76 protein-coding genes (1 of these 76 only partly in view) are annotated in these 93,134 nt (G+C 47.8%); 43 read left to right on the forward strand and 33 right to left on the reverse strand.

Annotated features, from left to right (window positions below):
* Both KXJ70_RS16460 and KXJ70_RS16465 read right to left on the reverse strand, forming a co-directional pair.
* A protein-coding gene (locus tag KXJ70_RS16460) for a coniferyl aldehyde dehydrogenase (protein WP_219044634.1) crosses the window boundary here: on the reverse strand, positions 1–793 show its 5' portion. It extends 653 nt beyond the left edge of the window; only the first 793 of its 1,446 coding nucleotides appear in the window; its start codon is at positions 791–793; its stop codon lies off the left edge, out of view.
* Between the two features lie 39 nt (positions 794–832).
* The gene (locus KXJ70_RS16465) at positions 833–1,321 is read right to left on the reverse strand and encodes a styrene oxide isomerase (RefSeq protein ID WP_219044635.1); all 489 of its coding nucleotides are present in this window, start codon (positions 1,319–1,321) and stop codon (positions 833–835) included.
* A 257-nt stretch (positions 1,322–1,578) separates the two neighbouring features.
* Here KXJ70_RS16465 and KXJ70_RS16470 point away from each other — a divergent pair, with 257 nt between their 5' ends.
* A complete protein-coding gene (locus KXJ70_RS16470; RefSeq protein ID WP_219044636.1) occupies positions 1,579–4,335 on the forward strand; it encodes a helix-turn-helix transcriptional regulator in 2,757 nt (918 codons plus the stop codon).
* Positions 4,336–4,656: 321 nt separating this feature from the next.
* Positions 4,657–6,834, forward strand: coding sequence for an FdhF/YdeP family oxidoreductase (locus tag KXJ70_RS16475; RefSeq protein WP_219044637.1), 2,178 nt, complete (start codon positions 4,657–4,659; stop codon positions 6,832–6,834).
* A 41-nt stretch (positions 6,835–6,875) separates the two neighbouring features.
* Here the strand turns inward: KXJ70_RS16475 and KXJ70_RS16480 are convergent, their stop codons facing one another.
* Both KXJ70_RS16480 and KXJ70_RS16485 read right to left on the reverse strand, forming a co-directional pair.
* Positions 6,876–8,753: an amidohydrolase family protein gene (locus tag KXJ70_RS16480; protein WP_219044638.1), complete on the reverse strand. Its 1,878-nt coding sequence runs from the start codon at positions 8,751–8,753 to the stop codon at positions 6,876–6,878.
* A gap of 17 nt (positions 8,754–8,770) precedes the next feature.
* On the reverse strand, positions 8,771–9,367 hold the full coding sequence (locus KXJ70_RS16485; RefSeq protein ID WP_219044639.1) for a TetR/AcrR family transcriptional regulator: 597 nt from the start codon (positions 9,365–9,367) through the stop codon (positions 8,771–8,773).
* A 148-nt stretch (positions 9,368–9,515) separates the two neighbouring features.
* Between KXJ70_RS16485 and KXJ70_RS16490 the strand changes: the two genes are divergently transcribed.
* Together KXJ70_RS16490 and KXJ70_RS16495 are read left to right on the forward strand one after the other, a co-directional pair.
* A complete protein-coding gene (locus KXJ70_RS16490; RefSeq protein ID WP_219044640.1) occupies positions 9,516–10,430 on the forward strand; it encodes an alpha/beta fold hydrolase in 915 nt (304 codons plus the stop codon).
* A gap of 290 nt (positions 10,431–10,720) precedes the next feature.
* Positions 10,721–11,200, forward strand: a complete 480-nt coding sequence (locus KXJ70_RS16495; protein ID WP_219044641.1) for a DUF411 domain-containing protein — start codon at positions 10,721–10,723, stop codon at positions 11,198–11,200.
* 287 nt (positions 11,201–11,487) lie between these two features.
* Here the strand turns inward: KXJ70_RS16495 and KXJ70_RS16500 are convergent, their stop codons facing one another.
* The 5 genes from KXJ70_RS16500 to KXJ70_RS16520 form a co-directional block, all read right to left on the reverse strand.
* On the reverse strand, positions 11,488–12,837 hold the full coding sequence (locus KXJ70_RS16500; protein WP_219044642.1) for an aromatic ring-hydroxylating oxygenase subunit alpha: 1,350 nt from the start codon (positions 12,835–12,837) through the stop codon (positions 11,488–11,490).
* Between the two features lie 219 nt (positions 12,838–13,056).
* Positions 13,057–13,470, reverse strand: coding sequence for a nuclear transport factor 2 family protein (locus KXJ70_RS16505; RefSeq protein ID WP_219044643.1), 414 nt, complete (start codon positions 13,468–13,470; stop codon positions 13,057–13,059).
* 94 nt (positions 13,471–13,564) lie between these two features.
* Positions 13,565–14,926, reverse strand: a complete 1,362-nt coding sequence (locus KXJ70_RS16510) for an NAD(P)(+) transhydrogenase (Re/Si-specific) subunit beta (protein WP_219044644.1) — start codon at positions 14,924–14,926, stop codon at positions 13,565–13,567.
* Complete coding sequence (locus KXJ70_RS16515; RefSeq protein ID WP_219044645.1) at positions 14,926–15,219, reverse strand: NAD(P) transhydrogenase subunit alpha part 2; 294 nt, start codon at positions 15,217–15,219, stop codon at positions 14,926–14,928. Before KXJ70_RS16515 ends, KXJ70_RS16510 begins: the two co-directional genes overlap by 1 nt.
* Position 15,220: 1 nt before the next feature.
* Positions 15,221–16,363 (reverse strand): NAD(P) transhydrogenase subunit alpha, encoded by a 1,143-nt coding sequence (locus tag KXJ70_RS16520; RefSeq protein WP_219044646.1) that lies wholly within the window; start codon positions 16,361–16,363, stop codon positions 15,221–15,223.
* A gap of 251 nt (positions 16,364–16,614) precedes the next feature.
* On the opposite strand from KXJ70_RS16520, the gene KXJ70_RS16525 reads away from it, so the two are divergent.
* On the forward strand, positions 16,615–17,619 hold the full coding sequence (locus KXJ70_RS16525; RefSeq protein ID WP_219044647.1) for an NADP-dependent oxidoreductase: 1,005 nt from the start codon (positions 16,615–16,617) through the stop codon (positions 17,617–17,619).
* A 49-nt stretch (positions 17,620–17,668) separates the two neighbouring features.
* Here the strand turns inward: KXJ70_RS16525 and KXJ70_RS16530 are convergent, their stop codons facing one another.
* The 8 genes from KXJ70_RS16530 to KXJ70_RS16565 form a co-directional block, all read right to left on the reverse strand.
* Positions 17,669–17,980 carry a Rieske (2Fe-2S) protein gene (locus tag KXJ70_RS16530; protein ID WP_219044648.1) on the reverse strand — a complete coding sequence of 104 codons (312 nt, stop codon included), beginning with the start codon at positions 17,978–17,980 and terminating at the stop codon, positions 17,669–17,671.
* 122 nt (positions 17,981–18,102) lie between these two features.
* Positions 18,103–19,488 (reverse strand): aromatic ring-hydroxylating oxygenase subunit alpha, encoded by a 1,386-nt coding sequence (locus KXJ70_RS16535; protein WP_219044649.1) that lies wholly within the window; start codon positions 19,486–19,488, stop codon positions 18,103–18,105.
* 34 nt (positions 19,489–19,522) lie between these two features.
* Positions 19,523–20,665: a thiolase family protein gene (locus KXJ70_RS16540; RefSeq protein ID WP_219044650.1), complete on the reverse strand. Its 1,143-nt coding sequence runs from the start codon at positions 20,663–20,665 to the stop codon at positions 19,523–19,525.
* Positions 20,666–20,669: 4 nt separating this feature from the next.
* On the reverse strand, positions 20,670–21,098 hold the full coding sequence (locus KXJ70_RS16545; protein ID WP_219044651.1) for a Zn-ribbon domain-containing OB-fold protein: 429 nt from the start codon (positions 21,096–21,098) through the stop codon (positions 20,670–20,672).
* Positions 21,099–21,106: 8 nt separating this feature from the next.
* Positions 21,107–22,498 (reverse strand): dihydrolipoyl dehydrogenase, encoded by a 1,392-nt coding sequence (gene lpdA, locus KXJ70_RS16550; RefSeq protein ID WP_219044652.1) that lies wholly within the window; start codon positions 22,496–22,498, stop codon positions 21,107–21,109.
* A 9-nt stretch (positions 22,499–22,507) separates the two neighbouring features.
* The gene (locus tag KXJ70_RS16555; RefSeq protein WP_219044653.1) at positions 22,508–23,989 is read right to left on the reverse strand and encodes a dihydrolipoamide acetyltransferase family protein; all 1,482 of its coding nucleotides are present in this window, start codon (positions 23,987–23,989) and stop codon (positions 22,508–22,510) included.
* Positions 23,990–23,991: 2 nt separating this feature from the next.
* Entirely contained in the window at positions 23,992–25,023 is a 1,032-nt protein-coding gene (locus KXJ70_RS16560; protein ID WP_219044654.1) for an alpha-ketoacid dehydrogenase subunit beta, read from the reverse strand.
* 22 nt (positions 25,024–25,045) lie between these two features.
* Complete coding sequence (locus KXJ70_RS16565) at positions 25,046–26,017, reverse strand: thiamine pyrophosphate-dependent dehydrogenase E1 component subunit alpha (RefSeq protein WP_219044655.1); 972 nt, start codon at positions 26,015–26,017, stop codon at positions 25,046–25,048.
* 190 nt (positions 26,018–26,207) lie between these two features.
* Between KXJ70_RS16565 and KXJ70_RS16570 the strand changes: the two genes are divergently transcribed.
* Positions 26,208–26,897 (forward strand): TetR/AcrR family transcriptional regulator, encoded by a 690-nt coding sequence (locus KXJ70_RS16570; RefSeq protein ID WP_255558546.1) that lies wholly within the window; start codon positions 26,208–26,210, stop codon positions 26,895–26,897.
* 62 nt (positions 26,898–26,959) lie between these two features.
* Here the strand turns inward: KXJ70_RS16570 and KXJ70_RS16575 are convergent, their stop codons facing one another.
* Positions 26,960–27,391 carry a nuclear transport factor 2 family protein gene (locus KXJ70_RS16575; protein WP_219044656.1) on the reverse strand — a complete coding sequence of 144 codons (432 nt, stop codon included), beginning with the start codon at positions 27,389–27,391 and terminating at the stop codon, positions 26,960–26,962.
* Positions 27,392–27,475: 84 nt separating this feature from the next.
* The gene (locus KXJ70_RS16580; protein ID WP_219044657.1) at positions 27,476–28,237 is read right to left on the reverse strand and encodes an SDR family NAD(P)-dependent oxidoreductase; all 762 of its coding nucleotides are present in this window, start codon (positions 28,235–28,237) and stop codon (positions 27,476–27,478) included.
* Between the two features lie 230 nt (positions 28,238–28,467).
* Between KXJ70_RS16580 and KXJ70_RS16585 the strand changes: the two genes are divergently transcribed.
* The 6 genes from KXJ70_RS16585 to KXJ70_RS16610 all read left to right on the forward strand — a co-directional run bounded on the left by KXJ70_RS16585 (position 28,468) and on the right by KXJ70_RS16610 (position 35,444).
* Positions 28,468–29,481 carry an NADP-dependent oxidoreductase gene (locus KXJ70_RS16585; protein WP_219044658.1) on the forward strand — a complete coding sequence of 338 codons (1,014 nt, stop codon included), beginning with the start codon at positions 28,468–28,470 and terminating at the stop codon, positions 29,479–29,481.
* A gap of 174 nt (positions 29,482–29,655) precedes the next feature.
* Positions 29,656–32,076 (forward strand): TonB-dependent receptor, encoded by a 2,421-nt coding sequence (locus KXJ70_RS16590; protein WP_219044659.1) that lies wholly within the window; start codon positions 29,656–29,658, stop codon positions 32,074–32,076.
* 213 nt (positions 32,077–32,289) lie between these two features.
* The gene (locus KXJ70_RS16595) at positions 32,290–33,081 is read left to right on the forward strand and encodes an SDR family NAD(P)-dependent oxidoreductase (protein WP_219044660.1); all 792 of its coding nucleotides are present in this window, start codon (positions 32,290–32,292) and stop codon (positions 33,079–33,081) included.
* Between the two features lie 59 nt (positions 33,082–33,140).
* A complete protein-coding gene (locus tag KXJ70_RS16600) occupies positions 33,141–33,896 on the forward strand; it encodes an SDR family NAD(P)-dependent oxidoreductase (protein WP_219044661.1) in 756 nt (251 codons plus the stop codon).
* An 11-nt stretch (positions 33,897–33,907) separates the two neighbouring features.
* Positions 33,908–34,654, forward strand: coding sequence for an SDR family NAD(P)-dependent oxidoreductase (locus tag KXJ70_RS16605; protein ID WP_219044662.1), 747 nt, complete (start codon positions 33,908–33,910; stop codon positions 34,652–34,654).
* A 10-nt stretch (positions 34,655–34,664) separates the two neighbouring features.
* Positions 34,665–35,444: an SDR family oxidoreductase gene (locus tag KXJ70_RS16610; RefSeq protein ID WP_219044663.1), complete on the forward strand. Its 780-nt coding sequence runs from the start codon at positions 34,665–34,667 to the stop codon at positions 35,442–35,444.
* Between the two features lie 54 nt (positions 35,445–35,498).
* On the opposite strand, the gene KXJ70_RS16615 is transcribed toward KXJ70_RS16610, so the two are convergent.
* Positions 35,499–35,960, reverse strand: coding sequence for a VOC family protein (locus KXJ70_RS16615; protein ID WP_219044664.1), 462 nt, complete (start codon positions 35,958–35,960; stop codon positions 35,499–35,501).
* A complete protein-coding gene (locus KXJ70_RS16620; RefSeq protein WP_219044665.1) occupies positions 35,957–37,375 on the reverse strand; it encodes an aromatic ring-hydroxylating oxygenase subunit alpha in 1,419 nt (472 codons plus the stop codon). The genes KXJ70_RS16615 and KXJ70_RS16620 overlap by 4 nt, the downstream gene beginning before the upstream one ends.
* Before the next feature lie 173 nt (positions 37,376–37,548).
* Between KXJ70_RS16620 and KXJ70_RS16625 the strand changes: the two genes are divergently transcribed.
* The 8 genes from KXJ70_RS16625 to KXJ70_RS16660 all read left to right on the forward strand — a co-directional run bounded on the left by KXJ70_RS16625 (position 37,549) and on the right by KXJ70_RS16660 (position 47,438).
* The gene (locus tag KXJ70_RS16625; protein ID WP_219044666.1) at positions 37,549–39,765 is read left to right on the forward strand and encodes a TonB-dependent receptor; all 2,217 of its coding nucleotides are present in this window, start codon (positions 37,549–37,551) and stop codon (positions 39,763–39,765) included.
* Between the two features lie 132 nt (positions 39,766–39,897).
* Positions 39,898–40,902, forward strand: a complete 1,005-nt coding sequence (locus KXJ70_RS16630; protein ID WP_219044667.1) for an NADP-dependent oxidoreductase — start codon at positions 39,898–39,900, stop codon at positions 40,900–40,902.
* A 26-nt stretch (positions 40,903–40,928) separates the two neighbouring features.
* Positions 40,929–42,545 carry an AMP-binding protein gene (locus KXJ70_RS16635; RefSeq protein ID WP_219044668.1) on the forward strand — a complete coding sequence of 539 codons (1,617 nt, stop codon included), beginning with the start codon at positions 40,929–40,931 and terminating at the stop codon, positions 42,543–42,545.
* A 31-nt stretch (positions 42,546–42,576) separates the two neighbouring features.
* Positions 42,577–43,404 carry a ThuA domain-containing protein gene (locus KXJ70_RS16640; protein ID WP_219044669.1) on the forward strand — a complete coding sequence of 276 codons (828 nt, stop codon included), beginning with the start codon at positions 42,577–42,579 and terminating at the stop codon, positions 43,402–43,404.
* Positions 43,405–43,527: 123 nt separating this feature from the next.
* A complete protein-coding gene (locus KXJ70_RS16645) occupies positions 43,528–44,715 on the forward strand; it encodes an acyl-CoA dehydrogenase family protein (RefSeq protein ID WP_255558547.1) in 1,188 nt (395 codons plus the stop codon).
* Positions 44,716–44,727: 12 nt separating this feature from the next.
* Positions 44,728–45,864, forward strand: coding sequence for an acyl-CoA dehydrogenase family protein (locus KXJ70_RS16650; RefSeq protein WP_219044671.1), 1,137 nt, complete (start codon positions 44,728–44,730; stop codon positions 45,862–45,864).
* Positions 45,865–45,883: 19 nt separating this feature from the next.
* A complete protein-coding gene (locus tag KXJ70_RS16655; RefSeq protein WP_219044672.1) occupies positions 45,884–46,645 on the forward strand; it encodes an SDR family NAD(P)-dependent oxidoreductase in 762 nt (253 codons plus the stop codon).
* 22 nt (positions 46,646–46,667) lie between these two features.
* Complete coding sequence (locus tag KXJ70_RS16660; RefSeq protein ID WP_219044673.1) at positions 46,668–47,438, forward strand: SDR family NAD(P)-dependent oxidoreductase; 771 nt, start codon at positions 46,668–46,670, stop codon at positions 47,436–47,438.
* Positions 47,439–47,768: 330 nt separating this feature from the next.
* Here KXJ70_RS16660 and KXJ70_RS16665 read toward each other — a convergent pair whose 3' ends face one another.
* Genes KXJ70_RS16665 through KXJ70_RS16685 form a run of 5 tightly spaced genes read right to left on the reverse strand, consistent with a single transcriptional unit; the run spans position 47,769 to position 51,357 of the window.
* Positions 47,769–48,539 carry an SDR family oxidoreductase gene (locus KXJ70_RS16665; RefSeq protein ID WP_219044674.1) on the reverse strand — a complete coding sequence of 257 codons (771 nt, stop codon included), beginning with the start codon at positions 48,537–48,539 and terminating at the stop codon, positions 47,769–47,771.
* 12 nt (positions 48,540–48,551) lie between these two features.
* Entirely contained in the window at positions 48,552–49,361 is an 810-nt protein-coding gene (locus tag KXJ70_RS16670) for a ThuA domain-containing protein (RefSeq protein ID WP_219044675.1), read from the reverse strand.
* A 16-nt stretch (positions 49,362–49,377) separates the two neighbouring features.
* On the reverse strand, positions 49,378–50,553 hold the full coding sequence (locus KXJ70_RS16675) for an aromatic ring-hydroxylating oxygenase subunit alpha (RefSeq protein ID WP_219044676.1): 1,176 nt from the start codon (positions 50,551–50,553) through the stop codon (positions 49,378–49,380).
* Between the two features lie 24 nt (positions 50,554–50,577).
* Positions 50,578–50,889 carry a putative quinol monooxygenase gene (locus KXJ70_RS16680; protein WP_219044677.1) on the reverse strand — a complete coding sequence of 104 codons (312 nt, stop codon included), beginning with the start codon at positions 50,887–50,889 and terminating at the stop codon, positions 50,578–50,580.
* Between the two features lie 30 nt (positions 50,890–50,919).
* Positions 50,920–51,357, reverse strand: coding sequence for an SRPBCC family protein (locus KXJ70_RS16685; protein WP_219044678.1), 438 nt, complete (start codon positions 51,355–51,357; stop codon positions 50,920–50,922).
* A gap of 192 nt (positions 51,358–51,549) precedes the next feature.
* On the opposite strand from KXJ70_RS16685, the gene KXJ70_RS16690 reads away from it, so the two are divergent.
* The 5 genes from KXJ70_RS16690 (at position 51,550) to KXJ70_RS16710 (ending at position 59,404) form a co-directional block, all read left to right on the forward strand.
* Positions 51,550–52,587 carry an NADP-dependent oxidoreductase gene (locus tag KXJ70_RS16690; protein WP_219044679.1) on the forward strand — a complete coding sequence of 346 codons (1,038 nt, stop codon included), beginning with the start codon at positions 51,550–51,552 and terminating at the stop codon, positions 52,585–52,587.
* A 259-nt stretch (positions 52,588–52,846) separates the two neighbouring features.
* Positions 52,847–55,114: a TonB-dependent receptor gene (locus KXJ70_RS16695; RefSeq protein WP_219044680.1), complete on the forward strand. Its 2,268-nt coding sequence runs from the start codon at positions 52,847–52,849 to the stop codon at positions 55,112–55,114.
* Between the two features lie 323 nt (positions 55,115–55,437).
* Complete coding sequence (locus tag KXJ70_RS16700; protein WP_219044681.1) at positions 55,438–56,370, forward strand: peptidylprolyl isomerase; 933 nt, start codon at positions 55,438–55,440, stop codon at positions 56,368–56,370.
* Positions 56,367–57,374: a HupE/UreJ family protein gene (locus KXJ70_RS19615; RefSeq protein ID WP_219044682.1), complete on the forward strand. Its 1,008-nt coding sequence runs from the start codon at positions 56,367–56,369 to the stop codon at positions 57,372–57,374. The genes KXJ70_RS16700 and KXJ70_RS19615 overlap by 4 nt, the downstream gene beginning before the upstream one ends.
* A gap of 131 nt (positions 57,375–57,505) precedes the next feature.
* Positions 57,506–59,404 (forward strand): DUF3604 domain-containing protein, encoded by a 1,899-nt coding sequence (locus KXJ70_RS16710; RefSeq protein ID WP_255558548.1) that lies wholly within the window; start codon positions 57,506–57,508, stop codon positions 59,402–59,404.
* 164 nt (positions 59,405–59,568) lie between these two features.
* Here the strand turns inward: KXJ70_RS16710 and KXJ70_RS16715 are convergent, their stop codons facing one another.
* Together KXJ70_RS16715 and KXJ70_RS16720 are read right to left on the reverse strand one after the other, a co-directional pair.
* Positions 59,569–60,240 carry an RluA family pseudouridine synthase gene (locus KXJ70_RS16715; protein ID WP_219044683.1) on the reverse strand — a complete coding sequence of 224 codons (672 nt, stop codon included), beginning with the start codon at positions 60,238–60,240 and terminating at the stop codon, positions 59,569–59,571.
* 24 nt (positions 60,241–60,264) lie between these two features.
* Positions 60,265–60,780 carry a winged helix DNA-binding protein gene (locus KXJ70_RS16720; protein WP_219044684.1) on the reverse strand — a complete coding sequence of 172 codons (516 nt, stop codon included), beginning with the start codon at positions 60,778–60,780 and terminating at the stop codon, positions 60,265–60,267.
* A gap of 170 nt (positions 60,781–60,950) precedes the next feature.
* Between KXJ70_RS16720 and KXJ70_RS16725 the strand changes: the two genes are divergently transcribed.
* The 7 genes from KXJ70_RS16725 (at position 60,951) to KXJ70_RS16755 (ending at position 67,710) form a co-directional block, all read left to right on the forward strand.
* Entirely contained in the window at positions 60,951–62,345 is a 1,395-nt protein-coding gene (locus KXJ70_RS16725; protein ID WP_219044685.1) for an aldehyde dehydrogenase family protein, read from the forward strand.
* On the forward strand, positions 62,342–63,604 hold the full coding sequence (locus KXJ70_RS16730) for a cytochrome P450 (RefSeq protein WP_219044686.1): 1,263 nt from the start codon (positions 62,342–62,344) through the stop codon (positions 63,602–63,604). Before KXJ70_RS16725 ends, KXJ70_RS16730 begins: the two co-directional genes overlap by 4 nt.
* A 33-nt stretch (positions 63,605–63,637) precedes the next feature.
* Positions 63,638–63,946, forward strand: coding sequence for a 2Fe-2S iron-sulfur cluster-binding family protein (locus KXJ70_RS16735; RefSeq protein WP_219044687.1), 309 nt, complete (start codon positions 63,638–63,640; stop codon positions 63,944–63,946).
* A 10-nt stretch (positions 63,947–63,956) separates the two neighbouring features.
* A complete protein-coding gene (locus KXJ70_RS16740) occupies positions 63,957–64,388 on the forward strand; it encodes a nuclear transport factor 2 family protein (protein WP_219044688.1) in 432 nt (143 codons plus the stop codon).
* Complete coding sequence (locus tag KXJ70_RS16745) at positions 64,378–64,755, forward strand: hypothetical protein (RefSeq protein WP_219044689.1); 378 nt, start codon at positions 64,378–64,380, stop codon at positions 64,753–64,755. Before KXJ70_RS16740 ends, KXJ70_RS16745 begins: the two co-directional genes overlap by 11 nt.
* Before the next feature lie 94 nt (positions 64,756–64,849).
* On the forward strand, positions 64,850–67,201 hold the full coding sequence (locus KXJ70_RS16750) for a TonB-dependent receptor (RefSeq protein WP_219044690.1): 2,352 nt from the start codon (positions 64,850–64,852) through the stop codon (positions 67,199–67,201).
* 80 nt (positions 67,202–67,281) lie between these two features.
* Positions 67,282–67,710, forward strand: a complete 429-nt coding sequence (locus KXJ70_RS16755; RefSeq protein ID WP_219044691.1) for a hypothetical protein — start codon at positions 67,282–67,284, stop codon at positions 67,708–67,710.
* Positions 67,711–67,721: 11 nt separating this feature from the next.
* Here KXJ70_RS16755 and KXJ70_RS16760 read toward each other — a convergent pair whose 3' ends face one another.
* From KXJ70_RS16760 to KXJ70_RS16775, 4 genes are all read right to left on the reverse strand, one after another.
* Positions 67,722–67,943, reverse strand: a complete 222-nt coding sequence (locus KXJ70_RS16760) for a DUF3820 family protein (protein ID WP_219044692.1) — start codon at positions 67,941–67,943, stop codon at positions 67,722–67,724.
* Positions 67,933–68,589: a TetR family transcriptional regulator gene (locus tag KXJ70_RS16765; protein WP_219044693.1), complete on the reverse strand. Its 657-nt coding sequence runs from the start codon at positions 68,587–68,589 to the stop codon at positions 67,933–67,935. Before KXJ70_RS16765 ends, KXJ70_RS16760 begins: the two co-directional genes overlap by 11 nt.
* 155 nt (positions 68,590–68,744) lie before the next feature.
* Positions 68,745–69,869, reverse strand: coding sequence for a fatty acid desaturase family protein (locus tag KXJ70_RS16770; protein WP_219044694.1), 1,125 nt, complete (start codon positions 69,867–69,869; stop codon positions 68,745–68,747).
* Positions 69,870–69,911: 42 nt separating this feature from the next.
* Complete coding sequence (locus KXJ70_RS16775; RefSeq protein WP_219044695.1) at positions 69,912–71,054, reverse strand: ferredoxin reductase; 1,143 nt, start codon at positions 71,052–71,054, stop codon at positions 69,912–69,914.
* A 363-nt stretch (positions 71,055–71,417) separates the two neighbouring features.
* Between KXJ70_RS16775 and nadA the strand changes: the two genes are divergently transcribed.
* Positions 71,418–72,464, forward strand: coding sequence for a quinolinate synthase NadA (gene nadA, locus KXJ70_RS16780; RefSeq protein ID WP_219044696.1), 1,047 nt, complete (start codon positions 71,418–71,420; stop codon positions 72,462–72,464).
* Positions 72,465–72,544: 80 nt separating this feature from the next.
* Here nadA and KXJ70_RS16785 read toward each other — a convergent pair whose 3' ends face one another.
* A complete protein-coding gene (locus KXJ70_RS16785) occupies positions 72,545–73,978 on the reverse strand; it encodes a M48 family metalloprotease (protein ID WP_369409805.1) in 1,434 nt (477 codons plus the stop codon).
* A 156-nt stretch (positions 73,979–74,134) separates the two neighbouring features.
* On the opposite strand from KXJ70_RS16785, the gene KXJ70_RS16790 reads away from it, so the two are divergent.
* The 10 genes from KXJ70_RS16790 to KXJ70_RS16835 all read left to right on the forward strand — a co-directional run bounded on the left by KXJ70_RS16790 (position 74,135) and on the right by KXJ70_RS16835 (position 92,927).
* Positions 74,135–74,365: a sulfurtransferase TusA family protein gene (locus tag KXJ70_RS16790; protein WP_219044698.1), complete on the forward strand. Its 231-nt coding sequence runs from the start codon at positions 74,135–74,137 to the stop codon at positions 74,363–74,365.
* 42 nt (positions 74,366–74,407) lie between these two features.
* A complete protein-coding gene (locus KXJ70_RS16795; protein ID WP_219044699.1) occupies positions 74,408–75,493 on the forward strand; it encodes an AI-2E family transporter in 1,086 nt (361 codons plus the stop codon).
* 67 nt (positions 75,494–75,560) lie between these two features.
* A complete protein-coding gene (locus tag KXJ70_RS16800) occupies positions 75,561–78,410 on the forward strand; it encodes an insulinase family protein (protein ID WP_219044700.1) in 2,850 nt (949 codons plus the stop codon).
* A 385-nt stretch (positions 78,411–78,795) separates the two neighbouring features.
* Entirely contained in the window at positions 78,796–81,441 is a 2,646-nt protein-coding gene (aceE, locus tag KXJ70_RS16805) for a pyruvate dehydrogenase (acetyl-transferring), homodimeric type (RefSeq protein WP_219044714.1), read from the forward strand.
* A 20-nt stretch (positions 81,442–81,461) separates the two neighbouring features.
* Complete coding sequence (aceF, locus tag KXJ70_RS16810; RefSeq protein ID WP_219044701.1) at positions 81,462–83,138, forward strand: dihydrolipoyllysine-residue acetyltransferase; 1,677 nt, start codon at positions 81,462–81,464, stop codon at positions 83,136–83,138.
* Between the two features lie 278 nt (positions 83,139–83,416).
* Complete coding sequence (locus KXJ70_RS16815; RefSeq protein WP_219044702.1) at positions 83,417–84,880, forward strand: hypothetical protein; 1,464 nt, start codon at positions 83,417–83,419, stop codon at positions 84,878–84,880.
* A 349-nt stretch (positions 84,881–85,229) separates the two neighbouring features.
* Positions 85,230–86,357, forward strand: coding sequence for a hypothetical protein (locus KXJ70_RS16820; RefSeq protein ID WP_219044703.1), 1,128 nt, complete (start codon positions 85,230–85,232; stop codon positions 86,355–86,357).
* A gap of 5 nt (positions 86,358–86,362) precedes the next feature.
* Entirely contained in the window at positions 86,363–88,045 is a 1,683-nt protein-coding gene (locus tag KXJ70_RS16825) for a lipoprotein N-acyltransferase Lnb domain-containing protein (RefSeq protein ID WP_219044704.1), read from the forward strand.
* 3 nt (positions 88,046–88,048) lie between these two features.
* Positions 88,049–89,224, forward strand: a complete 1,176-nt coding sequence (locus tag KXJ70_RS16830) for a coiled-coil domain-containing protein (RefSeq protein ID WP_219044705.1) — start codon at positions 88,049–88,051, stop codon at positions 89,222–89,224.
* 430 nt (positions 89,225–89,654) lie between these two features.
* The gene (locus KXJ70_RS16835) at positions 89,655–92,927 is read left to right on the forward strand and encodes a hypothetical protein (protein WP_219044706.1); all 3,273 of its coding nucleotides are present in this window, start codon (positions 89,655–89,657) and stop codon (positions 92,925–92,927) included.
* The last annotated feature ends 207 nt before the right edge of the window (positions 92,928–93,134 follow it).

The raw sequence follows: 93,134 nt of genomic DNA on the forward strand, positions 1-93,134 counted from the left end.
AGACGTAGTCGGGTGCGACACAGGTTTGCCCTGCGTTAAGTAATTTACCAAAGCTTATCCGACTGGCAGCGACTTCCATTGGGTAGTCGGCAGCGATAATCACGGGGCTTTTGCCACCTAGCTCAAGAGTTAAAGGAGTTAAGTTCGGCGCAGCTGCGGCCATGACCTTGCGCCCGACATTGCTTGAGCCGGTGAACAGTAGATGGTCAAAAGGTAGTTCGGCAAATTGCGAAGCCGCTTCGGCAGCACCGCCGACGACGGCAACTTCGGATTCGTCAAAGGCCTTGGCGAGAATTGCTTTAAGCACCTTTGTGGACTCAGGGGTGTATTCCGACATTTTGATCATGACGCGATTACCCGCAGCCAAGGCGGAGGCAAGTGGCACTACGGCAAGATTTATTGGGTAATTCCACGGCGCCATAATGCCTACAACCCCAACGGGTTGGGCTTGAATTCGATTGCTGCCAGGCAAAAACCAAATCGAGGTAGCGCGACGTTTGGCTAACATCCACTTGGCGAGATGCTTCCGAGCATAGCGAATATGGATAACGCTGCCCCCAATTTCGGCGAGGCGTGTTTCCTCGGTGCAGCGATGCCCGAAGTCCGCTTTTAAGGCCGCAATAATATCTTCGCGATGACTTAATAGCAGATCTTCAAGGGACTTCAATTTGTACTGCCGATCCTGATACTCAGGGTAGCGGCAGTTTGCATAGGCGGCTTTTTGCGCCTCAAAAATGGACTCAAAGTCGGTTGCCGCCACAGTGTTGGCAGCTTCTTGTTGTGCGCTATTCATAGTACCCCTGCTCATATCGGCGTAATGTTGCTTATGCGATTATTTTTCGGAAGGCTCGTATGCGGGTTCAGCGAGCAATAAAACAGCGGTTGCCCAAATCGAGGTGACAGCCGCAAAGATGGCTGGAAGATAAGCTATGGCACCGGCCAAACTTGCGGCACCTAAACGATTTGCTTCAATACTTAAGCCGTGGTTTGGCGCGAACATACCAAAAAGGTAGAAACAGAAATTGCCCCAAATCGCGATGGCAATGCCGAGGAATACACGGCGCGCGCGAGCATCAGATAAATAGACAGTGCGCATCACCAAGCCAATAGCTAGGGCCATTATCCCGTTCATCAGCGTACCAATATGTAAGATTCGCCAGCCCGAGCTTGTACCAGGCAGTTCGAATTGGAAGAATACTGGAACAGGGCTTAAAGACATGCCACCTACCATGGAAAAACCCAATAAAAAGCCGCCAAAAAGCCCAACTAGCATCGCTGCTAAGCCGTGTTTGATTAATCGATTGGAGTAGTAAGCTCGCATTGCGTATTCCTCTGTTATTATTCTGGCCTAAGTTTAGTGAGGCCTATAAGTAGTCAGTACTAGGCATTCACCAAATACCTTCAATTTGAATATTCAGCATAGTTGAGTGACTAAGCTTGTGAGCCGACCTTTAGGATGGTTGTGAGGCGGGAGTCGCAATTACGTGTGCTCTGGACAAGGAGCTAAGCAAATGAATAAACTGGTCTGTTAGTATTTGGCACAGGGGCCTGAAGGGGTTGTAGTGAGTAGAGGTTGAATTGACCGACATTATCGAGACCAAGCTAAATCCGCCTTATATCCGGCAAAAGCGGATGAGTCGGAGTGCTATTGCAAGGCGAACGGCACAAGAAGTGGATTCGATGCATTTTGTGAGCGTCGTGGCGCCAGCGGGGTCAGGTAAGTCTACGTTATTAGTAGAGCTGCATGAGAATTATCGACTACAAGGTTACACTTGTAGCTGGCTGAACCTTGAACCTGGTGATGACGATCCAGTGCGTTTTGCTCGTTATATTGTCTCGGCACTGCGGGTGGTAGACAGGTCTTTTGCAGAGCGGAGTTTAGAGTACTTAAAGTCGAATACCTCGGCGGATTTACGAGCTTTTTTTGATTCAATTATTCAGTTTGTTGCGGCCATCGACGTGCGCTTGGCCTTATTTATCGACGATTTCCATGTATTGAAAAACTCCGAAATACTGCAATTTTGGACGCAATTTATCAGTTATGCCCCCGAAAATCTGCGCATTGTTATCGCCTCGCGCGCTAAATTGCCGCTGGATTTAAGTCGTCTCAGAATTGCCGGCGGTATTTTTGAAGTAAGTCAGAGTGACCTGAATCTCAGCGTGCAAGAAACCATGCAGTTTATGAAGGAGCAGCACAATGTTGAGCTGCCGATGCATGCGGTGCAGCTGCTGCATGACCGAACTGAAGGTTGGATGGTAGGGCTTCAACTGGCGGGGATGACGATCAGTAAATCAGATCGCAATAAAGAGGACATTATTCGGGGGTTTTCAGCGCGGGATCGTGATCTACAAGAATACTTGTTCGAGGCAGTATACGGTTTACAAGATGACGCGACGCGGTATTTCCTACTGCGCACCGCGCCACTGAACCGCTTTTCCGCCGCATTATGCAATGTGGTTACCGGGGGGAGTGACGGTCAAGAACGCTTGGCGCAATTAGAAGCCGCCAATCTGTTTATTATTCCCCTTGATCGCGAGGGGCATTGGTATCGCTACCATCACCTTTTTTCTGAATATCTGCTTACGCAATTACAACGCAACGAGCCGGTACAAAAGCAGGAAATATGCGAGCGTGCGGCGGACTGGTGTATTGGCGAGGGCTTGGTACTTGAGGCCATACAGTATTGTTTGGATGCGGCGTATTTTGAAAAAGCCACTGACTTGATTGCCGAACACGCTAAGAGTGTGGCCATTGGTGAGGGAAATCATTCGATTATCTTTGAGTGGATGAAAAAGCTGCCAAAGGAGTACCAATACCGTCGGCCAGAGATCTTATTGCATCACGCGTGGTCCCGGGCCTTCACCCGCGATGGTGTTGGTATTGCTGTGGCAATTTGCGAGGAATTTGAATCCCTCTTGGCAGATGCCAGCGCAAGTGCTTGGGACTTAAATGCCGAGGAGATGCAATCTTTTGTGCATCTTTGTAATGTAATCCGCTGTATTACCTTGGCTTGTTTTGAAGATGTTGACGCATGTGTTTCTGCGTCTATCGCTGTGTTGAAAGCGCTACCTCGGAATGAGTTCATGTTAGTTGCCTCAGCGTCGGTTGCGAGTGCTTATTGTCACTATCTCCAACAGAACTTTGATCTAGCGCTTAGCGCAGCAAGCGATGCCTACGTTTTTGGTCGTAAAGGCGAAAGTGCTTATGCCGCCGTATGGGGTGATTTTGTTGCGAGTTTGAGCAATGTTGAGCTTGGCCGGGTGCAGGCGGCAGAGGCGAGTGCAAGCCGTGCCGAACAGACGGTAAGCGAGGTTTTGGGGGGCGGTCAGGCTGCTGCACTTGCCGCGCTGGCTCAGGCGGAAGTCGACTGTCAGCGCTGCAATTTTGAACAATTAGAACAGGCGCTGATTGACGGTCGAGTAATTTCGACCATCTCAAATTCACCGGAACCCCTTTTAATTGCGCGTCGCTGTGAAGCCCGTTATCGGCTGTGGCTTGGGGAGTACGCTGCGGCCTGCCGCGTGCTGCAAGAGGGGCAGGACATCGCACTTACCCTAGATATGCCGCGGTTGTATTTTGCGTTTATTGCCGAGGAAGTTGAACTGCAATTACATTGTGGTGATGTTGCCGGGGCGCGGGGCACCGCGCGACGGACGGATATATTAAATCGCGAAAATGCGCTTATTGACACTCGGCAGCAATCCGCCGTTGTTGAGTGTATTGATCTGACTGAGGTGCGAATCCATTTAGCAGAAAAGCGCGCTGAAGAAGCGCTAAAGCTCATTAATCATCTTTTGGGCAAGGCGCAGCGCGACGGTCGTCTCGCTTTAGTACAGCAATTACGCACAATGAAATCATTAGCGTTGTGGATGTTGCTTAGGGAGGCTGAGGCAGTACGTGAACTTGATCAAGTCGTTAGTGCCGCAACCACGGAGGTGCAAATGTATCCCTTGTACCGAGTCGGCCCTAGACTGTTGCCAATTCTTAAGCAGCTGCAAAGCAAGCAAATTGGGGTTGCCGCCGATACTGCGAAACATGCTAAACATCAGTTTGTCCGGCGCTTAACGTCACTGTTAGGCGGCGCGGAGGATGAGTCTGCTGAGGCTGCACTGCAAAGTAGTGTATCGCCATTGGGGCTTGTCGAACCTTTAACTGGTCGACAATTGGAAATTTTACGGTTAATCGGTACTGGCTTAGGAAATAAGGAGCTCGCTGAAACATTGCACATCAGTCTGTCGACGGTCAAATGGCATGTGCATAATATTATCGAAAAATTAGGTGTTAAAAATAGAACTGCTGCAGTCTCATATGCGCGTATCAACAACCTCATTTAATTGCTTTCCAATTGTTGAATCCACCACTAAGACTGGCCTGCGTCTGCACGCTCGACAAGATCCTATACCGAAAAGTGGCCAGCCTCAGTTTTTACCCTAAATAGACCAACAAGCTCATTCTATGGGTGAATCGGTAAGTTTCGCTCTTGTCATGCTTAATCGCTACGCTATGAATTATGTGATTCACTGATTGGGATTGAAAAGTATTTTAGCCGTGCCCCTCCTGCAGTATCCTTGGTTAATTGAAGTCGTATTTATTGTGATTGTCATGCAATAGACCCTAGGACCTTATAGTGCGGTATCGGCTAGCTGGAGACAGAAATGAAATCGATTGTGGGCGGAGGGCCTAAGAAGCTTCTCTATACCTTGAAGACCGCGAATAAGATCGGTCTACTTAGTTCGGCTAAAGCCTTAAATTCGAGCAATGCCTGCAAGGCGTGTGGCTTGGGTATGGGTGGTCAGCGCGGAGGTATGATTAATGAGCTGGACGAATTCCCCTCGGTTTGTAATAAAAGTGTTCAAGCGCAATCCACCGATATTCAAAAACCCATTCCCCCTGAAATATTTGCACATAGCCTAGATGAGTTTCGGGCTCTGTCGGCATTCCAACTTGAACATTTGGGGCGCTTGGGTAAGCCAATTTACAAGGCGGCGGGCGAGCAACACTATCGCGAAGTGGACTGGGATTGGGCGCTGGATCGCGCCGCCGCGGGCATGGCAAAGGTAGATCCCGATCGCAGTTTTTTCTATAGCTCAGGCCGCTCTTCAAATGAGGCGGGTTTTGTTCTGCAGCTGATGGCGCGGCTTTACGGCACCAATAATATTAGCAACTGCTCTTATTACTGCCATCAAGCGACCGGCGAAGCCTTGGGTAATACCGTTGGCACCGGTACTGCCACTGTTGAGCTTGATGATATCGCCCACTGTGATTTGTTTTTCTTGATCGGCGCAAACCCTGCCTCTAATCACCCGCGACTACTCCATAAACTGATCGGTTTACGCCGTCGCGGTGGTGCGGTAGTCGTGATCAATCCGCTGCGAGAGGCGGGCTTGGTGCAGTTTGCTGCGCCTAAAATGATCAGCTCTATGATCAAGGGCGGGGACGAAGTAGCGAGTATTTATTTGCAGCCAAAAATCGGCAGCGATATCGCTTTGTTCACGGCTATTGCCAAGGCAGTGATTGAGAAGGGAGGCAGCGCGCAGGCCTTTATTGCGCAGCACTGCAGCGGTTATACGGAGTTTTTAAGTCACGTTGAATCTCAGTCTTGGGCTGCATTGCTAGATCGCTGCGGTATTGCTAAAGAGCAGGTTTTGCAGGTCGCCGATATGTATATCAATTCCCAGAGCGCGATTTTTGCGTGGGGTATGGGCATGACTCACCATCGTCATGGCGTCGACAATATTGAATGGATTAGCAACCTCGCTTTACTGCGTGGCATGGTCGGCAAGGCCAATGCCGGCCTGCTGCCACTGCGCGGGCATAGCAATGTGCAAGGCATAGGAACGATTGGTGTTAAGCCGGTGCTGCCCAGTGAAGTCTATGAGCGCATCGAAGCAACCTTTGGGGTGAGCTTGCCGAGCAAGAAAGGCATGCACACGCTGGAGTCGCTGGAGCGGGCTCATGAGGGAGGCATAGATGCGGCTCTTATTCTTGGCGGAAATTTATACGAAGCCACGCCAGACAGTAAGTGGGCTGCAAAGGCGCTGGATAATATTGGCCTGAAAATTTTCCTGACCACGACCCTCAACCGAGGCCATATCACTGGCGTCGACAGCGGCGAGGTGCTGGTGCTACCCGTTTGCGCGCGGGACGAAGAGCCAGAACCAACGACGCAAGAATCGATGTTTAACTATGTACGTTTGAGTGATGGTGGTATTGAACGTATTGCATCGGTTCGTTCAGAAGTGGCCATTCTTTCGGATATCGCCGCAAAATTGATACCGGCCAGTAAAATTAATTTCAGTGAATTTAAGCGTCATCAGCATGTTCGTGACGCTATCGCTAAGGTCGTTCCCGGTTTGGAAGAGTTGGCTGATATTGATGTGGCCAAACGTGAATTCTATGTACACGGTCGGCTCAAGCACACGCCTGAATTTAACACTGACGACGGAAAGGCCCGCTTTGTGGTTCCTCTGAACGCGGTAGAATCGGGGTCGTCTCAGCGCCCCTTTACCATGATGACCATCCGCAGCGAAGGCCAGTTTAATTCCATTATCTACGAAGAGAATGACAGTTATCGCGGTGTTACAAATCGTTGGACGGTATTGCTGAATCAGCAAGACGCACTGGAGTTGGGGGTGAGTGAGGGTGCGACGGTCGATATCAGCTCTGACTACGGAGAGATGCGTGGTGTTGAGGTGAAGTTATTTAATCTGCCGCAGGGCTGCATTGCTGCGTATTACCCTGAGGCAAATGTATTGAGTTCGCGATTAACAGATCCACGTTCACATACGCCGCAATTTAAGTCGATCGCGGTTTCGGTGTCGCGGTGTGGGTAACGCGGTGTGTATTCACAATAGTTAGTGCCCAGTATCGCGGGTTAAGCAGCAGACGCTCTAAGCAGCCTCCCCATGGGCTTGGTTTCAAGTTCAGTGCTAAAGGCGTCGTTCTCCCACGCGATATTCCCGCCAATCATTACCAGTGGTACAACGCCGTCAGAGCGATTAACTAGTTGTTCGTGATTGTATTCATTGCGGTGCTGACGAATAACATTGGCTTCCCCATCGTAATTCGCTAGCTGTTTAGGGTCTATCAAGATCAAATCAGCGACATCACCCTCATTAATCGTGCCCGCCTTAACGCCAAATAAATCAGCGGCGTCTTTAGTCAAACGTTTTACGATATAGCTAATATCTTTGTCGCCGCCGCTTGATGCTAGCTTTAGGCTGCGCAGATTTACATCATAAAACGCCATATTGGTAAGGTGCGCGCCACAGTCGTTAAATCCGGGCATCAGCAGCGGGTTCATGAGTAGTTCGCGAATTGTGTCAGGGTTGCGATTCGCGGTGACCGTACTCCAGCTCAAATCGAGGTCAAAGGTCCGCAGTAGTTGCAGCATAAAGTCGGCTTCATCACTGACCCAAAAGAAGTCCTGGTTGATGATGCTTAGCTCTTGCTGACTAATGTCACTGGGGATATTGCCGCGTTTAATATCAAGTATGCGATCCAGTACATACTGCATATTTAGGCCAAGCCAGTGATCAATGGGGCAGCGTTCCACGGTCATATCGCTGAGTTTGCGGTTAAAGGCATAGTCTTCAATATTTAATCTGCGTTTTAACTTTGCCAAGCCCCAGCCTTGTTTTCCTTTTAGCCACATTGAACGAAAAGCGCTTATATATTCAGGGTCGTTGAGAATAGTAAGTCTGGCTTGACGATCTTCTAAATTCGTTTCGTTGAGTCTCCTTAGCTCCGGAATCTCTTCAGATAGCGGGGTGACTGCGCCATCTGACCAGACTTTGAATGGCGCACCAAGCGCCTGCAAATGAAAGTCGCCTTGAATAAATTTGGAATTTAAAATCTTCGCTAATAATTTGGCCAGACGGAGTAATCTCCAGTTATTGGCAACATCTAAGGCCGCAACGACGGTAGTTCGCAAGGGCTTTTTGTGTAACCTACCGCTGGTAAGTAAAAAGGTTTTGATGGTGTTAATGGCGCTGTCCTTCGGGGGTGTCGCCTGCCATACCGCGCCGTGGTCGCGCACAACCTGGGTAAGCTTTTTAATCTCACCGTATTTGGCAAATTGGGTCGGTATGGTTTTCTCGCAATTAGGTTGATTTGCCAGGTAATGGAAGGGAAGCGCATCGGTTGAAAAACCCGCGTAGCCAAGTTTGAGTGCGTCGCTAAGCTTGGCTTGCATGGTCTTTAGTTCGCTGTCGTTGGGATCGCGGCTGATGCTGTTGTCAAAACCCATGGCGTCAATCCGCAGCATGGAGTGGGGCATTAGGGCGACGACATTTGGGCCAAGGTTAAGCTCTTCCAGGTGTTCCAAGTATGTCTTTGGCGAGTCCCAATGAACTCTTTCTGCGCAGCTGCGCAGAAAAGATTTGGGTAAATTCTCAACTCTAGCGAAGCAATCGACAATCGGGTCTATATCACCGCTCCGTTGGTTGCCAAAGGCCAGGCCTAAACTGCAGTTCGCAATGACCACGCTAGTTGTGCCATGCCGAAGTGATTCGGGTAAGCCTGGTGAAAATTCCAGCTCCAGGTCGTAGTGGGTGTGGATGTCAAAAAATCCTGGCATTAGCCATTTGCCCTTGCCGTCTATAACGCGCGATGCACTGTCTGCGGCTAAGTCTTTACCTCGTGCGACAATTTTGCCGGCGGCTATGGCGATGTCTTCAATAATGGCGGGCTCTCCATTATTAAAAATCTTGGCGCCTTTTATCAGAGTATCGAATAGCGGTGATGAGCTCATGGATTTTACCTATTATGTTATAAGTGCTCGAAATAACTGGCTAGCATGCTTGCGCCCAGCTCCAGCGTCGTTTCCTTTGATTGGTCTGGTTTTCCGAATACATGGCGGTGTACCAATCCTTCGGCCATCGCGAATAAATTAAACGCAACGGCCTCGGCATTTTCGATATTAAAGCTACGCACGAAATGTAATACGCGCTCGTCCAATAGAGTTTCACCGTGCTTTAAAATTTCTGCGAGCTTCGGGTCCAAAGTCTTGCGATGTTCTAATACTTGGTGCAATTCTGGTTCCGCTTCGTGGAAGGCATAAATCAGCGTGAGCACATAGTGGAATATGTCTTTGGTGGTATTAGCTTGTTCACTTATCGACATGAATTCAGTTGCCGACGGTACTTGTTGATAAAGATCTTCGATGCGCTGCTGCGCGATAACGCACAAAATGTCTTCTTTATTTTCGAAATATTGATAAAAGGTGCCGGTTGCGACGCTGGCTCTGCTAGCGATTGTCTTTGCCGTGGTGTTGTCATAACCCTGCTTAACAAAGCACACTTTCGCTGCGCTAATTAAAGCGCTGCGTTTTTGCTTGGCTCTAGCTTGGGTAGGAATTGCTTTCATTGTGACGCTCTAATATTGAATTCTGCTGGTGTAGTTTGGGTAGTGATGTTGGCAATATAGTCAAAACTTGAACTAGACGTCAAGTTCGGCTTTAATTGAAAAGCGCACATTTATGGTTTATCAGCCGTCGTTTAAGTCTGGAGTCGAGATGAGTTTCGAAAATGCGGGTAACTTACAAAACGATCTTGCCGCGTGGAGGGCGAGTGGAGAGTGCTTGGATATATGTGGCCATCAAATATTTGTAAAAGACGAGGGCGATAGGCAATTGCCGGTGTTGTTGCTGATTCACGGCTTTCCAACCTCAAGTTGGGATTGGTCAGGCGTTTGGGATGAGCTAAAGCGCCATTTTCGATTGGTCGCTCTCGACATGCTGGGTTTTGGTTTCTCTGATAAGCCCAATGTGAGTAGTTACTCGATTCACGGTCAGGCCGACATCGTCGAAGCGCTTATAGCGGCTAAATCCTTAGACAGCTTTCACGTGCTGGCTCACGATTACGGCGACACGGTTGCACAGGAACTTTTGGCTAGGCAGCAGAGTGGCGCTGGAATAGGCCGATGGCTGTCGTGTTGCTTTCTAAACGGCGGTCTATTTCCAGAAACCCATCACGCCCTATTAACGCAAAAATTATTGCTAAGCCCATTGGGGCCGCTGGTGAATAAATTAGCTGGATTCAAGCGGTTCAGCGCTAACTTTAGCTCGGTTTTCGGGCCGCATACTAAGCCGACGGCGGAGGAGTTGGCCGTATTTTGGCAGATAATTAATGAGAAAGACGGCAAACATATCTTTCACAATTTAATTACCTATATGCGAGATCGTAAACTGCATCGCGAGCGTTGGGTGAACGTCTTACAGCAATCCGCTATTCCGCTGGCACTAATTAACGGCTCCCTTGATCCTGTGTCAGGTGCTCATATGGTCGCGCGCTATCAAGAGCTCAACTGCCGGCTGGACTACCTCGGTGTATTGGCGGAAATTGGGCATTATCCTCAGGTGGAAGATTCACGCGGAGTCGTTAAACACTACCTTACATTTATGGACGGGATAGGATATCAATCGAAATAGCCAAACCTTAGTAGACTTTATGGGTGGCACAGTCGTTGAAAAAGCACCTTTAATTCGACGAATAACAGTATTTTATTAGTTTGTGCGAATAAGCTGAGTAATTGGTCGGTAATGATTTTTGATTCGTAATAGTAAAAGAAAAGGCCGCTGAGCCAAGGTTTGCTATCATCAGCGGAGGTAGTTCGGCTTTAGTTATCTGTCATAGATGTGCGGAACTAAACGTACAGAATGAGTGTATTAAAATCAGATTTTTAAAATTGAGCTAGTTGATAAGATTTAAGGGTGTCTTGATGAATATAGTTAATAGAATTTTCGTTCTCTGTTTATTGCTAAGTACTAACGTTGCGTTTTCTGAATCGGGCTCGCCAAGCGCAACTGCACTAGACGTGTTTAAAAGCCCCTCGTGCGGCTGCTGTGGAAAGTGGGTTGAGCACATTGAAGATAATGGCTTTACTGCGACGGTTCAGCATCCCTCTAATTTGAATGAGACCAAGGCCGCATTGGGTATTCCACCAAATTTAAGTTCGTGTCATACCGGGGTTAGCGCCGAGGGCTACTTCTTTGAAGGTCACGTACCCGCTAGTGTGATGGCACGATTTTTAGCAAACCCACCGGCCGACTCTGCGGGATTAGCCGTGCCCGGCATGCCTGCAGGTAGTCCTGGTATGGAGATGGGTAGCCAGTTCACCCCGTACAACGTTGTGCTTGTGAAGAAGGACGGTTCTAGTGAGATCTTTGCGCGTATGATGTCTTATGACGATCAGTTTTAGTCTCGCCGTTAATAGTGTGTGATGTGTTTAGACCACTGAAGGAGGGCGATATTGCGGGGCTTGGATTGGTCCGTTGAGTGCATGAAAAGCACGCGACGTAGTGTTGATTAGTATGCCGACGGCGATAAAAAATTTACAGTTGTCTATATCGGGAAAGGGTGGATATGTGCGCTGCCATACAAGCGCTCTGAGACGACAAATTTGTTATTACAGTCTTGGTCGGCGGCAAACAGTATTGTTAAACCGCCGTAGGGTGTTAAGGTGCTTATTTTTTCGGTGCGTGCCGATTATTCACTGTTCATGTAGTCATTTAGCACTTCGTGGAAATGCTGCACGCGGCGTTCCTGATGAGGTAAGTAAAAACCTTGGAATCCGGCGGAGTTCAAGCCTTCTTGCTGCATTTTGGCAATACTTAAATCTTCATCTGCGGTCGTTCCCAGCGATTTTTCACCATACATTACGTGTTCATACTCGCAGTCTTTAACAGGTAAGTCTGGGCCGCCAGCGGGTGACGGTGTTGTCTTAATGCCTTTTACTGGATGAACCATCCACCAGTGATCAAAGAGACAGCGCTGCGGGTCACCGGAAGGGTGGGGGCGAGGACGCAAGAGCTGCACACCATCTGGGCCGATAGACATGACCGTATTCGGAAAAATATTGTAGATAACGTAGTCGGTAAACTGGTAGCTGGCGTAGTTTTGGTAATGCTTGTAGCCTTTTTCTTCGCCTAGTTCACGTTTTGCTTGTTGGAGTGCGTGACGTATTTTTGTGTGGTTTTCCTTGCCGTAAAATGCATCTGGGTCAAGATTCCATTGACGCATAATCTCGGCGAGATGCTCGGCGACTTCTTCGCCCTCTTGTAAAATTGAGGGGTTGTGAGACGGGAACCATCCGCGGTTGTGGCCTTCGGGTAAGGTATCAAATTGGCAGGCTTTATAGTTCGCTTCGATATACGGAATCAAGCCTGGGTGAAGCACTTGTACATGATAGGCTTCGTTAAAATTGTCGGTGATGATTTTCCAGTTGCACGGGCTGTCCGCCGTCATGTTTAAGACGCGAATCGTCGCCGGAATATTATAAGACTCAAGGTCGGTTGTAATAACCTTACCCAAGAAATCTTCTAGTGATTTAGCCTCAGGATCCATATTGATCCAAACGAAGCCAAATAGATCTCGGCACTGGATTTCTTTTAAACGAGCTTTTCCACACGGGCTGCCCTGTGGGAAGTCCTCGTCATTAGGCGCTACAATATTTACGCCCTTAAGGTCGAATTGCCAGCCGTGGTAGGGGCAAGAAAATTGGTTTACAAAAGACTCACCCTCTTCTGTAATGCGTGTTCCGCGATGAGGGCATGAGTTGTAAAAGGCGCGAAGGACATTGTCATCGCCTCTTACACAAATAATAGATTCTTTACCGAGATTCATGGTGATGGTCTCACCCGGCTCGGCAACGTGATAAGACATTCCCGCTACATTCCAGGTCTTCATCCATACTTTTTGCCATTCCTTCTGGGAATAGGCTTCGCTGGTATAGCGATCTGCGCAAGTGTCGTCGTTGCGAAGGGCGATTTCAGTCACCTTTAGCGGCCTATCTAACTCTGGTGTAAGAGTATATGAGCTCGATGAAATCTCGGTCATGAGTAATAACCTCTGTTAAATTACTAATTTATTATTAGCCTGCCGGCCCTCTATCATTCTAGTTTAGATGTATAATTCAAAATAAACAATGAAGATTGTTTTTAATATGGCTGTTAATGCTCTTTCGTCTAACTGCGCATGTGGTTAGTAGGCAGACAATAGGGGGGAGCGTTTGACTCCCCCGCATTTGGCATCTAAGCCATAAGTCGGATGAATACCTTACTCGCCGTGCAATGAAGTAAACTTGCGGCGTTTAAATAGCCATTGGCCATCAATTTTTACCAGTTCATCATCGTATTGACCGCGAGGACGAAGATCGGTGCCATCCTGCATCACTGCAACCTCTGCGGTATAACTACGTGCGGTGGCAGTGTTGCCAGTTACATGAATATAACCTATCGTCATTGCCATAAATACGAAGGGGAAAAGAGTCATGCTTTGCTCCCAGCCCTTAACAATATTATCCCTGCCTATGACTTCTTCCATGCCGGGTACGACAGTTAGATTCCATACAGAGTCTTCTGCCCACGTTGAGCCCCAAATTTCTGTGCTGCGCTGGTTTACACCGTCTGCGTAGGTATCCATAAGTTCGCGAATCATCAGACGATCTTCAAAGTTTCCTGTAAATGACATGTTATAGCTCCTTATTTTCATTGTGGCCGTAAGTAATAGCGCTGTGCAACAGCGTATTGATTTAAAGCTATGTTGTTCGTAAATGTGGGTTGATTTAGTTGCTCAATTCACGGATCAGCTGGCTTAATGTTTCTTTTGCATCGCCGAATAACATACGGGTGTTGTCTTTAAAGAATAACGGGTTGTCGATGCCAGCAAAACCGGATGCCATTGACCGCTTCATTACAAACACAGTTCTTGCCTTGTCGACATTGATAACCGGCATGCCATAGATTGGGCTACCCTCCATATCTCTTGCTGCGGGGTTAACCACATCATTTGCGCCGATCACAATGGCTACATCAACATTCTCCATGCGAGGGTTGATATGGTCCATCTCTAATAGGAGGTCATACGAGACATCCGCTTCGGCGAGCAACACGTTCATATGGCCAGGCATTCGACCTGCAACCGGATGGATACCATAAATGACTTCAGCGTCGTTTTTCTCAAGCAGTTCTTGTAGCTCTTTCACCGCGTGCTGAGCTTGCGCAACTGCCATGCCGTAGCCTGGAATGATTGCGATAGTGTTTGCTGCTTCGAGTACGTAATACGCATCTTGAGCACTGATTGCTTTTACCTCACCCTCGATACTCAGTGTCGAGCTTTTAACGGCACTGAAGCCAGAAAGTAAGACATTGCTTAACGATCTATTCATGGCCTTACACATAATTTGGGTAAGGATAATACCCGATGCGCCGACCAGCGACCCCGCTACGATAAGCAGATTATTGTTGATAGCGAAACCGGCTGCACAGGCTGCGAGTCCCGAATAGCTATTCAGCAGGGAAATGACGACGGGCATATCCGCACCGCCAATGGGAATGACCGCAAGTACCCCAAAAATCAAGGCGAGGGCGATAACAATATACAGATAAGTGGTGCTTTCAGGTGAGCCTGAGAAAACAAAGCAGCTGATGACCATAAATAAAATGGTCACGGAGTTCACGATAGCCTGCCCTTTAAACATGATGGGGCGGCCCACGAGCCTTTCGCTAAGCTTGCCCCACGCGATGAGACTCCCAGTAAAGGTAACGCCGCCAATCAATATAGATAAAAAGATTGTGAAGCCAATAAACGCGTTGATACCTGCGTCTATCGCAGCGACACCCACTAGTAGGCTGGCCATGCCACCTAGACCGTTAAATAGGGCGACCATTTCTGGCATGGCAGTCATAGCCACTTTTTTAGCAATGAATAGACCGATAACTGATCCGGCAGCCATGCTAATCGCGATATAGCGATAGTCGATAATGTGTTGATCTACTAGCGTCGCAAGAACGGCTATCAGCATGGCGCCTGCGGAGATGATGTTACCTTTGCGGGCCGTGGCCGGTGAGCCTAATAATTTCAGGCCTAAAATAAATAGTGCGGCACTAATTACATAGCAAATGCCGATGAATAAAGTGGTATTCATTATTTACTCTCTTTTTTATTCTTAAACATGGCGAGCATGCGATCAGTAACCGCGTATCCGCCGATGACATTGATTGTGGCTAGCAGAACGGCGGCGCAACCGATTATTGTCTTTAGCTCCGGTGAGGAGGTTCGCCCTGCAATAATCAGTGCACCTAATAGGGTGATGCCTGAAATAGCATTAGACGCCGACATAAGCGGCGTATGTAAGGTGGCCGGCACCTTGTTTATAAGCTCAAAACCAAGATAAATAGACAGCATTAAAATGAATGCCAGAAATATATAAATTTCCATGTCAGTCTTCCAAAGCGTAGTGTTTGCGGATTGCAGAGTTGACCACTTTCGCGTCATGGGTAATGACACAGCCGATCAGATCATTTTCGAAATTTAAGGTCATAGATTTGGTGTCGGTATTCCAGAACTCATCAATGAGGTTGAACACATTAGCTGAGTACATTTGGCTGGCGTCGCGGGGAACCTCGTTGGCCCAATTACCTGTGCCGATAATGGTTACGCCATTGGCCGTAACAATATTTTCACCGGCTACAGACCCTTCAACGTTGCCGCCGCTTTCGGCCGCCATATCGACAATGACACTGCCGGATTTCATCGCGGCTACGGCATCTGCAGAAATAATGAGTGGTGGTTTGCGGCCAAATAGCTGCGCTGTGGTTATTACGATACTCGAGTCAGCTATCTCGGCCTTTTGTCCGTCTTTTTGCTTTTGTAATTGCTCGGGGCTAAGTTGCACGGCGTAGCCATCATTTGTCTGTCCAGTTTCGCCCAAGTCAATATTGAGGAACTTGGCACCTAGTGAGCGCACTTGCTCTGCGACAACGGATCGAGTGTCAAATGCCGTTACCTTCGCGCCGAGTCGTTTCGCCGTCGCAATCGCCTGAAGACCTGCGACACCGGCCCCGATAATAAATACCTTGGCGGGTTTTAGGGTACCTGCTGGGGTCATCATCATGGGTAGAATGCGATCTAGTTTGTCCATGGCTTTAGATACCATGACATAGCCCGCTAAGTTTGCTTGAGAGCTTAAGGCATCCATTTTCTGGGAGCGGGTAGTTCGGGGTACCATTTCCATTGAAATTGCGCTGATATGACAATCTTGCATGGCCTGTATAAGATCTTTCTCATTAAACGGGTCAAGCCAGCTTATCGAGATGGCACCTTTCTTATACATTTGAATGTCGGTAATGCTCGGTTTGTGAATCCGAGCGATAACATCGGCACTGCTAAACAGTGACTGACGATCAGTGGCAATATTTGCGCCTGCGTCGACATAGTCTGCGTCGCTAAAACCGGCACCAACACCGGCGCCTGTCTCTATAGAGACTTCTGCGCCCAGGTGACATAGCTTTTTAATTGAATCAGGGATTAGTGCCACACGGCGCTCGCCGGGAGCGACCTCGGTGGGTACGGCTATCAGCATGTAAAGTCTCCAACAATATTCGCATACAGTGTTTTTTGTTCTGATCACTGCGCTCAGTAATAAACTATACACATTATTATAAATAAAACAATCGTGTTTGTATTTTTAATGATTTGGATATAGAATAAATAGTTATTTGTAAGGCGACATTTTGTCGATTGCGTTTGCTTGTCGGTAAGCTGCACAATGAATCGAATCGTAAACGAGCAATCGTCGAAATCAAAAAATACCTAGAATAAGCGGTGATTCTTATGATGTATAAAAATAAGCAGTTCTATTTAAGGGCGCGCCCCGACGGAGTGGTTACCGATAAAGCCGTAACTCAACGCGAACAAATTATAGAGAGCCTAGAAGACGGCGAGATGCTTATCGAAAACCAGTTCATCTCAATCGATCCCGCCATTCGAGGGTGGATGAGCGATGAGCCGAGTTATATGTCGCCTATCGAAATTGGCAGTGTTATCCGCAGTTCTACGGTCGGTAAGGTGGTAGAGAGCCGTCACCAAGATTATCAGATCGGAGATATGGTCTACGGGCTAAGCGGCTGGGAAACTTTCAGCGTTTCTAACGGCTTTTTTATGAATAAAATACCTGAAAATAGTCCTTATCCGGTAAATTACTATTTAAGTGTGATGGGCGCGGTGGGCCTAACGGCCTATTTCGCTATTACAGATCGTTCGGGCTTAAAGCCAGGTGAAACCTTGCTAATGAGTGCTGCTGCGGGTGCTGTCGGATCAATTGGTGGCCAAATCGCTAAATTGATGGGTTGCCGAGTTGTAGGTTTGGCTGGCAGCGAAGAAAAATGTAATTGGGTTAAGCATCTCGGCTTTGATGATGTTATCAACTATAAAGAAACCACCGATATGACTGCCGCAATTGAAAAGGCTTGCCCAGAAGGGGTGGATGTATATTTTGATAATGTGGGTGGTGAGATTTTAGATGCTGCGCTACTTAATCTAAACTCCCATGCGCGCGTCCTGTTCTGTGGTTCTATTGCGTCGTATAACGCAACGGAGCCCGTGCCGGGCCCTTATAACTGGTGGCAGATTTTAGCCCGTAGCGCTGAGGTACGAGGCTTTCTTGTCAGTGACTATTTAGATAGATTTCCTGAGGCGGCGCTAACGATCGGTGAGTGGGTTGACGCAGGAAAGATTGAATTCAAAGAAGATGTAGTAAAAGGATTTGATAATTGTGTGACGGCCTTCAATCGTTTATTTGACGGCAGTAATAACGGAAAAATGCTTATCCAGGTGTAGAAAGTTTGTCTTGCTTTGGCGCTGTATTCAGCGCCTTTTTTTTGCCTGCCTATAGCTCGACTTGAATAATACCGTCGTCAGAAACCTTTATAGGATAAGTAGTCAGGGGAATATTGGTCATTTGGCCCATTGGCTTTCCGGTTTCTAGATTGAAGCGAACTCCATGCAAAGGGCAGGAAATAAAGCAATTCCTTATCCTGCCACCTTCTAGCTCTGCGCGCTGGTGAGTGCACATATTTTCTATTGCGTAATAGTCGCCGCCGGAGTTACAAATCAGTATGCTTTTGCCATTGATAACAATGGCTTTATTGCTGTTGTCGTCAAGGTCACTGGCGGGAAAAGTGTTGTGATAGCTAGTCATTTTGTTCACTTTTTATTTCAAAATTAAAGTCGAGTGTAAATACTACTTTTATGCTTGGTATTAGAATAGCCCAAAAAAGCTTTAAAAAAGACCGGAGGGGGCTCCGGCCAAGCTTACGGGTATCATGCGTTGAGATATTTATCGATCGTTTGATGGAGGTGGCGAATCCGACTTTCTTGGTAAGACCCTAGGCTTACGGTTCCCTTTTTAGATGCCATCATGCCTTTTTGTACGGCGGGCATATTGCCATCGTCCTGATCAAATACTGGGCCGAGTGCACCTAGCTCTTCTGCCGCGGTGAACGATTGGTCAGCCGCTAGTTTATGGACAGGAACAGAGTCAGGTTTTTTCGATCCTTTGGGGTGACGAAGAAGAATCATGACGTCGAATAGGCAGCTATCGTGATTGTCGCCGTTTGGAATAAAGCGATAAACAATATTGCCATGATAACCAACCCATACTTGGAAGTTGGGGAAGGCGCTGTACAAAATCGCATCTTCGAGTTCGGCCATGGTAGCGTCAGATAAGTCTTCGCCAGAGGCTTCTTCATATATTTTACGGTTGGTTTCCGCAACATACTTGCGGGCTGTGACACCGGCTGGTAGCAGCTGTCCTTCTGAAGAGCTAAGTGCCATGCGACCGGACAGTTCCAATATATCGCGCATTACATCTTCTTCAGTTACACCTGAAAGATGTGGGCTCGGTGTCCCCATTGGTGTTACAGATCGGCTGATGTTCTCGCCGAAGGTGTCATACTGGGAGTTTGCATCACCGGTAAAAGTTAAGATTTCACGGTGGGTTGCTACAGTATGGAATGACTCCATAAATGCTTCGGTGCCTACCTTCCAGTTGCATCGTACTTCGCGTTGAACATGAACCGCTTTGTAATATTCTTGCAGAGGAAAGCGGCTAAAGTGGTCCGGCAAAGGTGCTAAATACTCTTCAAGAGAAATAGCATTTTCGTCGAAGTTGATGAAGACAAATCCGCCCCATGTGTCGACTTTAACCTGGGGAAGGTTCATTTCCTTTTCTTCAAAATGTTTAAAATCCCATTGGCAGGGAATACCTTGGAATTCGCCGTCTAGACTCCAGGTTGCACCATGGAAGGGGCATTTGAATTCCTTAACGTGACCGTCTTCGTCGCGTAAAATACGGCCGCGATGTAGGCATGAATTGATGAAGCCTTTGATCTCGTTCTCACTGGTGCGTGTCACAATGACCGATTCGTTAATCACTTCGTAGACGTGATGGTCACCTACCTCAGGAATATCATCTGCTCGGCAGGTCATCTGCCAAACCTTAGGCCATAATTTTTTCGCTTCTTTGTCATGAAATTCGCGGGAAATCCAGCGTGACATATCGATGTCGTCATCGCCCATATAATCGCAGGTATTTTCCCGTAGGTACGCGGGGACATCAACTTCTTCAAAATCAAGAAGATCTTGGAATGAAGTTCCTTCGCAGCGAACATCGCCGCCTTGTTGCCGTGGTTTGTTGTTTGTAGTCATAGAGTGTGACTCCCAGTTTTTATATTATTTGCTGTTATCGTGTAAGAATATTTACGCCACTGAGGCCGGGTGCACCATAAACGTGGGTGTAACCTACCTTCGGTGATCCTGAGACTTGTCGAGCTCCGCCTTCGCCGCGCAGCTGGACACAAATTTCATGTACTTGCCGTAAACCTGATGCGCCTACAGGCTCGCCGTTGGCTAGGCAGCCACCGTCAGTGTTGACCGGCATTGAGCCATTAATTTTGGTTGCGCCTTCACGCAATAGCTTTTCCTGTTCGCCGTGTTCGCAAAATCCATTCTCTGCCATGTGAATGATTTCGGTGCCGCTGTCTGTATCTTGCAACTGCATTACATCGACATCTTTCGGTCCTAATCCGGCGAGTTCGAATGCGGCATTAGACGCGGTGACAGTCGGTGCGTCGGCAACATTCATTGCCTGTGACGGGCTGAATACTTCGAAACTGCCATAGTGGCGTGTGCGCACTGCAGCAGCTTTCAAATAAATAGGTTTCTTTGTATAGCGCTCGGCGATATTGGCATTACACAAAATCAATGCCGCGCCACCTTCTGCTGGGCTACAAAACATATATTTGCGCAGCGGGTTGCTCACCATCATCGAGTTGGCAATTTGCTCATAGGACAAGGCTTCTCTGCGCCATGCTGTTGGCGTTAGCGCACCGTTCTGAAACGCTTTTTCCGATACGCGAATTAGCGAGTCGTTCGATATGCCGTGATCGTGCATATAGCGCTGGAACTTCATGGCAAAAAATTGAGTAGTTAACATCATGCCGCTTTCGCCATACCAATCGTCCAGACCCCAGTCGCTGGGCGTGGGATTGAAGGCGCCACGGGCGTGTTTATCGAAGCCGACAACAACGCCAATATCGTATTCACCCGATTTAATCGCTGTATATGCTGCATGTAATGAGCTGCCGCCGGTGGCGCAACCATTCCATATATTGGTGAATTGCAGCCCGGTTAGACCGAGTTCATTTACTAGCGCGTCGGCGTTGCCGCCGTCTTGACTGCCGCCGTAAGCAAACTGCATGTCTTTCCACGTTAGTCCTGCGTCTGCCAGTGCGGTGCGAATAGCGCTGGCGCCTTGTTGTTGCCCCGTGAGTGTTGGTGAGCGACCAAAGGGGTGTAGACCAATTCCAATAATGGCGACGTCCATTGTTTTACTCCTCGGCGGGCTTAAAGCTGAACATCATAATTTCTTGTCCGCTTTCATCAGTTCGGAAGGGCAGGATCACTAGATCCAATGACATACCAATATGGGGTACTTGGCCTTCAATTAATTCAAACCTGCTTTCAACACGCACGCCGCCAGGCATCTCTACATAACCTACGCCGTAGGGTTTAAACGTTTCGGGTGTCTCGTCACTAAGATAGGGTGACTTGGGCATAAAGCTTTGAATAGTCCATGTCCAGAGCGTACCGCGGTTGCCCAGTGCTGTTATCTCGGTTTCTCTTGAGCCGCAAGCGCGGCAATCATTTTGTGCAGGAAAAGCGGCTTCTCCACAGTGTATGCAGCGGCTGCCTAATAACTCAGGCTTTTCTGCGGGCCATGTAAACAGGCCTTCTTTAATCGCGATCTGTTGTGTCATATCTACTCTCACTGATGAATAGCAATGCCCAAGGAATCGAGCACGGATTCATGCATAGACTCGGACAGAGTAGGGTGGGCGAAGATGGCGTTTGCTAGTTCGTGCTCAGTGGCTTCGAGCTGCTGTGCAATACAGAAGCCTTGAATTTGCTCGGTGACTTCCGCGCCAATCATATGCGCGCCCAGCAATTCACCACTTTCGGCATCAAAGATGGTTTTAACAAAGCCGACGCTCTCGTCGATGGCGAGCGCTTTGCCGTTGGCGTTTAAATTAAACCGACCAACGCGAATATTTCGTCCGGCGGCTTTTGCCTTTGCTTCAGTCATTCCGACACTAGCAATTTGCGGGCGGCAATAGGTGCAGCCGGGCACGCGATCTTTGCGAAGTGGTTTGGTATTGGCCATACCGGCAATACGTTCGACACAGATGACGGCTTCATGGCTGGCTTTGTGCGCTAGCCATGGAGGACCGGCAACATCGCCGATGGCATATAGGCCAACGATATTCGTTTTGCTAAAAGGATCGGTTTTTATAAAGCCGCGATCGATATCAGCGTGAAGTTCTTCCAAGCCAAGGTCTTGAATATTACCGCTTATGCCCACGGCTAAAATGACGCGGTCTACGGTGATTTTTTCATTGCCATTGGCGGTTTTTAGTTCAGCGGTAACACTGTTTGCGTGATGCTCAACAGTATTGACGGTGGTGTCGGTATGAATACGAATGCCGCGTTCGCGGAAGCCTTTTGCTAGCTGGGCGGAGACATCGCTATCTTCTACTGGAACGATTTGATTCGCGGCTTCTACTAATGTCACTTCGCTACCAAGATCATTGTAGAGACTGGCAAATTCTACGCCGATGGCGCCAGCACCAATAACCAGTAAACGTTCTGGTAGCGCTGTGGGTGTCATCGCTTCGCGGGCGCCCCAAATCAGTTTGCCGTCAACTTTAATATTGGGGAGATCCCGAGCGTGTGCACCGGTCGCTAAAATAATATGATCTGCCCGATAGGATTGCTCCCCCTTGTCAGTGCTCACACACAGGGTGAAGGGAGCGGTAACTTTCGCTTTGCCGCGAATGACGGTTACCGCATTTTTACTCATTAAATAGTCAATGCCCTGGCTTAAACGCTTAGCTGTGCTGCGGCTGTGGCCAACCAATTTGGCGAGGTCTAATTTGGGTGTATCGATTTCAAAACCGAAGTGCGCCGCGTGTTTTAGTGTGTTGGCAATGTCAGCGCCGCGAAGCAGCGCTTTGGTTGGGATGCACCCCCAGTTTAGGCACACGCCGCCAAGCTCGGCTTTTTCAACTAAAGCTGTTTTGAAGCCGAGTTGTGCAGCACGTATTGCTGCTACATATCCACCTGGGCCGCCGCCAATTACGATAAGATCGAAATCGTTCATTGTGCCCCCTTATCCCAGCATCGTTGCTGGTTGTTCAAGGAAGCCTTTCAGGCAATGCATAAACTCGGCTGCTAGGGCACCATCGATCACGCGATGATCACTCGCTAATGAGAGCGACATCATGGTTGCAACGGCGAGTTCACCATTGCGCACAACCGGGCGTTGTTCGCCTGCACCAACCGCGAGTATTGCCGCTTGCGGTGGGTTGATAATGGCATCGAAACTTTTAATACCATACATGCCCAAATTGGAAACACAGAAGGTGCCACCTTGGAACTCGTTCGGTGTTAAACGACCAATTTTGGCACGGGTGGCTAGATCGCGTACTTCACTCGATATCGATAGCAGACCCTTTGTTTCTGCGGCTCTAACAATAGGCGTTATCAGGCCATCATCAATCGCAACGGCAACTGAAATGTCGGCATGAGAAAACTGATGAATGGTATCGCCAGTAAACTGAATATTCATCGCCGGTATTTTTTGCAAGGCGCAGGCACAAGCCTTGACGATAAAGTCGTTAACAGAGACCTTGGCGTGTTTATTGGCCGCATTAATTTGAGCGCGGGTTGCCAGTAGCTCATCAATACAAGCGTCAATGTTTACTCGGAAGTGGGGCGCTGTTTGTTTTGATTCCTGAAGGCGCTTGGCAATGACTTTGCGCATACCAGACATTGCTACTTCGCTAAACTCAGGGGTGTCGTCAATAACCTGAGTGGCGGCCGCAGGCGCGGGCGCATTACGACGGGCTGCGACAGCCTCAACATCTGCCTTACATACGCGGCCTCGGTCACCGCTAGCGCGACAGTCAAGCAAATTTACTTTCAGGGTGGTAGCAAGGCGGCGGGCGACTGATGTCGCTTTTACAGCGCCGTCATCGCGGGTGATATTGGCGCTGTCGACACGCGTTGCGGGGTGTTCTACTTGGCCGCCGGCCGCACGTATTGCGGCTTCAATATCCTCCTTGTTTACCCTGTCGTGACTACCGCTAGGGGAGATATTATTCAGGTTTATCTGATACTGTTTGGCTAGCCGTCGCGCGATTACCGTTGCTGCGACTTCGCTATCGTCGCCACCCTCTGAAAGGGCACCCAATGATGAGGCTGGTGTGGGTGCGGCTTGTACTGAAGTGGTTTCAGCTGGGCTTTTGCCCGCGGTGACTGGCGTACTTGCCGGGGCGGCCTCGGGTTCTGGCGCCACATGTCCTGACAAAGTTTGGATAAACGCATTAACGTCTTCATCGCTAACATCGGCGGGTGCAATCACCCCCAGCAATTGTCCAACGTTAAACGTATCACCGGTATTAGCAATAATAGCGCGCAACACACCACTGCTGGCAGCGGTGATTGTGTTGATGATTTTGCTGGTTTCAATATCAACTAAATCGGCTTCTTCGGTGACCTGGTCGCCCACGGCGAAATACCAATTACCGATGACACCCTCTGACATTTCCATACCCCATTTGGGCATGGTAACGGCTGTAATTACTGACATGATCAGGCTCCCAAGACGTCTTTAACGGCACGGATGATGCGCTCAACACTCGGTACATAGGCGTCTTCCAATACCGGAGAAAATGGCACGGGTGCATGGGGGGCGGTCACTTTACGAATCGGGGCACGCAGGCTCGAAAAGCCTTTCTCAGCCACAATACTGGAAATATCAGCAGCAAGACTGCAGCGCTCATGGGCTTCGTCAACGATCACTAAGCGGCCGGTTATTTCTACGCTCTCTAAAATAGATTCTTCGTCGAGAGGGGAGACGGTGCGTGGGTCAATAACATCGCAGCTAATACCTTCTTTGGCGAGTTCGTCAGCGGCTTGAATCGCGCGGTGTACCATATTAGAAATCGCGACGATGGTGACGTCGGTGCCTTCCCGTGGGAATGCCGCTTCGCCGAAGGGAATGGCATAGGCCTCGTCGGGTACTTCGCACTTTAGGTCATACATGATCTTGTGTTCTAGGAATAGAACCGGATCGTCATCCCTAATGGCTTGAATTAACAGGCCTTTAGCGTCGTAAGCATTACTCGGCATAACTACCTTTAAGCCGGGAATATGGGTCACTACGGGGTGCAGCATGCTGGAGTGCTGTGCACCAGCGCGCCAGCCAGCACCGACAGTGCCGCGAATAACCATTGGCGTGCGCGACTTTCCACCAAACATATAGCGAAACTTTGCAGCTTGGTTAAAAATTTGGTCGAAACAAACGCCGATGAAATCAAAAAACATCAGCTCTGCTACGGGGCGCAAACCGTTGTTTGCCGCGCCTGCAGCGGCGCCAATAATGGCCGATTCGCTGATAGGGGTATCGATTACTCGCTCGCGGCCAAATTCGGGCATTAGGCCTTTTGTTACGCCAAAAACGCCGCCGTAGGCGTCGTCTTGTCCCTCGCAGCCCGCGCCACCGGAGACTTCTTCGCCAAGAATAATAACCCGTGGGTCGCGGCGCATTTCTTGCCGAAGTGCATCGTTAATGGCTTCGCGATAGGTCTTAATTGAGCTTGGGCCTTTTATCTTATTAGTCATGCTTAGTTCCTAATTGAAATTCTTAGTAAGAGCAGTAAACGTCAGCCATGAGATCAGTCTCAGGGTCAGGGTTGGGTGCCGCGAGGCCCTCTTTCACTGCGGTTTCAATCAGCGCAATCACTTCGGTATCGATTGCGTCCATTTCTTCAGCCTTTAACCAGCCTTCCTTGATCACGCGATCTCGGAATATCTTTATGCAGTCGCGGTTTTTCTTGGCGAGTTTGATTTCGTCTTTGCCACGATATAGTTGTGGATCGCCGATAAAGTGACCGTCAAATCGAACGGTTTCCGCTTCGATAGCAAACGGGCCTTTGCCATCGCGGGCGTGGGCTATTGCACGCTTACAGACTTCATAGGTTGCAAAGAAATCGGTGCCATCGACATATTCTGATGGCATACCGAAGGCGCGGTTTCGGTCGGCTAAACTATCGCAGCCAAGTGCATAGTTCGCGCCGGTGCCTTCGCCGTAGCCGTTATTTTCAAACATAAATACATGGGGAAGTTTTAGGACAACCGCGAAGTTTAAAGACTCTAAAACAGTACCCTGGTTGGCGCTGCCGTCGCCGCCAAATGACATGGCGATATCTTTAGTGCCCAAGGTCTTGGAAGCTAATGCCGCGCCATTACACAGCGGCTGGCCACCGCCAACAATAGCGTTGGCGCCGATCATACCTTTGTCAAAGTCGGCTATGTGCATGGAGCCGCCTTTGCCTTTGCAGAGGCCTGTAGCTTTGCCCATGATTTCTTTCATCATACCGATGACGTCACAACCCTTGGCTATGGAGTGCCCGTGGCCGCGGTGGGTACTGCCGATAATGTCGGTATCGCTGAGATCTATGCATGATGCGACTGCGATTGATTCTTGGCCGTTTGATGCGTGAACAAAGCCGGGAACATTTCCGGCTTCGAACTCTTTAATGCAGCGTTCTTCAAAAATTCTAATGGTTTTCATCGTGCGGTAGGCACGCAGTAAAAATGCGGAATCATATGGCATAAAACTGCCCCTTATTACTGGTTATTTATAGGCTGATTCAAGCTTACACCAAATAATTTAAAAAACAAGCAAGTTTGTTTGATTGTTTAATATGTCGTAATATCTATACAAGCGCGTGTCTGTTATTGTAAATTGTCGAAGTAATTTATTGGCTCGCATGACTTTGTGTAAGCGGTGAAAGGAATAGATAATGGCAAGAACATCATCCAAGGAGGTCGCTGCTAAAGCGCCTAAGAGAGAGGCGGGTTGGCAGGCAGAAAAAAGTGCCATGACGCGGACGGCAATTTTGGACGCGGCGATGACATGTTTTATAGAAATTGGATATGCGAATACAACGACAGCCCTTATTGCTAACCATGCAGGGGTGTCGAGGGGGGCGATGATGCATCATTTCCCCTCCAGAATGTCGGTAATGAAGGCGGTTATAGCCTACCTTCATGAATTGCGTTTGAAAGAGTATTTGGAGTTGATGGCAGATATAGATATGCCGGACGCTCAGTTAACCAATAAGGATATTCGCAATTCGGTAGAGATGGCGTGGAACTACGTCAATATGCCATCCTTTATCGCTTATCAAGAGCTGTTAGGGGCGTCGCGCACCGACCCTGAGTTAAAGGCTGTGATGGAGCCGGTCGAAAAGGATTTTGAGAAGCAGTTCTTACAAATGGCTAAGTCAGTATTTCCGCACTGGCAAAAATTGCCTGCCTTAGAGCCTGCGCATGATTTGGTGCAGTTTCTTATGAAAGGGATGGCATTGAGTCAGATGTCTACACGTCGTAATGCCCGAGTCAAAAAAGTTATCGATTATCTGGCTCTAATTCTGATGGAAATTTATGACGAATCAATAGAGTCTCGATTGGGTGACGAATCTGCCAAGTAGAGCTAAACAGCAAGCATAAAAAAGGCCGCATTTGCGGCCTTTTTTATGCTTGCTGTATTTCTTTAACCCAGGCCAATATCGCCCTGGCTAAAAATGGTACGTAGTGTACGTTTGGTAATACGCCAGCCGGAATCCAACAAGGCGAGTTCGTCAGTATACTCACCCCAAATGGTCAAAAGCTGTCCTTCATAGTCGCCTTTTCCTAGATGAATAGCTTGTAGGTAGCAGGTCGCAGCCGCGGTCGAGCCATTTAACTTTACGCGGATATTGCTAAGCATGTGCTGGGTCTCAATGCACTGCTCCAATACGCCGCAGACCAACTCCTTTACTTCCTTCGGCCCCTTGCATTCACCGATACCAACATACTCGACCTTTGCTTCGGCTGAGAATATGTTGTCTAACAAATCATATTCCTTTGTATCTAATGCGGTGGCATATTCTAATATTATATTTTCGATTTCACGTATTTGTATCTGTTGATTTGTATCGATCATAATATTGACCTATATTTTATTGGAGATATAGAATCGCGCGCCTAACAGTATTTTCAGCGCGCTGAGAAATAAGAAAAATGAAAATCACTGTGCGACTAGGCAGCCATCTACCACCAATTCTGAGCCGGAAACGTAGCTAGATTCATCTGAGGCGAGGAAAAGTACGCAGTTCGCAACCTCTTCCGGTGTGCCCATTCTGCCCATTGGAATAGTGTCTACCAAAATATCGAAATGCGCCGGATTGTCGCGTTTGGCATCTTCCTGAATGTTTGTCAGTATCATGCCGGGGTGCACAGAGTTGCAGCGAATATTGTGGCGAGCATTTTCGAGTGCAACAGTTTTAGTAAGAAGACGCACGCCACCTTTACTTACGCCATAAGCACCAGTGCCAGGCATACCGACTAAGCCTGCTATCGAGGACATATTGACGATAGAGCCGCCGCCAGTCTTGCGCATTGCTTTAATTGCTTCTCGGCAGCCAATAAACACGCTGGTCATATTGATGTCCATTTGAAGCTTGTATTCATCTAAGGTCATTACATCAACATTTCTCAATACCGCGATGCCGGCATTGTTGACGAGAATATCTATTTTTCCGAACCTGTTCTCAACAGCTGTAATCGTGTCGATCCAACCTTGCTCAGATGTCACGTTTTGAGTTAGGCATATCGCCTCAGCGCCGAGCTCTTTGACTTCCGCTAACGTTGACTCTAAGCCTTCGGCATTGATATCGGTAAGTACTAGTTTGGCGCCTTCTTTAGCAAAGGCGAGGGCTATAGAGCGGCCCAGTCCGGGTTTTGATGCGGCGCCGGTGATTAGTGCAACTTTGTTATGTAAGCGAGTCATCGTAATTCCTTATTAGCTTATTGGTTGGTATATGCAGCGCCTTATATAGACGTAATTGTTTAATTGAGTTTAGCTGTCGATTTTTACTGCAAATCGTGTATCCTAAATTAAAAACAATGCTGACTGTTTTATATTGAGCCAAAAGGTATGTATTGGCAACTATCCAGTGACGATATTTTTCAGTGCTGCTTTGCTTTCGATACCATCAACAATAAATAATGAGTCGCTTTATGAAAAAAATTCAAAAAGTTGTTTTATCTAGTCGTCCAGACGGTGTTTTAAATCCCAATAATTTTCAATTAGTTGAGTCTGACTTTCCCTCGGTAGGTGAGGGGGAATTCCTGATCAAAAACAGATACTTATCATTGGATGCGGGGTTTCGCCAATGGATGAACGAAGGCGCGTCAGATAACTATTTGTCTGCAATGCCACTCGGTGAAGCGGTACAAAGTATTGTGTTAGGGGAGGTTGTGGAGTCACGACATTCTGACTATCCAGTAGGTGCCCATGTAGTAGGTAGGACTGCTTGGGAAACCTATAGCATCGCTGACGGTAGCGACCTAATGACTATTATCGACGTGGAAAACGGGGTTTCCGCTGAGCATCATTTAAGTGTATTGGGCCCTTCGGGAATGACCGCCTATTTTGGCTTAACAGATATCGGCGCAGCAAAAGCAGGAGATACGGTTGTTGTTAGCGCTGCCGCGGGTGGTGTTGGTAGCTTAGTTGGGCAAATGGCAAAGATCTTAGGGTGCCGAACAATTGGTATTAGTAGTTCTGACAAAAAGTGTCAGTGGTTGAGCGAAGAATTACAGTACGACCAAGTTATTAACTATAAATCCGCTCCCGGCTTAGGTCAAAGTCTCAAGGTGCTTGCTCCGGATGGGGTCGATGTTTACTTCGATAATGTAGGCGGTGAGATGCTAGATACGGTACTTCAAAATCTGGCATTGAAAGCACGGATAGTCTTGTGTGGTGCTATATCCCAATACGACGTTGACAGTCACTCTGGAGTGCGAAATATGTGGGAGCTTATTACTAAGCGTGCTCGGGCTGAGGGCTTTATGTTCTCTGACTATGTGGATGACTATGAGGAGGCGGCTAAAGTGATTAGTCAGTGGGTGGCTGATGGTAAATTAAATGCCCCGGTTAGTGTTACTGATGGTATATCGACCACTGCTGCGGCCTTCTGCGATATGTTGACCGGTAAAAATCTAGGAAAGAGCTTGGTTAAGCTTTGCTAACCATGATTGCTACCATATAGATGTGGAATTTAATAAAAACAATTAAGTTGGTTTTTTTGTTGTTCGGTGGTATTTTATGAATTATCACGTTTTGCTTATGCTAACTCCTAGCTAAAAACGGGTCAGCGCGAATAACTAATATTAATAAAGAAGTATGCCATTAGAGGATTGACTATGAATAACAACTTCCTAATTACGCCACTTGCCTTCGCAATTGGGACTACACTTCTTCTCCCTGGGTTTACACATGCTCAGGAAAATGCCGCTCGTGGTGGCTTAGAGGAAGTGCTGGTTACTGCCCGTAAACGAGAGGAGACTTTACAAGACGCTCCTGTTGCGGTTAGTGCGATTTCCCAAGAGAGAATTGAGAAGTTCGATGTCACTAGCTTAGAGCGAATCGCGGCGCTATCTCCCCAGTTCTTTGTGGGGCGCTCATCTAATGGTTCGGGTGCCCAAATGACGCTGCGTGGTATTGGCTCAAGTTCAACGAGTATCGGCATTGAGCAATCCGTTGCAGTTGTCCTAGACGGTGTTTATTACGGCCAAGGTCGTGTCCTTAACGAAGGTATGTTTGACCTTGCACAAATTGAGTTACTGAAAGGCCCACAAGCGCTATTCTTTGGTAAGAACGCAACAGCGGGTGTGGTGTCGATTACCTCTGCTAAGCCAACAGATGAATTTGAGGCGATTGTTCGCGCGGGCTACGAGTTTGAAGCTGAACAATATCGCTTAGAAGGTATTGTATCCGGTCCCATTAGCGATACCGTAAAAGCGCGCTTCTCTATTCGGCACAGTGAAATGGACGGTGGCTACTTTAGCAACCAGTCTAAAGAGCAGCCATATACGACGTTTGATGTTGCTGACGGAAGTTCAACTACTTACACCTCACCTGCAGATAATCGCGACGCGCCGGGCGAAGAAGAAACCTTGGCGAGGTTGACTGTTGCTGTAGATCCCAATGATCAGTTGGCAATGATGTTTACTGCGTCGACAACTAAATCTGAGGTTGATAATTCATCATGGAATTACACCGCCTTTAACTGCCCTGGTGGTGTTGGTGGAATTAACCCTGATTTGAAGTGTGGTGATAATTTTGTTATTACTCAGAATCGTATGCCATCTGTGTTGGCTAATAGCTTACCCTACGCGCGTAGCAATGGTGACCTGTTTAATGAATATGAATCATATTCATTAACAGCGAATGTTGAGTATAGCTTTGACCGATTTACTCTTACGTCACTAACAAATTTTCAAGATAATCAAAATACCTTTGGCTTATCAGGCGATTTCCAGTCAATTCCAACAGCAACTTTTGCTACCGAGAAAAATACTTGGGAAGCATTCTCCGAAGAGCTTCGTCTATCATCTGAATTCGATGGCGCGCTTAATTTCATGCTGGGTATTTTATATCAAAAAACCGAGCGCAAATTTGATCAGTACGTTTCATTGAGCGGATTGATGGATAGTAGCGTTTCGGACCCATCTCTTGTTTATGTTGGTAGTCAGAAGAAAAGCTTCACCGATGGGGAAACTATTTCACCGTTCTTTCAAGTTAACTATGAATTTACCGATCGCGTTGAGTTGAGTGTAGGCGCACGTTATACCGAAGAGACCAAAGACTCTGAGTTTGTTCACCCCTACAACAACGCAGGCTTGGGCGGAATCTGGCGTACAAACGAAATTGCACGTGGCGATCAGAGTTTCGAGGAATTGTCTCCAGAAGCGACGCTTAGCTGGCAGGTTCTTGATGATGCCCTAGCATATATTTCGTATAAAACAGCCTATAAGTCTGGTGGTTTCTCTAATAGTGGCATTTACTCCGCCGACTTTATGGGTGGTTCGGAATCTGACTTCCTTTTTGAACCCGAAACCGCGGCCGGCTTTGAGGCGGGTTTGAAATCAACATTGCTTGATAACCAATTGCGCTTGAATTTGGCGGTGTACAATTTCGAATACGATGATCTGCAGGTTGACTTCTTTAACTCGCCAACCTTCGCATTTATTACGCTGAATGCGGGTACCGCGAAAACCAGAGGTATTGAAGTAGACGCGGAGTTTGCGCCAATGTCTGTTCCGGGCTTGTCGGTGCGCGGCTCCTTGGCGTACAACAATGCCGAGTACGCTAATTTTATTGCACCCTGCTGGGCTGGCCAAACTGCAGCGCAAGGATGTACCAGTACGGTTCCAGGCACTAACGGAACACCTGGTCAGGATATTAGCGGTGAATCAACAGCGATGGCGCCAGAGTTATCCGCGTCCTTCGGCGTAAGCTATAGTAACTATCTGCAAAACGGATGGGAGTATGGCATAGCGGTAGATGGCATTTACTCTGATGATTACAACGCGTCAGGATTTGCTAACCCACATGCAATGAGAGATAGCTATACCACCTTGAACACGAGTATTTCCCTCGCCGGTGAAGGTCGTAAGTGGGAGGTTCAGCTGTTGGGTAAGAACTTGACTGACGAACATATTGTCTCTGGTGTTGTAGACGGCCCAAGTACTCCCGCAGCAGGTGGTGAATATGCAGATCAAATGGGTTTCACATCTTTGCCTAGAACCATAGCGCTTCAATTGACCTACCGGTTTGATTGAAGGTAATTATTCTACAGCCTGCCTGATTTTCTGGGTAGGCTGTTTTTTTTCTTAAAATGTAACTGATCGAACCATACGTAAAGATGGGTTTTGCGAGAGTCATCAATAATAGAACGATAAAAATCAAGTTCACTAATCGTCATTCCAAAAAGTAAATTCGCACTATAAATATCTATATTACGAAATCTGTAGAAAAATATTGGAGCTATTCTCATGGGTAAACTGCAGGGTAAAATCGCGTCTATCATAGGTGCCGCCGGTATAGACAATATGGGGCAAGTCATTGCTCGTCGGTTTGCCGAAGAGGGTGCAAAAGTTGTCGTGTCTGGTCGTAACCAAGATAATCTCAAAGCCTTAGCTGAAGAAATCAATGGTGACTGGGTCTATTGTGATCTGTGTGACAAATCATCTATAGATACGATGTTTAATACCATTGTTGAACGTCATGGCCGTGTTGATATCGCTCTGAACTGCACAGGCTGGGGATTGCTGGTGCCCTTCACTGAGAACTCTGAGGAAGACTTAGACCGGATCATTGATTTACAGTTTAAAGGCCCCTTCCTGTGGCTACAAAAATTGCTTCATGTCATGGATGCAACAGGCGGTTCTATTATACAAATTTCATCGGCAACGGCGACTATTATGCTCGATGACCATGCTGCCTATATGGGCACAAAGGCCGGGATAGATCATGTGGTACGCTGCGTGGCGAATCAGTATGGGGAAAAGGGTATCCGCGCCAATAGTATATCACCTGGTCTAACGGATACGCCGATGACATCTGATGCTATGCAAAGCGGCGCGTTGGTAGAAACCTTCCGTAAATGCTATCCGCTTGGCCGCGTAGGTACCAGCGAGGATATTGCTGCTGCAGCTGTGTTCTTGGCGTCTGACGAATGTTTTATGACGGGGCAAAATATGCAGGTTAATGGCGGCCTCACATTGCGCCGAAACCCGCTGGGGACTGATATCTTTGATGCAATGGTCGCGGCGGGCGAAATTTAAGGGACTGATTTTTAGTCACAATAATCTATAAATAATGGTCCGAGAATGGAGGGGTTCTTATGAGATTAATTGATAAAGTTGTATTAATTACTGGCGCTGCAGGTGAGGTAGGTAAGGCTGCGGTTCAGCGATTTCTAAAAGAAGGCGCGAAGGTCATGATGGCAGACTGGGATGTAGATAGTTTATCTACCTTTTCTCAGACCTTGACCGGCGAGTTTGCGTATATAAAGGCTGATGTAAGCTCCGAGCAGGACAACCTGAATATGGTTGAAGCCACCTTAAAGCGCTTCGGCCGCGTAGATGTTTTCGTTGCCAATGCTGGAATAGAGGGAAAGATATCCTCGATCGACGGTTGTTCGTTTGACGATTTTCAGCGTGTCATGTCAATTAATGTTAGTGGCGTATGGTTGGGCTTAAAAGCGGTTTTGTCGGCAATGAAAGAAGAGGGGGGTAGCATCATTATCACGTCCTCCGGAGCCGGTGTTCAGGGTAGTCAAAATATGATGCCTTACAATACCAGCAAGCACGCCGTCATTGGCTTAATGCGCTGTGCTGCCAAGGAATTTGCGCCGTTTAATATCCGTGTGAATACCGTTAATCCGGGGGCATTAGATACCAGAATGATGCGGTCAATAGAAGATGGTTATGCACCCGGTAATAGTGGTGTATTCAAAGATCAAATCGAGAAAGTAACACCGCTGGGGCGCTACGGTAGACCAGATGAAATTAGCGGCATGATGTCGTTTTTGGCGAGTGATGATTCTAGTTATTGTACCGGTGGCGTCTATATGGTCGACGGCGGAAATTCCTGTTAGTGAGGTAGATCATGTTCGATTTTAAAAACAAGATTGTGTTCATTACTGGCGCCGGAGCGGGTTTAGGTTTGGGCTGCGCGATCGGATTTGCAAAGGCTGGAGCGAAGATTGCCGTTGCTGACTTGTCTGAGAAGGCCGTTGCTTCTGCGATAGCAGAACTCACCGCCTTAGGTGCGGATACCTTGGCGCTACATGGCGATGTGAGTAAGGCGTCAGATGTGCAGTCAATGATCGATCAAACCGTTGCGACATGGGGGCGGATCGATGTGGCGGTAAATAATGCCGGCATTTCTGCGCCGATTCGCCCAGTTGCAGAAACCCTTGAAGAAGACTACGACCGTGTCATGGGCGTCAATCTAAAGGGTGTCTGGTTGTGTATGCGAGCCGAGTTGCAAGTGATGCTGAAACAGAATAGCGGTTGTATCGTGAATATGGCATCGGCTCTGTCTCAACGTGTTTATCCTTGTGCATCGTTTTATGTGACAAGCAAATTCGCGGTAGCGGGGATGACGAGAACAGCAGCGGTTGAATATGCAAATACGCCTATTCGAATCAATGCGGTATGTCCCGGTAATGTTGCAACGCCTCTGGTATTGAGCACCGTAGATGATCTTGATTCTCTTGCGTCTTTACATGCAATGAAGCGGCTTGGCACGCCCGAAGAAGTGGCAAATGCGGTGATGTTTCTTGCCTCAGATTTATCGTCATTTAACACCGGAACTCTATTACCAGTAGATGGTGGCTGGACGGCGCAGTAGGGAGGTTTGAATGCGGTTTACAAATAAAACGGCCTTAGTAACAGGTGGTGCCGACGGAATTGGTGCGGGTATTGTGCTTAGTTTAGCCCAAGAGGGCGCGCGGGTTTATGTCGGTGATATTGATACCGTAAAGGGGGAAGCACTGGCAGCAAAAAACGCGAACATCCATTTTGTACATCTTGATGTTTGCGATAATGAACAATGGCTGTCCACCATGGCAAAGATTGACGCTGCGTCGTCGGGTTTAGATATTCTCATTCAAAGTGCAGGTATCTCTCGTCCCGGTAGTATTGAGGATGTGGATATAGATGAGTGGCGCGAGCATATGCGCGTGCACGGAGAGGGCGCGTTTCTAGGCTGTAAGTACGCTATTGCCAGTATGAAAAAGTCCGGCGGTGGTGCGATCGTGAATATCTCGTCCGTCGAAAGTATTCGGCCCGGCCCGTTATTTACTTGCTATGGTGCGGCCAAGGCCGCACAAGACGCGGTAACTAAAACGGTAGCTCTGCACTGTGGAGAGATGGCATACAATATTCGGTGTAACTCTGTTCATCCTGCGGCGACCTATACGCCGCTGCTGCAACAGTATCTGCAGAGCGCTGACGATCCAGAGGCATTGGAACGTATTTACGCGGGTATGCAGCCCCTGAATCGCATCGCAACGGTAGATGAAGTGGCTAATGCCTGTCTGTTTTTAGCATCAGATGAGTCTAGCTTTATGACCGGCCACCAAATGTATGTTGATGGCGGCGTGTTAGCGAAACCTTACCCTTCTGGGCAGGGGGCGTAGTAGTTTTGCATGAAAATAACGCTGAGTGTTGTTGGTAATACTCAGCGTTACGCATTAGCTAAATAGTCGATCCGGCGCATCTTGATCAATAATTTCTTGTAGCTCAAACACATTGCCATCCGGGTCGCGGCCATAGGTTGCCTTTACTGCGCCGAAGTCTTGAGGTGGTACATGAAACTCAATGCCCGCCGCAGTTAATCTGGCGTATTCTTTTTCTATTTCTGTCACATCAAAGCACATGTGGGTCAGTCCCGGTTTGCTTACTGGTCGCCGGGTAACTTCGTCAGTGCCCGTTGGCTCCGAGAACTCAAAGATTTCTATACATAGATTTTTACCGCGCAGCATAACCTGTCTCGCTGCGCAGTCAGGTAGATCCAGTACGCCATTGATAACTTTTGTACCTAGTGACCATTGGGCGTCTGAAACCTGTTTGAACCCCATTAAGTCGCGGTAAAAACCAAGAATACGTTCGAGGTTCGGTGTAGAAATGGCGATGTGGTGGGCACCCTGAATCATGATTCTCTCCCGCTGAGGTATTTGTCTAATGTCATATGAAGTTGGCGAATTCTAACTTCCTGATAGTTTCCTAGGGTCTCGCCCTTTTTCAGCGATGATTTAAAACCCTTTTGCTGACTGAGTAGGTTGCCGGTGTCTTGGTCGTAGATCGTCGCCAAACCCGGATCGAAGCCAGGTACCTCGTGAAATGACTGGCGCTCGTTTAGCTCAAATGGCTCTGCTGGGTCGGGAACCTTACCAGAGTCGGGTAGTGGTTGTAGGTAGAGTAGATCGAAGATTGTATTGTCAGGATTGTTGCCGTCAGGTCGAAAACGATAAACCATGGGGAACAGTAAAGACGGAAAAAAACAGGTGTTCGGAAATACTGAATACTCGATAGCATCTATTGTTTCACTTACGCTTAAGTGCGAGAAATCACGGTCGTAGGCGTCACCGAGTACCGTTTGCATATGTTCTGCGAACACCCGTCGCGCCGTATCACCTGGTGTTACGACAAGGTCGTGTTGCTGTGATTGGGCGCCTTCCACAACGGATTCTGCAAAAAGTGCATCAAGTATTCCCTGCTGATCAGGTTGTGACTCGAGGTGGGGGCTAGGGTAGCCCACTAAATGGACGAAACGAGATACATGGTCACCGTAAGTGTCATACTGGGTATTGGCGTCGCCTACCGTAGAAATACCTTGGGGGTGCGTTTCTAGTACGTGATACGACTCTAGGAATGCCTCGATGCAGGCCTTCCAATTAGCGGGTAACCTTTTCCGCACGTACATGGCGGTAAATTTATTTTTAAAATCCCAGTTACGAAAGTGCTCCGGCAGCACGTTTAAGTACTCTGATAGCGGCTTCGCATCTTGATCAAAGTTGATGAAAACAAAGCCATTCCAGCATTCAAGTTTTAATTGCGGTAGGGAAAATTCGTCTTCATTTATATGTGGGAAATCCCACTGGCATGGAATGTCGGTGATTTTACCTTCCAAAGACCATGTGAAGCCATGAAATGGACAACGGAGCTCTTTGCTGCGGCCACAACTGTCTGAGGGCTTTAATTGCGTTCCTCTATGCAGGCAGGCGTTAGCATAGGCTCTTATACCATCGTTTGCGGTGCGGACAATAAGTACTGACTTATCGATAATGTCATATACCGTGTAGTCGCCTACTTCGGGAATGTCTTCCTCACGACAGGCCCATTGCCAGACCTTCATCCACATAGAATCCTGTTCTTGTTTAAAAAATGCTGGATCGGTGTAACGACTAAATGGGATGTCTTTATCACCTAAAAATATATAGGACTCTTCGATTAGATGATTTTCGGCATGATCCTTATCACTTTGGATAATGTCTCGTGTAGACGACCCAGGGCAGCGGGCCTCGCCGGGGCGCAGTATCTTTGTTGAATTAGAGGTTGAAGTGGTCATAAGGGAAACTCCGCTAAAGCGCATTAATTTTTCTTATTGAGATAAATTTGTAAAAGTCTGTTTATTTTTGGCCTTTGTTGGGTATACTTACTCACTCTAAAATAAAAAACAAGTATGTTCGTTTTTTATTTGGGGTTATAAATCTAATAATATTTATGTGGTTTGGAGTGGAAATGACATTTTTTAAATTTACGAAGAAATCCTCAACCTTGTCCGTTCGTCGGCTTGTTTGCCATGCTGCAGGTGCAAGCGTCGTACTGTGTGCAGCTAATGTCAGCGCTCAGAGCGAAAATATTCGAAATACAATAGAAGAGGTTCTGGTCACGGCTCAGAAAAAAGAGGAGAGCCTTCAGGAGTCACCTGTCGCAGTAACTGCATTAACTGGTAATAATCTAGAGCGTCAGTTTGCTTTAGACTTAAAAGATATAAGCGGCACCGTTCCTAGCTTAGTTGTAACGAGTGTTGTGAACTCGGGGATGACCGCTGCGATTAGTATTCGAGGCATTGGTGTTCAAGAGGCCGATGGTTTTATTGACCCCTCTGTAGGTGTTGTTGTAGATGGCGTCTATCAGGGTAGTAATACTACGGCGTTGTTAGACTTATTCGATATTGAACAGCTGGAAATATTACGTGGGCCACAAGGTACCTTATTCGGTGCTAACACTATCGGTGGTGTTGTTAATGTCACTACAAAAAAGCCAGAGCCTGAGTTTGGCGGCACGGCAAAGATTAGTGCCGGGAATTACGGTCGTCGTGATGCCGCATTAGCAATTAACATACCTCTGGTAGACGATGTTCTGCTGAGTAAAATCGCAGTGATGCAAAAGACGTTTGATGGCTTCTACACCGATGTTCAGAATGGTGCTGATCGAGGCGGACAAGATGTTCTTTCTGCGCGCGCCTACTTGTCATATATCGGCGCCGAAAACTTTGATGCCAATTTACAGTTTGAATACGGCCGGGGGCGCAATGGCTCGCCTGTTGTAATGAATTACGCCACCCAAGATATGGCGCTGTACGTACCCAATTACTCTAAATCATTATCTGATAAAGAGGATTATCGAACTGCTGTTCAGGTAAAGGATGCCTCTGATTACGATATTGGTGGCGTAACACTGACCATGAACTGGGACTTCGAAAACACGACTTTAACCTCTATTACCAACTATCGTGATTTTGAACTCGATGAGTGGACTGACCAGGATGGCTCTCCCGAGTCCTTGTTCGACACTCATCGTGTAACGAATAATCGTCAGATGTCGCAGGAATTACGTGCAAATACAAATGTTACCGACCGATTTGAGTTAACAACGGGATTCTATTACTTCTTCCAAAACTGGCAACTGGACTCCTTCTCAGATCTCACTGCGTTTGACGCGGCCTTGCCTGAATATGAGACGTTTATTTATCCAGACCAAGATGACGAGTCATACTCCTTTTTTGCGCAGGGCTATTATGATTTAACCGGCAGCGTTCGCTTGCAGTTAGGACTTCGCTACACCTACCAAGAAAAAGAACTCTATGTTTTGAATCAGACGGGATCGTCCGGCGCTATTGTTGCTGAGACACCAGCTGAGGGGAAAGATCACTGGGAAAATATAGGTTGGCGCTTAGGTTTTGACTGGCAGATAAATGACGATGCGATGCTATACGCGTATCAAGCGCGCGGCTTTAAGTCAGGTGGTTTCAATGCGCGTATTAGTTTCCCTGAAGATATTGGCCCCTACGATCCGGAAATCGTTGATACCTGGGAAGTCGGTGCCAAGACCGATTGGCTGGAAGGAAAGCTCAGAGCCAATATGGCAGTTTTCTACAATGACTATAAAGACCTACAGGTTGACCAACTAAACTACGTTGGAGCAAATGTAGTGACCCGTGTAGAGAACGCGGCAGAAGCGGTTATACAGGGTGTGGAACTTGAGTTAGTTGCTGTGCCTCTCCCTGGTCTTACGTTTAATACCACATTCAGTTACCTAGATGCCGAGTATCAAGATTTCTTTTTTGATGTCGATGCTGATCCATCTAACGGTCAGGAAGATGCCAGTGGTTTGTCGCTTAGAAACGCGCCTGAGGTACAGGCTTCTGTGGGTGCGGCGTACGATTTCAACGTCGGCGCAGGATATAGCACGGTTAATTTAGTGGCGACGTATACAGATGAACGCGACACCGATACCCGCAATCACCCGGTAGGACATGTTGATGAGTTGGTTTTGTACAACGCAAGTGTGCGATGGACAGATAACTCCGAAACATGGTCGATAGCCCTTCAAGGAAAAAACCTAACAGATGAAAAATATATTGCATCGGGTTTTCATGCTCCCGGTGTCATGAATTTCGCGACTTATGGTGCACGTCGAACCATTGCGGCAGAGGTGAGCTACAACTTTTAAGTGATATCGGTTTACCCGGTCTTAAAGACCCAGAGCTTAGCGATTTCGCTAATAAATGGGTCTTAGAAACTCCACTTTGGGTGGTACATCCACCCCTTTTTTAAGAGTTATCAACAAACAGCAGGGTTTGATATGAAGAACACTCAGTGGATATTACGCAGCCGTCCTGAAGGAGAGGTAGAGGAAGAAAACTTTACACTTCAGGAAAAGGATATACCTTCGATTTCCGAGGGCGAGTTTCTCGTTGAAGTTAAATACCTGTCTGTTGATCCGTCGCAAAGAGGTTGGTTGAACGACGTGCCTAGCTATGTGCCTCCTGTTGCTATAGGCGAGGTAATGCGTGCCACGGGTGTCGGTTACGTGGTCGAATCAAAACACCCTAGCTTTAGTGCGGGCGATGTTGTTGAAGGCGGTGTGGGCTGGCAAACATACGCTACCTGTAACGGTAGCGAGTTATTTCCAGTACGCAAAGTGACCTCGTCTTACCCCCTTTCCTATTCCCTGCATGTATTGGGTTTAACCGGTTTAACCGCCTTCTTCGGCATGCTCCGTGTTGCCCAAGTTAAGGCTGGCGATGTTGTTGTGGTGTCTGGGGCGGGCGGGGCTACTGGCTCAATTGCTGGGCAGTTGGCAAAGCTGCGTGGTGCACGTGTTATCGGTATTGCCGGTGGCGCAGAAAAGTGTAAATGGCTGGTAGATGACTTGGGCTTTTCTGCGGCGATTGATTATAAAAACGAATCAGTAGCGGATGGCTTGGCACGGCTTTGTAAGAATAGCATTGATGTTTTCTTTGACAATGTTGGCGGCCCGATTTTAGACGACGTTTTAGTTAATTTAAAAGTCGGTGGACGCATTACTTTGTGCGGCGGTATATCCAGTGGTTACGGCAAAGTAGATTTACCCCCTGGTCCCCAAAATTATATGCAGCTGGTTATTCGTCGTGCTGTTATGCAGGGCTTCTTGGTGCTTGATTTCGCTGAGGAGTTTCCCGCAGCGCTTGAGGAAATAGGTGCCTTGATTGATAACGGAAATCTTAAAGTTCAAGAGTCTTGTATGGAAGGAATTGCGTCATGCCCATTGGCTTTGAAAGGATTATTCCGCGGTGAAAATATCGGTAAGCAGCTGGTAAAAGTGTAAGTTAGGTCAATATTATGGGTAAGCCAATGTCAGTAACGCAGAATAAAAGTGTTCGGGATTTTAAGAGTTTCGCGGTTCGAGCCGAAGAAAAGGCTGCGGAATGTGGTGACGATATTGCCATTTTCTTAGAGCACGACGCGCCAATTCGCTATGGCTCAATATTCTCCGAAGCGATGGCGTTGGCCGCGGGCTTGCACCGGCTGGGTTTGGGAAAAGGCGATGTTCTTAGTTTTCAATTGCCGAATTGGCGGGAAACCGTAGCGATAGATATTGCTTGTTGCTGGTTGGGTGTAGTGCTGAATCCAATTGTGCCAATTTACCGCGCTAATGAAGTGCAGCATATCCTTGCTGACTGTGGTGCTAAAGCGATATTCATACCCGATAGTTATCGTAATTTTGACTACCAAGAAATGATTGCTGAAATGAAGCAGTCATTACCGCTTTTGGAACATGTCATTCTTGTTCGTGCTGCAGATGAAGACTTTGGCGATACTATTAGCTATACATCTCTCATTCACTCGGTAGAGGATGCTGCTGGGCAGGGCAGACTCGAACGAGTGGAAATCTTGCCGGGTGATACCAAACTTATTATGTATACCTCAGGCACTACTGGTAGAGCTAAGGCGGTGTATCACAGTCATGACTCACTAGCGCATGCTATCTTCAATGGTGTAGACGGTTGGCATCTTGGTGAGGATGACATCATGTTGATGCCGTCACCGGTTACACATATTACTGGCTACGCCAATGGCATCGAGCTCCCATTTCTAAGCAACGCTAAGGCGGCATTTATGGAGCGTTGGAACGTGGACGATGCGATGAGCTATATCACTCGCATTAATGCGACCTTCTGCGTTAGTGCTACTCCGTTTTTACAAGAGTTAGTGGAAAAATCAAAAAGTACCCTGCAGCGCCTTCCGAGCCTGCGCGGTTTTGCCTGTGGTGGCGCAGCGGTGCCTCCCAATTTAATTACGGCAACAAGAGATGTGTTAGAAAATTGCCGCGCATTTCGTGTCTATGGCTGTACCGAAGCACCACTCATATCGGTGGGCTTTATCGGTGATGACGAGTTGAGTTTAGCCGCCAATACCGACGGTAGCATATACAACTGGGACGTTAAAATTATCGACGAGCAGGGCGGTGAGCTTGCTCTGGGTCGTGATGGCGAAATAATTGTGAAAGGCCCAGCTATGATGAAGGGCTACGGCGAGGCTGAGCAAACCGCAGAATCGGTAGATAGCGACGGCTACTTCCATACTGGAGATATCGGGCATATCACCCCCGAAGGGGCGATTGTAATAACTGACAGGAAAAAGGACATTATCATTCGCGGCGGTGAAAATTTGTCTGCCAGAGAAATAGAAGATGTGCTCTATAAGCATCCCTTGGTGTTAGAGGCTGCGGTGGTGTCTATGCCCCATGAGCGTCTGGGTGAGGGCGTGTGTGCGCTGTTGGTAACCCGCGATGGAAGCGAGCCAACGCTCTCAGACCTGATTCCATTTTTTCAGCAAATGAAGCTGGCAAAGCAGAAGTGGCCGGAGCGGGTAGAGTATCGCCTTGAAATGCCTAAAACTGCATCTGGGAAGATTAAGAAAGATGTCTTGCGAAAGGAAGTTGTCAGTCATCTGGCGAAAATTGCCTGATCGTTCCAATGAGTCGTAGGAGCTAAATTCCATGTCCAGAATAGATTATACGAGTGATTTGAAGTTGCTCATTTCTGTTAAAGGGCACCCCTATGACAGAAACGCGTTCGCAGAGCTATTCGAAAACATTGAAGATGTTAGTTACACAATAGTTGAGCAGCCTGCTAGCCAGGCCATGTTCTCGCCGATCCTTGCCAAGGATTACGACGTGCATGTGCTCTATGATATGCCGGGTCTGGATTTTACCACTCAGCCACCCAGCCTCATTGACCCGCCTGAGAAGTTTGTATCGGATTTTGAAGACTTACTTGAACTCGGACATGGTCTTTTGTTTTTGCATCACTCTATCGCCAGTTGGCCGACTTGGCCGAAATACGCGGAGATTGTCGGCGGGCGTTTTCTCTATGTACCGAGCGAATTGCGTGGCCGCCCGTGTATGGACTCTGGTTACCGTCACGATGTGACGTATACCGCCAAGACTCACTCCTGGGGTGCGCTGGCAGACGGCGTGCCAGACACTTTCTCGATGACGGACGAACTCTATCTCTATGAGGTCTTTGAGCAAGACGTTATTCCGCTTCTTAGTGGTAATTATCCTCCCATCAGCGATAATTTTTATTCGGCTGCTCACGCAGGTCTAGGGCGTATGTTCTCAAATGCCGACTGGCCGCATCCGCAGGGCTCAAACTACTTAGCGTGGGCTAAGAGCTATAAAAATAGCCCTATAGTCTATATCCAAATGGGTGACGGGCCATCGGCTTATGAAAACCCGCACTTCCAGAAGATTCTTTCGAACGCGATAGCGTGGCTAGGCAGTGCAGAGTCACTCGCTTGGGCCAAAAAACGAAACCAATCATAAAAACTTAACATAGTAGATTGCATTACTGCGATGTAATGCCTACAATAAAAAACAACACAGATTGTTTTATTAGGTCTTGATTGGTTTTAATGTAAATTCATGTTCGAACGTCGAGCAAAATATATGAATGATAATAATTTTAGAGCAGAGGTTCGGGCCTTTCTTCAAGAAGAGTTAACGCCCGAACTTAAACGTGCTGGTGAGCTTATGACCAGCGTGTTTGCCGATTTTGATGCAACGATGGCGTGGCATCGAAAATTGTACCAAAAAGGTTGGGTTGCGCCAGATTGGCCTGAGGCCTACGGCGGCACAGGCTGGACACTCAATCAACGCTATATATTCCAAGAAGAATGCAAGTTGTCTAACGCGCCAGCATTGTTGCCTATGGGCTTGCAAATGCTGGGGCCTATGTTGATTCACTACGGCAGCGACGAGCAAAAAGCGCACTACTTGCCACGTTTGCTCTCCGGTGAAGACGTTTGGTGCCAAGGCTATTCTGAACCCGGTGCGGGGTCTGATCTTGCTTCTTTAAGCACCTCAGCAGTGCGTGATGGTGACGATTACCTTATAAACGGCTCAAAGATTTGGACTAGCTATGCCCAGCACTCCAATAAGATTTTTTGTCTAGTACGCACCTCCAAAGAGGGCGCACCGCAAGCAGGTATTAGCTTCATTCTGGTCGACATGGATACTGACGGCATTACCGTAGAGCCCATTGTGGGCCTAGATGGGCGTGTGGAGCAATGTCAGGTGTTTTTTGATGGGGTTCGTGTTCCCGTCGCTAATCTTGTTGGTGAAGAAAACCAAGGTTGGGAGGTCGCGAAATACCTCTTAGAGTTTGAGCGTGGCGGACATAACTTCACAATCGACCATAAAAAACAGATGGCCAAAATTCGCAAACAAGCGTCCGAAGAATACGACGCCGATGGATATTTGTGGCGTGATAACCCGGTATTCAATGCTCGCTTTGCCGAAGTGGCGGTTGATGCCTTGGCGCTGGAGTACACCGAGCTAAGAATTAAAGGGGCATTAAATGCCGGGGGTAATCCCGGCGCGCTGTCTTCGCTCTGCAAAATCGTCGGCACTGAAACTGGCCAACGCTTTAATGAAATCAGTATGGACATCTTGGGACCGCAGGCACTGCCATTCCAGATCGCAGCATTAGAGCCGGACTTTGAAGGCGAACTCATCGTCGCAGATTACGCTCTGTCCTGCATGCCAGAGTACATAAATAATCGTGCAGCGACCATTTATGGTGGCTCGGCTGAAATTCAGCGAGACATTATTGCTAAGCGCGTGCTGGGACTCTGAGGAATTTATTGAATGTATATCGAATTTTCAGAAGAACAGCGGATGCTCAAAGAGAGCGCTGAAAAATATTTGAACGAAAACTACGAGTTTGAAGCGCGTCAGAAAATCGTCAAGTCAGACAGTAACTACTGTAGCACCCAGTGGCAAACCTTTGCAGATTTAGGTTGGCTGGCAATGACCTTTGCTGAAGAGGCGGGTGGCTTTGGTGGCGGGGCTTTAGAAACCATGCTGTTAAGCGAACAGCTTGGTGTCAACTTAGTAGTTGAGCCGTATTTTGAAACGGTGGTGTTTGGCGGTCAGCTTATCTCTGCAGGTGCCAGTGACGAGATTAAATCACGTTACCTAGATGCCCTGATAAGTGGGCACTGCCAAGTTGCTTTTGCCTGGTCTGAGACCAAACATCACCATGCGATGAGCGACGTCGCGATGGCGGCTTCTGTCTCTGGCGATAGCATTCTCGTAAATGGCAGTAAGACTGTTGTGCTAAATGGCGCTGCCGCAGATGTTGTGCTGGTTTTGCTACGAACCGCGGGCGAGCGAGGTCAGTCCGACGGATTGAGCTTGGTACTGGTAGACGCTGACGCGGAAGGCTGTGTTCGCCGCAGTTACAAAACCTACGATGGTCGTAATGCCGCCGAATTCAGTTTTTCAAACGTCAATGTACCCCTCGCCAATGTATTGGGTGTACAGGGTAGCGCAATGGAATTACTTGCGCCGGTAGTGCATCGCGGCATCTTGTCGCTCTGCGCTGAGGCCGTCGGTGCCATGTCGGCATTGGTGGATGCCACTGTAGATTACACCAAACAACGCAAGCAGTTTGGTCGCTCTATTTCCCAGTTTCAGGTGCTTAGGCACCGAATGGCTGACATGTTCATCGCCTTGGAGCTCTGCCGGTCGCTCATGTTAGCCACCGCGTGGAAGCTCGACCATAACGATGCAGATGCGGAACTCACTTTAGCCGCCTTAAAAGCCAAGGTTGCCAGCGCGGGTAAGTTCATTGCCCATAACGCAATTCAGTTACATGGCGGTATTGGCACCACCGATGAGTTAAAAATTGGTCATTACTTTAAACGTATTGCAGCAATAAATAGTCAGTTCGGAAGTCGCGATTTCCATCTGGCTCGTTTCGCCCAACTATCTCAAAAATAAGTATCAGAAGGAGTACGTCATGGATCTTAAATTAAAAGATAAAGTTATTTTGATAACCGGTGCGTCTAAGGGCATTGGCTTGGCTGTGGGTAAATATCTTGCCTCTGAAGGCGCGAATATCAGTATTTGTGCCAGAAATGCAGACGAAGTAGCCGCCGCAGTCAAAGAGATTAAATCTTTGGGCGTGAAGGCCTACGGATCTGTCGTCGATGTGAAAGATACAGATTCACTTACTGCCTGGGTCGAAAATTCGGCAAAGGAACTTGGCGGTGTTGATGGTTTTGTATCGAACGTAAGCGCGGGCGGGGCTGATGCGGAAGAGTCGGGTTGGAGAATGAATTTCGAAACCGATGTGCTGTCAGTGTGGAAAACTGTACAAGCAGTGTTACCGCATTTAGAGAAATCTGCGTCGCCATCAATTGTTAATATTTCGTCTACCGCCGCCTTAGAGGCGTTCGCCGGTGCCGTACCTTTTGGCACGTTTAAAGCAGGCATGCTTAATTATTTTGGCAATCTAGCAAATGTACATGCTGCGCAAGGCATCCGCGTCAATAGCGTAAGCCCTGGCCCTGTGTTTATAAAAGACGGTGCGTGGGATCAGATTAAAGCCAGTATGCCAGAGATATATGATGCAACTGTTTCTGCTATCCCGATGGGTCGTATGGCCGCGGTAGAAGAGGTCTGTGTTCATGTGGCGCTGTTATTAAGCCCAATATCCAGCTTCACCACGGGCGCGAACATTGTTGTAGACGGTGGATTCACTAAGCGCATTCAATATTAATGTGCCGGTTTAAGGCGTTATTATGAAAAAAAATATTTTAGATTTAACAGGTAAAGTCGCACTGGTAAGCGGTGCATCTAGCGGTCTTGGTGAACATTTCGCAGAAGTGCTTGCCGCCTACGGCGCGGTTGTTATCTGCACGGCCCGTCGTGTGGATCGACTGGAAAATCTTGCCGCTAAGATACAAGCCAACGGCGGCAAGGCCTACGCCGTCGAAATGGACGTCACCGATAGAGCTTCAGTCAAGCGTGCACTAGATATGGCTGAAGAGCTGGCAGGCGTGCCTGCTGTTGTTATTTGCAATGCGGGCGCCACAGGTGGTCAGCCTTTCTTAGAAATGGAAGAGGCCGTTTGGGATCACGTGCTAGATGTGAATGTGAAGGGCGTGTTTAACCTGGGGCAGGAAGTTGCCCAGCGCATGGTAGCGGCCGGAATTACGGGAAGCATTATCAATATCTCCTCAATTTGCGGAACCAGAACGTTCCCCGGTTTATCGCATTACTCTTCGTCAAAGGCAGCAGTCGACCAATTAACAAGAACCATGGCTCAGGAATTGGCACCGCACAATGTGCGTGTTAATGCCATTGCTCCAGGCTATTTTTTAACAGATCTCACGGCAGATTACTACGCGACCGAAGCCGGTCAGAAAGACGTTGCTGGCTTACCCCTAGGTCGTTTAGGAAAGTTGGAAGAGCTAGATGGTCAACTGTTGCTGCTCTCTAGTGATGCCTCTAGCTTTATGAGCGGTGGTGTATACACAGTAGATTCAGGGCACTCAGTCCGCCTAGGTTAAACTTTTGCGAACATCTCTTTGGCGGCCGTAAGGTCGCCTTTTTTTCAATATTTCGCTTTCTATTGGCGTCTGTCGGCAAATTTTTACCTAAAGGCTGTTTGCTAAAATCTTCGTAAGAAAACGGTGCGACGAGAGACTGGGCAATAAAAATGATAAATGATAATTCTCAAAAGTGCTCCACTGCTTAGCATGCCCGTGTAGTGTTTTTTTCACTGTTGGAGACGACGTGTCTCGATTTGTACGTAGTTAGGTGTGACGATTATTGGTGGGCGGCGGGGTTCGATATACCGATAGCTCATCGGCATGAGCTATCGGTCAGTGATAGATTTGTTAAAACCCCATTTCTTGTGGCGTTGGGATTCTACGCAGAGTTTGCCCACCTGAGATATCGATTAGTTGGCCAGTGATAAAGGCTTCGTCAGAAAGTAACCATAGAGCTGCGTTGGCAAGATCGGCGGAGGTTGGCAGTCGACCAAGTGGAATCTCTTTCAGAAACGCATTTTCTATGCTGTTATCTTGGAAGTAGTTGGCGGTCATTGCGGTTGCGGTAAAGCCGGGCGCGAGCGAGTTTACACGGATATTTTGCGGTCCGTATTCTACCGCGGCAATACGCACCAATTGGTCGGCGCCGGCTTTACTGCCGCCGTAGGCGCCAAGGCCTGGTGGTGGGATGATACTGGCTTGCGTGGATGTGGTGACAATGGAGCCGCCACTTTGCATGACAGCTGCCATATGTTTAATAAATAGTGCGGCGCCGGTGAAATGAACGTCGCTAGCCTGTTTTAGCATGGCCTCGGTGGTGTCTGCGATGGCCGCTGATACATCGATACCGGCAAAATTAATGGCGCCATCCAGCTGCCCGTAGTGGCTAATCGCCGCTGCAGCAAGGGCTTCTAGCTGTGTCTCTTTGGTGATGTCACATGCGATGGGGATGGCGGCGTCTAAAGAGTTCGCTATTGCGGTTACTCGATCTATTTGGCGGCCAGCCAATACCAATTTGGCGCCTTCTTCGTTAAGACGGCGAGCCGTTGTCGCAGCCATGCTGCGTTCGTCTGATACGCCTAAAATTACGATGACCTTATTTGCTAATCTAATGCTCATTAATCAATTCCTTTATTGTTCTGCAGACTGCTTTGCTTGGGCCTGTGCTTGACGAGTAATGTCGTCGAATGGCTCGATAGTCCATTTAATACCTCTGCGTAGCAGTGTGTAGAATACGGGGAGATCCCATGCGCATTTCTCTACGGTGGGCCAATAGTCGAGCAGGGGCTGCATGTCGTAGTGGTGGCGGCAGTGGCCTAGGGTTAAGTAAAGCACTTCGCCTTTGCCGACTTCGTGGGTGTAAAGGACGGGGTGACGTGCATGCTCCCACTCATTCTCTTCAAATCCTTCTGCCTTGCCGCCGTATTCGGCATCGAGCAAGACATTGAGCTTACCGTAGGTTTTCATTAGGTATAGCTCGTCGGTACTTTCAAAGGGCGTAATGCCCTCCACTAGAGGGTGATCCGGATTGGCTACTGATACGGTGTAGGGGGCAATCGGTGGGTGAGAGCGAAACATGGAGCCCAGTGTTTCTACAAACAATGGCGCCCAATCTGGTGTGCCGTATAAGCCGGTATTCATTAAGCGAATAATGGAGTTAGTCCCGTGTAAGGCGTACCAGCGGCCGCCATCGGCGACCCATTTGTAAAGTACTTCTTGTGCAGTGAGGGAGGGCACTACATTGCAGGTATACGAGATAAGCATGTCTGCATTGTTGATCGCGTCGATATTTTCGTAGTCTTCAAACACGCGAACGCGAATACGATCATCTTCGGCCAGTAGCTTTAGTAATTCTAGGCGAGCAAAGTCAATGTCGTGCCAGACGCCGCCTGTCACTAGAACGCAATTAATTCTGCCTGCTGTATATTTTTTATCAGTCATCTCTGGCTCCGATATTTTACAGTGTTGGCTTTGGCAGTGATGGATCGTTTGCTAAGCAGTAGTCCACCCATTTATGAAAAAATTGGTTGCCACGCTCATTGCGGCCAAACATAACGTGGGAGTGCGCGCCTGACTCAATGCCTTTCTGGATGCGCAGGCCCATGAAGTAGTCTTCTGTGTCGACAACGTTACGGAGCCATTCAATCATATCTTCCAAGGTTTGTTTTTCTTGGTCTGTTTCTGGCGCGGTGTGGTGTATAAAATAAAGGTGCGTGGTGTTTTCACCAGGTGTGGGGCCGGGAATAATTTGCGCTATTTGAGTTATTTCCGGGGCAACAAATATGGAGACATTCGGAAATAATGTGCGGATAAAATCGTAGCCCTTGTTTTCATATTTCCAGTATTTTTCTGGATCGACGTCCTTTAGTGTGTGTATTGTGCGCTGCGGGAAACCCAGTAAAATATGTGGGCCATAATTTTCAAAATGCATAATGTTTGAATAGGTACGCGGGTTCACGGTTTCCGGGTGTGCAATGGCGAAATGGTAGCCTTCTAAGTAGCCGTCGTAGGCAATCTTCCAGTTCGCACCGTAAATAGTGCGTTTGCCACAAAAGTGCCATTTATCGAAGCCAATGTCTTCGATATCTTCGATCATACCGCCTAGGTGTTCCTCGAAATCGACCTCGGTATCACCATTTAGTACGGTGAATATTAAACCGCCTCGCTCGTAGGTGGGCAATTGGGTGAGTCCGTGGCAGCTCTTATCTACTTCGCCAAACTTTTCTTTATCGGCAACGGCGAGCAGATCGCCATCGTTGCGAAACGACCAGCCATGATACTGACAGGTGAAGCGCGAACGTGTGCCGTACTCTTCGGTTGCCACTTGCATGGCGCGGTGCGGGCATACGTTGAGCATGACCCGCGCGCTGCCGTCCGCAGTGCGGGTGATTAGCAGTGGCTTATCCAGGAACTGCAGGGTTTTGTAGTCACCTGTATTTGGTAGCTCCTGACTTAGGGCGACGAATATCGGCCGGTTCTTAAAAATTAAATCCATTTCTTGCTGCCAACCATCCGGGTCAGTATAGGCACTGCAGGGCACTGACATTGTGCTCTCAGCCATATCTGTCTGCTTGTCGTCGACATAGTCGATCATTTTTTTGACTGCGTGATTATATAGCGACTTTTTGCTCATAATGACCTCTAGGATTTGGCGGTGTTATATATCTAGTTGCAGCGGGCCGCAGGAACTGACTTCGTACTTCATTACTTGCATATCGGTAACATCGAGGCTTGCCGCGAGTGCTAGAAATTCAGCGATGTGTGGTAATGAAAGATGAGTCATTAGTGCGTCTTCAGATGCCCACTGCTCAAAGATGCAAATCATATTGGGGTTTGCGATATCAACAGCAATAGAGTAGTCAATGCAGCCTTCTTCGGCATGAGTTGGCGCCAATATTTTTTGAGCACCGGCAATATAGCTGGCGGTGTCTTTTGGGTTAACGGTAATACGTGCAGAGATAACAAGCATGATGTTGTGGTCCTGTCGATATATGGAAGTTTATGAGGTTGCTTGGCTTAAACCCGAGAACATAATTTGGTATGCGGCATTTAAAAAGTCTTTGGCCTCTTGTTCGCGCCCCAATTCTGCTTCAAATTCAGAGTGGTAGCTCAGGCGACATTTGTTGCCCTCAATGAGGCTGAGCGTTCCGGTCGCCTTGTATTTTGTTATACCGGCTGGCCTATCATTTACCAGCGCTAGTGAGTAGGTATAAGTACGTGGGTCAATGCTTAGCAATTGTTCGCTAACTGCCGTAGGGAAGCCGACATTAAATATGTGCCGTGTCATTCCTGCGCCTTGACCTTCAAGTTCGACGCGATCTATATCTACCGCAAGGCCTGTAGGCCACCAGCGTTGAATGTTGCCGAAATCTGCGAGAAGCTCCCATAATGTGTCGCGCGGAGCGGAAAAGTCGTGGAAAGTATCGATAGTTTGCATAATAGGTGACTTTTTGTTGAGTACGGGTTCCAGCGAACCATTAATTATTATTTGCCGTATGTAAGTATGATCAGCATGGTCAAAGTTAATCAATAGCGATAAAAAAGTCAAACATGATTGATTTTATTTTTATCTAGTACTACTCTTTTCCAATTCGCAGTACAGACACGATAATAATTGTAGGAATATTTCATGACCCCAGTCACCAATAGACAGCTTTATTTACATCAGCGTCCTGTAGGCGTTCCGACCGCGGACGATATCCGTTTGCGAACCGTGGACGTGCCTTCGCTGGCCGACGGCGAAGTATTGATCGAGAATCATTACTTATCTTTGGATCCAGCAATTCGGGACTGGATGAGTGGTAACGATACGTATATGGCTCCTATTGCCATTGGTGAGAGTATCAGAAGCACCACGCTGGGAAAGGTGTTGGAGAGTCGTCATCCAGATTTTGTTGCGGGAGACTATGTCCAAGGTTTGGCGGTTAACGCCTGGGAGGAGTACACCGTCAACTCAGGAGAAGTACTTACAAAGGTGGTGAATGATGGTAAGTATCCACCGCGCTACTATTTAAGCATCTTCAGTGGCGCCATGGGTTTAACGCCATATTTTGGTATGTTAGAGCTCGGTCGTCCGGTAGCGGGTGAAACGGTATTAATCAGTGCGGCTGCCGGTGCGGTTGGTTCAATTGCGGGTCAAATAGCGAAGATAAAAGGTTGTCGAGTTGTTGGCTTAACAGGATCAAATGATAAGGCAAGCTGGCTTATTAATGAGCTAGGGTTTGACGCGGTTATTAATTATAAAGACTGTGATAATTTGGCTGAAGAAATCGCCAGCGTATGCCCTGAGCGGGTAAATATATTCTTCGATAACGTTGGTGGAGAAATACTTGATGCTGCGCTACTTAATATCGCGGACCATGCGCGTATCGTTTTTTGCGGTGCGATTTCAAGCTACAACGCGAGTGGGCCGGTACCAGGGCCGTATAACTATTGGCAAATTCTGGCTCATAGCGCAACGGTTAAGGGCTTGCTGACGACAAATTACGTAGATCAATTCGATGCCGCAAATGCTGAAATACGGGGGTGGCTTGAGTCGGGAAAGTTACGTTTTAACGAAGATATTGTAGATGGAATAGAGAATACCGTTGATGCCTATGCGCGCCTATTTTCTGGCATGAACAAGGGTAAACTTTTGGTAAGGCTGGCTGCGGCTGATCAGCAATAAAAATTTTGAGTAATTAATGTGATTCTGTAAATCAATAACTCTTCAGATCTTAGGTGTGTCGATAGGTAGCATTTTCTGACATAACTAAGATCGTTGTGTCAAAAATTCTCAGTTTAAGAATCTACGCTTACCGAGAATAAATAGACCTTAAATTTAAAAAACAATCATACTTGTTTAATTTTAAAATCGCTGCTAGGATTCAGTACATATTGCCATTGTGAGATTGATTGGCTCTATAAAAATAACTTAGGGGATAGGTATGTCTTTTATAGATAACGACAATAAATTAATATGCAAGTCGCTGGGCATCATTGTTATGGCCGGCGGTACATCGATTGCTACACCAGTATATGCCGAAGGTGCTAGAACTTTAGAAGAGGTCGTGGTCACGGCACGGAAACGTGAAGAGAGCATACAAGATGTACCGGTAGCGGTAAGCGCAATTGCAGGTGACGATGTTAAAAACGCATTTACCTTAGATACTACGTCGCTTGCTCAATTTGCCCCTAACGTTGTTATGGATACTATTGAAGCAGGGACCCCCGCAGGTGGTGGTTTTGCGATACGCGGAATCAGCTACCAAGATGTTGAAAAGGCATTTGATCCCACGGTATTGGTCGCTGTAGATGGTGTGCCAATGGCGACAGGTACTGGCCAAGTTTTCGATCTGCTTGATATTGAGCGTATAGAAGTGCTGCGCGGCCCGCAAGGAACCTTGTTCGGAAAAAATGTCGTCGGTGGTCTTATCAATATTCATCGCGAAAGGCCTCGGACTGACGAAGTGAGCGGTAAGGTTCGCACTCGTTTAGGTACATACGGAAAGCATGATCTAGAAGCTTTGTATAACTATGGTGAAGAGGAATGGGCAGTTAAACTAACCGCTTCAACATTAAACCAAAGTAAGGGCTATACCAAAAATTCAGTTGCCGGTGACATGGGTAAAAAGGACACCGATCGCGCCGGTGTGCATTGGCTATTTGATGCTTCTGATAGTGTTACTCTGCAAGCTCAATACAATTACTCCAATATGGAAGGTATCGCTGCTGCTACCTTAGGAACGGCCACTGATAGTTCAGATACTTTTTGCGGCTTCTACCAAGCAAATGGTTTTGACTGTGGCGGAGAATTCGGTCAAACAATTCGTCCCGCTGGCGAAAGTTCTGATCGCCGCCGTAGCTACGCCAATTATCGCGGTGCAGTGGGCCTAGAAACCCATCAAGCCATTTGGCAAATAGACTCTGATCTTAATGATTCGTTGACGTTGACCTATGTGGGAGGATGGTTGACCTCTGCTGATGAGTACAAAGCGGATTTTGATGGAAGTCCGGCGACCCTGTATCACGTCAATCGGTTTGGCGATTACAACCAAGTAACGCATGAGATTCGTATCAGTAGCGACGCCGGCGGAAATTTACTTTGGCAAGCAGGCGTTTTCTCAGCCAATTCAGATGCCACGTCTAATCAGTTAACACAAATATTTTCAACTGACTGGTCTCCCTTCTCACAAACAGAGACTTCATCTGAATCGCACTCGGTATTCTTTGAGGGTGACTATAGTATGTTGGATAGCAAGTTAACGCTAACCGCCGGTACTCGCTTTATCACTGAAACAAAGAGAATGGACCGTGATGTTTTTGATGTAACGGCGGGCACATATAATGTTGGGCCAAATGCTGGCGGTGAGCGTACCGATAATGATTGGATTTATCGTTTGGGCGCGCGTTACCAGTTCACCGACGATTTAATGGCTTACGTCACTAACTCTACTGGTTTCCGAAGTGGTGGTTTTTCTCCGCGGGCATCGTCGCCGGAGTCACTCTCTGAAGGGTTTGGCGCTGAAACCCTGAATAACTGGGAGGCGGGAATAAAGTCTACTGTTATGGATGGCAAGCTAAAGTTAAATGCCACCGTATTTCATATGATTTATGAGGATATGCAAACAGAAGTGTCTCTACCCGCACCAAGTATTCCTGAAGGTCAGGAGCAAGCGATACGTAACATAGGCGAGGCCGAATTCAACGGTGTTGAGTTGGAGTTTGATCTGTTACTAACAGATTGGTGGCGCTTCTCTGGTAACGTAGGTTATTTGGATGCTAAGTATACGGATTTCGTTGCTGACATTTATGGTGATGGTATTGTTGCGGATGAATCAGGATTAAAACTGCGTCGTGCACCAGAAATAACCTACTCGGTTCAGAATGTATTGGATTGGTCGGTGAGCGGTGGCTTGTTGAGCTGGCGGGTGAGTTACTCATGGCGTGATGATTACGAGGCAACCTTGACTAATCATCCCGGTACGCAAATAGAAGCATTTGGTTTGCTAGACTCTTCTTTAACTTATGAGCGTGATGAATGGCGTGTGTCGTTGTTCGGCCGTAATTTAACTGATGACGATAGTTTTTCTCACGACTATGTTGTTGCACCAAATCGTCCTCAGCCAGGTGTCCAGAATCAAGGTTCATTTTGGAAGTTTGCAACAGTTAGATCGCCGCGTGAGTTTGGTTTGGAAGTGACTTATAGCTTCTAAATAGCGATTTTAGCAAGATACCAGTTAATAAGAAAAAGGTCTGAATGCCCATTAGTAATAAACGAGATATGATATCTCTGTTTTTACTTGGGCATTCATTCATTGTATTTTTGAATTTTTATAAACTGATTTTTCAGTATGATAAGACGTAAGAGATTAATGTAGTAAAATTGAGTGTGATTTGAGAGAGTTCTTTAAAGCACCTAATTATTATATCTTTTGATTTACGATAATGAATATTCAGTGATGTTTGTCGTTAACAATTGAGTCAAGGCATAGAACGCCTAGAGCTTGTCTGACTGCCAGTCAGGTGGGAGTATAAAATGTATCGAGTTCTCCGCGAACCCTTGCTGCACTTTCTATTAATCGGGATTGGCATGTTTGTGGTTTTTGCTTACCTAAATCCCAGCTCGATGGACGATCCCCGCCGAATTAGCGTGTCGCGAGCTGACCTGTTGACGTTTATGCAGTATCAAGCGCGGGCGATTGATGGCGAGCGTCTGAATATTATCTTAGACCAGTTGCCAGAAGATAAGATGCAGAAAGTGATCGACGATTATGTGCGTGAGGAAGTACTTTTTCGCGAAGCTAAATCGCTGGGTCTTGATCGTTATGATTACACTGCCAAGCGTAGGCTTGTTCAACGAATGGAATACACATTACGTGATCTCGTTGATTCTGTAGACATATCTCAGGAAACCCTTTCGAAATACTATGCTCAGCATCAAGCTGCGTATTATGTCGAGTCTGAAATTACTTTCACCCATGTATTCATAAGCACAAAAAATCGCGTCCCAGAAGCGGCGTTGCTGGTTGCGGAGAGAACATTACAGCAACTCCAGCAGCGACGAGAATTGTTTAATCACGCGACCAGTTACGGCGATCGTTTTTTATACCATTCAAATTATATAGGCAAGGGGGCACAGACGGTACTCGATCACTTTGGTGCTGGTTTTCAGCAACAAGTGTTCGCTCTGAGTGAGGACACGCTTAATACTTGGCAGGGCCCAATTCTGTCTGAATACGGTTATCATCTAGTTCAAGTTGCTAGTATTAAAAAGGGGTATCAGCCGGAGCTCAAAGAAGTTTATGCCCGCGTTATGTCGGATGCACAAAGATATGAGCAGCAAAAGCTATTAGACGGGGCTATTGATGTGATTGTCGCTGATTATAAAATCTTCGTGGAAAAAGACGGTATTACGTCGGGGTCTGGTTTGGCGTCTCAGCCCGTAACAGTTACCTTGGATGCCTCGTGAAGTTTCTAATTATAACGATGATGTTGCTGTCCTTGTCGCCTGGCGCGTGGGCTGATGATGCGCGGCCTGCGTATTTTTCTATAGTGGAAAAACAAGCTTTGGTGTACATGCTGAAATGGCGTATTCCCCCAACCATTTCCGCCTCTAACTTGCCGACCTTAGCCTTACCTGCTGATTGCAGTCACTTCCCTGATACTGTTTCTAGTGAGCGGGTGCTGATACAAACCCTACAAGGGCAGCGCTTGTATCAGTGTCAGCAAAGTTTATCTGGCGGTGATATTCAAATTTCTTATCCAGTATTTAATCCCTCATTGAGTAGCTTGGTAAAATACAACGCTTTGTCAGGTGAAAGTTACACTCGGATGCTCGCGCCCAATGAGTATAGCTGGACTATTCCAGAGACTGAAAGTGCCTATCAGGTTGCGTTGGATTATACGCGCTTGGGTATACAGCACATATGGGAGGGAATAGATCATCTATTGTTTTTGCTATGCTTGGTCTGGATCGCCGGTTCATTCTCACGAATTTTAATAACAGTAACGGGGTTCACCTTATCTCATTCCTTCACCTTGGCGTTGTCTGCCTTAGATCTAGTGCACCTTCCAGTCCCGCCTGTAGAGGCAGTCATAGCGCTGAGTATTGTTTTCCTCGCTACCGAAATTGCGAAAAGTAAGCGAGACAGTTTAACTTGGAATTACCCGGTGGCGGTATCCACTGCGTTCGGCTTATTGCATGGCTTAGGTTTCGCCGCGGTACTCACCGAGATTGGTTTGCCACAGGTAGAGCTGGTGACGGGTTTGCTGTTTTTCAATGTTGGAGTGGAAGTTGGACAGCTCGTCTTTGTTACGATTGTAGCGCTAGTTATGTGGCTAGTGCGTCGGATGGCAGTCACCAACTCTTTCGCGTCACCTAAATATCACGATCTTGCTCGAGTTTGCTTCAGTTACACCATCGGTGTGTTTGCCACTTATTGGATGGTGGAGCGATGTATGCAGTTTGTTTAATGCCCTGACTCCCTACATCCTTGGATGTTAAAAGTCGGATAGAGTCGTGTAGATAAAGTTATATTTGTGCTGATGGCAGCACCCAGTTGGTGATGACGGGCATGGTTTAAAATACTTTTTTGGAGCTTTTAATGTTTATTTCTGATCGTAGTCAAGGCCGATTTTTGTTTGGATCGCAATTCGCTGCGGGTATGTTCATTGCGGTGGCAATGCCTTTTGCGAGTGCCGCGGATAATGCCGTTAAAAATGCAGATGAGCAGCTACCTATTTATTCCTCTCCGGTACGAGAAGGGAATACTAATCTGTATTGGGGGGACACGCATTTACATACTAGAGATTCCGCCGATGCCTACACAATGTTAACGCATCTCTCTCGTGAAGACGCGTTTCGTTTCGCGCGTGGTGAAAAAGTAAAGGCCGATAACGGTATGCCAGTACGATTGCGCCGTCCTCTTGATTTTCTTGCGATTACTGACCATGCGGAATACTTAGGTATTTTTTCCCAGCTTGCGGATAATAATGCAAATTTAAAAGGTTGGAAGCTAGGTGAAGAGTGGCGAGATCTTTTGCAGAAGGGCATGAACAAGGAGCTAACCTTGTCGTGGTCTATTGCGATTCAAGGCAGTGATGAGAAATATAAAGTACCGCTAGATTTACAAAAATCCATTTGGTCGGAGTCCGCAGAAGTTGCCGACAGGTATAATGAGCCGGGATTGTTTACAGCGTTTATAGGGTATGAGTGGACTTCTATGATTAGCGGTGACAACCTGCATCGGGTCGTCATCTTTAAAGATGATGCCAAGCTCGCCTCGCAAGTCCTACCGTTTTCAGCACAGCACAGCACTGATCCTGTCGATTTATGGAATGCCCTAGCGGACTATGAAACTAAAACAGGTGGAGAAGTACTCGCGATAGCCCATAACGGAAACGTGAGTAATGGCCGCATGTTTGCCCCCACGGGAGTAGATGGAAAGCTGATTGATTCCGCATATGCAGAAAAACGTGCACGCTGGGAACCTGTTTACGAAGCGACGCAAATTAAAGGTGACGGGGAAGCGCACCCCTATCTATCACCAGATGATGAATTTGCAGATTACGAAACCTGGGATCAGGGTAATATCACTCTGACTACTCCCAAAAAACCAGAAATGCTGCAGTACGAATACGTGCGCTCGGGACTTAAAGAGGGTCTTCGTCATGAGGCCAACTTAGGGACGAATCCGTTTAAATTTGGGCTAGTAGGTAGTACCGATTCTCACACGGGTCTCTCTACCCCTTATGAAGATAATTTTTTTGGTAAGTTTGGTGATGATGAACCGTCAGCAGACCGAACTAATAAGTTAATGGCGGGCCAATTGCAGGAAGTTTGGAAACTCGTTGCCAGTGGGCTTGCTGCGGTTTGGGCTGAGGAAAATACTCGATCATCATTATTTTCTGCCATCAAGCGACGTGAGGTGTATGCCACTACGGGGACACGTATTACACTCCGGTTTTTCGGCGGCTGGAGCTTCACCAATGATGATTTGCTCAGCTCTGATTTTGATCGCATAGGTTATATAAAGGGCGTGCCAATGGGCGGCGACCTATTCGGTAAAGAGGTGAAAAGATCGCCCACCTTTATGGTGGCTGCGGCTCGCGATCCTCTGGGCGCAAATCTTGACAGAGTTCAGGTAGTTAAAGGCTGGTTAGATGATAAAGGCCTTACCCACGAAAAAGTATATGACGTCGCGCTTTCTGATGGTCGTAAGCTTGATAAGCGCAGTGGCAAAGCGCCAGCGGTAGGTAATACAGTTAATATAAAGGATGCGAGCTATAGCAATAGTATAGGTGATGCTGAACTAGCTACAGTTTGGACCGATCCTGATTTTAATTCTAGCCAAAAGGCATTTTATTATGTGCGGGTTTTAGAAATTCCAACGCCACGTTGGACCGCATACGATGTTAAGTATTTAGGTGCTGATATTACAAATGATGCGCCAATGTTCGTTCAGGAGCGCGCCTACTCGTCGCCGATTTGGTACACGCCATAGTGCTTTGTTTTTTTATATCTTAGAGAATCGGCATAAGTAATCTTGGCGTTTGCAGGCGAATAGATTACTTATTGCGCTAAGAAAGATGTCGGATAAGATTGATAAGTGCTTTAAGGAATAATACGAATACTAACGTAGCATTCGGTAGTTGCGAATACTTAGCTTTAAAACGGACAGGTGCAATTCACTGACATTCGCTGTCCCGTCGCTGGGTGGTCAAATTCGATTGACGCTGCATGCAGCAGTAATCTCGGCGCTAGTTGCGTCGAGTTTTCGCGGTGGTATAAATCGCATCCTAAAATGGGATGGCCAATGGCAAGGCTGTGGATTCTTAGTTGGTGAGTTCGCCCTGTTAATGGGGTGAAAAGTACGCGACTACGTATTGGGCTCGTCAGGCGGGCAATGACTTTAAAATGACTTTGCGCGCCTTTGCCGCTTTTTTCACAGAGCTTTAATACGGGAAAGTTTTCTGGATCCTTCGCTATTGCAGCATTGATGATTCCCGCATCGTCCTCTATATGGCCGAGTAATTCACTAATATAGGTTTTGTTGACGCTACGGTTTTGAAACTGTCTAGTCAGATTGGCGTTGGCGTTTTTGTTTAGCGCTAAAACCATAATGCCCGATGTGCCAAAATCCAGGCGGTGGGCTAAGGTGATACTGGGGAATAGTTGCACCATACGGTAGTGAACGGAATCTTTATTTAATGGGTTTTTTCCAGAAAGGCTTAGCAAGCCACTTGGCTTGTTAAGCAGCAAGATATGTTCATCTTGATAGAGGATGTCGATCTCATCTGCGCAAAGCGGCGCGATAAAGTCGTCAGCAGGCGTAGTCAAAGGTAGGTACGAGGGCGAATAATATCAGCCCCTGATTTTTGAAAACTCATCGTCCATACGCATAAACATATAGACACCCATTTTATTTTCATCGTCCGAGAAATTTTCTGTAATACGTTTAATAACATTGCAGGCGCTGGCAATCATTTCTTTGCAATGTTGCTCGCCATTCGGGGTGAGCGTAATTAATTTCTCTCTTCCAGAATTGGGGTCTTCTTCAATCTCTATGTAATTCAGTGGTGATTTGGACAGCGCACGCAGCGCCTTGGAAACACTGCTGCTGGTAATGTCATACCAGTTTGTCATTAATCGGACAATATCTTTTCGGCTAATTGCGCGCTCTCCGCTGCGCATGGTCTCGGATCTAAGAATCCACATGATAACGGTTTGGTGGCGATCAAGACGCCCGCACTCCATTAATCCGGCCTCTATTTTCATCCCAATCGAAAAGTGAATGGGGTAAAAATAGTCCAAAAACATATTTGGTGCGGTTTCTTGGTTGACGGGCACATCGTCGTGTTTTTTCCAGGGCTTACTCAATTTCTTTCCCAATATACTGATTTATATGTGAATTTAGGGTCGATTGGCGCTTGTGTCAAGATATTTGAATTTTGACATCATAACATAATAGAAACAGTTTCCTATTGACACTATTTCTTCGCATCGTTATTCTTGCGCCAAACAATAACGAGTTGGCATAGGTTATCGATGTGAGTGGTACTAACTTAGAATCTCAATTCAATGCGCTGCGTGTTGGCTATCAATTGGAACGTTTTCCGTCGCTTGCAAACCGTTTGGATCGTTTGCGTCGTGTTAAAGCCATGCTGTCTGAACACGAGGCGGCATGGTGTGAGGCTCTGTCGCGAGATTTTGGTTACCGCTCTGCAGATCAAAGTTCGTTTGCCGATATCACCACCACCATTAAGGCTGCAAACCACGCATTAAAGAACTTGAAATTCTGGATGAAGGCCGAGCGCCGCACGCCGGATCTGAGCTTAAGGATGAGCGGCGCAAAAACCTATGTCGAGTCGTTCCCCAAGGGGGTAGTGGGTATTGTTAGTCCATGGAACTTCCCAATAAATTTGGCGCTTTCGCCACTAATCTCGGTATTGGCGGCTGGGAATCGCGCATTTATAAAGCCTTCAGAAATTACGCCTGCGACGTCGGCATTGCTACAGAAGTTAATAGCTCAGTATTTTGCTGATGATGAAGTGTCAGTGGCCTGTGGTGATGTAGATGTGGCCCAAGCATTCGTAAAGCTGCCATTTGACCACGTTATTTACACCGGTGGCGAAACGGTAGCTAAGTATATTATGCGCGACGCCGCCGAGAATCTTGTACCACTAACTCTGGAGTTAGGCGGCAAGTCGCCGGTGATAGTCAGCAGCTCAGCGGATTTAAAGTTAACCGCAAAACGCATTGCCTTTGGCAAGTATTTTAACGCCGGGCAAATATGCATTGCGCCTGATTACCTTTTGATTGCAAAAGAAAGACTGGATGCGTTTTTGATCGAGTTGAAGACAGCTGTTGAGAATGCCGATTCATCTCAAGGTTCAGCGGATTCGGTATCGATTGTTAATGACCGTCATCGCCAACGATTAGAGAATTTGGTCGCTGAGGGTGAGAGCAAGAACGGCAAAGTAGTCCGATTTGCTGGACTTAATCAATCGTGCTACCAACTTACTGTGGTGATAGATCCATCAAATGACGCGGCAATTAATACCGGCGAGATATTTGGTCCGGTATTACTTATAAAAACCATTGGCGATCTGTCAGGACAGATTTCTTACATCAATCAGTCGTCACACCCTTTGGTCATTTATTACTTTGGTAGCAGCGAAGCTGAGTTTAGACGTGTTGCCTGCGAAACCAGCTCCGGTGGTTTGGTGAAAAACGATGTGATTTTCCAGTATGCAAATGACGATCTTCCCTTTGGCGGTGTGGGCGGTAGTGGTATGGGTAAATATCGCGGGGAATACGGCTTTAAGGAATTCTCAAATAGCAGAGCTATTTATAAATCCGGATTTATGGATGTGTCGGGCTTTGTTACACCGCCGTATTCGGATGTGTTCAGAATGGTTAACAAATTAATGAGGAAGATATGAATAATAACGCTATGAGCAATACAGAGACAGAGATCGAACTCCTCGTAAAAAATATGTTGTCACCTGAATGCATAAGTAATCCTTATCCGGTTTACAAACAGTTGCGAAATCACGCGCCGGTAAATGGTCTGCTGGATTATCCTCCAGGGACCGTACCTGGTGTTGATACGCCGTATCCTGCATGGGTGGTGACACGCTACGAAGATGTCGACTACGTGTTGCGTAACCCTGAGATATTTTCGTCCGAAGATCCCATGCAGGCTAACTCTAGCGCGCCCAGTTTGATGTTGGTAAATCACGACCGCCCTCGTCATACAGCACTAAGAAATTTAGCGAAAATGGCGTTCACGCCGAAACGTATCCACGACAATATTGTGGAGCGATTGCGTTTAGATGTTAATAAAATTGTAGATCGATCTCTCAATACTGAAATTGATTTTATGGTCGACGTGGCGGGCGTTATTCCCGCCTTGGTTATGACCTATCTTATGGGACTCCCACCGGAAGATTATAAGCTTCTTGTACGCTGGGCTAACGCATTTATGGTGTCGTCTGACTTCACTTCGGATGAGCGTCAATCTTGTAATGTCGAGCTTTTTCACTATTTCGTGGCTGCAGTAGAAAAACGTTACGCTGATATTGAAGCGGGCATTGAAGTCTCCGATGACCTTATGACGGCGTTTATCAATGCAGAATTCGAAGGTGATACTTTATCTAAGGAAGAAGTCGTCCTGTTTTGTATTACCTTAGTGGTTGCAGGTGCTGAAACAACCACCTATTTCATAGGTAATTTGATGGGTGTCATGCTCGAAGATGCTGATTGGTTTTCAAAGTTAAAAGACGATCGCAGTTTAATTCGGCCATTTATGGAAGAGTGCTTGCGTCGTGATGGACCTCCACAGCGTTTATTCCGCCTTGTTCTTCAAGATTGTGAAATTTCTGGCCAAGCTATTAAGGCTGGTGATTGGATCGCGTTTTTCATGGCCGCGGCTAATCATGATGAAAGTATATTTCCTGAGCCAGAAAAATTCATTATTGGCCGTAAAAATATTGCCAAACATGTCACCTTTGGGCGAGGCATTCACCATTGTCTAGGTGCACCTTTGGCGCGTGTTGAGGCCGAAATTATGTTGAATGTTGTTCTTGATAAATGCGACGGCATTAAAGGAAGTATTAGTAATTCAAAACGCCAATCAGGTGGTTTGCTTGCTTATGGTTTTTCTACTTTGCCTGTCGAGCTAGTCGCAAAGAGCAGCTAATCAAACTTCATTAACGGACGTAAGGCGTTTTTTGTGCAGGTAATAGTAACGGATAGAGCCGGTGAGGTAGCTGAGTATAGTGTGGATGGATTTTCCGAACTTTTTACTCAGCTTGGCGATGAAATGAAAATAGACGCTTTGTGTGGCGGCTGTTGTTCTTGTGCAACATGCCATATTTACACTGACGATAGTGATGCGAAGTATTTATCGGATTGTGATGAGAATGAGCGAGACGTACTAGACGGTTTATTGCATGTTAAAAGCGGCAGTCGCCTTCTGTGTCAACTAAGTACTAAAGAAACACTGAATACCTTAAAAATCACAATAGCTCAGGCAGAATAGGGGAATAATAATGAGTGATGCTGAAGTAAAAAAACTTGAAGAAGCTAACTTGGCTTTGACCAAGGAAGTATTTTTTCGATTTGGTAGTCATGATGTAGACGGTATAGTTGAGTTGCTGCATGACGACGCCCACATAGAATTCTATGGGCCTAGTGAAATCCCCTATGCTGGAGATTATAAGGGGCTAGTCGAATGTCGCGAATTTTTTACAACAGTGCTTTCATCGGTTGATATTCATGTATTCGAAGCGGACGAATTCATTTGTGAAAACGATAAAGTCATTGTTGTTGGGCATCTGCGCTTGACGACTAAAACTAACGGCAATGAAATTAAATCGCCGTTTGTACACGTCATCACTTGCAAAGAGGGTAAATGGCTGTGGTTCCGCGACTTTATGAATACCACAGTCGCGTACAAGGCGTTTACCAACAATGTTGCCTAATCATCGCAGTTTCTACGTCTCGGACGTGGGGCTGTTTTTGCTCCTAGCAAACCCATGTCTAAACGACTATGTGATCACCTTGATTTTGTCTTTTGGTGATACCGATTTCTATGTTGGATCAGCAAAAACGGCGTTAAATACTTTTGTAGGTGTTGCTGGTGTATTGGGTCTAGGCTTTTCTTTATTGAGGCTACGAATCTCAGACAGTAGGGATCTTGTACTCATTAGTATGCTGGTGAAATTGTTTGCTGGTGGGTGGCTGCTGTTTGGCTATATGCAGGGTGTATCTCCCGCATTGCTGGTATTTGCGCTGGCAGATTTTGCTGCGGCAGCGATATTCAGCATGACATTAATAAGGCAAACCTAAATCAAGTGTGAATCTGGAAGTGGTAGTGAAAAGTAGGTCGAAATAGAACCTGCATCGCTGTTTAATATAAGTAGATAATAATGGTGTGTAAATCATGAATTACCTTTATCGAATGATGGCATTGGCTATCGGTGGTAGCACGGCAATGGCCATTCCGGTGTCGGCCTCGGCGACTGGTCAGGGTAGCCGACTGATCGAAGAAGTGATGGTCACGGCTCAGAAGCGTGAGGAAGACTCGCAAGATATCCCTATTATGATCAGTGCATTCAGCGGTGAGAAATTAGACGCAATGGGCGTCGATTCAACTGCTGATCTTCAAAAAATTACACCGGGCCTGACATTCACTTACGCCTATGGCTACACCGTTATCTATTTGCGCGGTATCGGTACTGATGCCTTTCTACCTAACGCCGACCCCAGCATTGCGACTTATATCGATGGAATAAACATCGGGCCCAGTCAGGGTAAGCAAGATACGTTGGGCGCAGTAAAGCGAGTTGAAGTGTTGAAGGGGCCCCAGGGAACGCTGTTTGGTCGAAATGCGACGGGTGGTGCTATCAGCATTATTACGGAAGATCCACCAGAAGAATTTACGGGCTACTTGAAGACTGAAGTGGGTAATTACAATGCCAAAGCTAGCCAGCTTTATTTGGGATTGCCGGTGACCGATAGCTTAGGTCTTACGGTCTCATTATTTAATAGCTCGCAAGACTTATATGGTCGCAATGAGGTGTTTGGCGAGCCTGGGCCGATGAAGGACGAGTTTGCTGAAGGTGCGCGAGTCAAAATGCGCTGGGATCCATTAGATAGTTTTTCTATGACCTTAATTGCTTCCTATGGCAATCAATTTACCAGTAACTCTCTGTCTCAGGAGAATACCCGTCCTTCACCAGTATTATTAGCTGGCGTTGAAGCCGACGAACGAGACCGTGTTTGGCGCAATAACGATCTTGGCGGTAACTCAACGATGAATGAGTTGTACGGTGGTATTTTTGAATGGCATCCGGGTCCAGTCGATGTGAAGTTCATATACTCCGAAAACTACGCCGTGGTTGACGAGGCGCACTACGATCTTGATTCAACAGAGCAAGCCGAAGCGTATTTCTATAGTGCTGATCAGTTCAATGATCAGAAAACCTATGAACTACAAATTTTGTCTAACGAGGATACCTGGTTGTCAGATGACCTGCAGTGGGTTGCGGGCCTGTATCGACTAGAAGGAGAAGGGGGCTTTGGAAGCCTATATTTAACGCTGAACCCAGTTGGTTTGGCTTCTAACCTGGCAGGTTTGCCGGGTATTTTGGCACCAATATTGGGGCCAATACTCAATTCCACGCCAGATATTGTTTTGGGTAATGGCGGGATTTTGACTACTGAATCCAACTCCGCTTACGCACAGGCAACGTGGTTTACCACCGATTGGTTTAATGTCACGGCGGGTGTGCGTTACCAGGAGGAAGTGCGGGGTATTACCAATAGCTACTTGGATGTGGTGTTGCCGACGGCTGGTGATCCACCGAATGACTATTACCGCTCTGGTGATCGTTCACAGAATATCCGAATTTCTGACTTTACTGCGCCGGATCTTGAAGCTGAAACGGTTTCGCCGCGTATTGCACTTCAGCTTTTCCCGACAGAGAATTTGCAGATATTTGCATCGGCCCAGCGGGGTTATAAAAGCCCCACCTACAACATTGTAAACTTCTTTACGGATCCGGACCCGGTTGAAGAAGAGGAGGCGACTGCGTTTGAGTTGGGCTTTAAATCGGATTTGTTCGACAGCACGCTACGCCTTAACGGTGCGATTTTTAAAACCAAGATTGAAGGTTTGTTGACGGCGTTGGTGGCCATTCCTTCGGGCGGGATTGTTAGCTTTAAAAATGCAGGCACGGCAGAGATAGAAGGTGCTGAAATCGATTTTCAGTGGCAGCCGATGGCTGACTTAAATCCCGGTTTGGTATTTAGCGGCGGTGCAACCTATTTAGATGCCTTCTATACCGATTACCAAAATGGGGCGGGCTTTGACGATGATACTGGTCTGTATTTTGGTGACGACAGTTTAACGGGTGATCCAGCTCGTGACTTTAGTGGTAACCGGATTGTTCGGACGCCGCGCTTTAGTTCAAGTGTATCTGCTAACCAGTTTTTGAGTATGGGTGATTTCGGTAATCTGGAATTTGGTGTGGACTACTATTACAACGGTGGCTACAACACCACGCCTCAGGCGTCTCCCTTTTTCATTCAAGACCAATACGAAACCTGGGCTGGGCGTATTTCGTATTTTTACGATCCACTGGGTTTGCAGTTGACGGCCTTTGTGAATAACGCCAAAGACAAAGATTATACCCAAGCTATGGTGCAACAAGACTTCGGTCGTACCGTAACGTTAGCGCCACCACGGACCTACGGACTTAAATTAAAATGGGATTTTGATACTCTGTTTTAATCGGTAGCAATCACCCTTGCGGAGGATATGTGACGGCGTGTCCTCCGCCTTTTTAATATCTAGAATAAAAGGAATGAAATATGAAATTAAAAGATTACGTTTCTAACTCAGTCATCGCCGTGTCGATGCTCGCTGCATCCCTTTTTACGATGAGCGATCGCGTGTTAGCTCAGGCGGAGTTGGCGGGCTTACTATCACTAAACACCGGACCCTTAGCGCCACTCTATGCGCCAATTGGCGACTTGGGATTACTACCACCTGGGCTTGAAAATGGCACCGCATTATTTTTGGCGGGCTCAGATATTTTGTTGAGTGGTGAAACCCCAATAGACACACTAATAGGTTTGGGTGGCCCCTTAAAAGGTCAGTTAATACCTATATTTGATGTGTTGGTGGATAGCCCAATGACGACGGTAGATTATATTGTGGGTGGTGGTACGATTATTTCCCCAGGCTTAACTATCATTCCGCAGATTCCCTTGTTAAATACGCCGCTGTTGGGTTTGTAAGCCTTGCGAAATTAACGCAACAATGGCCTTAGCATATTTTCGAGGCCATTGAGTTTTATCTCATACATCAGTGCCAGCTGATCGCCTAATTTACCTGCCGGAAAGCCCTGTTTGTGAAACCACACTAAATAGGGTTCCGGTAGCTCTAACAGTTTCCTTCCTTGGTATTTTCCAAATGGCATGACTTGATTCACCGCATCGATTAGAATTTGCGGATCTTGATCAAGCGTCATTTTTCGCTCCTGAGCTATGCCACGCATTTGCGCCTAGGGCGATGAGACGCAGCTGTTTTTCCGCTTTTTGAATGATCTCGGCGTCGTCTTCGCCGCGTGGTCTACCCATAAGTTGTTGAGTAACAATTTGGATCATTGAGCCAATCATTAAGCTGGCGAGCATCTGCAAGTCGTCTTCGCTCCAGTCATCGCTGCTAACAAGCCTGGCTAAGTCGCTAGCGAGTTCGATTTCGAGTTGTTTGAATTCGTCGTTGATGGCATTACGAATGACGGCAACACCACCAAAAGCTTCTCGACTAATAAACTGAAACTGACGCCGGTGAGCGCGAACATAGGTGACAAAGGTTTCAACGGAGCGACGGATAATTAATTCTTCGGGAATGGGGTTGGCGCGCACTGTGATCAACATGGTGCGAAGGGTGCTAAACGAGGAAGTTACTAACTCTAAACCAAGACTGTCCATGTCTGGAAAGTGCCGGTAGAACGCGCCGGGAGTAATACCCACTTCGCGGGTTACTTCACGCAGACTAATGCCATCGAAACTTTTGTCCCGGTTTATCAGTTCTAATACCGCTTCGAGTAAGGCTTGGCGAGTGTTGATTAGCGTATCACTGTGGCTGCGATGGCGCTTTTGAGGACGACTCATAATACGTGTAACTCGTGGTTGAGAGTTGTGTCATCACCATCGAGTTCCTTGTCGCGTTGTTGCGACGTTGATCGGTGATCTTTCGGACGTGGGCCTAAGTTTACAAGCCCCTGCTGGATGTGACCAGCGGGGACTGTACAAGGCTTGCCTATTGATCAAGCTGGGAGGATGTTACCTGTGTGGCGTGGTGGCAATGCTAAAGTGAATATTTTAGCCCACACAGATGCGTACTGGCTCCACAACGGTCCGGTGTTATAGGGTATGCCGTATCTACCACATACTTCGCGAACAGCCACCGACAGCTCCGCATAGCGGTGCGCAGGTACATCCGGGAACAGATGATGCTCAATCTGGTGAGATAGATTGCCACTCATAATATGAAAAATCTTGCCGCCTTCTATATTGGCTGAACCGAGCAGTTGACGGTAGTACCAGTGCCCTTTGGTTTCATTCTCGCAAACCGACGCCGGAAACGTGTGCACTTCGGCGGGGAAGTGCCCGCAGAATATAATGGTAAAACTCCAGATATTGCGGATCAGATTGGCTACCGCGTTGGCCGCCATGACCACCGGAAATAACGGGCCAGCGAGTGCGGGAAACAAAATGAAGTCCTTGCCCCAGATGCGCGCGGTTTTGCGCAGTGACTGCTTGAGTTTTGGCCAGGTTTCTTTAAACGATCGTTTACCTGTGCGCAGACTGTCCATCTCTACATCGTGAAGTGCAACGCCCATATCAAAGAATAACATTAGCAGTGTCGCAAAAATGGGGTTCGCTAAGTAAGCGGGGTGCCAATGCTGCGCCTTGTCCATGCGTAAAATGCCATAGCCGATATCGCGATCTTTACCCAGTACATTGGTGTAAGTGTGGTGTTCATAGTTATGCGAGTGGGCCCACTGCTCACTTGGGCAGTTAGTATCCCAGTCATAGTGCTTGGAGTGGAAACGGGGGTCGCCCATCCAGTCGTATTGACCGTGAATAATATTGTGACCAATTTCCATATTGTCGAGAATTTTAGCGATACCAAGACCGATGCTGCCGGCGCAGATTAGCGTCCAAAACAGTGGCCAGCTGGCAAGTGAAAGACCCAGCGACGGTAGAAATGGCAGCGCGGCATAAATACTCATTCGCGACGCGATAGCGAGTGCGCGTTGAAATGCCACTACTCGCTTTATATAGCGTGCGTCACGTGTGCCGCGCTGCAATAGCGCGGTCTGTTTTATCGCGTCTATTTCCTCGCCAAAGTTGGCGAGTTGTTCTGCATTAAGTGCGATTTTACCCATGGCTTTGGCCCTTTGTAAGTTGTGTTAAGTGTGATTTAGTTGTTACAGCGAAAGCGTGACATCGCCCACCGCCTGCGAAATACACAGTCTGATATGCTCTTCGCCCCGGCTGATTTCACCGCTGTTAATATTGCGCACTGTGCCGCTGGTTTTTAAGCAGGTGCAGGTGTGGCATATGCCCATGCGACAGCCAGACTGCGGGCTTAAACCGGCACTTTCGGCCTGTTCTAATAATGTGCTGCCATCGTTTTCAACGGCGAATTGGCTTTGTCTAAACGCGATGCTGCCGCTGATGCCATCTGTGTTCAAAGCGCGATTAGCTGGCTTGAAACGCTCGCTGTGTAGCTTGTCACCCTGAGAGAACAGCTCGAATTCGGCGCTGACCTGATCGATTAATGCCGCGGGACCACAAATGTAAGTCAGTGGTAGCGAAATTGAGCCAGTGTGATCAGCAAGACCATTGTTGGTGCTTAGCGCATTGAGTAAATGGTGTTGATTGAAGTGTCCCTGCAATACTTGCTGGCTTGGTGCAGAGCTATACACCAGTAGTAATGAGAAGTTTTCATGGCGTTGCGCTAGCTCTTCTAAGCGCTTGCGGAATATGCATTCCGCACTATTGCGACTGTAGTAAAGCAGGGTGATGGCGCCGCTGTGGCCGTGCTCAAATAGCGTTTCTAGCATCGCCATCATTGGAGTGATACCACTGCCTGCTGCAATAAATAGCAGTGCAGCGGGAGTGTCAGCGGGCAGCACAAATTCCCCCGCTGCGGGCGATATGCTAATGCGATCACCTACGCGTAATTCGCTATTAATGTATTTGGATACAAAGCCATCTTCGTGTGCCTTGACCGTGATACGCGGTTTTTGGTGGTAGGCGCTATTGCTAAGCGAATAACTGCGACTGTGAAGGCGACCATCAATCTCGATATAAACCTGTACAAATTGACCAGGCAGGAAGTGGGTCCACTCGCCATTCGGTGACAACTCGATGCTTACCGTGTCGTCGGTTTCTGCCGTTATAGCGCTAATTCGGGCGGGGATGCGAGTTTTATCCAGCGACCACATTGGATTGATCACTTCTAAATAGCGGCCGATACCGTGGGGTGCAGCAAGTGCATTGATCAGCGGCGTGTCAATAATACGGCGCCAAGCACTGCGGGATGTTGTATTGGTGGCAAGGCCCATATTCTCTCCTTTTACTGGGGGCCTGTGTTTGGCCACTCACAGTGTTGGTAAAATCAATTAGTGAACATGTGTGCACAATAAGGCTGCGAGAGGGGTTTGTCAACAGTTGTGCACTAAGTTGTTTGTCGTCGTGCTTGGATGTCCTGCTATTCTTATTTGTATTCAATATATTGATTTTTATGGGTTTTTTATAAATTTTTCTTTCTTTGGGTGGTGCTTATAGGTTTTCTTGGTTTGTGTGAATATTGAACAGCACAAAAATCTTCTTGCCGCTGTGGTCTACCTAGCGGCCATTTGCTGGGCTTGTTTAAAGCAATTCTGTTAAACTTCGCGACCCAGTATCCGTGACAAAGAGATAGAGTTATGGCGGAACAAGCTTCAGCGCAACAAGTGGTTCGCGAACATTTGGCGCAGTTGCATGAGCAGCCCAAGGTGCCCGCAGAAGAGCGGGCGGCCTTGCGTGAAAAAATTAAGCGCCTGTTGATTGAGAGAAATGCGGTGCTTGTTGCTCATTATTACACCGACCCTGAAATCCAGGCGCTGGCCGAAGAGACCGGTGGCTGTGTGTCTGACTCTTTAGAAATGGCGCGGTTTGGACGAGACCATGCGGCTGCGACGCTGGTGGTTGCCGGTGTTAAATTTATGGGTGAGACGGCAAAAATCTTGTCGCCGGAAAAGCGCGTGCTGATGCCAACTCTGGAGGCAACATGCTCCCTGGATATTGGTTGCCCTATCGACGAGTTTTCTGCTTTTTGCGATGAGCACCCTGACCGTACCGTGGTTGTGTACGCCAATACCTCGGCAGCGGTAAAAGCGCGCGCTGATTGGGTTGTTACCTCAAGTATTGCTTTAGATGTGGTTGACTACCTGGACAGTGAGGGTGAGAAAATTCTGTGGGCGCCCGACAAGCATCTCGGTGACTACGTTCGCCGCGAAACAGGAGCCGACGTGTTGTTGTGGGATGGCGCCTGTATTGTCCACGAGGAATTTAAAGCCCAGGGTATTCTCGATCTTAAAAAGGTGTACCCCGATGCAGCGGTGTTAGTGCACCCTGAATCACCCGCTAGCGTTGTTGCCTTGGCCGATATGGTTGGTTCCACCACCCAGATTATTAATGCGGCGCGCGACCTACCTAATAAGCAAATGATAGTAGCTACCGATCAGGGCATTTTTTATAAGCTGCAGCAGTTGGTGCCAGATAAGGAATTTATCATTGCGCCCACAGCGGGCAGTGGCGCGACTTGTCGGAGCTGTGCAAATTGCCCCTGGATGGCAATGAATGCACTTGATAATTTGGCGGCGGTACTTGAAAGCGGCTCAAATGAAGTGTTTGTTGACCCAGAGCTTGGCGTGCAGGCTATGAAACCGCTGACGCGCATGTTGGATTTCGCAGCGGGTAAGCGTCGATAGCATAACGTCATGTCCGAAAAAAAACGCCGCTGAAATAGCGGCGTTTTTGTATTTGTTTTGCAGTATTTAATAAAGGCGCCCTATAGTCGCTTCAGTTTTTCTTCCATATCAGCGATGTCTTTTAGTCGCTGGCGAATTCGGCTTTGCTCAATATGATTGTTGCCCGTGCGCTCATAGCCATAGCGCAATTGCTGTTTGGCGCGCTCAAACTGGCCGACAAGAATAAAGTACTCGGCGCGGGCGAGATGGACACCCAAAATATTGCCGGCTAAGCCGCGGACCTCTGCCAGTTGATACCATAGATTGGGATCGTCAGGTCGCTCCTGTGACTGCCTGCTGAGTAGAATGTCGGCTTCGTTGTAGCGGTTGGCCTCTTGAAATACCTGCGCTAACTCCATGGTATAAGGGTTGTTACCCGGTGTAATAGCCAGTTGATTACTCAGCATGGCAATCGCTTTGTCATACTCCTTTTTACCGATAAGAATATCGGCCTCCGCAATGCGGTAGGCGATTCGCTGGCCATCGTCCTCGAGCAAGGGGGCGAGTTCTTGTGCCGCCTCATCCCAGCGCTCGAGTTTGATCAGGGCGATGACTACCCCGTAGCGATGGGCCTCGCCGTTAACGCTATTCGTCCCAGACCAGTTTTTAAGTAGATCCTCGGCATTATTACTATGAAATAGCGTGGCGCGCATTTTCATCAGTTGATAATTGAGATTGTCGGTATATACCTTGCGCGGATACTGGCGGGCGCGGTTTTTACTGTCGGCGACACGGCTGTCAGTGAGGGGGTGGGTGAGCAGAAACTCCGGTGGCTTGGAGCGCGCGTACCGCAGATTTTTACCCATATTTTCGAACATCGCTGGCACCGCGTTGGGGTCCATACCCGACTTGGCCAAGGTTTCCATGCCGAGGCGATCCGCCTCTTGTTCGTTTTGCCGACTAAAGCGCAGCTGGCTGTCGAGGGCGGCGGCCTGCGTTGCGGTGATGGCAGCTATGCCGGCATCGGCACCGGCGGTGGCGGCGAGTACTACGCCGGCCAGTAGGCCCGCTAAAGTGGGAATAGTACTTTGCGCAGATTTGTCTAGCGAGCGAGTAAAGTGGCGTTGACTGATGTGAGCGATTTCGTGGGCGAGCACCCCGGCAAGCTGGGCCTCATTGTCGGTGTTCAGGAATAAACCGCTGTGAACACCGATTACGCCGCCGGGCACGGCAAAGGCGTTGATCGTCGGGTTATCTACCACGACAGTTTCGAGGCGCCGATCTTTGAGTTCGCTGTTAGACACCAGTTTGTATAGCAGTGACTCGATATAGTCCTGCATCAGGGGGTCATCAACGGTTTTTACGCGACTGCGGAACATTTTCAGCCACATCCTGCCCAAGTCGTGCTCTTGCTGGGCGGAATAGCGCGATGCGGTAACGTCTCCTAGGTCAGGTAGATTATCTGAGGAGTTGTAATCAGCTGTGCTAAAGCTTGCGCATAGCAACAGACCAATACCGAGTAGATGTTTAAACACTGTCAATCTTATATACCTTACATCGCGGAATCTGGGGCGCTTATTCATCATACAAGAGCGCGTAGCCTATGACCCTATTAATTACGAAAAGTGCTTGCTTGGGACTGCCATCGTCGCAGGCTATACTAGCCTTTTATTGTGTTATGCCACGGAATTATGACTGATATAAATGTCTTTTTGGACGCCATGGGCCTAGAGTGCCCGCTGCCCTTATTAAAAGCAAAGCAAGCGCTTAATCGCATGGCTAGCGGAGAAGTGCTGGAGGTTTTAGCAACGGATGCGGGTTCCGTGCGCGATTTTGACGTGTTTGCCAAGCAAAGTGGCAATACCTTATTACTAAGCGAGGATAACGACGGCACCTATCGCTATCTATTTGAAAAGAAGTAACACTGCCCGATTTACATCACTAATCTTATAGGAACCTCAGTCATGCTGGGTATTGTTCGTTCATGGTTTGATCGCCTGTTTGCAGAAGAAGAAACCGTGGTCTTACTGCTGTTAATTGTCGCTTGCCTACTGCTGATGCTGACGCTAGGTAATGTTCTCGTGCCTATTGTTGCCAGTATTGTGCTGGCATTTATGATGCAGGGAATTATTGCTCGTCTTAGCAGTATGGGCGTGTCCCACTGGCTTACCATCACCATTACCTATCTTGTTTTTGTGGGCGTTTTCTTTGGCGTGCTGGTGGTGTTATTGCCGTTGGTTTGGCAGCAGCTAACTAATTTATTCCAGGAATTACCCACCATGCTGCGTAAATTGCAGCAGTTACTATTGTTGCTTCCCCAGCGCTCAGAGATGTTCACCGAGCAACAAATTCGAGACTGGATGGCCCTTGCAAGCAAGGAACTCGGGTCGGTGGGGCAATACTTGCTAAGTTTTTCGATCGCGCAGCTACCCAATGTTGTCGGCTTGATGATTAACATCATACTTATCCCAATTCTGGTATTTTTCTTTCTGAAAGATAAAGCAACAATTCTTGCTTGGCTGTCGAGTTTTCTGCCGTATCGACGCCCTCTGTTGAACGCGGTTTGGGCCGAGATGAATGTTCAAGTTGCAAACTATGTGCGTGGCAAAGCAATCGAAATTGTCATTGTCGGGTCTGTTTCTTATATCGCATTTGTCGTAATTGGCTTGAATTACTCCGCCTTGCTGGCGCTCGCCGTGGGGCTTTCCGTTGTGATTCCCTATATCGGTGCGGCGGTGGTGACTTTACCGGTGTTGTTGGTCGGTTTCATTCAATGGGGTTGGGGCGGGGAGTTTTTGACCCTGTTTATTGTCTACAGCGTGATCCAAGCGCTAGACGGCAATGTATTAGTACCACTGCTATTTTCTGAGGCAGTGAATATGCATCCGGTCGCGATCATAGTCTCGGTGCTGGTATTTGGTGGAATTTGGGGTATGTGGGGTGTGTTTTTTGCGATCCCCTTGGCCACTTTGGTGAAGGCGATTTTATACGCTTGGCCGCGACCAAAGATTCCGGAGCCAGATGTTAGCGAGCTATCAGTGAGTGAGTAAGCGAGACAGGGCTTGGGCTGTGATTCGCGTAGGGCTTCGAAAGCGTAAACAAATTTAAGGACCGTTTGTGAAATATTTGAAATCTCTTGGTGTGTTGGTATTTGTTTTTCTGTTGGCGGCTTGCAGTGGATTGGGTTCCGACTGGCTGGCTGAAAAAAGTGATAGTAGCGCGGTTTTAAAACCGGCCAGCGATCAACGGGAATACCGCTACGCGGAGCTTGAGAACGGTCTAAAAGTGATGCTGATTTCCGACGCCGGTGCAGATAAGGCGGCGGCATCGCTAGACGTCAATGTGGGGAGTCGCCAAGACCCCAGAAATTATCAAGGTTTAGCCCACTTTTTAGAGCATATGTTGTTTTTGGGTACTGAAAAATACCCAGAAGCTGGCGCCTATCAGGCGTTTATCACTGCCCACGGCGGCAGTCACAATGCCTTTACTAGTTTTGAACACACCAATTATTTTTTTGATATCAGTGCCGATTCTTTAGCGCCAGCGCTGGATCAGTTTGCGCAATTTTTTGTGGCGCCCTTGTTCAATGCAGAGTACGTGCAGCGTGAAGTCAATGCGGTGAACTCCGAGTACCGGGCCCGGATCCGCGATGACGCTCGTCGAGAATTGTCGGTATTCAAAGCGCAAGTCAATCAAGCCCATCCCTTTGCAAAATTTTCTGTCGGCAATCTTGATACCTTGCAGAGTGCCAACGAGCTTGCATTGCGGGAACAGCTGTTAGAATTTTATCGCAAGAATTATTCCGCCAATATTATGACCTTGACGGTGATAGGCAGGGAGTCACTCGACGAGCTAGCGGCGATGGTGCTGCCAAAGTTTAGCGATGTTAAAAATCGCAGCCGACATCTTGCGCCGATTACAGAGCCACTTTTCACTGCGGGTGATTTGCCGCGCTGGGTGAATATTCAGCCGGTCCAAAATCGTCGCTCGGTATCGATTAATTTCCCGGTGCCGGACGCGGAAAAATACTGGCACAACAAGCCACTGAACTACATTGGTAATATTCTTGGTCACGAAGGCCGCGGTAGTTTGCTGTCCGTTCTAAAAGCGCGGGGCTGGGCTGACAGCTTAAGCGCAGGGCAGAGTTTTGATTATCAGGGTGGTGCGCTGTTTGGTGTCGATGTGGCCTTGACGGAGTCCGGGCAAAAGCATGTCGATGAGATTGTTGGTTTGGTATATCAAAGCATTGCCGAATTGCGTCTCAAGGGCGTGGAGGCTTGGCGTTTCGAGGAGCAAGCAGGGTTGGCGATGCAGGAGTTTATGTTTCGAGCACAGCCTGCGGCAATTAACGAAGTTGTGCAGTTGTCTATGGGTTTGCAGCGCTATCCAGCGCAAGAGTTATTGCGTGGCCCATATTTAATGGATGAATATCGCCCTGAGTTACTCGCCGAATTTTTGGCTGAAATGACGCCGGAAAATAGTTTTATTAGTCTGGTCGCTCCAAGCGTAAATGCTGATATTGAAATACCCCGCTATCAAGTTAATTACGGTGTGAGGGAGGTGACAGCAGATCAGTTGACTGCCCTGATACCCATGAGTACAGAGGGGTTAGATTTGCCCGCTAAGAACAATTTTATTGCTTCTGACTTTGCGCTCAAAAAAGGTGATGGTTCGGTAGGCCCTAAATTGCTCGCCGATGCGCCCTTGGAGTTGTGGTTAAACACCGACGATATTTTTGAGTTGCCAAAGGGCCGAGTGTACTTGCTGCTTGAATCCGAGGAGGTGGTCGCCGATGCTGATCGGCGTGCGAAAAGTGACCTGTGGCTGCGGATGGTAAAAGACCAGCTCAATGAACTTGCCTACCCCGCGCAATTGGCGGGCTTGGATTTTGATGTGTCGGTAGGCTGGCGCGGTATTCAAATTAGCGTGGGTGGCTTCAATCAAAAGCAGGGCGAGCTGCTGCGCGAATTGCTGACGGTATTGAAAAAGCCAGAATGGCAGCAAGATCGTTTTGAGCGCTTAAAAGCGCAGCGCCTGCGCCAGTTTGAGAATGCGGCGCGCCAATCACCGTATCAACAAGTTGTGGCTGAATTGCCGCGGATGTTGAATCTTGAAAACCCTGGATTAAAGGCCCATGAAGCCGCAACCAAAGCCGCGACGATAGCGGCAGTTGCTGATCATGCACAGGCAGTGATGGGGCAGTTGCATTTGCGGATGATGGTCGACGGCAACTTTAGTGAAGGCGACGCCAGGTCGTTGGCAGAGGTAGTGACCACGACGTTGCCGACGGCAACCGAAAGGCGTTCGCCATCGCAGTTTATAAGTCATCTTGCGGTGGGTACGGCCGTGCGGGAAATCGACGCGGAACACGATGATAGCGCCGTATTACTTTATGTTCAGAGCGCGGTAAAAGGTCTGCAGGCGAGGGTGGCAATGGGCCTGAGCGCGCAAATGTTGAGCGCAGATTTTTATCATCAACTGCGCACTCAAAAGCAGTTAGGTTATGTGGTGAGCGCCAGCGTTTATCCCCAGCGAGAAGTCGCTGGCATGATCTTTTTAGTGCAGTCGCCGGTAATGGATCCCGCTTCGGTGCAGGCTGAGATTAACGCCTATATTCAGCAGTGGTTGAAGACCGGGGTTGATGAAGCTAGTTTTGAAAAGCATAAGGCGGGATTGTTGCTGCGCCTTGCAGAGCAGCCTGAAAATTTATGGGATGCGGCTAGTCGTCACTGGCAGGATTTATTGGATGACTACCTGAAATTTAACAGCCGAGATTTATTGGTTCAGGCCTTAACTGATCTGAGCTATGCGGATTGGTTGGCGGTGACGCAGCGGGATCTGGGCGCGGGGCAGCGCGCACTTTTGGTCTATAACGCCGGTAAGTGGCCGCAATCGCAGCCAAAGGGCAAGCCTAGTGGTGAGCCTGCACGATTTAAAGAAGCGCTGCCGTTTTATCGCTTTGAGTGACGAGGTGTTGTTGTGACATTGGGCGTAAGCCATTGTTTTTGATAGATTCTATGATAATGTTTTAATAATTTATTCATATAATAAATAGTCTCATTTAGTTGATTTATGATTGAAAAACTGTGAGAATTTCCATCGCTCAAAGTCTGTAAACCAGACCTTAAGCGATGGAAATAACCCTGTATTCGGGTGTTCACAGGCTCAAAAGGCCTGTGCTTAACCCAACTGGGCCAGGTGATAACCGTCACTCACAGGCTGATTTTAAACACACGGAGCTGATCGCTCTCCGGTGAATCAGTTGTAAGCGGAACACATCCAAGCATCATGCTTGCTGGTCTGGACAGCCCACTGTATTGGTAAAGGACTGTGTATGTATCAAGACCAAGATTTGCGTGAAGATCTCGATCCCCAAGAAACCCAGGAATGGCTTGAAGCCCTTGATGGTGTACTTAAAAACGGTGGTCGCGCGCGTACTGCATTTTTAATGAAACGACTCGCCAAGCACGCGACACGTGCGGGTACTGAACTTCCTTCCGCAATTACCACCTCTTTTCGTAATACCATCGAACCCAATAATGAACGTCGCATGCCGGGCGACTTGTTTATGGAGCGCAAAATTCGCTCGATGATTCGCTGGAATGCCCTGGCAATGGTGATGCGTGCCAACGATAACAACGAGGGATTGGGCGGTCATATTTCGAGCTTTTCTTCGTCGGCAACCTTGTACGATGTGGGCTTTAACTACTTTTTCCGTGGCGGTGAAAAGGCCGATTTAATCTACTATCAGGGCCACAGCTCACCTGGCATGTACGCGCGCTCCTACCTAGAGGGCCGAATAGATGAGAAGCAGCTCGATGGCTTCCGGCGTGAAGTTGATGGCAATGGTTTATCTTCGTACCCACATCCTTGGCTAATGCCAGATTACTGGCAGTTCCCAACCGTGAGCATGGGCTTGGGACCGATTCAGGCGATTTATCAAGCCCACGTGATGAAGTACCAGCAGAGCCGTGGTTTGGTTGATCACGGCGATCGCAAGGTTTGGTGCTTTATGGGTGACGGCGAAAGTGACGAGCCAGAATCGTTGGGTTCTATCGCGCTGGCTGGCCGTGAAAGTTTGGATAATCTCATCTTTGTTGTGAACTGTAATTTGCAGCGGTTGGATGGGCCGGTGCGCGGTAACGGCAAAATTATTCAGGAACTGGAAGGGGTTTTCCGCGGCGCGGGTTGGAATGTCGTCAAAGTTATTTGGGGGCGTCACTGGGATAAATTATTAGAAAAAGATACGACTGGTTTATTGCGTCGCCGCATGAATGAAGTGGTAGACGGCGAGCTACAAAACTATAAGGCCAATGGCGGTGCCTATACCCGCAAGCATTTCTTTGGCAAATATCCCGAATTATTAGAGTTAGTTAAAGACCTGTCTGACGAAGATATTATGTATCTCAATCGCGGCGGTCATGACCCTTATAAGGTGTATGCAGCCTACGCGCAGGCGATGGAAACCAAAGGTCGCCCCACCGTTGTGTTGGCAATGACGGTGAAAGGCTACGGCTTGGGTGAGGGCGGGGAGGCGCAAAACGAGGCGCACTCAGTCAAAAAACTCGATTTGGACGAACTGAAAAAATTCCGCGACCGTTTTGGCGTGCCAATCAGCGATGAAGATTTGAAATCAGTACCTTATTATCGTCCTGCTGAAGACAGTCCTGAAATGGTCTATATGCGCAAGCGCCGCGAAAAACTCGGCGGATTCTTACCCGCGCGCCAAGCTGATTTTCAGGCGGTAACAACACCTGCGATAGACACCTTTAGCGCACAGCTAAAAGCCACGGGCAAACGTGAAATTTCGTCTACCATGGCCTTTGTGCGTATTTTATCCAGTCTTGTGAAAGACAAGGAAATTGGTTCTCGGATCGTCCCCATTGTGCCGGATGAAGCCCGTACCTTTGGTATGGAAGGTATGTTCCGCCAGCTCGGGATTTATTCCTCGCAGGGCCAGCGGTACACCCCGCACGACTCCGATCAGGTCATGTACTACAAAGAAGATAAGCAGGGCCAAATTTTAGAAGAAGGCATTACCGAGGCTGGCGCGTTTTCAGCGTGGTTGGCGGCGGCGACGTCGTATAGCAATCATCACTACCCGATGATTCCATTTTATATTTTTTATTCTATGTTCGGCTTTCAGCGGATTATGGATCTTGCTTGGGCTGCGGGTGATTCCCAGGCGCGGGGCTTCTTGATTGGCGCCACAGCGGGACGGACCACCTTGAACGGTGAAGGCCTGCAGCATCAGGACGGGCACAGTCATTTAATGGCGAACATGATTCCAAACTGTGTGTCTTACGACCCGACCTACTCCTATGAGCTGGCGGTGATTATTCAAGATGGCATGCGGCGCATGTATCAGGACAAGGAAAATGTCTTTTACTACGTCACCGTCATGAATGAAAACTACGGTCACCCGGATATGCCGGAAGGCTGCGAGGCGGGCATTGTAAAAGGCTTGTATTGCCTTACCGCGTCGACGGTTAAGAAGCCGAAACTCAAAGTGCAATTGATGGGTAGCGGTACTATTTTGCGGGAAGTTGAGGCTGCTGCGGCAATATTAAAAGCGGATTATAAGGTTGAGGCGGATATCTGGAGCGCAACCAGTATTAATCTGTTGCGTCGTGATGGTTTGGATTGTGAGCGCTGGAATATGCTGCACCCAGAGAGTGAGCCGCGTGTGCCTTATGTGACCGAACTGCTGCGAGGCAAGCAGGGACCGGTAGTTTGCGCAACAGATTATATTAAGTCCTATGGCGAGCAGTTGCGTCCGTATATAGAGGCGCGTTATGTCGTATTGGGTACTGACGGTTACGGCCGTTCAGATACCCGAGCCAAGCTTCGTCAACACTTTGAAGTGGATAGGCAATATATTGTGATTGCGGCGTTAAAGGCCTTGGCTGATGATGGCCAAATTGCTTTGAGCGAAGTGACCAAAGCCATCAAGGCCTTTGGTTTAGACGTGGATAAAATCAATCCGCTTTCTCGCTAATCGTTGATAAGGATTTTTTTGTGGCTAAAGAAACGGTAAAAATTCCTGATGTGGGTGGCGGAGATGTCGACGTCATCGAGGTATGTGTAAAAGTTGGCGATGTAGTCGCGAAAGAAGACTCGTTGATTGTATTGGAGTCGGATAAAGCGTCGATGGAAATTCCCTCGCCACTGGCCGGCAAGGTGCTAAGTATTAGTGTTAAAGATGGCAGCACCGTGCATGAAGGGGATGTCATTCTTGAGTTGGAAGTAGAGGGTAGTGCGGCTACCCAGGATACTGATGAACAAGATGCTAGCGAGCAAACTTCGGTAGAATCTAACTCTGCAAAAGCTGACAAGAATACAGACGCAGAAAAAGAGAAAGTGAAGGAGAGTCCCGCGCCTAAAGCTGCTAGTGCTGAAAAAACAGTGTCAACGGGCTTGCAGCGTGAGACTGTGAAAGTGCCGGATATTGGCGGTGGCGATGGTATCGAAGTAATCGAAGTTTGTGTCGCCGAAGGTGATGAAGTTAGTGAGGGTGACTCTTTAGTTGTGCTGGAGTCAGATAAAGCCTCGATGGAGATTCCCTCACCGTACAGCGGCACAATAATTTCCCTGGCAATTAAAGCTGGGGACAGCGCCAAGCAAGGTACAGCCATTGCAGAGATTGAGTATCAGGCATCGGCGGAGGAGGGAGCGGTGGAAGAAGAGCCTGCCCAAGCCGACGCTGAGCCTGAAAAGCCTGCTTCGCCAGTCGCAGCCTCTGCACCACCGTCAGCAGCAAAGCCAGCTGCACCGGTCTCACCCTCTGTGGTTAGTCACGCCGGTGTATACGCTGGCCCCGCAGTGCGCAAGCTTGCCCACGAGTTTGGTTTAGAGTTAGAACAGGTGCCGCCTAGCGGCCCGCGTGGACGTATTTTAAAAGAAGATTTGCAGCAATTTGTTAAAGATCTCGCCAATGGCAAAACCGCGGCGTCAGGGGCAGGTATTCCCGCTATCCCCGATGTTGATTTTAGTCAGTTCGGCGAGATTGATGTGCAGGCGCTGAGCAAGTTGCACAAGCTCACGGCGGCGAATATGCACCGGAGTTGGGTGAATCTTCCTCATGTTACCCAGTTTGATGACGTCGACATTAGTGAGCTAGAAGACTTCCGCGCCAGTGTTAAAAAAGAGGGTGAGCAGCGCGGTGTAAAACTGACGCCACTGCCGTTTTTGTTAAAGGCAGCGGCCTTGGCCCTGCGTACATACCCTAAGTTCAATGCCTCGCTAAGTGCAGACGGCGAAAGCATGATCTTTAAAAAATACGTCAATATTGGCATCGCGGTGGATACCCCGGCAGGCTTGGTTGTGCCGGTGATTCGCGATGTTGATAGAAAATCGCTGTGGGAATTGGCTGCAGAGTCTGCCGAGTTAGCGCAAAAGGCCAAGGATCGTAAACTGAAACCCGCAGATATGCAGGGCGGATGCTTTACTATTTCCAGTCTGGGTAGCATTGGCGGCACCGGTTTTACACCCATTATTAATGCGCCAGAAGTAGCGATTTTGGGTGTTTCAAAGCTAGCGGTAAAACCACAGTGGAATGGCAGTGAATTTGTCCCGCGCAAGATGCTGCCGGTGTCCCTATCTTACGATCATCGCGCCATAAATGGCGTCGATGCCGGACAGTTCTTCACTTACTTGGGTGAGTTGCTGGTGGATATACGGCGTTTGTTGTTGTAATTTCCCTCCTCTAAAACCACAGAGCGCCATTGTTTCGCGCCCTGTGTTGTTTTTCTCTGTCCTCGACAATTGCACCTCTATAACGAGAGTGTTTTGTTGATATCTCTCTCCCCTGCTTTGGGGATGCCCCGCTGAGTGGCTTCGGCTATATTTTCAACCGCGAATTAGAGCCGGCTGCTCCCGCTTAGGTGAATTGTAATATTCTTTTTAAGCTGCCAATGTGGCTTTGCTACCCTTGTTTAAAACTTTAAAAAGCTTGTGCTTCTCAGTTGGGAGTGATGATGAAAGCGTTGTGTGTAACTGTACTTTTTTGTTTCTTGGCGGGATGTGCGAGCCAGAGTGTTTATCTCGGCCTCAATGAAGGTGAGGGCTTTTATATACCGAGAACGAATTCGTGGGTGAAAAGTGATGATCCTAATTGCATTGATCCCCTCGATTCTGGAAACAACCTATGTATGATTAACGCTGTGTGTATTGAGGGAAACTGTTTTGATGGTGTTGGTACTAAAAGAGCACTTAATGAAGATTTAACCTATCGTGGACATTGGTACGAGGGAATTCCTAGGGGGCGGTACGAGGTTGTCTTTAATGGGATTAAGTATGAGGCAAACTACTGCGACGACGACTCGCCTGAAAGGCATTGCAAGTTGTACGAGTATGCAAAGACTGGAGGTGCGACAGACGGGTTTATTCGGTTTATAAATGGGTACTATGTTGGCGGGGTCAGGGGCAGCTGGGATGGGGCGCATTTTCCGGACGGGGGCCGGTATCGGCCTTATGAGGAAGGAGTTGACGCCATAGATCGCAAGTGGGTCAATGCGAAATTTGTATTCGATAATCAAGAATGGGAGCCGAATACGATTGTAGCCGGTATGCACAATAGGGTTGAAAGAATCGATAGGTTTACAAAAGAATTTATGATTTCGGTCTGCCGTTCTGACATCAAAGAAGACAGGAATCCTAAAAATTGTGTTGTTTTTTACTTAGACACTCGAATTGGATTTGGTGAGCCTGAGTATATGACCTACACAAAAGCGAACTCATTAATGACAGATATAATGAAGGCGAGGTTAGCTACCGATAGAGCCAGAGATAGAAGTAAATTTTCTTACAAATTTAGAAAGGCATTACGGAGTGTATTTCAGGCGACCAGTAATCTATCTACTTATGCAACGCCGGCGTTATCAGATGTTTCGAAGTCAATGCCGACTGTTGATCAAACATTCTCTAGTCATCAGAATGCCATTTCCACTATCGCTAGTAGTAAGCAAATTGACCGATCAAATAGCGGGTCATCAAACACTAGTGATGTACGGCCACAGCAACATCAGTTGGGCACTCGTCAGGGTGAGGCTGAGTCAACAAATCACGCAGCGATAGAGTCTAGTGACAGCGGTACAGTTACAACCGCATCGTCGGCTAATAATTCTACCCACATAGTGTGCGGCGGCCCATTTACTGTCCCAGCAATGAATCAGGTACTCGGGGTTGCCGAGCTTAATAGTGGGGCGGCGAGTGTTGATTATCAGTGCCCTGAAGGCGGAACCCCGGTGTTGGAGGGGAACTACAATTTACAGACAGGTTCTATTAATTGGCTGTTGGCGCCATCTAGTTATAAGAAAGAACAGCTTCGTGATGCGAAGGGTAGGCCTAGTGGCGCTCGCGTATCCTGGGATGCCTACCGTTACGAATGTCTCTGTAGCGCGGCAGGCCCGACTAAGTCTGGAGGTAATCAGCAATAGGTAAGTGCGGCTCTATTCTAAGCCATCAATTTAAGCCTGGTCCTGCAGGCTGGAGTTTTGAATGAATGATTTTTGATCTCCACCAACCATCTATTCGTTCCTAGATCGTTGCGCAGTCGCATTTTCAGTGCCTCCTCCCCTATATTGGGGAGGCCCTTTCTCTGATTAATCGTTAAATTACGCAATGAGCTCTAACGCCAAGCCCGCGGTGAGTAATTATGTCACCTTTGGGGATTTTCTTACGTCCATATTCTATCTTGCTGTGTGATTTTCCTTGAGTTGATTATCAGGCGAGCGCTTAACAAGTCTGCTTGAATATAAATCGACGTGTATTGAGATGGTATAAATAATGTCAGTAAAAGAACTATTAAAGAAATGCAGTATCATCCTCATTTTTTCTCTGCTTACAATTTCCTATGCTAGTGCGGAATCTGTATTGCGCGTTACTTGCAAGGATTCTGCTAGCGATGCCGCTGTTTTTATCAACGGTAAATCGTACGGCAAATGTCCTGCGGATATATTCTTAGACGCTGGTGAGATTTCGCTCCGAGTTGTTAAAGCGGTCGACGCTGAGCGTGAGCGAGTTTTCGAAACTACATTGACGCTAAGAGATAACAGGCCGGAAAAAGTTAATGTGGTACTGGCATCTCCACAGTTAAACCAAAATGCGGCAAAGGCGAGGGCTCAAGAAGCATTGCAGAAGGCCAAGGAGGGGGATATCGCTGCCATGCAGCAAGTGTCTGACTTCTATGAGAAAGGATTAGGCTTGGTTAAAAGTGCAGAGAACTCTGAATATTGGTCTCGTCAAGCGTTAGATAAACAAGATGAAAATGCAGCGAGAGCGATATTGACGCGTGCGGAGGCCGGCGATATTGACGCCATGGCTCAATTAACAACTCTTTATGAGCAAGGCCTGGGCGTAGAGAGAAGTGAGGCCGAAGCGCAATTTTGGCAACAAAAGCGTGAGCAGGCTATTACTGTAATAGAAAACCAAGAAACCAGTCGCGTATTCGCTTTGGCTAAAGAAGGTGATATTGCTGCTATGCGACAAATGGCAGAGTTTTACCGTGAGGGTAAAGGGATCGATAAAAGTAGTGAAAAAGCGGCTGAGTGGGAGGCTAAGGCGGCGCAGGGTAAGGTGCAGCAAGCTCGGGCTGAGGCCAATAAAAAAAGGAAACAAGAAGTTGAAGCGGAGCTTGTAGATTATCGATCAGGCAAGGCGTATATGAGCGGTTTTATAGCTGCTGGTAAAATGGTTGGTATGGATGCTAAGGGTGGAGATACCAGTGCTGCGTCCTCAATAGTGACATTTTCACCAACCGTACTTGTGGTAACGGCAGTGGGGCTGGCAACGGACCTTGTATCGGCACCGTTTAATGCCACAACGCATCGGCAATTACAAAATGAATTGAACGCTCGTGCAGCGGTATGGGATAAACCCAACTCTATGGTAGCCAAAGCCTACGCACAGCAGTAATTTTTATGCCTTATATCTACGTGAAAGCGCGATTGCTGATCGCGTTTTCCTTAGTGGCTCTGCTCAGCGCAGCCTGCTCGGTATCGCCGCAGATAGGCCAAGAGCAACCGTATGTCATTCTGTCCGCTGAGAATGGTATGCCGATTATTCAATTCGATCGCACTCTTTCTACCCTTTCTGTTGATCGCCAAAGCTTAGTAAAAGCCGCGGCCGCAGAAGACCTAAATGCAGAACAATGGCTGTTGGAAAATTTTGATAAGGCTGATTTGAAGGGCTTGTCAGAAGATACTGGATTTGAAAAATTAGCAGATATTGTTAGTGATAATGATCTAGATGCTAAAGATGTGTATTGGTCAGTATTAGCTCGATATATCTCCAAGGCTGACTTTGCATGTAAAGAACCACTGTATTATCAGTATTTTCAGGCACGCTATAATTTATATGAAAAAGAGGTAAGTTGCGAAACGGCAATCCCGTTCAATGTGTTATCGCGTTACACCGCGAATAATATTGTTTATGTTGACCCAAGGCGGCTGCGAGATATTCACGTCGTTTTCGCCAGCAAAGATGACAATATGATGTCCAAATTTGGTCATATTTCTCTTCGGCTGGTTATTTGCCCGCAGGAAAATAGTACTGATGCGGAGTGCGATGCTAATTTATATCAACACATAGTCTTGGGGTATATGGCCCATGTTGATGATATAAAAATTAATCGTTTAAAAGGTCTGTTCGGCGATTATAAAGCCTACCTCTATGCCAATAGCTTTATGGATGTCTATCAAAAATACACCATTAGCGAGTTCCGCAATATTTCTTCCATGCCTTTAAATTTAAGCCAGCAAGAGCGGGAGGCTATGCTTAGATCCTTGGCTGAAATTCATTGGGGGTTCGCTGGAGATTATAAGTTCACTCATCGCAATTGTTCTAGCTTAATGCAATTGGCACTGTCCGCAATGTGGCCAAATTTTTCCGATGAATTGTCACTGCAGACTCTTTACTGGCGGCCAGATTCGTTTTTCCAGGCGCTGCAAACAACGGCTATAGCTACTTCTTCAGCACTTACCGATTTAGAGCTGGCGGAAGAGGGCGGTTTCTATTTTGCCAGTACGGAAGCTATTTATAACAAGGCCTTCGACGTTGTAAATGAAGCTATGAAAAATCATAGATACTCGTCTCTTAGTGATTATTTATCGACTAATCCTATTTTGCGGGATAACGCTGTTCAAGAAAATACAAGCTATATAGCTAGACTGCAAAGTGATGCGTATCTACTCGAAGCGCAGCTGTTGCTCGAAGAACTTAGCCTGGTTAAATTCGAGTCAATAATGAATGCCGAGATGGGGTATTTTTTTAGCAAGTATGGTGTGGCGGAGATTGAAGCGCATATGCATCAGAGTATGAGTTCCGAGACTTATGTGGCATTTTCAGAATGTGTACTTGGTCCCCTGCGAGAAAGAATTAGGCCTATCAAACGCCGCGATGGCATTCCGGATTCGTTTGAGCTCGCAAGCGAATCGACACGTAAATCTTGTCAGGCCGAAGATAAGGCGAAGTTGTTGAAGCAGGTCAACCTTTATTTGGAGTCATTAGATCCAGAGGCGTGGGCGGATGTGAAGACGGCTGTATATTATTGGGCGGAGATTATAAATAATATTAATAGTTACAAAGAATTAGGAAATAAATAGGCTATGTTTCGAAAGTATATTGTTTTGGCGGTACTATTTTTTTCTCCGCCTACTTTAGCTGCTGATGCAGAAAGTCGAATGAGGTTGTTACAGCAGCTTGATATGTTAGATGAGCTTGAGTTTCAAGAGCAGGTAGATGAGGCCAGGGAGTGTATAGCAGCTCGTAGCTTTAGGTGTGCTGAACGTAGTATTCACGCAGCGGACGACTTGTCAGTAAATAAAGAGCAGGAGACGGAGGTATCTTTATTAAGGCAGAGTTTGAGCAATGAGCGCATTGTATTGCGCCGTGAAGAGCAAGAAGAAAGGCAGAGACGTCTTGCGAGAATAGAGCGAGAGGAGCAGCGTGAACGGGATGAAGAGCGACGAAAGAAAGAGAAGTGGCAAGAAATAGCACGTTTGCAGCAGGAAAGACTTAATCAGCCATCAACAAGTAAGGCAGCTATGTTCATTCAAGCATTGGATCGCGTTAATGCGAGTGTACCTAGTATTGAGGAAACGTCCGCAAATCTTCAGCAGCAAATTAATAGAACAAACCGCGAATACGCGCAGGCGAAAAGGATCCGGGAAGCCGAAGAGAGGGCTTATCAAGCGGAGCAGAGCCAAGCGCAAGCACGTATAGAGCAGCAGCGACGAGATCGAGCGCGACAAGAGCAGGCACGTATAGAGCAACAGCGAATCGACCGCGCTCGACAGCAGCAGGCGCAAGAGCGAGAGGCAGATTTTGCAAGACAAGCTGCGCTGGCAAAGCAGCGAAAGCAAGAGCAAGAAAAACAACCGGAAAAATATCAGCTTGTTGTCGAGTCGCTCGCATTTTGCTGGGAGCACGACACCAAAAAAGACCATTGGCGCTGCCGTGGGCCCGGTCACAACAAAAGCTTGGCTAATGACGCGACATCCCTTTTCGAGCCTGGCCTACTGCAACAAGCGCGTTATGCAGGCTGCTCTAATGCCAGTGACAATTATAAACAAGCGTGGAAATATGACGACAAATCGGGTTACGTGATGCATTGCCAGAAGGCTTTGGCAGAAAGCGATGCGGATGTTGCTAAGGATTACGGTATGCCCGGGTATATAAGGGTGAAGCGTAAAATTTATAAGTGTAACTACCCCGTCCAAAATGGCTGTGCGGTATATATGCAAGGTGCTGGTGACGTTGCTAATCGGCGGATTGTTCAATGATGCCCAGGCCGTTGGGATGTTCGCTGCCACTAAGATACAGCGCCGCCATTGTTAATTGGAATTCCAATTCGTCATGGTCGAGTTGCTAACATTTGAATAGCGCCTCATATATCGATATTTTTTTGGCAAAAAGCAGCTGCGCTAAGGTTTACGCCTTCGTTCTATATTAGTACCCTTTACTGAACCTCACGTCAGATGCACCTAACTAACAGTCAGCAGGTTTTGCTGTGATTCTGGCTATAAGGTCGTTTCCGCCATGAAAATACTTTTTTGCTGTTCGTTTTTGAGATTCAACCTTCAGGGTTTCGATGTAGTCGTTCAACAGTAAATTTAGTTTTTGGGTATGGGCGATTTAGATCGGTAAAAACATATATAGATGGCGTGTTAATTACTTTATGGCGCTAGTACAAAAGACTTAACGGGAAGGACTATGAAAAATCGGATTTTCACCCTAATGATGGCCGCGGTACTTGCTGCATGCGCAACTACTGGTGACGAAACGATTTCGTCCTCCACCAAAAAATCTCCCTATCCGCCAGCGGCGGCACTATCTCCAGTGCAAGACGGCGAGGCTCTTTTACAGCGAAACGACGACGTCTTTACTCTCTATCTTTTTGTGGATTATCTTCACGCTGGCGGTGATATGGGTGTTGCTCTGAATGGTTTCCCCAGTACTTTGGCATTGCAATTGAATAACGTCATGGTGGGAAATTTTCTGACGGGGCAGGCAATCAAACTTGAGTTGTTGCCGAATCAAGATTACTCCTTTGCTGTAAAAAACACATTTTTTGGTAAGGACAGCGGAAAGACAGAGCTGCCACTTAAAACCGGCGGTGCGGGTGAGTGGGCGGCGTGGACTAGTACGGATCCCCTTTTTGTTGGTAATGAGCCGAAGCTGGAGGCCTTGTCTTGGGATGAGGTTCGGGACAAGGCAAAGAAAGAATACACATTTGTAGAGCCTTATATCGCCAGGGCAGCATTGGCCCTGAAGCCCTCGTCTATTCCAGCTCGTTTGAAAGACTGTAGTCAAACCGATGACGCGGCTTTGTGCCAGAGTGGGTTGATATCGGAAATGCCGGCGTCGCTGCGTAGTGGCGATGTGAGTGAGATTGTAGCGGCTATTCTGGATGATGGTGCAACGCCTTTGGTCGCTGCGGCGTCAGGTGGTTTGCCGGCAGCTAAATCGCTCACTACTGCCCCCTTGCCGGCCGCTCCTGCCACAACGGGAATCAACTATGAAGACCCATTATTCCAGCCTCTTAGTGGCATTGATCTGTCGCAGTACAAGAGCGCTGGTGACGGTTTATTGTTGATAGGTAGGAAGGGTGAGTACGAGCTATTACTCACTGAGCCGGGAGCACGTTATGAGGTATATAGAGATACGGCCGGCGCACCGGGGCCGAAGGGGCGGAAATTTTATTCCGGTTACTTGCTGCGGTGGAAAAAGAATCAGGGCGAGCCGATGCCTTATATTGGGCGTCTGACCATGTATGGCAAGGATGGCAGCCGCGCCGTCTATACAGGGGCCTTTTCTGCGCTTTATTACGAAGAGCACTGGCTCAGTCAGACTTTAGCCAATGCTAGGCTCTTTAAACAGGGAATTGAGGAACGCTATGACTCGGCTAAGGTTTTGACTCGGAAACGCTACCTTATCAACCGCTACCACACTTACTACAACAAATATGACGAATATCGTGATTATCTGGCAAGTACAGAGTTGACTGATCGGAAAATTTTATTGACATCAGCTGAGGGCAAAAAAAGGGCTATCTACACCGAGGTAAGCGGTCTACCGGGCTTTGAGTTTGTACTGCCGGCCCCAGAGCAATTGACTAGTTTGGCGTCATGGAAAACGGATCGCGGCTTGTTTACCCGCGAATACTCCCTGTTCGATCTGTTTAAGAGTCGAGGAATCAATGCCGATCGCCTGTTGTTGAGGCCCTTCGAGCCGACGCAAACGAAGTCAAACGTATATGAAACAACGGGCCCACGTCATGCCTGGATCAACAAAGGGCAATCGGCCTTTGTATACAGTGCCATGACGGGAAAGACCTATTTGCAAGCGTATCAGAAGGCGCCAGCCTTGACCTTGCCGGAGCTGAAAGAGATTGTTATTAATGGGCAGCTGAGCGTCAACCAGCAATGCCTAGGTAAAACCCAGGGGATGGTGGTGTTGTCTGGGCAGTGCGACCCAAATACGCCGCAGTTTCCACTAACGGTAATGACCCAATTATCGGCGACGCAGTACGTCATTAATGTGTGGTCAGATATTGACCGTCGCAGTGTCTACCTTTTAACCGGAGGGCAGTTCCCTAAGGAGGAGTTCTATCGCTGGTCTGTCGATGCCTTTATGATTGAGCAAGCGGTTGAGTCTGAGGTAACACTGACCGCATTGGCCACGGGTAAAGACTCGTTCTCGGACAAATTGGTCCAGTTTGCGAGCCAAGGGAGAGATCAGCAGAGCTGCAGCAAGATGGTCGCGGCGGTTACTGATGCTGAAAAGGCACTGTCCTTTGATCCAGATATTGAAAGGCGACTTTCGAAATACGAATACGTATTAGACGATTTCTGGGGTGACATGGGCGCCGCCATCAATCGCATCAGTGTAAAGCACACACCAGTGACCGATTTTAAGGAGTATGTCTGGGACGACCTAGTTGGCATGGAAAAGGATGTTGCTCAGCGTTTGGACACCCTCAACCGCTATAAAGACGTAAATAACAGTGCCTGTCAGCCAGACTCTGAGAGTATGGGGCAGCTCGTAACCGCGCTCAGTGACTTTAAGCAGGACCTCTCGGATTTACTGGATCAGCTTGATCGCAGCTACTACAAACAGGCGTCAGATCTTAGCAACGATATATATTACTGGTCTAATCGCCTGGAGGAGGCCAAACGCAATGCCGCATTGGCACAATTCCTCGGTAAGCTTCAGTCCTCTTTAAACGCGGATCGGGTGGCAAAAAAGGCGCAGCGCGAATCTATGGACCGCAGCATTGCGGCGGCGAGGAAGTCAGTTGATGATCAAATCGCTGATGTTAAAGCGCGCAATGCAGTCTATTTAGCGAGCCAACATTCGGTGGTAAAACAGCCCGCAAATACCATCATTGTCCCAGTTGCTATGCCGTCTAAGTCATTAGATACAACTGGCGGTGGGAGCGTTTATATAAATGGTAAGGTGTCCAATCGCCTCAGTACAAAGGATGCGATCGCGCAGGCGCAAGCTAAAACTAAACGGCTTGAGGATGAGCGGCAAGCTAATGTGATGGGAGCAGGTTCTAGCTCCGTGGCAGCTGCCGCCGCGTCAGTCGTCAACACTACGAAGGGAGGTGGTGATGGTGGCGCTGCTGTTTGTGTTGCGACGGGACGCAATGGGAACAATATTAACACTGACCTCGCATATGTTTACACTTTTGATCGCAATATTACGCCGTTGAAGGCGGACGGGCTGGCTCGACAGCTTCATGCTGCTGAGCACAATACGACGCCATCGTGCGAACGCAATGATGCAAATCAGATTGGTGCGCTGGTGGTAGTGGTATGGCAGGGTAAGGATTACAGCGGGGCAACGAAGCGAACCTACGGCATGGGTTTTGGTCAGTCGATTGGAGCGGCGGAATTGGATGCGGTGAAAAACTTGGCCAATCGCAACTGGAGCTGGAGTAGTTCAATGGGCTACAAGGTGGAGTTTGCTAAGCAGTATTGAGAATTGTATGAGGGCTACGCTATTTCTCTACGCTTTTTCTAGGCTGAAACTGACATTGAGATAGTTGTTTTAATAGCGTTGCTTTGTAGAAGTTCAGATCTGATCTGACACATCTTCTTGAAAAAGAGAGAGTTACCCGTTTTGATAAAGGTGTCGAATCTTAAATCAAAACAAAAAGGTAACTCTCATGCTTCATACTAACAATCC

The sequence above is a fragment of the Zhongshania aquimaris genome (assembly GCF_019312595.1).
GTDB lineage: Bacteria > Pseudomonadota > Gammaproteobacteria > Pseudomonadales > Spongiibacteraceae > Spongiibacter > Spongiibacter aquimaris.

Bases quoted from the DNA above. Each gene is read 5' to 3' on its own strand.
- KXJ70_RS16465 (WP_219044635.1), bottom strand. From the start codon at position 1,321: ATGCGAGCTTACTACTCCAATCGATTAATCAAACACGGCTTAGCAGCG.
- KXJ70_RS16475 (WP_219044637.1), top strand. From the start codon at position 4,657: ATGAAATCGATTGTGGGCGGAGGGCCTAAGAAGCTTCTCTATACCTTG.
- KXJ70_RS16480 (WP_219044638.1), bottom strand. From the start codon at position 8,753: ATGAGCTCATCACCGCTATTCGATACTCTGATAAAAGGCGCCAAGATT.
- KXJ70_RS16485 (WP_219044639.1), bottom strand. From the start codon at position 9,367: ATGAAAGCAATTCCTACCCAAGCTAGAGCCAAGCAAAAACGCAGCGCT.
- KXJ70_RS16490 (WP_219044640.1), top strand. From the start codon at position 9,516: ATGAGTTTCGAAAATGCGGGTAACTTACAAAACGATCTTGCCGCGTGG.
- KXJ70_RS16495 (WP_219044641.1), top strand. From the start codon at position 10,721: ATGAATATAGTTAATAGAATTTTCGTTCTCTGTTTATTGCTAAGTACT.
- KXJ70_RS16500 (WP_219044642.1), bottom strand. From the start codon at position 12,837: ATGACCGAGATTTCATCGAGCTCATATACTCTTACACCAGAGTTAGAT.
- KXJ70_RS16505 (WP_219044643.1), bottom strand. From the start codon at position 13,470: ATGTCATTTACAGGAAACTTTGAAGATCGTCTGATGATTCGCGAACTT.
- KXJ70_RS16510 (WP_219044644.1), bottom strand. From the start codon at position 14,926: ATGAATACCACTTTATTCATCGGCATTTGCTATGTAATTAGTGCCGCA.
- KXJ70_RS16515 (WP_219044645.1), bottom strand. From the start codon at position 15,219: ATGGAAATTTATATATTTCTGGCATTCATTTTAATGCTGTCTATTTAT.
- KXJ70_RS16520 (WP_219044646.1), bottom strand. From the start codon at position 16,363: ATGCTGATAGCCGTACCCACCGAGGTCGCTCCCGGCGAGCGCCGTGTG.
- KXJ70_RS16525 (WP_219044647.1), top strand. From the start codon at position 16,615: ATGATGTATAAAAATAAGCAGTTCTATTTAAGGGCGCGCCCCGACGGA.
- KXJ70_RS16530 (WP_219044648.1), bottom strand. From the start codon at position 17,980: ATGACTAGCTATCACAACACTTTTCCCGCCAGTGACCTTGACGACAAC.
- KXJ70_RS16535 (WP_219044649.1), bottom strand. From the start codon at position 19,488: ATGACTACAAACAACAAACCACGGCAACAAGGCGGCGATGTTCGCTGC.
- KXJ70_RS16540 (WP_219044650.1), bottom strand. From the start codon at position 20,665: ATGGACGTCGCCATTATTGGAATTGGTCTACACCCCTTTGGTCGCTCA.
- KXJ70_RS16545 (WP_219044651.1), bottom strand. From the start codon at position 21,098: ATGACACAACAGATCGCGATTAAAGAAGGCCTGTTTACATGGCCCGCA.
- lpdA (WP_219044652.1), bottom strand. From the start codon at position 22,498: ATGAACGATTTCGATCTTATCGTAATTGGCGGCGGCCCAGGTGGATAT.
- KXJ70_RS16555 (WP_219044653.1), bottom strand. From the start codon at position 23,989: ATGTCAGTAATTACAGCCGTTACCATGCCCAAATGGGGTATGGAAATG.
- KXJ70_RS16560 (WP_219044654.1), bottom strand. From the start codon at position 25,023: ATGACTAATAAGATAAAAGGCCCAAGCTCAATTAAGACCTATCGCGAA.
- KXJ70_RS16565 (WP_219044655.1), bottom strand. From the start codon at position 26,017: ATGCCATATGATTCCGCATTTTTACTGCGTGCCTACCGCACGATGAAA.
- KXJ70_RS16570 (WP_255558546.1), top strand. From the start codon at position 26,208: ATGGCAAGAACATCATCCAAGGAGGTCGCTGCTAAAGCGCCTAAGAGA.
- KXJ70_RS16575 (WP_219044656.1), bottom strand. From the start codon at position 27,391: ATGATCGATACAAATCAACAGATACAAATACGTGAAATCGAAAATATA.
- KXJ70_RS16580 (WP_219044657.1), bottom strand. From the start codon at position 28,237: ATGACTCGCTTACATAACAAAGTTGCACTAATCACCGGCGCCGCATCA.
- KXJ70_RS16585 (WP_219044658.1), top strand. From the start codon at position 28,468: ATGAAAAAAATTCAAAAAGTTGTTTTATCTAGTCGTCCAGACGGTGTT.
- KXJ70_RS16590 (WP_219044659.1), top strand. From the start codon at position 29,656: ATGAATAACAACTTCCTAATTACGCCACTTGCCTTCGCAATTGGGACT.
- KXJ70_RS16595 (WP_219044660.1), top strand. From the start codon at position 32,290: ATGGGTAAACTGCAGGGTAAAATCGCGTCTATCATAGGTGCCGCCGGT.
- KXJ70_RS16600 (WP_219044661.1), top strand. From the start codon at position 33,141: ATGAGATTAATTGATAAAGTTGTATTAATTACTGGCGCTGCAGGTGAG.
- KXJ70_RS16605 (WP_219044662.1), top strand. From the start codon at position 33,908: ATGTTCGATTTTAAAAACAAGATTGTGTTCATTACTGGCGCCGGAGCG.
- KXJ70_RS16610 (WP_219044663.1), top strand. From the start codon at position 34,665: ATGCGGTTTACAAATAAAACGGCCTTAGTAACAGGTGGTGCCGACGGA.
- KXJ70_RS16615 (WP_219044664.1), bottom strand. From the start codon at position 35,960: ATGATTCAGGGTGCCCACCACATCGCCATTTCTACACCGAACCTCGAA.
- KXJ70_RS16620 (WP_219044665.1), bottom strand. From the start codon at position 37,375: ATGACCACTTCAACCTCTAATTCAACAAAGATACTGCGCCCCGGCGAG.
- KXJ70_RS16625 (WP_219044666.1), top strand. From the start codon at position 37,549: ATGACATTTTTTAAATTTACGAAGAAATCCTCAACCTTGTCCGTTCGT.
- KXJ70_RS16630 (WP_219044667.1), top strand. From the start codon at position 39,898: ATGAAGAACACTCAGTGGATATTACGCAGCCGTCCTGAAGGAGAGGTA.
- KXJ70_RS16635 (WP_219044668.1), top strand. From the start codon at position 40,929: ATGTCAGTAACGCAGAATAAAAGTGTTCGGGATTTTAAGAGTTTCGCG.
- KXJ70_RS16640 (WP_219044669.1), top strand. From the start codon at position 42,577: ATGTCCAGAATAGATTATACGAGTGATTTGAAGTTGCTCATTTCTGTT.
- KXJ70_RS16645 (WP_255558547.1), top strand. From the start codon at position 43,528: ATGAATGATAATAATTTTAGAGCAGAGGTTCGGGCCTTTCTTCAAGAA.
- KXJ70_RS16650 (WP_219044671.1), top strand. From the start codon at position 44,728: ATGTATATCGAATTTTCAGAAGAACAGCGGATGCTCAAAGAGAGCGCT.
- KXJ70_RS16655 (WP_219044672.1), top strand. From the start codon at position 45,884: ATGGATCTTAAATTAAAAGATAAAGTTATTTTGATAACCGGTGCGTCT.
- KXJ70_RS16660 (WP_219044673.1), top strand. From the start codon at position 46,668: ATGAAAAAAAATATTTTAGATTTAACAGGTAAAGTCGCACTGGTAAGC.
- KXJ70_RS16665 (WP_219044674.1), bottom strand. From the start codon at position 48,539: ATGAGCATTAGATTAGCAAATAAGGTCATCGTAATTTTAGGCGTATCA.
- KXJ70_RS16670 (WP_219044675.1), bottom strand. From the start codon at position 49,361: ATGACTGATAAAAAATATACAGCAGGCAGAATTAATTGCGTTCTAGTG.
- KXJ70_RS16675 (WP_219044676.1), bottom strand. From the start codon at position 50,553: ATGAGCAAAAAGTCGCTATATAATCACGCAGTCAAAAAAATGATCGAC.
- KXJ70_RS16680 (WP_219044677.1), bottom strand. From the start codon at position 50,889: ATGCTTGTTATCTCTGCACGTATTACCGTTAACCCAAAAGACACCGCC.
- KXJ70_RS16685 (WP_219044678.1), bottom strand. From the start codon at position 51,357: ATGCAAACTATCGATACTTTCCACGACTTTTCCGCTCCGCGCGACACA.
- KXJ70_RS16690 (WP_219044679.1), top strand. From the start codon at position 51,550: ATGACCCCAGTCACCAATAGACAGCTTTATTTACATCAGCGTCCTGTA.
- KXJ70_RS16695 (WP_219044680.1), top strand. From the start codon at position 52,847: ATGTCTTTTATAGATAACGACAATAAATTAATATGCAAGTCGCTGGGC.
- KXJ70_RS16700 (WP_219044681.1), top strand. From the start codon at position 55,438: ATGTATCGAGTTCTCCGCGAACCCTTGCTGCACTTTCTATTAATCGGG.
- KXJ70_RS16710 (WP_255558548.1), top strand. From the start codon at position 57,506: ATGTTTATTTCTGATCGTAGTCAAGGCCGATTTTTGTTTGGATCGCAA.
- KXJ70_RS16730 (WP_219044686.1), top strand. From the start codon at position 62,342: ATGAATAATAACGCTATGAGCAATACAGAGACAGAGATCGAACTCCTC.
- KXJ70_RS16740 (WP_219044688.1), top strand. From the start codon at position 63,957: ATGAGTGATGCTGAAGTAAAAAAACTTGAAGAAGCTAACTTGGCTTTG.
- KXJ70_RS16745 (WP_219044689.1), top strand. From the start codon at position 64,378: ATGTTGCCTAATCATCGCAGTTTCTACGTCTCGGACGTGGGGCTGTTT.
- KXJ70_RS16750 (WP_219044690.1), top strand. From the start codon at position 64,850: ATGAATTACCTTTATCGAATGATGGCATTGGCTATCGGTGGTAGCACG.
- KXJ70_RS16755 (WP_219044691.1), top strand. From the start codon at position 67,282: ATGAAATTAAAAGATTACGTTTCTAACTCAGTCATCGCCGTGTCGATG.
- KXJ70_RS16760 (WP_219044692.1), bottom strand. From the start codon at position 67,943: ATGACGCTTGATCAAGATCCGCAAATTCTAATCGATGCGGTGAATCAA.
- KXJ70_RS16765 (WP_219044693.1), bottom strand. From the start codon at position 68,589: ATGAGTCGTCCTCAAAAGCGCCATCGCAGCCACAGTGATACGCTAATC.
- KXJ70_RS16770 (WP_219044694.1), bottom strand. From the start codon at position 69,869: ATGGGTAAAATCGCACTTAATGCAGAACAACTCGCCAACTTTGGCGAG.
- KXJ70_RS16775 (WP_219044695.1), bottom strand. From the start codon at position 71,054: ATGGGCCTTGCCACCAATACAACATCCCGCAGTGCTTGGCGCCGTATT.
- nadA (WP_219044696.1), top strand. From the start codon at position 71,418: ATGGCGGAACAAGCTTCAGCGCAACAAGTGGTTCGCGAACATTTGGCG.
- KXJ70_RS16790 (WP_219044698.1), top strand. From the start codon at position 74,135: ATGACTGATATAAATGTCTTTTTGGACGCCATGGGCCTAGAGTGCCCG.
- KXJ70_RS16795 (WP_219044699.1), top strand. From the start codon at position 74,408: ATGCTGGGTATTGTTCGTTCATGGTTTGATCGCCTGTTTGCAGAAGAA.
- KXJ70_RS16815 (WP_219044702.1), top strand. From the start codon at position 83,417: ATGATGAAAGCGTTGTGTGTAACTGTACTTTTTTGTTTCTTGGCGGGA.
- KXJ70_RS16820 (WP_219044703.1), top strand. From the start codon at position 85,230: ATGTCAGTAAAAGAACTATTAAAGAAATGCAGTATCATCCTCATTTTT.
- KXJ70_RS16825 (WP_219044704.1), top strand. From the start codon at position 86,363: ATGCCTTATATCTACGTGAAAGCGCGATTGCTGATCGCGTTTTCCTTA.
- KXJ70_RS16830 (WP_219044705.1), top strand. From the start codon at position 88,049: ATGTTTCGAAAGTATATTGTTTTGGCGGTACTATTTTTTTCTCCGCCT.
- KXJ70_RS16835 (WP_219044706.1), top strand. From the start codon at position 89,655: ATGAAAAATCGGATTTTCACCCTAATGATGGCCGCGGTACTTGCTGCA.